Annotated in this window: 118 protein-coding genes, 2 rRNA genes and 1 pseudogene (1 of these 121 only partly in view); 104 read left to right on the forward strand and 17 right to left on the reverse strand. The window is 64.6% G+C overall.

Annotated elements, in window-relative coordinates; genetic code table 11:
• Positions 1-302 precede the first annotated feature (302 nt).
• The 4 genes from WDA27_00005 (at position 303) to WDA27_00020 (ending at position 4,089) form a co-directional block, all read left to right on the forward strand.
• Entirely contained in the window at positions 303-1,028 is a 726-nt protein-coding gene (locus tag WDA27_00005) for an ATP-binding protein (protein ID MFA5889330.1), read from the forward strand.
• 17 nt (positions 1,029-1,045) lie between these two features.
• Positions 1,046-1,510: a response regulator gene (locus tag WDA27_00010; GenBank protein MFA5889331.1), complete on the forward strand. Its 465-nt coding sequence runs from the start codon at positions 1,046-1,048 to the stop codon at positions 1,508-1,510.
• Positions 1,507-3,444: an HD domain-containing phosphohydrolase gene (locus tag WDA27_00015; protein MFA5889332.1), complete on the forward strand. Its 1,938-nt coding sequence runs from the start codon at positions 1,507-1,509 to the stop codon at positions 3,442-3,444. Before WDA27_00010 ends, WDA27_00015 begins: the two co-directional genes overlap by 4 nt.
• Before the next feature lie 318 nt (positions 3,445-3,762).
• The gene (locus WDA27_00020) at positions 3,763-4,089 is read left to right on the forward strand and encodes a hypothetical protein (GenBank protein MFA5889333.1); all 327 of its coding nucleotides are present in this window, start codon (positions 3,763-3,765) and stop codon (positions 4,087-4,089) included.
• A gap of 170 nt (positions 4,090-4,259) precedes the next feature.
• On the opposite strand, the gene WDA27_00025 is transcribed toward WDA27_00020, so the two are convergent.
• Both WDA27_00025 and WDA27_00030 read right to left on the reverse strand, forming a co-directional pair.
• Positions 4,260-5,075: a hypothetical protein gene (locus tag WDA27_00025; protein MFA5889334.1), complete on the reverse strand. Its 816-nt coding sequence runs from the start codon at positions 5,073-5,075 to the stop codon at positions 4,260-4,262.
• Positions 5,059-5,940: a hypothetical protein gene (locus WDA27_00030; GenBank protein MFA5889335.1), complete on the reverse strand. Its 882-nt coding sequence runs from the start codon at positions 5,938-5,940 to the stop codon at positions 5,059-5,061. The genes WDA27_00025 and WDA27_00030 overlap by 17 nt, the downstream gene beginning before the upstream one ends.
• Positions 5,941-6,753: 813 nt before the next feature.
• Here WDA27_00030 and WDA27_00035 point away from each other — a divergent pair.
• The 4 genes from WDA27_00035 (at position 6,754) to WDA27_00050 (ending at position 8,594) form a co-directional block, all read left to right on the forward strand.
• Positions 6,754-7,563, forward strand: a complete 810-nt coding sequence (locus tag WDA27_00035) for a DUF2391 family protein (GenBank protein ID MFA5889336.1) — start codon at positions 6,754-6,756, stop codon at positions 7,561-7,563.
• Complete coding sequence (locus WDA27_00040) at positions 7,560-7,949, forward strand: hypothetical protein (GenBank protein ID MFA5889337.1); 390 nt, start codon at positions 7,560-7,562, stop codon at positions 7,947-7,949. Before WDA27_00035 ends, WDA27_00040 begins: the two co-directional genes overlap by 4 nt.
• A 136-nt stretch (positions 7,950-8,085) precedes the next feature.
• Positions 8,086-8,217: a hydrophobic protein gene (locus WDA27_00045; protein ID MFA5889338.1), complete on the forward strand. Its 132-nt coding sequence runs from the start codon at positions 8,086-8,088 to the stop codon at positions 8,215-8,217.
• A gap of 101 nt (positions 8,218-8,318) precedes the next feature.
• Positions 8,319-8,594 (forward strand): hypothetical protein, encoded by a 276-nt coding sequence (locus tag WDA27_00050; protein MFA5889339.1) that lies wholly within the window; start codon positions 8,319-8,321, stop codon positions 8,592-8,594.
• A gap of 674 nt (positions 8,595-9,268) precedes the next feature.
• On the opposite strand, the gene WDA27_00055 is transcribed toward WDA27_00050, so the two are convergent.
• Positions 9,269-10,231 carry a nucleotidyl transferase AbiEii/AbiGii toxin family protein gene (locus WDA27_00055; GenBank protein MFA5889340.1) on the reverse strand — a complete coding sequence of 321 codons (963 nt, stop codon included), beginning with the start codon at positions 10,229-10,231 and terminating at the stop codon, positions 9,269-9,271.
• A 7-nt stretch (positions 10,232-10,238) separates the two neighbouring features.
• A complete protein-coding gene (locus tag WDA27_00060) occupies positions 10,239-10,916 on the reverse strand; it encodes a DUF6088 family protein (GenBank protein MFA5889341.1) in 678 nt (225 codons plus the stop codon).
• Between the two features lie 808 nt (positions 10,917-11,724).
• Between WDA27_00060 and WDA27_00065 the strand changes: the two genes are divergently transcribed.
• Complete coding sequence (locus WDA27_00065) at positions 11,725-12,147, forward strand: hypothetical protein (GenBank protein ID MFA5889342.1); 423 nt, start codon at positions 11,725-11,727, stop codon at positions 12,145-12,147.
• 157 nt (positions 12,148-12,304) lie between these two features.
• On the opposite strand, the gene WDA27_00070 is transcribed toward WDA27_00065, so the two are convergent.
• Both WDA27_00070 and WDA27_00075 read right to left on the reverse strand, forming a co-directional pair.
• Positions 12,305-12,589, reverse strand: coding sequence for a type II toxin-antitoxin system RelE/ParE family toxin (locus WDA27_00070; GenBank protein ID MFA5889343.1), 285 nt, complete (start codon positions 12,587-12,589; stop codon positions 12,305-12,307).
• Positions 12,586-12,870: a type II toxin-antitoxin system Phd/YefM family antitoxin gene (locus tag WDA27_00075; protein MFA5889344.1), complete on the reverse strand. Its 285-nt coding sequence runs from the start codon at positions 12,868-12,870 to the stop codon at positions 12,586-12,588. The genes WDA27_00070 and WDA27_00075 overlap by 4 nt, the downstream gene beginning before the upstream one ends.
• 252 nt (positions 12,871-13,122) lie before the next feature.
• Between WDA27_00075 and alaS the strand changes: the two genes are divergently transcribed.
• From alaS to nusB, 24 genes are all read left to right on the forward strand, one after another.
• A complete protein-coding gene (alaS, locus tag WDA27_00080) occupies positions 13,123-15,741 on the forward strand; it encodes an alanine--tRNA ligase (GenBank protein ID MFA5889345.1) in 2,619 nt (872 codons plus the stop codon).
• Positions 15,741-16,154 (forward strand): Holliday junction resolvase RuvX, encoded by a 414-nt coding sequence (gene ruvX / locus WDA27_00085; GenBank protein MFA5889346.1) that lies wholly within the window; start codon positions 15,741-15,743, stop codon positions 16,152-16,154. The genes alaS and ruvX overlap by 1 nt, the downstream gene beginning before the upstream one ends.
• The gene (mltG, locus tag WDA27_00090; protein MFA5889347.1) at positions 16,151-17,203 is read left to right on the forward strand and encodes an endolytic transglycosylase MltG; all 1,053 of its coding nucleotides are present in this window, start codon (positions 16,151-16,153) and stop codon (positions 17,201-17,203) included. The genes ruvX and mltG overlap by 4 nt, the downstream gene beginning before the upstream one ends.
• Positions 17,200-17,997, forward strand: a complete 798-nt coding sequence (gene aroE / locus WDA27_00095) for a shikimate dehydrogenase (GenBank protein ID MFA5889348.1) — start codon at positions 17,200-17,202, stop codon at positions 17,995-17,997. The genes mltG and aroE overlap by 4 nt, the downstream gene beginning before the upstream one ends.
• A 146-nt stretch (positions 17,998-18,143) precedes the next feature.
• Positions 18,144-19,901 carry an ATPase, T2SS/T4P/T4SS family gene (locus tag WDA27_00100; protein MFA5889349.1) on the forward strand — a complete coding sequence of 586 codons (1,758 nt, stop codon included), beginning with the start codon at positions 18,144-18,146 and terminating at the stop codon, positions 19,899-19,901.
• Positions 19,902-19,977: 76 nt separating this feature from the next.
• On the forward strand, positions 19,978-21,549 hold the full coding sequence (locus tag WDA27_00105; protein ID MFA5889350.1) for a PilT/PilU family type 4a pilus ATPase: 1,572 nt from the start codon (positions 19,978-19,980) through the stop codon (positions 21,547-21,549).
• Between the two features lie 2 nt (positions 21,550-21,551).
• Positions 21,552-22,769: a type II secretion system F family protein gene (locus WDA27_00110; protein ID MFA5889351.1), complete on the forward strand. Its 1,218-nt coding sequence runs from the start codon at positions 21,552-21,554 to the stop codon at positions 22,767-22,769.
• Between the two features lie 216 nt (positions 22,770-22,985).
• The gene (locus WDA27_00115; protein MFA5889352.1) at positions 22,986-23,447 is read left to right on the forward strand and encodes a prepilin-type N-terminal cleavage/methylation domain-containing protein; all 462 of its coding nucleotides are present in this window, start codon (positions 22,986-22,988) and stop codon (positions 23,445-23,447) included.
• 153 nt (positions 23,448-23,600) lie between these two features.
• Positions 23,601-24,848 carry a hypothetical protein gene (locus WDA27_00120; protein MFA5889353.1) on the forward strand — a complete coding sequence of 416 codons (1,248 nt, stop codon included), beginning with the start codon at positions 23,601-23,603 and terminating at the stop codon, positions 24,846-24,848.
• 13 nt (positions 24,849-24,861) lie between these two features.
• Complete coding sequence (locus tag WDA27_00125; GenBank protein MFA5889354.1) at positions 24,862-25,323, forward strand: hypothetical protein; 462 nt, start codon at positions 24,862-24,864, stop codon at positions 25,321-25,323.
• Positions 25,320-26,741: a hypothetical protein gene (locus WDA27_00130; GenBank protein ID MFA5889355.1), complete on the forward strand. Its 1,422-nt coding sequence runs from the start codon at positions 25,320-25,322 to the stop codon at positions 26,739-26,741. Before WDA27_00125 ends, WDA27_00130 begins: the two co-directional genes overlap by 4 nt.
• Positions 26,742-26,800: 59 nt before the next feature.
• A complete protein-coding gene (locus WDA27_00135; protein MFA5889356.1) occupies positions 26,801-27,580 on the forward strand; it encodes a prepilin peptidase in 780 nt (259 codons plus the stop codon).
• A gap of 202 nt (positions 27,581-27,782) precedes the next feature.
• A complete protein-coding gene (locus WDA27_00140) occupies positions 27,783-27,989 on the forward strand; it encodes a helix-turn-helix domain-containing protein (GenBank protein ID MFA5889357.1) in 207 nt (68 codons plus the stop codon).
• Between the two features lie 3 nt (positions 27,990-27,992).
• Positions 27,993-29,045 (forward strand): type IV pilus assembly protein PilM, encoded by a 1,053-nt coding sequence (gene pilM / locus WDA27_00145; GenBank protein MFA5889358.1) that lies wholly within the window; start codon positions 27,993-27,995, stop codon positions 29,043-29,045.
• Entirely contained in the window at positions 29,045-29,659 is a 615-nt protein-coding gene (locus WDA27_00150) for a PilN domain-containing protein (GenBank protein MFA5889359.1), read from the forward strand. Before pilM ends, WDA27_00150 begins: the two co-directional genes overlap by 1 nt.
• On the forward strand, positions 29,656-30,261 hold the full coding sequence (gene pilO, locus WDA27_00155; protein MFA5889360.1) for a type 4a pilus biogenesis protein PilO: 606 nt from the start codon (positions 29,656-29,658) through the stop codon (positions 30,259-30,261). The genes WDA27_00150 and pilO overlap by 4 nt, the downstream gene beginning before the upstream one ends.
• Entirely contained in the window at positions 30,258-30,773 is a 516-nt protein-coding gene (locus WDA27_00160; GenBank protein ID MFA5889361.1) for a hypothetical protein, read from the forward strand. Before pilO ends, WDA27_00160 begins: the two co-directional genes overlap by 4 nt.
• Positions 30,774-30,927: 154 nt before the next feature.
• A complete protein-coding gene (gene aroC, locus WDA27_00165; GenBank protein ID MFA5889362.1) occupies positions 30,928-32,088 on the forward strand; it encodes a chorismate synthase in 1,161 nt (386 codons plus the stop codon).
• The gene (locus WDA27_00170; GenBank protein ID MFA5889363.1) at positions 32,088-32,588 is read left to right on the forward strand and encodes a shikimate kinase; all 501 of its coding nucleotides are present in this window, start codon (positions 32,088-32,090) and stop codon (positions 32,586-32,588) included. Before aroC ends, WDA27_00170 begins: the two co-directional genes overlap by 1 nt.
• The gene (gene aroB / locus WDA27_00175) at positions 32,585-33,670 is read left to right on the forward strand and encodes a 3-dehydroquinate synthase (protein MFA5889364.1); all 1,086 of its coding nucleotides are present in this window, start codon (positions 32,585-32,587) and stop codon (positions 33,668-33,670) included. Before WDA27_00170 ends, aroB begins: the two co-directional genes overlap by 4 nt.
• Positions 33,667-34,095: a type II 3-dehydroquinate dehydratase gene (aroQ, locus tag WDA27_00180; GenBank protein MFA5889365.1), complete on the forward strand. Its 429-nt coding sequence runs from the start codon at positions 33,667-33,669 to the stop codon at positions 34,093-34,095. The genes aroB and aroQ overlap by 4 nt, the downstream gene beginning before the upstream one ends.
• Entirely contained in the window at positions 34,092-35,180 is a 1,089-nt protein-coding gene (locus WDA27_00185) for a Xaa-Pro peptidase family protein (protein MFA5889366.1), read from the forward strand. Before aroQ ends, WDA27_00185 begins: the two co-directional genes overlap by 4 nt.
• A 2-nt stretch (positions 35,181-35,182) precedes the next feature.
• Positions 35,183-35,746, forward strand: a complete 564-nt coding sequence (efp, locus tag WDA27_00190; GenBank protein ID MFA5889367.1) for an elongation factor P — start codon at positions 35,183-35,185, stop codon at positions 35,744-35,746.
• Entirely contained in the window at positions 35,746-36,141 is a 396-nt protein-coding gene (gene nusB / locus WDA27_00195) for a transcription antitermination factor NusB (protein ID MFA5889368.1), read from the forward strand. The genes efp and nusB overlap by 1 nt, the downstream gene beginning before the upstream one ends.
• A gap of 45 nt (positions 36,142-36,186) precedes the next feature.
• Here the strand turns inward: nusB and WDA27_00200 are convergent, their stop codons facing one another.
• The 5 genes from WDA27_00200 to WDA27_00220 are packed head-to-tail and all read right to left on the reverse strand — an operon-like array spanning position 36,187 to position 39,967.
• A complete protein-coding gene (locus WDA27_00200; GenBank protein ID MFA5889369.1) occupies positions 36,187-37,101 on the reverse strand; it encodes a cytochrome c3 family protein in 915 nt (304 codons plus the stop codon).
• On the reverse strand, positions 37,085-37,840 hold the full coding sequence (locus WDA27_00205) for a c-type cytochrome (protein ID MFA5889370.1): 756 nt from the start codon (positions 37,838-37,840) through the stop codon (positions 37,085-37,087). The genes WDA27_00200 and WDA27_00205 overlap by 17 nt, the downstream gene beginning before the upstream one ends.
• Positions 37,841-37,849: 9 nt before the next feature.
• Positions 37,850-38,500, reverse strand: a complete 651-nt coding sequence (locus WDA27_00210) for a cytochrome b N-terminal domain-containing protein (protein ID MFA5889371.1) — start codon at positions 38,498-38,500, stop codon at positions 37,850-37,852.
• Between the two features lie 13 nt (positions 38,501-38,513).
• Complete coding sequence (locus WDA27_00215) at positions 38,514-39,182, reverse strand: Rieske (2Fe-2S) protein (protein ID MFA5889372.1); 669 nt, start codon at positions 39,180-39,182, stop codon at positions 38,514-38,516.
• 23 nt (positions 39,183-39,205) lie between these two features.
• Complete coding sequence (locus WDA27_00220) at positions 39,206-39,967, reverse strand: NapC/NirT family cytochrome c (GenBank protein MFA5889373.1); 762 nt, start codon at positions 39,965-39,967, stop codon at positions 39,206-39,208.
• 325 nt (positions 39,968-40,292) lie between these two features.
• On the opposite strand from WDA27_00220, the gene pyrR reads away from it, so the two are divergent.
• The 44 genes from pyrR to WDA27_00440 all read left to right on the forward strand — a co-directional run bounded on the left by pyrR (position 40,293) and on the right by WDA27_00440 (position 82,145).
• The gene (gene pyrR, locus WDA27_00225) at positions 40,293-40,823 is read left to right on the forward strand and encodes a bifunctional pyr operon transcriptional regulator/uracil phosphoribosyltransferase PyrR (protein MFA5889374.1); all 531 of its coding nucleotides are present in this window, start codon (positions 40,293-40,295) and stop codon (positions 40,821-40,823) included.
• A complete protein-coding gene (locus WDA27_00230; protein MFA5889375.1) occupies positions 40,823-41,761 on the forward strand; it encodes an aspartate carbamoyltransferase catalytic subunit in 939 nt (312 codons plus the stop codon). Before pyrR ends, WDA27_00230 begins: the two co-directional genes overlap by 1 nt.
• Positions 41,758-43,068 carry a dihydroorotase gene (locus tag WDA27_00235; GenBank protein MFA5889376.1) on the forward strand — a complete coding sequence of 437 codons (1,311 nt, stop codon included), beginning with the start codon at positions 41,758-41,760 and terminating at the stop codon, positions 43,066-43,068. The genes WDA27_00230 and WDA27_00235 overlap by 4 nt, the downstream gene beginning before the upstream one ends.
• Before the next feature lie 136 nt (positions 43,069-43,204).
• Positions 43,205-44,338: a glutamine-hydrolyzing carbamoyl-phosphate synthase small subunit gene (gene carA / locus WDA27_00240; protein MFA5889377.1), complete on the forward strand. Its 1,134-nt coding sequence runs from the start codon at positions 43,205-43,207 to the stop codon at positions 44,336-44,338.
• Entirely contained in the window at positions 44,338-44,721 is a 384-nt protein-coding gene (locus WDA27_00245) for a hypothetical protein (GenBank protein ID MFA5889378.1), read from the forward strand. Before carA ends, WDA27_00245 begins: the two co-directional genes overlap by 1 nt.
• A complete protein-coding gene (gene carB, locus WDA27_00250; protein MFA5889379.1) occupies positions 44,722-47,952 on the forward strand; it encodes a carbamoyl-phosphate synthase large subunit in 3,231 nt (1,076 codons plus the stop codon).
• A complete protein-coding gene (locus WDA27_00255; protein MFA5889380.1) occupies positions 47,949-48,731 on the forward strand; it encodes a dihydroorotate dehydrogenase electron transfer subunit in 783 nt (260 codons plus the stop codon). Before carB ends, WDA27_00255 begins: the two co-directional genes overlap by 4 nt.
• The gene (locus WDA27_00260; protein ID MFA5889381.1) at positions 48,728-49,672 is read left to right on the forward strand and encodes a dihydroorotate dehydrogenase; all 945 of its coding nucleotides are present in this window, start codon (positions 48,728-48,730) and stop codon (positions 49,670-49,672) included. Before WDA27_00255 ends, WDA27_00260 begins: the two co-directional genes overlap by 4 nt.
• Positions 49,669-50,334, forward strand: coding sequence for an orotidine-5'-phosphate decarboxylase (gene pyrF, locus WDA27_00265; protein ID MFA5889382.1), 666 nt, complete (start codon positions 49,669-49,671; stop codon positions 50,332-50,334). Before WDA27_00260 ends, pyrF begins: the two co-directional genes overlap by 4 nt.
• Positions 50,331-50,912: an orotate phosphoribosyltransferase gene (gene pyrE / locus WDA27_00270; GenBank protein ID MFA5889383.1), complete on the forward strand. Its 582-nt coding sequence runs from the start codon at positions 50,331-50,333 to the stop codon at positions 50,910-50,912. The genes pyrF and pyrE overlap by 4 nt, the downstream gene beginning before the upstream one ends.
• Positions 50,913-51,018: 106 nt before the next feature.
• A complete protein-coding gene (gene mihF, locus WDA27_00275) occupies positions 51,019-51,333 on the forward strand; it encodes an integration host factor, actinobacterial type (protein ID MFA5889384.1) in 315 nt (104 codons plus the stop codon).
• Positions 51,278-51,892, forward strand: a complete 615-nt coding sequence (gene gmk / locus WDA27_00280; GenBank protein ID MFA5889385.1) for a guanylate kinase — start codon at positions 51,278-51,280, stop codon at positions 51,890-51,892. Before mihF ends, gmk begins: the two co-directional genes overlap by 56 nt.
• Positions 51,893-51,986: 94 nt before the next feature.
• Positions 51,987-52,235 carry a DNA-directed RNA polymerase subunit omega gene (gene rpoZ / locus WDA27_00285; protein ID MFA5889386.1) on the forward strand — a complete coding sequence of 83 codons (249 nt, stop codon included), beginning with the start codon at positions 51,987-51,989 and terminating at the stop codon, positions 52,233-52,235.
• Positions 52,232-53,470 carry a bifunctional phosphopantothenoylcysteine decarboxylase/phosphopantothenate--cysteine ligase CoaBC gene (gene coaBC, locus WDA27_00290; protein ID MFA5889387.1) on the forward strand — a complete coding sequence of 413 codons (1,239 nt, stop codon included), beginning with the start codon at positions 52,232-52,234 and terminating at the stop codon, positions 53,468-53,470. Before rpoZ ends, coaBC begins: the two co-directional genes overlap by 4 nt.
• A gap of 26 nt (positions 53,471-53,496) precedes the next feature.
• Positions 53,497-54,684, forward strand: a complete 1,188-nt coding sequence (metK, locus tag WDA27_00295) for a methionine adenosyltransferase (protein ID MFA5889388.1) — start codon at positions 53,497-53,499, stop codon at positions 54,682-54,684.
• Between the two features lie 22 nt (positions 54,685-54,706).
• Positions 54,707-56,458, forward strand: a complete 1,752-nt coding sequence (locus tag WDA27_00300) for a hypothetical protein (protein MFA5889389.1) — start codon at positions 54,707-54,709, stop codon at positions 56,456-56,458.
• On the forward strand, positions 56,437-56,961 hold the full coding sequence (gene def, locus WDA27_00305; protein MFA5889390.1) for a peptide deformylase: 525 nt from the start codon (positions 56,437-56,439) through the stop codon (positions 56,959-56,961). Before WDA27_00300 ends, def begins: the two co-directional genes overlap by 22 nt.
• A gap of 5 nt (positions 56,962-56,966) precedes the next feature.
• Positions 56,967-57,896 (forward strand): methionyl-tRNA formyltransferase, encoded by a 930-nt coding sequence (gene fmt / locus WDA27_00310; protein ID MFA5889391.1) that lies wholly within the window; start codon positions 56,967-56,969, stop codon positions 57,894-57,896.
• An 18-nt stretch (positions 57,897-57,914) separates the two neighbouring features.
• Positions 57,915-58,601 (forward strand): ribulose-phosphate 3-epimerase, encoded by a 687-nt coding sequence (rpe, locus tag WDA27_00315; protein MFA5889392.1) that lies wholly within the window; start codon positions 57,915-57,917, stop codon positions 58,599-58,601.
• A 1-nt stretch (position 58,602) separates the two neighbouring features.
• Complete coding sequence (locus WDA27_00320) at positions 58,603-59,556, forward strand: response regulator (protein MFA5889393.1); 954 nt, start codon at positions 58,603-58,605, stop codon at positions 59,554-59,556.
• Positions 59,557-59,627: 71 nt separating this feature from the next.
• A complete protein-coding gene (ribD, locus tag WDA27_00325) occupies positions 59,628-60,725 on the forward strand; it encodes a bifunctional diaminohydroxyphosphoribosylaminopyrimidine deaminase/5-amino-6-(5-phosphoribosylamino)uracil reductase RibD (protein MFA5889394.1) in 1,098 nt (365 codons plus the stop codon).
• On the forward strand, positions 60,725-61,528 hold the full coding sequence (locus WDA27_00330) for a riboflavin synthase (GenBank protein MFA5889395.1): 804 nt from the start codon (positions 60,725-60,727) through the stop codon (positions 61,526-61,528). The genes ribD and WDA27_00330 overlap by 1 nt, the downstream gene beginning before the upstream one ends.
• An 8-nt stretch (positions 61,529-61,536) precedes the next feature.
• Positions 61,537-62,787 (forward strand): bifunctional 3,4-dihydroxy-2-butanone-4-phosphate synthase/GTP cyclohydrolase II, encoded by a 1,251-nt coding sequence (locus tag WDA27_00335; protein MFA5889396.1) that lies wholly within the window; start codon positions 61,537-61,539, stop codon positions 62,785-62,787.
• Positions 62,774-63,259 (forward strand): 6,7-dimethyl-8-ribityllumazine synthase, encoded by a 486-nt coding sequence (ribH, locus tag WDA27_00340; protein MFA5889397.1) that lies wholly within the window; start codon positions 62,774-62,776, stop codon positions 63,257-63,259. The genes WDA27_00335 and ribH overlap by 14 nt, the downstream gene beginning before the upstream one ends.
• A gap of 12 nt (positions 63,260-63,271) precedes the next feature.
• Positions 63,272-64,147 (forward strand): ATP phosphoribosyltransferase, encoded by an 876-nt coding sequence (gene hisG, locus WDA27_00345; protein MFA5889398.1) that lies wholly within the window; start codon positions 63,272-63,274, stop codon positions 64,145-64,147.
• A 144-nt stretch (positions 64,148-64,291) separates the two neighbouring features.
• Positions 64,292-64,492 carry a cold shock domain-containing protein gene (locus WDA27_00350; protein MFA5889399.1) on the forward strand — a complete coding sequence of 67 codons (201 nt, stop codon included), beginning with the start codon at positions 64,292-64,294 and terminating at the stop codon, positions 64,490-64,492.
• Between the two features lie 244 nt (positions 64,493-64,736).
• A complete protein-coding gene (infC, locus tag WDA27_00355) occupies positions 64,737-65,276 on the forward strand; it encodes a translation initiation factor IF-3 (GenBank protein ID MFA5889400.1) in 540 nt (179 codons plus the stop codon).
• A gap of 1 nt (position 65,277) precedes the next feature.
• Positions 65,278-65,472: a 50S ribosomal protein L35 gene (gene rpmI / locus WDA27_00360; protein ID MFA5889401.1), complete on the forward strand. Its 195-nt coding sequence runs from the start codon at positions 65,278-65,280 to the stop codon at positions 65,470-65,472.
• A gap of 3 nt (positions 65,473-65,475) precedes the next feature.
• Positions 65,476-65,853 (forward strand): 50S ribosomal protein L20, encoded by a 378-nt coding sequence (gene rplT, locus WDA27_00365; GenBank protein MFA5889402.1) that lies wholly within the window; start codon positions 65,476-65,478, stop codon positions 65,851-65,853.
• Positions 65,850-66,620, forward strand: coding sequence for a TrmH family RNA methyltransferase (locus WDA27_00370; GenBank protein MFA5889403.1), 771 nt, complete (start codon positions 65,850-65,852; stop codon positions 66,618-66,620). The genes rplT and WDA27_00370 overlap by 4 nt, the downstream gene beginning before the upstream one ends.
• Entirely contained in the window at positions 66,620-67,666 is a 1,047-nt protein-coding gene (locus WDA27_00375; GenBank protein MFA5889404.1) for an ATP-binding protein, read from the forward strand. Before WDA27_00370 ends, WDA27_00375 begins: the two co-directional genes overlap by 1 nt.
• A complete protein-coding gene (gene pheS, locus WDA27_00380) occupies positions 67,663-68,706 on the forward strand; it encodes a phenylalanine--tRNA ligase subunit alpha (protein ID MFA5889405.1) in 1,044 nt (347 codons plus the stop codon). The genes WDA27_00375 and pheS overlap by 4 nt, the downstream gene beginning before the upstream one ends.
• The gene (pheT, locus tag WDA27_00385) at positions 68,706-71,093 is read left to right on the forward strand and encodes a phenylalanine--tRNA ligase subunit beta (GenBank protein MFA5889406.1); all 2,388 of its coding nucleotides are present in this window, start codon (positions 68,706-68,708) and stop codon (positions 71,091-71,093) included. The genes pheS and pheT overlap by 1 nt, the downstream gene beginning before the upstream one ends.
• Before the next feature lie 78 nt (positions 71,094-71,171).
• Positions 71,172-72,194 carry an N-acetyl-gamma-glutamyl-phosphate reductase gene (argC, locus tag WDA27_00390; protein ID MFA5889407.1) on the forward strand — a complete coding sequence of 341 codons (1,023 nt, stop codon included), beginning with the start codon at positions 71,172-71,174 and terminating at the stop codon, positions 72,192-72,194.
• A complete protein-coding gene (argJ, locus tag WDA27_00395; GenBank protein MFA5889408.1) occupies positions 72,191-73,360 on the forward strand; it encodes a bifunctional glutamate N-acetyltransferase/amino-acid acetyltransferase ArgJ in 1,170 nt (389 codons plus the stop codon). The genes argC and argJ overlap by 4 nt, the downstream gene beginning before the upstream one ends.
• Positions 73,357-74,205 carry an acetylglutamate kinase gene (gene argB / locus WDA27_00400; protein ID MFA5889409.1) on the forward strand — a complete coding sequence of 283 codons (849 nt, stop codon included), beginning with the start codon at positions 73,357-73,359 and terminating at the stop codon, positions 74,203-74,205. The genes argJ and argB overlap by 4 nt, the downstream gene beginning before the upstream one ends.
• On the forward strand, positions 74,202-75,446 hold the full coding sequence (locus WDA27_00405; protein MFA5889410.1) for an acetylornithine transaminase: 1,245 nt from the start codon (positions 74,202-74,204) through the stop codon (positions 75,444-75,446). The genes argB and WDA27_00405 overlap by 4 nt, the downstream gene beginning before the upstream one ends.
• Entirely contained in the window at positions 75,443-75,823 is a 381-nt protein-coding gene (locus WDA27_00410) for a response regulator (GenBank protein MFA5889411.1), read from the forward strand. The genes WDA27_00405 and WDA27_00410 overlap by 4 nt, the downstream gene beginning before the upstream one ends.
• Complete coding sequence (gene argF / locus WDA27_00415; GenBank protein MFA5889412.1) at positions 75,820-76,731, forward strand: ornithine carbamoyltransferase; 912 nt, start codon at positions 75,820-75,822, stop codon at positions 76,729-76,731. The genes WDA27_00410 and argF overlap by 4 nt, the downstream gene beginning before the upstream one ends.
• Positions 76,716-77,198 (forward strand): arginine repressor, encoded by a 483-nt coding sequence (argR, locus tag WDA27_00420; GenBank protein MFA5889413.1) that lies wholly within the window; start codon positions 76,716-76,718, stop codon positions 77,196-77,198. Before argF ends, argR begins: the two co-directional genes overlap by 16 nt.
• Before the next feature lies 1 nt (position 77,199).
• Complete coding sequence (locus WDA27_00425; protein MFA5889414.1) at positions 77,200-78,396, forward strand: argininosuccinate synthase; 1,197 nt, start codon at positions 77,200-77,202, stop codon at positions 78,394-78,396.
• On the forward strand, positions 78,393-79,784 hold the full coding sequence (gene argH, locus WDA27_00430; GenBank protein MFA5889415.1) for an argininosuccinate lyase: 1,392 nt from the start codon (positions 78,393-78,395) through the stop codon (positions 79,782-79,784). Before WDA27_00425 ends, argH begins: the two co-directional genes overlap by 4 nt.
• Before the next feature lie 22 nt (positions 79,785-79,806).
• Entirely contained in the window at positions 79,807-81,537 is a 1,731-nt protein-coding gene (polX, locus tag WDA27_00435) for a DNA polymerase/3'-5' exonuclease PolX (protein MFA5889416.1), read from the forward strand.
• Positions 81,534-82,145: a DNA-3-methyladenine glycosylase gene (locus tag WDA27_00440; protein MFA5889417.1), complete on the forward strand. Its 612-nt coding sequence runs from the start codon at positions 81,534-81,536 to the stop codon at positions 82,143-82,145. Before polX ends, WDA27_00440 begins: the two co-directional genes overlap by 4 nt.
• Here the strand turns inward: WDA27_00440 and WDA27_00445 are convergent.
• Complete coding sequence (locus WDA27_00445) at positions 82,135-84,579, reverse strand: PBP1A family penicillin-binding protein (GenBank protein ID MFA5889418.1); 2,445 nt, start codon at positions 84,577-84,579, stop codon at positions 82,135-82,137. The two genes, WDA27_00440 and WDA27_00445, sit on opposite strands and share 11 nt — an antisense overlap.
• A 113-nt stretch (positions 84,580-84,692) precedes the next feature.
• Between WDA27_00445 and tyrS the strand changes: the two genes are divergently transcribed.
• From tyrS to WDA27_00480, 7 genes are all read left to right on the forward strand, one after another.
• Positions 84,693-85,967, forward strand: coding sequence for a tyrosine--tRNA ligase (gene tyrS, locus WDA27_00450; GenBank protein ID MFA5889419.1), 1,275 nt, complete (start codon positions 84,693-84,695; stop codon positions 85,965-85,967).
• Between the two features lie 297 nt (positions 85,968-86,264).
• Positions 86,265-89,363: ribosomal RNA gene (locus WDA27_00455) — 23S ribosomal RNA — on the forward strand.
• 71 nt (positions 89,364-89,434) lie between these two features.
• Positions 89,435-89,551: ribosomal RNA gene (gene rrf / locus WDA27_00460) — 5S ribosomal RNA — on the forward strand.
• Between the two features lie 562 nt (positions 89,552-90,113).
• A complete protein-coding gene (gene ltrA, locus WDA27_00465; GenBank protein ID MFA5889420.1) occupies positions 90,114-91,460 on the forward strand; it encodes a group II intron reverse transcriptase/maturase in 1,347 nt (448 codons plus the stop codon).
• Positions 91,461-91,619: 159 nt separating this feature from the next.
• A complete protein-coding gene (locus WDA27_00470; protein MFA5889421.1) occupies positions 91,620-92,099 on the forward strand; it encodes a hypothetical protein in 480 nt (159 codons plus the stop codon).
• 128 nt (positions 92,100-92,227) lie between these two features.
• Complete coding sequence (locus WDA27_00475) at positions 92,228-92,788, forward strand: hypothetical protein (GenBank protein ID MFA5889422.1); 561 nt, start codon at positions 92,228-92,230, stop codon at positions 92,786-92,788.
• A gap of 7 nt (positions 92,789-92,795) precedes the next feature.
• Positions 92,796-93,509: a Type 1 glutamine amidotransferase-like domain-containing protein gene (locus WDA27_00480; GenBank protein MFA5889423.1), complete on the forward strand. Its 714-nt coding sequence runs from the start codon at positions 92,796-92,798 to the stop codon at positions 93,507-93,509.
• On the opposite strand, the gene WDA27_00485 is transcribed toward WDA27_00480, so the two are convergent.
• Positions 93,506-94,429, reverse strand: a complete 924-nt coding sequence (locus WDA27_00485; protein MFA5889424.1) for an MBL fold metallo-hydrolase — start codon at positions 94,427-94,429, stop codon at positions 93,506-93,508. The two genes, WDA27_00480 and WDA27_00485, sit on opposite strands and share 4 nt — an antisense overlap.
• 17 nt (positions 94,430-94,446) lie before the next feature.
• The gene (locus WDA27_00490; GenBank protein MFA5889425.1) at positions 94,447-95,703 is read right to left on the reverse strand and encodes a DUF1015 domain-containing protein; all 1,257 of its coding nucleotides are present in this window, start codon (positions 95,701-95,703) and stop codon (positions 94,447-94,449) included.
• An 84-nt stretch (positions 95,704-95,787) separates the two neighbouring features.
• Here WDA27_00490 and WDA27_00495 point away from each other — a divergent pair, with 84 nt between their 5' ends.
• Positions 95,788-97,023: an HAD-IIA family hydrolase gene (locus WDA27_00495; protein ID MFA5889426.1), complete on the forward strand. Its 1,236-nt coding sequence runs from the start codon at positions 95,788-95,790 to the stop codon at positions 97,021-97,023.
• A gap of 15 nt (positions 97,024-97,038) precedes the next feature.
• On the opposite strand, the gene WDA27_00500 is transcribed toward WDA27_00495, so the two are convergent.
• Positions 97,039-97,791, reverse strand: coding sequence for a rhomboid family intramembrane serine protease (locus WDA27_00500; GenBank protein ID MFA5889427.1), 753 nt, complete (start codon positions 97,789-97,791; stop codon positions 97,039-97,041).
• Between the two features lie 4 nt (positions 97,792-97,795).
• Positions 97,796-98,131 (reverse strand): alkyl sulfatase, encoded by a 336-nt coding sequence (locus WDA27_00505; GenBank protein MFA5889428.1) that lies wholly within the window; start codon positions 98,129-98,131, stop codon positions 97,796-97,798.
• 68 nt (positions 98,132-98,199) lie between these two features.
• Here WDA27_00505 and WDA27_00510 point away from each other — a divergent pair, with 68 nt between their 5' ends.
• The 7 genes from WDA27_00510 to WDA27_00540 are packed head-to-tail and all read left to right on the forward strand — an operon-like array spanning position 98,200 to position 103,505.
• The gene (locus WDA27_00510) at positions 98,200-98,328 is read left to right on the forward strand and encodes a hypothetical protein (protein ID MFA5889429.1); all 129 of its coding nucleotides are present in this window, start codon (positions 98,200-98,202) and stop codon (positions 98,326-98,328) included.
• A gap of 23 nt (positions 98,329-98,351) precedes the next feature.
• Positions 98,352-98,969, forward strand: coding sequence for an SAM-dependent methyltransferase (locus tag WDA27_00515; protein ID MFA5889430.1), 618 nt, complete (start codon positions 98,352-98,354; stop codon positions 98,967-98,969).
• Positions 98,966-99,823: an NAD(+)/NADH kinase gene (locus tag WDA27_00520; GenBank protein MFA5889431.1), complete on the forward strand. Its 858-nt coding sequence runs from the start codon at positions 98,966-98,968 to the stop codon at positions 99,821-99,823. The genes WDA27_00515 and WDA27_00520 overlap by 4 nt, the downstream gene beginning before the upstream one ends.
• A 14-nt stretch (positions 99,824-99,837) precedes the next feature.
• Positions 99,838-101,031 (forward strand): putative cytokinetic ring protein SteA, encoded by a 1,194-nt coding sequence (gene steA / locus WDA27_00525; protein ID MFA5889432.1) that lies wholly within the window; start codon positions 99,838-99,840, stop codon positions 101,029-101,031.
• A complete protein-coding gene (locus tag WDA27_00530; GenBank protein ID MFA5889433.1) occupies positions 101,028-101,963 on the forward strand; it encodes a copper transporter in 936 nt (311 codons plus the stop codon). The genes steA and WDA27_00530 overlap by 4 nt, the downstream gene beginning before the upstream one ends.
• On the forward strand, positions 101,960-102,646 hold the full coding sequence (locus WDA27_00535; protein MFA5889434.1) for a glycosyltransferase: 687 nt from the start codon (positions 101,960-101,962) through the stop codon (positions 102,644-102,646). The genes WDA27_00530 and WDA27_00535 overlap by 4 nt, the downstream gene beginning before the upstream one ends.
• 13 nt (positions 102,647-102,659) lie before the next feature.
• Positions 102,660-103,505 carry a hypothetical protein gene (locus tag WDA27_00540; GenBank protein ID MFA5889435.1) on the forward strand — a complete coding sequence of 282 codons (846 nt, stop codon included), beginning with the start codon at positions 102,660-102,662 and terminating at the stop codon, positions 103,503-103,505.
• A gap of 56 nt (positions 103,506-103,561) precedes the next feature.
• On the opposite strand, the gene WDA27_00545 is transcribed toward WDA27_00540, so the two are convergent.
• The gene (locus WDA27_00545; protein MFA5889436.1) at positions 103,562-104,221 is read right to left on the reverse strand and encodes a hypothetical protein; all 660 of its coding nucleotides are present in this window, start codon (positions 104,219-104,221) and stop codon (positions 103,562-103,564) included.
• Positions 104,222-104,410: 189 nt separating this feature from the next.
• Between WDA27_00545 and WDA27_00550 the strand changes: the two genes are divergently transcribed.
• The 12 genes and pseudogenes from WDA27_00550 to WDA27_00605 form a co-directional block, all read left to right on the forward strand.
• Positions 104,411-106,054, forward strand: a complete 1,644-nt coding sequence (locus tag WDA27_00550; GenBank protein ID MFA5889437.1) for a CTP synthase — start codon at positions 104,411-104,413, stop codon at positions 106,052-106,054.
• Positions 106,055-106,124: 70 nt separating this feature from the next.
• Positions 106,125-107,243 carry an alanine dehydrogenase gene (ald, locus tag WDA27_00555; GenBank protein ID MFA5889438.1) on the forward strand — a complete coding sequence of 373 codons (1,119 nt, stop codon included), beginning with the start codon at positions 106,125-106,127 and terminating at the stop codon, positions 107,241-107,243.
• A gap of 26 nt (positions 107,244-107,269) precedes the next feature.
• Positions 107,270-108,244: a site-specific tyrosine recombinase XerD gene (xerD, locus tag WDA27_00560; GenBank protein ID MFA5889439.1), complete on the forward strand. Its 975-nt coding sequence runs from the start codon at positions 107,270-107,272 to the stop codon at positions 108,242-108,244.
• 13 nt (positions 108,245-108,257) lie between these two features.
• Positions 108,258-108,608 (forward strand): TraR/DksA C4-type zinc finger protein, encoded by a 351-nt coding sequence (locus WDA27_00565; GenBank protein MFA5889440.1) that lies wholly within the window; start codon positions 108,258-108,260, stop codon positions 108,606-108,608.
• Between the two features lie 107 nt (positions 108,609-108,715).
• A pseudogene (locus WDA27_00570) lies at positions 108,716-109,459 on the forward strand (AAA family ATPase).
• Between the two features lie 259 nt (positions 109,460-109,718).
• The gene (locus tag WDA27_00575) at positions 109,719-109,877 is read left to right on the forward strand and encodes a hypothetical protein (protein ID MFA5889441.1); all 159 of its coding nucleotides are present in this window, start codon (positions 109,719-109,721) and stop codon (positions 109,875-109,877) included.
• A gap of 41 nt (positions 109,878-109,918) precedes the next feature.
• Positions 109,919-110,542 (forward strand): site-2 protease family protein, encoded by a 624-nt coding sequence (locus WDA27_00580; GenBank protein ID MFA5889442.1) that lies wholly within the window; start codon positions 109,919-109,921, stop codon positions 110,540-110,542.
• 50 nt (positions 110,543-110,592) lie between these two features.
• Positions 110,593-111,378: a segregation/condensation protein A gene (locus tag WDA27_00585; protein MFA5889443.1), complete on the forward strand. Its 786-nt coding sequence runs from the start codon at positions 110,593-110,595 to the stop codon at positions 111,376-111,378.
• The gene (gene scpB / locus WDA27_00590) at positions 111,375-111,917 is read left to right on the forward strand and encodes an SMC-Scp complex subunit ScpB (GenBank protein ID MFA5889444.1); all 543 of its coding nucleotides are present in this window, start codon (positions 111,375-111,377) and stop codon (positions 111,915-111,917) included. The genes WDA27_00585 and scpB overlap by 4 nt, the downstream gene beginning before the upstream one ends.
• Positions 111,918-112,788: 871 nt before the next feature.
• On the forward strand, positions 112,789-113,502 hold the full coding sequence (locus WDA27_00595; protein MFA5889445.1) for a pseudouridine synthase: 714 nt from the start codon (positions 112,789-112,791) through the stop codon (positions 113,500-113,502).
• Between the two features lie 60 nt (positions 113,503-113,562).
• On the forward strand, positions 113,563-113,922 hold the full coding sequence (aroH, locus tag WDA27_00600) for a chorismate mutase (GenBank protein ID MFA5889446.1): 360 nt from the start codon (positions 113,563-113,565) through the stop codon (positions 113,920-113,922).
• On the forward strand, positions 113,919-114,564 hold the 5' portion of the coding sequence (locus tag WDA27_00605) for a prephenate dehydrogenase/arogenate dehydrogenase family protein (protein ID MFA5889447.1). Its footprint extends 449 nt past the window's final position; only the first 646 of its 1,095 coding nucleotides appear in the window; its start codon is at positions 113,919-113,921; its stop codon lies beyond the right edge, outside the window. Before aroH ends, WDA27_00605 begins: the two co-directional genes overlap by 4 nt.

The raw sequence follows: 114,564 nt of genomic DNA on the forward strand, positions 1-114,564 counted from the left end.
CCTCACTTGGTTGCGCTCGTGCGCGCCGGTGCGAAGTTCGTGAATGGAAAACTGATCGAACGCAACACGGGGAAGGACGCCGCGTGATTCACGCCACGCGTTCCACAACATTTGACGATATCTCGATGCACATGTCGATGTTGGACATCAAAGAAGGCAGGACAGACCATGAAGACCTCGCCTCGGACCCGAGGCTTCGCCAGCCCGAAGAGGAATGACGGGGGCGCAGTTCGTTCTGCGCTTCGGCGCGGTGCTTCGCGAGATGTCGGGGCGCCGAGGATGCCATCCGCAAGGCCAATGACATGGTGACTATGGTTAACGAGGAGCTGAAACGAGCGTACGACGACTTGGAGGCCTTCTCGTACAGCGTCGCCCATGACCTCCGCGCTCCGTTACGAGCGATCGATGGATTCTCTCAGATCCTGGCGGAGGATTACGCGGCGCAATTGGATGATGAGGCGAAGCGTGTGGTCGGGGTTGTGACCGAAAACGTCCGGCGCATGGAAGCCCTTATCGACGACCTCCTCAGCTTTTCCCGTGTCGGTCGGGCCGCGATCACGACTCGTCTGGTTGATATGGCACCGATCGTTCGCGAAGCAGCCGACTGGATGCGCGCGCTCGAACCAGAGCGGAGGATCGATGTGGGGATCGGACCGATGGGTCATGTCCCGTGTGATCCAGCGATGATCAAACAGGTGTGGACGAATCTACTCGCCAACGCTTTCAAGTTCACGCGTTGCCGCGCCGTCGCGCACATCGACATACGCCGTGAGGACCGTCCGGGTGAGGTTGTCTATTCGGTGCGGGACGACGGGGCGGGCTTCGACATGCGATACGCGGCCAAGCTTTTTGGGGTCTTCCAGAGATTGCACCGGGCGGACGAATTCGAGGGCACCGGTATCGGTCTTGCACTCGTTAGGCGCATCGTGCTGAGGCACGGCGGGTGGGTGGCGGCCGAAGGGGAAATCGACAGAGGGGCAAGCCTCTCCTTCGCGCTTCCGACGCAAGAGTGGGCGGTGCACCAATAGCGATAGGGGCACGGGCTGTGGAACTCGATGCAGGACAGGTCGCTGGGCCGCGCTACATGTTGTTGATCGAGGACAACGTGAGCGACGAAAGGCTGACGAGGCGCGCGCTTCAAAGGGCCAACATCCTGAACAGGCTCGAAGTTGTGCGCGACGGAGTTGAGGCGATCGACTTCATCTACCGGCCGTCGGCGGACGGTGGAATGCGGGAGCTACCGGCGGTCACCTTGCTGGATCTCAAGCTTCCGAGAATCGATGGCCTGGAAGTCCTTCGACGGATCCGGGAGGATGAGCGAACTCGGTTGATGCCCGTCGTCGTGATGACCTCTTCGAAGGAAGAGGAAGACATCCTCGCCGCGTATCAGCTCGGATCGAACGCTTATCTGCGAAAGCCCGTGGATGTCGCCGACTTCGTGGTGGCGGCGCGCGTGCTTGGATTGTCCTGGCTGCTCATGAATGAACCACCGCCCGGGGTGCCATCGTGAGCGCTGCAAGCAGGATCCTTATCCTTGAGGACGTGCTCGCGGACGCCAAGCTTATGGAGAACAAGCTGCGCCGCGCAGGCATCAAGTACGAAGCACGTGTGGCGGACGGAAGGGCCGCGTACGTCCGGGCGCTTGAGGAGGCGTGGCCGGATCTGATCCTTTGCGATTACACCCTGCCCGATATCGGAGGCTGCGAGGCTCTCGCACTTGCGAAGCAATGCTGCCCACAGGTCCCTGTCATTATCGTCACCGGTTCGCTCGGCGAGGAAGCTGCGGCGGAGGTTGTCGGACTTGGCGCCGTTGACCACGTTCTGAAGTCCGCCTTGCTTCGGCTCGGCCCTGCCGTCCGCCGCGCGCTGCAAGAGCGAGACAGAATCTGCCGCAGCGAGGAGGATCGCGAGGCCGCAGTCGAGGTTCTCGTACGTCGCGACCGGGTGCTGGAGGCCGTCGTCTTCGCAGCGGGGCGATTGCTGTCCGGTAGCTGGGATGATGAAGCCGATGCCATCCTGGCGTGTCTCGGCACGGCGGTTCAGGTCACCCGTGTACGCATCCTCCGGTTGCGCGAGGTACCGGAGGGCACGCCGCTCGTGAGCCTATTGAAGGAATGGGTGGCGCCGGATGTCGTGAGTGTGGATGGCGCGGCACTCGTGGATCTTCCGTTCTTCGATCTCGGATGTGCCGATTGGTACAATCGCTTGCTCGCGCGCGAAGTCGTCCATGGCTCCGTGAGGGAGTTCGCGGAGAGCGGGCGGCCTTTGCTCGAATCGCAAGGCGTCGTCTCACTCGCTTTGGCCCCGATCTTTGTCGGCGGGAGGCCGTGGGGTCTTCTCGACTTTGAGGATTGCGCGCGCGAACGTCCGTGGTTGTCGACTGAGATCGATGCGTTGCGCGCTGCTGCGGACACGATTGGATCTGCGATGGCGCGCGAGCGTGCCGAATCGGACCTTCGACTGTCCGAGAGGAGATCGGCCGAGGCTCTTTCTCTCCTGCGGTCGATCCAATCCACCGCGCCCGTGGGGCTCGCCTTTGTCGATGGAGACCTCAGGTATGTCAGCATCAACGAAAGACTTGCGGCCATCCAGGGGATCTCAGTACGGGAGTCCATCGGACGCACCGTCGCGGAGACCGGGCCGCACCTGGGGCCTTCGCTTGCGGACTGCTGCCGATACGTCCTTGAAACCGGCGAGGAGTTGGTCAACGTCGAGTCGCGCGGGGAATGCGCGCAGGAGCCCGGGCGCATCCGTTTCTGGCTCGGCAACTACTACCCGGTGTGCTCGCCCCGGGTTAACCTCGGCGTCGGCGTCGTCGTCGTCGACGTTACCGAGCAGAAGGAGGCCGAGCAAGAACGCAATGAGTGGGCGCGTGCTTCGGCGGCCTCGATCGCAGCGGCAACTGAGGCGCGCGATCCATATGTCGCCGGCCATCAGCGGCGAGTTGCTCGCATGGTGGATGTCATCGCTAACGAACTCGGTCTTGACCGAGACACCGTCGAAGGGATCACGTTGGCGGCCGAGATCCACGACATCGGCAAGATCGGTGTTCCCGCGGAGATCCTGTCGAAGCCCGGCCGTCTCCTCCCCGCGGAGTTCGAACTTGTCAAGATGCATCCCGGCAATGGCCGCGACATCGTGGCGGGCATCAAGTTCCCTTGGCCGGTCGCCGACATGATCCACCAGCATCACGAGGCCTTCGATGGGAGCGGCTATCCGCTTGGTCTCAAGGGCGAGGAACTCCTTCTGGGCTCACGGATCCTCCACGTCGCCGACGTACTCGAAGCGATGTCCTCACACCGTCCCTACCGCCCTGCGAGGAAAATCGATGAGACCCTCGACGAGATCGAAAAGGGGAAGGGGACTCAGTTCGATCCCGTTGTCGCCGAGGCGTGCCTGCGTCTGTGCCGCGAAGGCCGCCTCGATCTTGAGGGATGGAAGTAGCGTCGATGATTGCGCGCGCGCGCGAGGCCTTTCGATAGGCGCGACGTCCACGGGACTCGCTGAGAGGAGTGGTCGATGGAAGAAGGTGCGCAAGGTTTGTCGTTGCCCTCGGGCACGAGTGAAGAGAACGGGAACCGTCACATCGACGCGTGGATCAGGGGCAGGACGCACCGGCTGTCCCCACAGGAGTGGCGGGTGATAACCCTGGCCTTCGAGAACGTCGGTCCTTCCGGAGCCCTATCTACCCTTGGTATCGCGGGCCGGACCTTGGAGAGACATCGATCGTCGATAAGGCGAAAGCTTGCGATTCCACCCGGAGTGAGGTTCGACGAGTACGTCCGTCGGGTGTTCGCTGTCGAGGTCCAATCGGAGCGCTCTGCGCCGCTTGCGGAAGCAAGAGCGAATGATGAACGCCGAGTGAAGTGGCTGCTGCGTCTATCACTCGACGAGTTGCGCGAACTCGGCGCGTCAGCAAGGATCCGCGCGCGCACCATCCAGAGTCCCTTGGCTGCCGAGGTCGATGAAGAACTCGTGCGCGAAGCTGACGATCTCCGGGAAGTCGGGTTCGCTATGACCGAGCTCTATGAAGCGACGGTGCGCGCCATTCGCGCGAGGTCCGCTTCGATTGACGCAGGTGTCGGCTGATCAGTCCAGCCGACCGGGAGGGCGTCGTTCTCACGCCGACGATTCCGTTCTCACGCGGCACCGCGTGGTCTCCTCGCCGGCACCTGGCGACGATCGCTCCCGGCGGGGTCCAGTCGAAGCCTACGACGTCCACCTTGGTGCCAACGACGCGAGCGCTGACCGATTTCGCGTCAACTCTCCCCGCGGGGATGGAGAAGGTCTAAGGCCAAAGCGGAGCATGCAGCCGCGATTTCTACCGGATCCTCAAGAGGAACCAGTGCGCGGCCCGCCATCTGGCAACCCTGGGCCTCGGGTGTACCGAATAGCTCGCGGAGGTAGTCGATCGCCGCTCGGGCGACGTCTCTGGATCGATCATCAACCAAGAGGTGATTGACGCCGGCGGCTAAGGTCTCGGTCGGGATCGCGCGCAGAATTCTGAAAGTGTCGAGAGCGTCCTTGTCTGCGAGTCGATCCGGAGAATCCCTTCGCTCATAGATCTTGTGCAGCTTGGAAACCAGGAGAGCGGCCGGGCCCGCGACCATGATCACCAAGGAACGCGAGTCTGCGTGATCGAGGGATGCAACAGAGACCGGCGCGCGTTCGACGAGCACGGCTTCGAGACCTTTGGCCTTGCGCGCAACCTGATCGCCATGAACTCCGAGTCGCGCACCGCGGCGACCAGCCCCGCCGACAGCTTCTGGAACGAGCAGATCGACTTGGACATCACCTCTGCCGCGCCAGATGCCGGGTTGCCTGAGATCACGGACGAAGCCGGCATCCGTCATGGCTTGTTCGATCCGGGGCTGGTCGTGGAGTTCCGCCGGGTCGAGCACCAGATCGGCGTCGGTCGTGTACTCGGCGATCGCGAACTCAGCTGCACCGGTGTGGACGTAGATAGCCTGGGCGCCAACCAGCACGATCGCGTCGAGTTGCTCACGCAGGGCTTCCAGAGCGTCGAGCAGGACTCGCCGCGCTGCCACGTACTCGGGATCAAGAACGCCAGACATCTTCGTTCTGCTCCATCCATGTGATCAATGCGTCCCCCTCGGCCGGCCCGCGTCCGGGGCTTGTAAGCAGATCGGCAGCGACTTGGGACGCAGCCGCGTACGTGAGCCCGTCGCGCATCGCCGTCCGCTCGAAGACGACATCATCGAACGGCTCCGCCAGGATGACGTTCGCACCCGTATCCGCCGGACGGAGGTCGAGCTTCTTTGCCGCGTCAGAAATGGACGTCACGTAGAGGGCTGCGAGACGTGCCGGAGCGACGGCTGCGAGCTGAACGGCGGCAAAGGAGCCCGTTACCGAATACGCCATTCCGAACTCCCGGAGTCTTTCGAGAAGCGCCTGTGAACCCCGGGGTGCGAGAAACGTCTGAGTGCGGCTGGATCTTGTGAAAGCGTAATCCTGCACCCATCGGCGAATGAGACCCGGCCAGTCGACGGATTCGATCGGGCCTCGGCCTTCGCGTATCACGATCGCCTCGCGGTCGAGAAGTTCGACGACGCGCGAGACCGACGCCACCGGCGTTCGCGATAGTTCCGCAAGCTCTCTGACACCGTAGGGGGGCCGGAAGTCGCACAGTGCCCGCACAGCTCGTCCCGCGGTAGGGCCCTTCAATGAGCGAAGCGGTCTCTCGTCGGGCCACGGGCTGGAATCAGCGCCGGTACGTTCCACGAAGAGTGCGGGACGCTCAAGCGCCAAGCGCAAGTTCCCGGTCGCATCCGCGTAAGCAGCGCCGGCCTTGGCCAGTCGCTCGCGTGTCCTTGGCCCCAGGAAAGGTGCGACGATGAGCGGAGCCTCGGGACCATATCGACGGACCTGCTCGAGTACCGCCGGTACGTCCTTGGGGTCGATCCTTCTCTTAAACCCCACGATGAAAGTCGCCCCTTTCCCTTCCGGGCTGCGGATCTCTAGGAGGGCGTCGGGGCGCGATCTCGATTTGGCTCCGCCCCGCGTAGGGTCGCGCTCAAGGAGTATTACCTCCCACGACTCGGGAAGCCGCTCCTTCAGCGTGTCGACAAAGGATCGCAATAAGTCTGTCGCAGTAATCGCCTTATTCCACATGAGGTGGAACAGCTTAGTTCATGGAACACACTCGGGCAACCAGGGACCGCCTCCGTGCGGGGACCCATCGGAGACAGAATTCTGAGCCCGCGTTTCCGCAGGTAGCGGAGGCGGAAGGAATCGAACCCACCCGGCCCGGTGAAGGGCCGCACCGGTTTTGAAGCGTTGCCTGGGTACCTTGGCGGCCTGCGGGAGTGAGCGCTTTCGCAGGTCGTGCGGGTCCAGTGATAGCCGGGTCAACGGGGGGCGGCAACTCAGCGCCCGGGCGCGTCCTGTCGTTTGTGTAAGTGTGTGACCTCCCGGAGTCGTGCAGACCCCAGGAGGTCACGATGAACACAAGACCTGTGGATGACTCGGCGTCGACGGCGTCCAGGCCGGAGCGTCCAACGATTGATCCCGAGCCCTTCCGCACGGCAGGCACAGGTAACGGAACACGATCCACGCCGACCAGTTCGAGTAGCCAAGGCTCAACCCACCCGCAGACCTGCGGGAAAGTCGAGCTCTTCCACCAGACCCTCAATGAGGATGCTGCGCTCGACGCGTGCGACACGTTCGCCTGACCGGCCAGTCGCAAAGGTAGACGTCTTTGCGGCTTCGGAGCGACGGGGTAATGATAGAGCGATGCCGTCGAAGGCACCACACACACGCGCTCCTGACCTGATGCGGGGCGTTGCCGGCGGGGCGCTCTTGGGTGTTCCGTTGCTGTTCACGCAGGAGGTCTGGGACCTCGGCGAGACGCTTGACCCTCTCGTGATCCTCGCGCTCATCACCGTGGCCTTCGGCGCCGACGTGGTGCTCTCATACTTCGTCGGATTCCGTGCGGGACGAACCCACCGGCCGATCGAAGATGCGGTGGTCGGCTTCGGCCTGTCGGTCATCCTCGCCGCGGTCCTGCTCCTGGTCCTCGGTCGGATCCAGATCGGCATGCCGACTGGCAACCTGACCGGCCTCGTTGCGCTCACCTCCATCCCGATAGGGATCGGATTCGCGATCGGCAACGCGCTCGCGCCGCGCAAGGGAGGCGAGGGTGCGCGCGAGATGACCGGGGCGTCCGGAGACCTTCTTGCCGCGGCCGCAGGTGCCATCGTGCTCGCGCTGAACATCGCCCCCACCGAGGAGCCGATCCGGCTCGCTCAAGAACTCGGCTGGATCCGGCTCACTCTGCTGGTCGGTGTCTCACTGCTGCTTCCATATCTCATCGTGTTCGAGGCTGAATTCGGCGGTCGCGAGACCAGGCGCGCGCACAACGGGGCGACGCAGCATCCTTCCACGGAGACGGCGTTGGCGTACCTGATCGCTTTCCTTCTCTCAGGGGTCCTTCTGTGGGCCTTCGGACGCCTCGATGCGATGGATGGTCCTGCCCTGTCGGCAGTCGTCGTCCTTTCATTCCCGGCGTCTTTGGGCGCGGCACTCGGACGGATGCTGGTGTGAGCGTGCGAGGCATCAGGCGCGAACGCACCCCGTTAGAGGTCGCCGTTCTTCTCGTGTCGGCCGTCGCGGTTGCTGCGATCGTGATCGGGTTGCTCCTCGCACGCATCGCAGGCGGTAACGGTCCGCCGGACTTGCGTGTGTCCGTCGCGCAAACCCCGATCCATCGCAGCGGTGGCGCCGTGTATGCGGTCATCGTCCGGAACGTTGGAGGTGAGACCGCCGCTAATGTCGTCATCGAGGTTGTCGTGGGTGAGGAGACGCGAGAGATCAGCCTGGTCTCCGTCGCGAAGGGTGATGACGAAGAGGCGGCCGCCGTCTTTCCGTCCGGTACGAGCGGCGAGCCGCGCGCGACGGTGACCTCGTACCATCGAGCGACGCGGGACTGAGTGTCCCGGCTGCGCGCGCTGTTTGTCGCGACGAACCGCCAGAGTGAGGCCGGCTTTCCGTGACGGCCACGTGACGCTGCGGATCTTCACTGTGAGTGAAGATCTCCCTACGTTCATTGATCGGAGGCCGGCCGTGATGTTCCTCTTGCTCCTCGCCGTGGTGCTTTTCCTGCTCGGGTTCTTCACAGTGAAGATCCTCTGGTGGGCTGCGGTTGTGCTTGCCGTCGTATGGCTCGTCGGAACGCTTCGCGGTCGTGGCCATGCATGACGGGAAGTCGGCAGACTCGATCTGCATCCCGCGGTGATCCCAGACGACGAAACGCTCGGGCAGCGCCGGGGCCCGATACGGACCTCGGATGGACCGCCGGCGTGGTTGGATCCACCCGCCATCTGGCAACCCTGGGCCTCAGGTGTACCGAGGAGCTCGCGGAGGTAGTCGATCGCTGCTCGGGCGACGTCTCCGGATCGATCATCAACCAAGAGGTGATCGACGTCGGCGGCCAAGGTCTCGGTCTGGACTGCGCGCAGGATTCTGAGGATATCGAGAGCGTCCTCTGCGAGACGATCCGGGGAATCCCTTCGCTCATAGATCTTGTGCAGCTTGGCGACCAAGAGAGCGGCCGGGCCCGCGACCATGACCACTGAAGAACGCGAGTCTGCGTCGTCGAGGGACGCAGGAGACAGCGACGCGCGTTCCACGAGCACGGCTTCGAGACCCTTGGCCTTGCGCGCGACCTGATCGCCGTGAACTCCGAGTCCAGCACTGCGGCGACCACTCCCGCCGACAGCTTCTGGAACGAGCAGATCGACTTGGATATCTCCGTCTTCGCGCCAGATGTCGGGTTGCCTGAGATCACGGACGAAGCCGGCATCCGTCATGCCTGTTCGATCCGGGGCTGGTCGTGGAGTTCCGCCGGGTCGAGCGCTAGATCGGCGTCTGTCGCGTACTCCGCGATAGCGATTCAGCCTCGCTCGGACCATCAACCAAGCCGGGATCCCGCTTCCCGGTGTGGATCTGTTCGGCGAAGTCTCCAACAGGTGACTCGCGCCTACGCGAATACGCGATCACGTCTTCGCTCGTAGCGGAGGCGGAAGGAATCGAACCCACCAGCCGCCGTTAGGCGGCTCACCGGTTTTGAAGGGCCTCCAAGTCGATACGAGTAGGTCTGGTTGAGATGGATCAAGACGTGTTGTCGCAGGTCAGACCTGATCCGCGGTACGAGTGCGTCCGATGGAGTGGAACGAGTTGGCGTGAGTTTGTCTCCATTCTTGGCTCCAATTTGCAGCGTCCTCAGCAACATGAACCTCGCAAGGGAGCGTCAGAGAAATGCTGCGCAGTCGGCGACGCGCTGGCAGATCTCCTCCCAAGTCGGGAGCGGATCACTACCGAAGTAGAGCTCCGGCATCGTCGCTTCGTAGGCCGCCCGGCAGCGGACCGAGGCAGACGTGGCTGGGTCAAATGCTGCGCTGGAGGCGAACCCGCCCTCCGGCCTGGCCGATGCGCCTTCGGTCCCGCCGAAGAATCTCCGCGTGATCTCGTCGATGCTATCGATGACGGCGAGGGTCTGATGCCGGTCCTCCAAGAGTCCGAGAACGCGTTCGTCGCCGAGCAGTTCGTGGACGTCGTAGAAGTGACGCCCGCTTCGAGGTTTCGGCTGCAGGCCGTCGTCGGCGATGAGTCGGAGCGAAAGCTCGTGAACGTGAACGAGCTTCTCGAGAAGGGTCCGCGCGGGATGGAGGACCGGCAGTTCGAATGGCGCGAGGTCCTCGTACTCATCGAGGTCGTCACCCGCTGCCGCGAGCGCGTCCCCGAGCAGCGAGCCGATGGCCACACGCTCATGGGGATGTGCGCCGCCTCGGACGCCCATCTCCAACAGCACGCTGGTTGCGATCAGCGCGGTTCGCTCGCGAGTGGCTGGATAGCTCACCGCGAAGGAACGGTGACGGCCCGACTCGGCACCACCGACGCCCGTGGTCTCGCCACCGACGCCGGCGGCCGCAGCCTCTCCCATCGCCTTCATCAGCTTGTCGACAGCACCTCTCCCGCGATCTCCGGGCAGCACGAGCACGTCGATGTCTTCGGAGAATCGCTCGATGATCCCGTAGCCCTTGGACAGACTCGTGCCGCCCTTGAAGATGAAGTCGTCGGGGAAGTTCGCGACGAGGACTCGGAGCACCTCGCTGACCCAGTAGTCCTTCTCGACCGCGGTCGCGCTGATGTCGAGGCGCTCGGCGACCACGTCCAGGGTTGGCCCGAACTCGTCCGAGTCGCGGAATTGCATCAGCTGCTCAGACCGCGAGCGCCAGATCGTGGCGAACCGAATCGCTGCGGGCGGGCCGGACAGCAGCCGCGTCAGCCGATCGGTCCATCGCCCCGAGAAGATGACGAAGCCGCTCACGAGCACGAGGCGGCTCGGTTGCCGACGCCCGCACGACGCGATCGAGGCGGAGGGTTCCGCCCCTCACCAGATCCGCGATGCGCTCGACGGCGGCGTCGGTCGAAACCTCGACGAGGGTGTCCCAGTCGCGAAGCACCTCGAGGAGAGCGACCTCGGGTGGTCGTAGCCGCTCGTCTCGGCGCTTGGTGCTCGCAGCGCGGCTGACGAACCGAACGGTGCCCGGGTTGCGCGGCACCCGACCAGGTACTGCGATCGTCTCGCGGCGCGGCACTTGTGTGGAGAGTCCCAGCGTGAGCGCTGCGCTCCAGCCGGCGGGGCCGGTGCCGGACGCATCGATCACCTCGTGGACGAAGCGATCGGGTGATGGGGGAGCCATGCCGAGTCGTGTCGGCGCCCCGCGCCAGTAGAGCCCGCGTCGAACTCGACGAAGCTCCTCGGCTCGAGCTAGCCGCGACAGCGCCTTCGCGACCGCTTCGGGCGAGCCGTCGAAGTCCTCGGGGCGCCAGAAGCGATCACGCGAGGCGAGGACCCGCTTACGGATCTCGGGCGCAACTCTTCCATCGCTCATGACGGGCATGGTAGCACCGTTGTCGGTAACTCGCTACGCGCAGTTGACAGAAGCGGGTGTGGAAGGGCCGTTTGCCCGATATTGGGGTGACCTGGGTGTGGCACCCAGGGCTCGCTGTCCTTGTTCGGTCTCAGCGCGAAGCGTTTGGTCGCCGCGATCGAGGAGCAAGTCGGCCCGCATCGCCCGGTTCTGCAACTCCGGTGGGCGACAGCGACCTCGCCTGAGGTTGTGGAGGTCGTCTACTCCGATCCCGCGAGCGACGAACTGCGCGGAATGCGAATCAGCCTTGCTCTAGTGCGGTCCGCGCCTGAGCGGATCAGGCAAAGCTCGATTGAGGAACTGGCCTTCGACATCGTGACAACAGGCGTCTTCGAACCGAGGCCGCCAGAGGACTTTCTGTTGCCAGACCATGCAGGCATTAGATGGTTATCGATGGATCGGTGGATCGAGGAAGTCAGTTGACGCAGCGTCTTTCCCAGGATGGACTGGCGAGGCGTTCCTGTGGGCGGACGTGGAGGGATTCAGTCTGTTTCTCCAAGCGTCCGATCGATGCCGGTGCTGGCTCCTTGAGTAGTGACCAGTGGCAACACCAGGCGACAGCATCAGATGGACTTCGCGAACAATGCGACGGGACGGTGGATCGGCAGATGGGCAAGACGCCAACGCGGTATGTCGAAGTCGAGTAGAGAGGACGCAGCAATGGATCTGTGCTACTGCTTTGCTGCGACCGGATATCTGGACACGATCAAATGAGGGCATGGCGGTGAATCGGCCATATGTTCGGATCGTCTTGGCGATGATGTTATTCGTGGAATGGTTGTGGGCAATCGGCTACGGGGCGATCGTGATCCTCGGGGAAATCGCGTTTTCGGCTCTTACCCCGGCGTCCGTCGCAAGGGGCGTCCTCATTTCCTTGTTCTTTTTCGTCATGCTTGTCACGCTGCCCTTTGCTGTAGTCGGTTTCCTCTGGCCTGGGAGGCCCTTTGCGCGCAAGCACGCCGCGATTGTGCGTGCGGCAATTTTCACGGTGGCGTTTGGAAACGCTCTCGGGGCTTTGGACGCGGCCCGCGGGCTGCCGGCAGGCGCCGGAACAGATCCACTCGATGCAGTGGGGGGTGCTCTCATTCTCTTGGTGGCGGCCGTCACCGTCCCAGCCTGCGTGCTGTATCAGCGACGGTTCTCCATAGCCGCTGAGGGCGATGAAGCGTCTAACGGATCAGGAGTGACCTGAGCGCTCGTCCCTTTCCCCGGCGTAGATTCACTGCCGAGTTCAAGCAAGAGGTAGTCGATCGGCATGTGGGTGCGCGGGGGGCTGCTCTGGGCGATCCGGCCTGTAGCCACACGACGTACAGGCGCGCGCCCCTGCGGGGACAGCCCCCAATCTTGAGTCAGCGGCGTCGGTAGACGTCTGCTCGGTGCTCGATCGTCAGGATGAAGACGACATGCTCTTCGCCGTCGATTCTGTAGATGATCCGGAAGTCGCCTCTCGAAGTCGCGTGAAGTCCCTCCAGTTCGAAGCGAAGGGGGTGGCCGACCCGCTGCGGGTTGTCGGCGAGCGATCCGTAGATGAACTCGATGGCCGCGGTGGCCGCTTTCTCAGGGATCCGACCGAGCGCTCTTCTCGCGGGGCCGGCCCATTCGATGTCGTAGGGCCTTCGGATGTGCGGAGTCACCGGTGCTTTGCGAGCCGGGCGGCCTCATCTTTGGTCAGGCGCCTGGCCTTGCCGGCGGTGATCTCGGTCTGAGCCTGGCGGATCTCCTTGACCATTCGCGGGTTGCTGAGGACAGCCAAGGTTTCTTCAAGGGACTCAAGATCTTCGAGATTCATGATTACCGCGGACGGCTGGCCGTGCTTCGTGATGATGACCCGACCGTGCGCGCGCTCTATGCGATCCACGACCTCGGACAGCCGGTTCTTCACTTCGCCCAGGGGAACATGTTCGCTAATTGCCATGGCTATAAGTATGGCCAATACGTCATGTTCGCGCAAGCGGCCCTGCCGCCTTGCGTATGGATGAGGGCGTCATGCGACCGAAATCATACGGACCACTCGGAAGTAGCTCGGAAGTCCGGCCCTTCCGAGTCAAGCCGGCCAAGGTGTCCGGACACGTGCAGGGCTTTGCCATTCGGCTCGGAGACTCCTGAGGGCGCTCGCGAGGCGGGCCGGCTGCATGAAGCGCGGCCCACACCGGTAGAATGCCCCGCCGTGAGGTCTAACGAGATCCGTCGCAGCTTCCTCGAGTTTTTCCGTGAGCGAGGCCACAAGATCGTCCCGTCGTCGTCCTTGATCCCGGACGACCCCACCCTGCTGCTCACCACCGCCGGGATGGTGCAGTTCAAGCCCTATTTCTTGGGTCAGAAGCCGATCGAGTTCCCGCGCGCGGCCAGTTGTCAGAAATCGGCCCGAACCACCGACATCGAGCGGGTCGGGCTCACGGCGCGCCACATGACTTTCTTCGAGATGCTCGGGAACTTCTCGTTTGGGGACTACTTCAAGCGCGATGCGATTCGTTGGGCCTGGGAACTGTCCACGGGGCCCTTCGGCTTGGACCCCGACCGGATCTGGGTCACGGTCTTCGAGTCCGACGACGAGGCGGTCGAGATCTGGCGCGACGACATCGGTCTGCCGGCCGAGCGGATCGTGCGCCGCGGGGCGGAGGACAACTTCTGGACGATGGGGGTCGCCGGTCCCGGCGGCCCCTGCTCGGAGTTGTTCTACGACCGCGGGCCGGCTTACGGCGAGGTCGTCGGGTTCCAGGACGGCGACCGGATCATGGAGTACTACAACCTGGTCTTCACCGAGAAGCAGGTGGACGAGAACCTTCAAGTCGTCGGGGACCTTCCGCGCAAGAACGTAGACACCGGACTCGGGCTCGAGCGCCTCGCGCAGATCTTGCAGAACGTTCCCACGGCGTACGACACCGACACGCTGCGGCCGATCCTGGCGCGCGCCGAGCAGCTCACAGGCTGCGCCTACGGAACCTCCGAGAAGACCGACATTTCATTGCGGATCATCACCGAGCACGCGCGCGCGGCCTCGTTCCTGATCGGCGATGGTGTGCTGCCCTCGAACGAAGACCGTGGATACGTGTTGCGGCGTTTGATGCGGCGCGCGGTTCGCCACGCGAAGTTGCTCGGTGTGGATGACGTCGTGCTGCCGCAGATGGTCGAGGCGGTGATCGACACGATGGGCGAGGCGTATCCCGAACTCGAGTCCTCGCGCGCGTTCATCACGCAGGTCGTCACCGGCGAAGAGGAAGGGTTCCGCAACACGCTGCGCACCGGTCTGGTGATGCTCGAGACCGAGGTCGATGCGGCGAAGGCTTCGTCGCAGACTTCGCTGGGCGGCGGCGTTGCGTTCAAGTTGCACGACACCTACGGGTTCCCCTTCGAGTTGACCATGGAGATCGCGTCCGAGGCCGGCCTGCAGGTCGACCACGACGAGTTCGCGGCACTGATGACCGAGCAGCGCGAGCGCGCGCGCTCTGCCCGCAAGGTCGTCCTGCGCGACGAAGACGCGTTGCTTGAGGTGTTGGCCGAGTTCGGCTCGACCGAGTTCGTCGGGTACCAGGATGCTGCCGGCGAAGCGCGGGTGCGCGCGATCGTGCGCGGGTCGGACCGGGTCCCGTCGGCCTCGGAGTCCGAAGATATCGAAGTGATCTTGGATCGTTCGCCGTTCTACCCCGAGGGCGGCGGCCAGGTCGGCGATCGAGGGATTATCGAGGCGGATGGCGCGCGCCTGGAGGTTTCAGACACGCAGCGTCGCTTGGGCGACTTGATCGTGCTCACGGCGCGCGTGGTGCAAGGCGAGATCACCTCGGGTGCCGAGGTTCACGCGAAGGTAGACGCGGACAAGCGCGCGGCGACCGAGCGCAGCCACACCGCGACTCACATCCTTCATGCGACGCTGCGGGCCGCACTTGGGGACCAAGCTCGCCAGGCGGGGTCGTTGGTGGAACCCGGGCGGCTTCGCTTCGACTTCTCGCATTCCAGTCGCGTCCCAACCGAGGTGCTGGCCGAGATCGAGGCGACCGTGAACGCGCGTCTGCTCGGCGACGATCCCGTGCTCCCGTACGAAACCACGATGGACGAGGCGCGCGACCGTGGCGCGATGATGTTGTTCGAAGAGAAGTACGGCGACATCGTTCGCGTGATCGAGATCGGCGACTACTCCGTGGAGTTGTGCGGCGGAACGCACGTGACCCGCACGAGCCAGATCGGTCTGGTGAAGGTGCTGGGGGAGGCCTCGATCGGATCCAATCTGCGTCGCATCGAGGCGCTGACCGGCGCCGAGGCCGTTTCGGAGTTTCGTCGGTCGCAAGCGGTCTTGGATCACATTGCCGCGTTGCTGAAGTCCTCGCCTGAAGAGGCGCCGGCGCGCGTCGAGAAGTTGCTCGCGGACCTAAAGGCCGCCGAGCAAGCGGTTCGAAAGCAACAAGCGGCATCCGAGCGCGAGCGCGCGTGGGACTTGGCGCGCCTCGCGGAGCGCATTGGAGAGACCTCGGTCGTGGTGGCCGAGGTGCCCGGGTTGCGAGTGGACGAACTTCAGCGCCTTGGGGTTGCCGTGCGCGAGACGCTGGCCGGACCAGCGGTAGTTGTGCTCGGATCGTCGGTGGACGAGCGCGCGGGAATCGTCGCAGTGATCGACAAGACCACCGGCGCGCGCGGGATCAAGGCGCGCGCGATCATCGCCGACGCCGCGCGCGCGATCGGCGGCGGCGCGGGAGGAAAGGACGAGGTTGCGACCGGAGGCGGCAACCGGCCCGAAGGGGTGGCTGAGGCGCTGCGTTTGGCGCGCGCCACCGTTGCCGAGGTGCTGGCGTAATGGCGCGCTGGCTCGGCATCGACCTGGGAACACGTCGGATCGGTGTGGCCATCTCGGACGGCAAGGGGTTGGTTGCGACGCCGTACGCGGTCCTGGATCGCACCAGCGACGAGCGCGACGCGACCGCGATCCGCGAGATCGCCGCGGCCGAGGGCGCGCGCCAGGTGGTTCTTGGGCACCCGCTGAGTTTGGACGGGACCGCAGGCCATTCGGCGATGGTGGCCGAGGGCTTTGCTGAGAAGCTCAAGGAAATGGGCGTGAAGGTCAAACTCTGGGACGAGCGCTTTACAACGGTGGAGGCCGAGAAACGCTTGAAGTCCGGCGGCGCGGGAGGCAAGCGACGGCGTGCGGTCGTAGACAAGGTGGCGGCTGCCGTGCTGCTTCAGGCATTCCTCGACGCGCGAGGCGGATGAGTTCCGGAGAACGCCTGTCGCCGGCTGCGCCGAAGCGGAGCAAACTCGGCCGACGGATCTTCCTGACGGTTCTCGGCGTCGCCGTGCTCGTGACGCTTGGGACGGCAGGGTACGTCCGTTGGGCGTTCGGGGGGACGGAGCGCGGCACTCAGGTAAGCATCGTTGTTCCCAATGGCGCGACCACCACCGCTATCGCTGATCTGCTGGCGTCGGGCGGCGTTGTTCGTTCGGCTTTTGTCTTCCGGTTGGCTGCTCGATTCCAAGGCGTCGAAACCGAGTTCAAGTCCGGCGAGTACAAGATGCGAACCGGTCTTGGGATCTCAGAGGCGATCCGGCTCCTTCGCAAGGGCGTCGTTCCGGAAACAGTGCGCTTCACGGTTCCCGAGGGCAAGACCGTCGGGGAGGTCGCCAAGATCGTCGAGGCCGAGACGCACATCTCTGCCAAGGACTTCATCGCCGCGGCTACGAGCGGAAGAATCACCCCCGGCGGGTTCGGCGCCCCGGCGGGGAACCTCGAAGGGTTCTTGTTCCCGAAGACCTACGAAGTAAGGGTCAAGGCCACAGCCGAGGATGTCGTGGCGATGATGGTGCGCCAGTTCGAGCGGGAGGTCGCAGGGTTGGGGGTTGCCCAGGCGGCGCGCGCGCTCGGAATTACGCCATACCAGGTTGTGGTGGTGGCCGGCATGATCGAGCGCGAGGCGAAGGTGGAGCGCGACCGTCCGCTGGTGGCTTCGGTCATCTACAACAGATTGCGCATCGGGATGCGCTTGCAGATCGATGCAACCGTTCAGTACGCGTTCTTGTTGCGTGACGGCAGTTACAAGACGCGTCTGTTGTATTCGGACCTGGAGATCAACTCGCCCTTCAACACCTACAAGATCCCGGCATTGCCTCCGGCGCCGATTGCCTCGCCCGGGCTCGCCGCGCTCCGCGCGGCATTCGCGCCCGCGTCGAGTGACTTCCTTTACTACGTGCTGAGCAAGGACGGCCGCTCGCACTGCTTCGCGCGCGACAACGCGGGGTTCCAGCGGTGCCGGAGTGCGGCGTGAACGGCGCCGGGCATCTTGCCTGCATCATCGGTTGGCCTGTGAACCGGAGCCTGTCGCCGCGCATTCACCAGGCGGCGTTCGAAGCCTTGGGTCTTGACTGGACGTACATCGCGATCGGCGTGCGACCGGGCGCGGCTGCCGAGGGCATCGGCCTGCTGCGAACGCTCGGGGTGGACGGTGCCAACGTAACCATGCCGCACAAGGAAGCGGTTTGCGGGCTTCTCGATCGCCTTGAGGAAGAGGCGGCCGCAATTGGGGCCGTAAACACGATCGCGCGAGACGGCGACGCCCTGGTTGGCCACAACACCGACGGCCTTGGGTTTCTGCGTTTCCTCGCCCACGATGCCGGCTTTGATGCCCGCGATCGGGACGTGACGGTGCTTGGCGCGGGAGGCGCGGCGCGCGCGGTTGTGCGGGCGCTGGCCGGCGCGGGCGCGCGCGTGACGGTTTGCGCCCGGCGGCCGGAGCGCGCGGCGTTGGTTGCCGGCGTCGCCGAGGGTGTGGCCACGGCGGAATGGGGCGTACAGGTTGCCGCCGATCTGGTTGTGAACGCGACGCCGGTTCGGGAAGCCCTTCCCGTGCGGTTCGCGCCGGAGATGCTTGCGGTGGACATGATCTACCAGGCGCCGGAAACCTCGTTTGTGTCGCAGGCGCGCTCGGCCGGCGCGCGCGCGTTCGATGGTCTAGGAATGCTCGTGCACCAAGCGGCGCTCTCGTTCGCGCTCTGGACGGGCGTGGATGCTCCCATAGAGATCATGCGCGCGGCCGCCGAGTCGGCGCTGCTTGAGTCCTAGCGTCCGACCCGCCCGGTAAAGCGCGCTTCGGGCGCTGCCGACACTCCCGGTAGACAAGCGCGTTCCAGGAGAGGTTGTCCCGGGCTGGCCCGGCATCCGTTTCATGCCGATACACGGCATTGCTCCTCGGACGCGCGGAGGGATGGATGGGGAGCAACTCAGAAGCGTTCGACGTCGAGGACCCGGCCGAGGGCATCGGATCCGAGGCAAAGACCGACGCGCCCCCGGTGCGGCGAACGCAAACGCTCGGCGAGATCCTCGTCGAAGAGGGCGCGATCAGCCGCGACCAACTCGAGGCTTCCCGGCGCGAGCAGGCCAGGACGGGACGGAGCCTGGGGCGAGTCTTGGTCGAGTCGGGGTTGGTCACCGAGTCCGTGCTCGTTTCCGCGCTGGCGCAGCAGATCGGGATCCCATTTGTCGATCTTGCGGAAACGCAGATCGACCCCATGGCCGCGTCGCTGATCCCGGAGGCGATGGCACGCCGCTACGGTGCGCTTCCCATCGCGTTCGACGAAGACAAGCTGGTCGTCGCGATGAGCGATCCCGGCAACGTGTTCGCGATCGACGATATCCGCACGCTCACCGGACGCGAGATCCGCACGGCCATCGCGACTCGAGCCGACATCACCAACGCGATTACGCGCTCGACGCGGGACGACGCACAGGTTGGAGACATAGCCGCCGCCGCGGCGGCCGAAGAGCACGAAGTCGACGATCTGTCCAAGCTTCGTGAGGCGGTTGACGATGCTCCGATCGTCAAGCTCGTCAACCTGCTGATCACGCGGGCGGTGAACGAGCGCGCATCCGACATCCACATTGAGCCGCAAGAACGGGACGTGCGAATCCGCTACCGGATCGACGGCGTGCTTCACGAGGTCATGCGCTCGCCGAAATCGATTCAAAACGGCGTGCTCTCGCGCCTGAAGATCATGGCCGACATCGACATCGCCGAGCGGCGAATCCCTCAGGACGGCCGTGTGGGGCTGGTCGTGGGCGGCAAGGCGATCGACCTTCGAGTCGCGACGATGCCCACCGTGCACGGCGAAAAGGCCGTCATCCGAATCCTGGACAAGTCGCAAGGCCTCCTAAATCTCAACGATCTTGGGTTCTCCGAGCACAACATGGAGATGTTTGAGGCGAGCTTTCGAAAGCCGTACGGGATGATCCTTGTGACGGGCCCCACGGGATCGGGGAAGTCGACCACTCTGTACGCCACGCTGAACATCCTCAACACGGCCGATGTGAACGTCATTACGGTCGAAGATCCCGTTGAGTACCGAATGAACGGCGTCAATCAGGTGCAGATCAACACGAAGGCCGGACTGACTTTCGCGGGCGCGTTGCGCTCCATCTTGCGTTCCGACCCGGACATCGTTCTGATTGGAGAGATCCGCGATCAAGAGACCGCTCAGATCGCGGTCCAGGCAGCACTCACCGGTCACTTGGTGCTTTCGACGTTGCACACCAACGACGCTCCTTCAGCCATCACGCGCCTGGTCGAGATGGGGATTGAGCCGTTCCTAGTGTCTTCGGCGGTGGACGCGGTTCTTGCGCAGCGCTTGGTTCGCAAACTGTGCGGCCGGTGCAAGGAGCCCTATCAGCCTACGGTGGAGTCCTTGCGAGAGGCGCGGGTTCCGCTGCGTGCGGACGGATCGGCGCCGCTGCTGCAGCGCGCGGTCGGCTGCAATCACTGCGGAGGAACCGGATACCGGGGCCGGATGGCGGTCCACGAGGTCATGACTATGTCCGAGGAGATCGAACGTCTGACCGTCGAGCACCGCTCAAGTGAGGAGATCGGCCGGACCTCATGCGAGCAGGGGATGCTCACGTTGCGACAAGACGGGATCTTGAAGGTCCTCGCGGGCGAAACCAGCATTGAGGAGATCTTCCGGGTCATCGTCTAGTCGCGGCCGATCCGGGTCAAGCCGGGCGCGCGCCGCGCCGATGCACTCGGTGAGTGGGAGAGGCGCAGGGGAGGACATGGCCGCACCAAAGCCGTTGGGAGAGGTGCTCGTCGAGGAACGTTTGATCTCGCGCGAGCAATTGCAGCGCGCTCTGGAGCGCCAGCGCGAGACGGGGCGTCCGCTCGGCAAAGTCCTGCTGGAGATCGGGGCAGTCACGGAAGAGGCCCTGGTCGAAGCCGTGGCCACACAGCTTGGACTCGCGTACGTGGATCCCGTGAGTTCGCCGCCGCCGCGCGCCATTGCTTCCCTGGTTCCGCGGGACGTCGCGCTACGGCATGCTGCGATCCCGTTCGACCTGGAGGGCGACCGGCTGGTGGTGGCGATGGCCGAACCGACGAACAGGGCCGCCCTGCGGGAGATCGCCGCGCTGACCGGGTACGAATGCCGGCCGGCGCTGGCGATTCGCCGCAACATCGATGAAGCGATCGAGGCGGCGCACCAGCATCCGTCGCTTGATCCGCTGGAAGACGTGCTGGAACCGGTGGTCGGATCGGCGCCGGCGCGCGCCGAGATCGACGACAAAGACGTCTCGATGCACGACCTCCTCGATCGTTTGCTGGAAGAGGGGGGATCCGATCTTCACTTGACGGTGGGAACGCCACCGGTCGTCCGGCTGCACGGAGGTCTCGCGAGGCTGGAGGACTACCCGGTGTTTCAGCCGGCGGACCTGCGAAAGCTCATCTACTCAATCCTCACCCAGCGGCAACGTGAGCAGTTGGAGGCGACGCTGGAGTTGGACCTCGCGTACTCGTTGCCGGGGCGCGCGCGCTTCCGCATCAACGTCTACTTCCAGCGCGATGCTATCGGTGCCGCAATCCGTCTGATTCCGTTCGAGATTCGACCGTTGGCAGACCTCGGGGTTCCGGCGAAGGTTGCGGAGTTCGCCTCGCTGCCGCGCGGACTCGTGCTGGTCACCGGACCGACGGGATCCGGGAAGTCCACGACGCTCGCGGCCGTGGTCGACGTCGCCAATTCACAGCGCGACGACCACATTCTGACCGTCGAGGACCCGATTGAGTACTTGCACGAGCACAAGCGCTGCATCGTCAATCAGCGCGAGGTCGGCGCGGATACCAAGGGCTTCGCGGCCGCGCTGCGTTCTGCGTTGCGTCAGGATCCGGACATCATTCTTGTAGGAGAGATGCGCGACCTCGAGACGATCGCAACGGCGCTGACCGCCGCGGAGACCGGACACCTCGTGTTTGGAACACTGCACACCCAGTCTGCTCCGGAGGCCGTCGACCGTGTGATTGACGTGTTTCCCCCACACCAGCAGCAGCAAGTTCGAGTGCAGTTGGCGGCAACGATTCAGGGGATCGTGACTCAGCAGTTGCTCAAGCGCGCCGACGGCACGGGGCGCGTCATTGCGTGCGAGATCTTGGTGGCGACGCCGGCGGTGCGCAACCTGATTCGTGAGGGCAAGACGCACATGATCTACTCCGCGATGCAGGCGGGCGGGCAGTTCGGGATGCTGACGATGGACCAGTCGCTGGCGAACCTGGTGCGCGCGCGCACAATTACCTACGAACTCGGGCTCGATCGCTGTCATAACCCCGAGGACTATGCCCGCTTGTGCGGGAAGGCCTGATCATGGCGACGACATTCGCATACAAGGTTCGAGATCATTCCGGGAAGCTGGTCGCAGGAACCCTTGAGGCGGATTCCCAGTCGGCGGTGGTCGGCAAGCTACGCGACATGGGCTACGCGCCACTGCTCGTCGAGGAGCAACGTGCGAGCCTGGGCACGAAAGAGATTCAGCTCCCGTGGAAGAAGGGCGTCAAAGCCAAAGACGTGGCGGTGATGTCGCGTCAGTTCGCGACGATGATCACCTCGGGATTGTCGCTCCTGCGGGCACTCAACATTTTGTGCGAGCAAACGGAGAACCCGGTGCTTGCGCGCGTGATGGGAACCGTGCGCCAGGACATCGAAAAGGGGCAATCCCTTTCGCAGGCGCTGCAGCGACACCCGAAGGTATTCACGCCGCTGTACGTGTCGATGGTGCGCGCCGGCGAAACCGGGGGAGTGCTGGACACGGCCCTGCTGCGCCTGGCCGAAACCCTCGAGAAGGAAGTGGCGCTTCGCGGCAAGATCAAGAGCGCGATGACGTATCCGGTTGTCGTGTTCGTCCTGGTGATCGTGATCGTGTCGGCCATGCTGATGTTCGTGGTTCCGACCTTCAAGAATTTGTACGCGGACCTCGGTGGGACGCTCCCGCTGCCCACGCGCATGCTGATCGCGGTGTCGGACAGCGTGCGCAAGTTTGCGCTCATCTACACGGCCCTGCTTGGTGGTGGAACGGTGGCGCTTCGGCGCTGGATCAAGACCGAGGGTGGCCGCGCGAAGTGGGATGCGTTCAAGCTTCGCGTGCCGGTCTTCGGATCTTTGTTCCACAAGACCGCGCTGTCGCGCTTCGCGCGGACCCTTTCTTCGCTGGCGCGGTCCGGTGTTCCGATTCTGCAGGCCCTGGACATCGTCAAGGAGACGGTCGGCAACGCCGTCGTCGCCAAGGCGGTCGGGGCGGTGCAGTCGGCCGTAAAAGAAGGATCGAGCATGGCGAAGCCGCTCGAGCAGTATCCGGTGTTCCCGGCGATGGTTGTGCAGATGATGGCGGTCGGTGAGGAAACCGGAGCACTAGACACGATGCTGGAGAAGATCGCCGACTTCTACGACCAAGAGATCGATGCCACGGTGGACGCTTTGACATCGCTGATCGAGCCTATCCTGATCGTCGTCATGGGCGTGGCGGTTGGCGGAATGGTCGTCGCCTTGTACTTGCCGATGTTCAACATCATCAATCTCGTCAAGTAGGAACCCTTGTTGTCTCCCGGCGCAATCGCGCTTCGTTGTGGCCTGAATCTATGGCCAATTCGGCCGATAGGTACCAGCTCTATCGTGGGGTTTCGCACCCTCCGGCCGGATCTGCGAAGAACCTGGGGGCTAGTCACTCAAGTCTGACCCAAGTGTGTGCCGATACCTGATTTCGAAAGGGCTCGCACGGTGCGGCCCGAGGGAGGTGGGCAAGAAATGTTGCAAGCCATCCGCAGTCGTCTCGGACGGGACGACAAAGGGTTCACCCTGATCGAGCTCATGGTGGTCGTTCTGATCATCGCAATCCTGATTGCGATCGCCATTCCGACGTTCATGGGCGCCCGTACCAAGGCGCAGGACCGCGCGACACAGGTAACTCTGCGTCAAGGCCTGTTGACCGCGAAGTCCTACTACACAGACAGCGAGACCTACGCAGCGACCGGAGCGGCCCTGCACGGACTCGAGCCGAGCGTCGCGTTTAGCGAGACCGTGGCGAGCGCTTCGCAGACTGTGATCGGCTTCACCGGAACCACCACGGACGTGGTGATGGTGCGTCAGAGCAAGTCGGGCAAGTGGTTCTGCATCGCGGACAGCACGACTGCAGGGACCACGTATGGAAACGGCGCGGCCCTGGCGAACGTAGACACGCTCCTCGAGTGCGCAGCGGCAGCCTGGTAACACCCGGCTTCGGAGGTCTGGAAGCGGCGGCGATCCCGCCGCTTCCACCTATTCCGGCTAGTGCGTTGTGATCAAGTCTGATCTGGTGCGCGCCGATATCTGCCGTAGGGGGCGGAGTCACCGGTGCGTCGGGATCGGTCGTCAGGGGGAAGTGTGGCAAGGCGAGGATGGGCGGCTCTGCTCCGGCTGCGATCGGAGGCGGCGGGCTTCACTTTGGTGGAGCTGATGGCCGGGCTGTCCATTCTCGTCGTCGGGTTCGCGGCGCTTGCATCGGCGAGCGGGGCCGGAAGTCGGCTTTTGGTCCAAGGGCGGCAGCGCCACCTTGCGGCCGGGGAAGCGAATGCTCGCATCGAACAAGTCCGCAACATCCCCTACGCAAACGTTGCCTTGAACGCTACGCCTGCGCACTCCACCGATGAGGGTGACCCGGACTACTTCGTCGATACGTTGGGCAACTTCGACGACGGAGGGGACGGCACTTACGAGCCACTGGTTGTGGGCGCCGACGGTGCGGTAGCCCACATCGACGGACCGTTTACCTCCGGAGTGACTCGCCTGACGGTGTACCAGTACGTCACTTGGGTGGACGACCCTGCCGTCTCGGGGGCACAGGACTACAAGAGGGTCGTCATCGTCGTTTCCTTCGATGCCGCGGCGAACCCCGGCCGCGCGCACACCGTGCACGCGTCGGCATTGCTCACCAGCGGCTCGGTAACCGTCGGCGGCAGTCAGGCCGGCGCGACCCAGGGCACGCCCTCGCCGAGCGCTACCCCAACGCCGACGCCTACGGGCGGATGTGCCGGCGACACGCAAGGGCCGACCGGGAGCTTCACCATCTTGTCGGGCACCGGTGCAAGCGAGGGGTTCACGGCCAGTCGTTCGGTGACGATCTCTGTCGCGCCCTCGGATCCCTGCGCGCCGATTTCAGTTGCCCTGTCGAACGACAACTCGACGTACGGGACGCAGTTCACCTACAACTCCGCGCTTCCAACCGTCTCGTGGACCCTGACGACCGGAGACGGCGGCAAGCACGTTTGGGCGCGATACTCGGACGCCCTCGGCAACGTCTCGACCGTCGGCCCCGTGGGCATAACGCTGGACGCGACACCTCCCGGAGTGCCCGGGACCTTGACCAAGACCGCGAGCTGTCAGGGGAGTTCGCGCACGGTGAACCTTGCGTGGGGATCGGCGTCGGATGCCCACTTGCTGGGATATCGGGTTTACAAGCGAGTCGACGCAGGAGCATTCCTCGCGCTGCTCACGACATCGGCGAACAGCTCCTCCGATACCGACTCCAAGACGCTGTCATCGCTTGAGTACCGGATCGTCGCATACGACAGGGCCGGAAACGAAGGGAGTCCCACGAATGTGGTCTCGCTGGCGAAGAACGCTTGCTCCTGAGCGCGGGCTGAGCGTGATCGAGCTGGTGGTCGTTTCCGCCTTGCTCGTGGTGGCTGTGACCGCGATGGTCACGGCGTTCGACGCTGCCCAACGCTCGACGATTCGACAGCAAAAACGCAGCGAGGTCGCCGACGATCTCTCCGTCGCGATGGCCCGGATGACCAAGGAGGTACGGCAAGCCGATGCCGTCCGGATCGCGACGGCATCGATCCTGCAGGTCGATACGTTCGTCAAGGGAACTGCCGTCACGGTGACGTACACCGCTTCGGGGACCACGCTGACGCGCGCGGTCGCCGGCGCGTCGGTGCCTCTGGTCCAACGGCTCACCAACACCAACGTTTTCGTCTACTCGCCGGCGCTGGGAAGTCCCGCAACGATCTCGATCCGACTGCGCGCGCGCCCCGAGCGCTTCAGCACGGATGAAGCGGTCGTTGAGCTGGCGGACGAAGTCAAGATGAGGAACGTGTCTCCATGAAGATCTCTCGCATGTTCCGCGAGTCGGAGAAGGAAGACGGAGTAGCAATGATAATTGCCGTCGTCTTGTCCGCGGTGATCGCCACGCTTGCCGTCACATCTTTGACGGTTGCGGTCCACGTGGACAACTCCGCGGCCCGGGGCCGGCATTGGGTACAGGCGCTGCACGTAGCTGAATCGGGGGTCGAGCAGACGATCGCGAAGATCCAAGCGGCTTCCGGCGCGTTTTCGGGGACCTTCTCGGGGGAAACCGAGGAAGGCAACTACTCCGTTACGGTGACGCGGAGTCCCCGGAACGTTTACACGATTGATTCGGTGGGACACGTTCGAGAGGGCCGCGACCTGTCCGCGACCCGCGCCCTTCGGGTGACGCTGGCGCCCCCGGCAGCCTTTAAGAACGCGCTGTTCTCGCAGACGATCGCGGCGACAAAGAACGGCGACACGATCAACGGTGACATCTGGGCCAATCAAAGCGTCATCGTGGAGGCCAACGCCATCGTCCACGGGAGCGTCACCGGGGCGACGGGATGGGTTGCGTTGCGAAACGGGTCGCTTGTCGACGGTGATGCGAGCGCCGGAGGCTACGATCCCGCTTCGAGCTACGCGGTGACGCTGGGGACGAACGCACGGATCGGTGGCGACGTCGTGGCCGCGGTCGTCAACCCGCCGGACCCGATCACTTGCGGTGGTGCGAATCCGTCGAACTACCGGGTGCAGATGGACAGCGGTGCACGGATCGACGGAGGCGTTACCACCTGGGGGAGCGTGACGGGTTCCGGGACCGTCGGGGGCACGATCTCGGCGAACATCTGCACCGCGGCTCAAGCGACGGTTCCGATGCCGACGTTCACCTATGCCGCTGCGAATTACGATGCGGCGACGTTGCACCAGTTCGGCTTGCCCGGCACGCCCTCGGAAACGGCCGTCGCCGACTTCCAGACACATCTAGCCGGTCAGGGCAACCAGTTGAGCGGAACCTTCTACGTCAACCAGGCGGGCTCGGTGAACCAAGGAACGCGGATCGACCTAACCGGTGCAACGATCGTGGGTGATGCCACCATCGTGACCAATACGCCGGTGTTCACGAACTCCACGACAGACAACGTGAGCGACGGCGTCGTGTTGCTGGCGTCGACATACCGTCCGCCCACCGGTTCAAGCTGTGACGTAAACCAGGACGCGAGTGAGTGCGCGATTCATCTGAAGAACAACTTCCAGACCTCGGGCAATACTGCCGTGCTGGTGTACGCCCCTTACGGTGCGGTGGCGGTAAAGAACAACGCGATCCAGTTCGGAGCGATCTACGCCGATGCGATCGAAATCAAGAACAACCAGAGCTTGACCTACGACGCTCGCATCGAGCGCACAGTGGGGTTTGGGCCGGTGACGCTCGAGATCGTCAAGTGGCTGGAGATCTGAGGCTCGCACACCCACGGGCGCGCGCGCGGTAGCCTGACGCCGACCTACAGGGGGACTGTTTGGACGTCGTCAGTATTGCGTTGATCGGCATCCTCGGGCTGGCGCTCGGGAGCTTCGCCAACGTCGTTGTGTACCGCGTCCCGCGCAGGGAATCGGTCGTGGCGCCTCGGTCTCGGTGTCCGTCGTGCGCTACGACGCTGGCGTGGTGGGAGAACGTCCCCGTCGTCTCGTGGGTGCTGCTGCGCGCGCGCTGTCGGACCTGCCGCGCGCCGATCTCGTGGCGCTATCCAGCGGTGGAGCTGTTGACCGGCGGCCTGTTCGTTCTTACCGCCGCGCGCCTCGACCGGGCATCGGACCTCGTTGCCTACCTGCCGCTGGTTTGGGTGCTGATCGTGTTGTCGTTCATCGATCTGGAGCACAAGCTGCTCCCGAACCGCATCGTGTACCCATCGATTGGGATCGGGGTAGCGCTGTTTGGGATCGCGGCCGCAGTCGGGCCGGGACTCGGCGCTTGGGTTCGCGCTCTGGGGGCCGGCGGAGCGGCTTTCGGTTTGCTTCTTGGGCTCGCGCTCGCCTACCCGGCAGGGATGGGCATGGGAGACGTCAAGCTCGTCGCCCTTCTCGGGATGAGCTTGGGGTACCTTCCAGACGGGTGGGGAAGGCTGTTCGTCGGCCTCATGCTGGCCTTCACGGCGGGCGCCGTCGGCGGAATCGCCCTGATCGTCTTGCGCCGAGGAGGGATGAAGAGCCAGGTGCCCTTTGGTCCCTATCTGGCGGCTGGGACGCTGGCCGGGATCCTCTGGGGTGGCGCTTTGCTGGACATCTGGCTCCGCCGCTGACGCTCTGAGCTGCCGCCGCGCTCAAGCCGGACAAAACCTAGCCAAAACTGCTCAACTTCGTTCCTCTTGGGGCCGATTCCAGTTATTGACACCCATAGTGGTGTAGATATAGATTCGCACACTAGCGTTACTGTTGTGACTGATGTTAAGGATTGTTTCGGGGACAGTGAGTCGGTCCGCGCGGCGGGGGGAGAATAGTCGGATGGTCAAACGGAGCTCGTACGCGGGGGATCGGCTCCTGACGGTCGATGAGGTCGCCCTGCTGATGCGCGTGTCGAACATGACGGTCTATCGCCTGATCAAGAGTGGCTCCTTGTCGGCGTTGCGCGTCGGCAAGAACTACCGAATTCGAAACGTGGACGTCGAGCGCTATCTCGCCGAGCGGACCGTCATCGTTCAAGAGGGCTGATCGGTGGCGCGATCGACGATCGGCCTGGACATCGGCACCAGTGCGGTGCGAGCCGCGCAAGTCAAGGGCAAGGATCCTGCGACCTTGGTGGGGTATGCCCAGTTGCCTCTTCCCCCCGGGTCGATGCGCGGCGGCGAGATCGTGGATTCGGATGCAGTGGCCGGCGTGATTCGGGATCTGTGGCGGCGTGGCGAATTCCGTGGGAAAAAGGTTGCGGTCGCAGTTGCGAACCCGAGCGTCGTCGTTCGGGAAGTCGACGTCCCGCGCATGGATGAGTCTGATCTGCACGGGGCATTGCGCTATCAAGTACAGGACTACATTCCGATAGCGATTGAGGAAGCGCTGCTCGACTTCCTTCCGCTGGATGAGTTCGTGAATGCGGACGGCGTGGAGATGATGCGTGTCCTCGCGGTCGCGGCGCATCGCAACATGGTGAGTGATTTCGTCGGCGTGCTTGCTCGCGCAGGGCTTGAGCCCACTGCGATTGATCTCGGGCCTCTTGCGGCAGCGCGCGCCCTTACCGATGCCGTGCCCGCGGTGCTCTCCGACCACGAGTGCGAGGCGATCGTGGATATTGGTGCCGGAGTTACCGGCCTGGTTGTTCACGAGCGAGGGACTCCGCAGTTCGTTCGCATCCTCGCCGAGGGCGGCGCCGACCTGACCGACGAGTTGGCTGCGGCGCTGGGTGTATCGGTAGAGGACGCCGAGATGCGCAAGATGGCTTCGGAAGCAGCCCCCCAAGGGGCTCCGGTCGAACCGGGAACACCGGCGGCCATCGAGCGGCGCGTCCGAGCGTTCATCGATGATGTGCGGCTGTCGTTGGAGTACTACGCGTCCGAGCGGGATCGTGCGCCGGTGCGGCGGGTGTTGCTGACCGGCGGCGGGGCGCTTCTGGCCGGCCTGCAAGGCCGTCTTTCCGGTGCTTTGGGTGTCCCGGTCGAGAGAGGCGACGCTCTCGGCCGCGTGAAGGTCGCCGACCTGGGGCTTGGACCCGAGCAACTCGAACAGGTGTCCGCGGTGGGCGCGGTCGCGATCGGGCTGGCGCTGGAGCCCTGATGGCTGCGCGCCGAATCAACCTACTTCCGCCGGAGCTTGCGGAGCGCAGGCGCAGCCGGCAGCGCGTTGCCGGCACGGCCGTCGCCGCTCTTGCGTTGGTCGCCGCCCTCGGCGTCGTCTACGGAGCGCAGGAGATCCGTCTTCACGGAGAGCGCAGCAAGCTAAATGCACAGCGCGCGCGCAACGCGGCGCTGCGCGGCGACCTGGCCGACCTGGCGGAGTTCGATCGGCTGCAGAGCGAACTTCAACGCAAGACCGGGTTGCTGGACGACCTGACCCAGCGAGAGATTCGTTGGAGCGTGTTGCTGGCCGATGTCAGCCTGGTGATTCCTTCGGACGTCTGGTTGACCAGTCTCACGGGATCCGTCTCCGGATCGGCGGTGGCCGGAGATCCACTGGGCACCATTCAGATGAACGGCACGACGTTCTCGCACATCGACGTTGCGAAGTGGCTGGTGCGGCTGGCCGACGTAGAGGAGTTCACCTTCCCGTATCTGACCTTGTCGAGCAAGGGAACCCAGGAGGACACTCCCGTGGTCAACTTCAACTCGAGCGTTCAGATCTCGGACGGCGCGCTTCGCGGCAACCAGCCCGGCGCTAGGAGGCAACTGTGACGTCGCGACGTCAGCTTGCGGTTGTCGCCGGCGTTGCCGTGCTGGTGACGCTGGCGTTCTTCGTCCTCTTGCTCAACCCGAAGCTCGGCCAGATCTCCGCCGCGCGCGACGACACCGTGACGGCAGAGCAAGAGGAAGCGCAACTCCGTCTCGATCTGAAGCGACTCCAAGGCGTCCGTGAACGGGCTCCGACGGTGATCGCGCAGTTGGCCAAGGTTTCGCAGTTCCTTCCGTCGACCCCGGACCTGCCCGGCTTCATCCGGCTTCTGCAGCAGGCCGCGACCGAATCCGGAGTGGATTTGCAGTCGATCGCGCCGAGTCCACCGCAGACGCTCGAGAACGCGACAGGAATTCAGCGCATTTCGGTGATGGTGGTGGTTGAAGGCGCCTTCCGCCGGATCGAGGACTACATGGCAAGGGTTGAGAATCTTTCCCGCGTCGTAACGGTCGATGCGCTGTCGCTGAACCCGGCGCAGAGTGAACTGAGCCGGACGATCGTTCTGCAGGGGTCCTTGACGATGCAGATGTACGTCGTTTCCCCGACGGCGCGCCTCGGCGCGGCTGCGCCGGTGGCGGCGCCGAGCCAGGGGACCCAGAAATGAGTGCGAATCGTAAAGCGGCAATCGGCGCAGGCGTGGCGGTCCTGGTCGCAGTCGCGGCGCTGGCGGCAACAAGGCTGGGTGGCGACGCCGGGCCGCAGGCCTTAGAGCCGATCCGGGCTCCGCGCGCGGTCTTGGCCGTGCCGTCGGCCTCGGCCTCTCCGCAGGTTTCCGCATCGCCGGTGCCGCGCACCGCAGAAGCATTTGAGGGCAAGGATCCGTTCCAGCCTCTGGTGGAGCCGACGGCTGCTGCGGGGACGTCCTCTCCGACGCCCGGGCCGACTGCGGTGTCGACCTCGCAGACGCAATCGCGTCGGGTGACTCTGCTGGACATCTTCTCGGATCACGACGAACTGGTGGCGACGGTTCGAGTGGCGGATGCCGAGTACTCGGTGGCCGCCGGGGAGACTTTTGCGGACAACTTCAAACTTCTGTCGCTAACGTCGCGCTGCGGGACCTTCGTGTTTGGTGACGAGCGATTCACGCTGTGCATAGGTCAAGAAGCGCGTAAGTAAAGTTGAACGGATTCGCCGCAGCCCACAGGGGGAGATGCGGCGGCCAGGGGCCCTGAGCAAGCCCCGGGAGAGGCGGTTCCGCGGAGGAGCCGCCTTCTTCTTTTGTGGTGCGAGCCCGCGGTAGCCGCGGCGCCGGCGCCGGTATGATGCCCGCATGTTGCGTCTTTACACAGCCGGTGAGTCCCACGGTCCTGCCTTGACCGCCTTTCTGGACGGAATGGTGGCAGGAGTCGACGTGTCGGAGGATGAGATCAGAGTCGAGCTTGCGCGCCGGCGTCACGGCGCCGGGCGTGGCACCCGCATGAACCTCGAGGAGGATCGTCTGGAGGTCCTCGGCGGCGTGCGCCACGGCCGGACGATGGGGTCTCCGGTTGTGATCGTTGTTCGAAACACCGAGTGGCCGAAGTGGCAGCACGTGATGGCAACCGGACCCGAGGGCGCGGAGACGGAGGATCCGGCGCTGACGGGCCCTCGTCCCGGCCACGCGGATCTCCCCGGGATGCTGAAGTACGGCTTTGACGAGGTGCGACCCATTCTGGAACGAGCGAGCGCGCGCGAGACCGCGGCGCGCACTGCTGCCGGAGTCGTGTGCAAGTCGTTTCTTCGAGCCTTCGGCATCCGGGTTGTGTCCCACGTCGTCGCGATCGGCGACGTCGTCGCGCACGCGGAGCGTGCGCCGACCCTGGCCGACATCGAGTCCGTCGACGCGTCTCCGATGAGGTGTCTGGATGCGCGGGCTGAAGGCAAGATGGTTGCCGCTGTGGACGAGTGCCGTGCGCGCGGTGACACGCTCGGCGGGGTGTTCGAGGTTCTTGCCTACGGGGTTCCGCCGGGTCTGGGGTCACACGTGCAGTGGGATCGTCGTATCGACGCGGCGCTTGCGGAGGCGCTGATGAGCATTCAGGCGGTCAAGGGAGTCGAGATAGGTCCGGGATTCCAGATCGCGGGTGGACCGGGGTCGCGTGCGCACGACGAGATCGAGTGGTCGGGCGGGGAGTTCCGACGCGTCACCGACCGAAGCGGCGGCACGGAAGGCGGAATCACGACAGGCCAGGTCCTTCGCGCGCGCGCGGCGATGAAGCCGCTGTCCTCGCTTGCGCGATCCTTGCCGACGGTTGACGTGCGCTCGAAGGAGGTTGCGCCGGCGATCACCCAGCGTTCCGACGTGTGCGCGGTTCCCGCGGCGGGGGTGGTTGGTGAGGCGATGGTCGCGTTCGTGCTGGCGCGCGCCATGCTCGAGAAGTTCGGCGGGGACTCGGTAGACGAAACAAGCCGCAACCATGCCGCGTACCTTCGGGACGTGCGCGCACGGTGATGGGCGGGAGCATCGTCTTGGTCGGTTTCATGGGTGCGGGTAAGTCCACGGTCGGGCGCGCGCTTGCGGAGCGGTTGTGCTTCCGCTTCTACGACACCGACGAAATGGTAGTGAAGAAGGCCGAGATGTCGATTGCCCAGATCTTCCGTAAAGAAGGGGAGGAGAAGTTCCGCGATCGCGAGCACCGCGCCGTGCGGCATGCGTGTTCTCGACCCTCGCGCGTCATCGCGTGTGGTGGAGGCGCGGTTCTGCAGTTACGCAACTATGAGTTGCTGCGCGCGGCGGGGCCGATCGTGTATCTGCGCGCGCCGGCCGAGGTGCTGCGCGCGCGAGTGGGCAAGGGAACGGGTCGCCCTCTTCTGAAGACGCCCGGCGCGTTCGAGCGGTTGCTCCGCGAACGCGCTCCGGGCTATGAGCGCGCTTGCGATATTACCGTGGACGTGTCGGCCGACTTGACTCCCGAAGCAGTGGCCGAGCTGATAGTGGAGCGACTGACGTGAGCGATCCGCGGCGTCTGGAAGTGCATATCCCGGGTAGCCCTTACGATCTGTGGATTGGACCGGGGCTGCTTGAGCGTTCCGCCGAGTTCCTCGGGGAGTCCGTGCGCGGTGCCGAAATCTGCGCGCTGGTCAGCGATGCGCATGTGGCGGGGCTGCACGGGGAGCGCGCGCGCAGGGGTTTGCGCGACACCGGCTTGCGGCTGGAGGAGTTCACGGTCGAGCCGGGAGAGGTCAGCAAGTCGCTCGGGACGGCCGAGGTTCTGTGGCGCTGGTTGGCGCATACCGGGGCGCACCGCAGCGACGTCGTGGTCGCCCTCGGCGGCGGCGTGGTGGGCGACCTCGGTGGGTTCGTCGCGGCGACCTACCACCGCGGCATGCCCGTAGTGCATATGCCGACGACGCTGCTGGGACAGGTCGACTCGTCCATCGGGGGAAAGACCGCGATCGATCTGCCGGAGGGAAAGAACCTCGTTGGAGCGTTCCATCAGCCACGCGTCGTGATTTGCGACACCGATTCCCTCGCGACGCTGCCGGAGGGGGCTTTTGCCACGGGACTGGCCGAAGTCGTCAAGCACGGGTTCATCGGAGCGCCGGACTTACTTCAGTGGCTACGAAGCGAACGCGACGCAATCCTGGCACGGGAGCCCGAGACGCTGGAACTCCTCGTCGCCGACGCAGCAGCGGTCAAGATCGGAGTGGTTGAAGAAGACGAAACCGAGCAGGGAACGCGCGCGCACCTGAACTACGGACACACGTTAGGCCACGCGCTGGAGGTGCTCGGCGGATACACGCGTTGGACGCACGGACAGGCTGTCGCCGTCGGAATGATGTTTGCCGCGCACCTGGCTGCCGAACTCGGGCTGGGGGATCGGGTGGCCGCCCATCGTGATGCTCTTGAGTCGTTCGGTCTTCCCGTCGGCGCCGCAGGCGAGGAATTCGACCGCGTTGCCGAGGCGTGGCGGCGAGACAAGAAGTTCGACTCCGGGACGCGGTTCGTAGTGCTTGAGGATGTCGGGAGTCCGGTGGTGGTTCGTGACGTCCCCGAGCGCGCGTTGCGCGCGTCATATGAGGCGGTTAGATGAAGATCCTTGTGTTGAACGGACCCAATCTCGGCCGGCTGGGGACTCGTCAGCCGGAGATCTATGGATCGACCACGCTGGCCGAACTCGAGGACATGCTGCGCGCGCGCGGCGCCGAACTCGGCGTGGATGTGGAGTGTGTCCAAAGCGACGATGCGGGTGTCCTCATCGACGCTCTGGGGTCCACCGACGCGCGCGCGGTGATTCTGAATCCGGCGGCGCTGACGCACTACTCAGCGGAGCTGCGCGACGCGGTTGCCGCCGCGGCCGTTCCCGTCATCGAGGTGCATATTTCGAACATCTACGCGCGCGAACCGTACCGCCGTCACTCGATGATTTCGCCGGTCGCGCGCGCGTCGATTATCGGTCTGGGAATCCGCGGCTACCTGCTTGCGTTGGAGAGCGTGGCGGAGGAGGCGAAGAAGTGAAGTTGCGAAGAGATGGCGCGCGCGCGCGCCTGGCCGATCTCGGCGTCGACGCGTTGCTCGTGACGAAGCCGGTGAACGTGCGCTATCTCACGGGGTTCAGCGGCTCGAATGCTCAACTCGTGGTGGGCGCAGATCAAGATGTCTTCTTTACCGATCCGCGGTACGAGGAGCAGTCGGCTCACGAATGCGGCGACATTCGTCGCGAGATCTACTCGACGACGGGCGGTTCGGTCGGGGAGTCGGGGGGCATGTGGGGCACGATGGCCTCAATCGCCGCCGAACTGAGTGTCGAACGTTTCGGCGTCGAAGCACAGCACATGACTCTGGACGCCGCCAAGACGATGCGTGAGCGCCTTGCCGGCGTAGTTCTCGTCGAGACCGCGGGAGAGGTCGAGGGACTGCGCCGCGTGAAAGATCCTTCTGAGATCGAACTGATTCGGACGGCGTGCGCGATTGGGGACCGCGGGCTTGCGGCACTGCTCGGGCAACTGTCGGAAGGGATCACCGAGATCGAGGTTGCGGTGCTCCTTGAGCACGAGATGCGTCGAGCGGGGTCCCAGGGGATCTCCTTCGACACGATCGCGGCGTTCGGCGAGCAGGCGGCCGAGCCGCATCATCATCCCACCGCGCGCGTCTTGCGATCGGGTGATTTGGTGAAGTTGGACTTCGGGGCGACGTGGCAGGGCTATCACTCGGACATGACTCGCACGATCGCCTTTGGGGAACCGTCGGTCCGGATGTGTGAGGTTTACGAGTTGGTGCGCGGTGCTCAGCAGGCCGGTCTTGACGCGGTGCGCGCGGGGGCGATCACCGGAGACGTGGACGACGCGTCACGCTCTTACCTGAGCGCGCGCGGTCACGGCTTCGGACACGGCACCGGTCACGGTGTCGGGATGGAGGTGCACGAGGCGCCCGCGGTTCGGGCCGGTGGAACCGATGTGCTCGAGGTCGGAATGATCATCACGGTGGAGCCCGGGATCTATCTGCCCGGAATCGGCGGGGTGCGCATCGAGGACACCGTCGCCGTGACCTCGAACGGGTGCGATATCCTGACGTCGTCCCCCAAAGAACTCGTGAAGGTGTAGTCATGATCTCGACGAACGATCTGAAGAACGGCATGGTCTTGAACTTGGAAGGCAAGCTCTGGACTGTGCTGTGGTTCCAGCACCACAAGCCCGGCAAGGGCAACACGGTCGTGCGGGTGAAACTGCGCGACATCGCGTCGGGGTCGATCATCGACCGGACGCTGCCTGCAGGGCAGAAGGTCGAGCAGGCGGTCGTCGACAAGCGCGACATGAGCTACCTCTACCACGACGGCACGCACTACGTGTTCATGGATTCTGAGACTTACGATCAGCTCTCCGTCGAAGAGGTGGAGATCGGCGACGCGAAGAACTGGCTGACCGAAGGTCAGGTGGCGACGCTGTCGATGTACTCGGGGCGTCCGATTGCCGTTGAGCTTCCGGCATCGGTGGAGTTGCAGATCGAGCACACGGATCCTGGGGTCAAGGGAGACCGCGTATCGGGAGCGATGAAGCCAGCGACGCTGTCGACCGGGGTCACGATCCAGGTGCCGCTGTTCGTCGACACTGGGGAGATCGTTCGCGTGGACACCCGTACGGGCGAATACATCACTCGCGTTTCGTCCTGATGTCTGCGCGCGGCCGTCTCAGGCGCGCGCCGAGTTCGGTGCGCCGCCGCGCGCTCGAGTTGCTGCACGCTGCCGACGTTGCCGGATCTGATCCCTGCGGGGCATCTGTCGGCGAGGAAGATGCCGTGCGCGCGCTCGTCGAGGGAGTGACCGGCGCGCGCACCGAACTCGACGCCGAGATCCGTGCGTTTGCCGCGAACTGGAAACTCGAAAGGATGCCGGTCGTGGACCGGAACCTGTTGCGGATCGGGATCTTCGAACTGCTCCACACGGACGCACCGACGGGACGCGTGCTGGACGATGCCGTGTCGCTGGCGAAGCTGCTGTCGACGGAGGACTCGGGCCGCTTCGTCAACGGGGTGCTTCGAGCGGTCGCGCGCGCGCGGCGAACCTAGTTCTCCGCGCCGTCCCAACGCGGATCAGTCGACGGGGGCCGCCGTTCAATCCTGCGGGGTCGTTGACGGCGAAGGTGTTTGATCTGCTTGCCGCAGCTCCGCCGCCCTGTCGAGCGCCGCCTTTCGGTCCGATTCGAAGGTCGCATCTCCTCTTGTGTGGCACGCTGCGCATGTTGCCGGCTGGTGACACTGGAAGCACTTCTCGGAATTGCCGGCTTTCACGACGGCCGGATGAGATCGCAGCCACGACTTCTGCTTCGGTCCCCATGCGTGGTGGCAGGAGTCACAGAAGTCCCGCTTTGCGCTGGTGAGGTCTCGCGGATGGCACTTCTGGCAGACGGCCAGCCCCTTGGCGAACGCGGTTTCGATGTGCGCCGCGCTCTTCCACCCCTCGGCGTGGGGCATCTTCACCCCATGGCACGCCGTGCAGGATCGCTCTTCGTGACACGTGGAGCACACTATCGAGTCTGCCCTTGATTCCTTGCCGTGCGCACCCTTCCAAGTTGCCGCCAGGTGGCTTGCGGGTTTGTCGGGGAAGTTCGCCGGATGGCACGTAATGCATTTCCCCGGGGCAATGGCGGTCTTGGTCAAGCCGTGACAGATGAAGCACCTCGTCATCGTCGGCTTGTTGATCTTGTCTGCCTCGTGCGCGTTCGCGGGGTGACACATGGAGCAGTCCGATACCCCCTTGGCGAAGTGCTTGGCGTGGCGATAACGAAGCCCGCCGGCACGACCCTGCTTGAATACTTTGTCGAGGTCGCCGTGGCAGTTGGTGCATCCGAGGAAGGAATCGTCCGCCGACCCGGCCGGGGGTTGGACGCTTTCCGTCGGCTCGGCTGCGCGAATCGTAGAATTAGACTTCCACGCAACATTGACGAGCAGTGCGGCTACGCCGACGATGAAGACGGTGACGATCATTCCGGCGATCCGCGGAATCCTTGAACTAGTGCGCCGAGTCATGGTCACCCTTCAAACTGATGAGGTAGTCGACGAGCGATCGCGTCTCCTCGGGAGTGAGCAAGTAGGAAGGCATTGAACTGTTGGGAGAAAGGCCGATGCCTGCGAAGTGCAGCAGGACCCGATTCTGCGCGTCCGCCTTGGCGCCGAAAGCCGTCAAGTCGGGTCCTCGAGTCCCGCCGTCCTTCCCGACGGTGTGACACGTCATGCAGCCCATCTTGTTGAACAGCGACTGCCCGGCGGCTTGCGATGGAGTGACTTGCAACCCGTGATCCGGAGGTGGGGCCGTGGATTTGAGCGCGATCATCGTGAGCGCACCCAGACCGGTGAGAACGAACGCGGCTCCGACCCGAGGAAGAATGCGGACCGGCCGGGTTCCCGGAAGGATGGACACGGTACGCGGTCGCATCCGGTCTAGGAAGGGAATCGACACGATGAGGGCGACCCCCAGGACGGGCATGAGGAAGGTTCCGACGATCTCGAGCGGTCCCTTGAAGAACTGCAGGAGGTAGAAGAGCCACAAGAAGTACCACTCCGGCAGCGGGTGGATGCCGGTGGCCGAAGGGTCCGCGACTTCTTCGAGGCTCGCCTTTGTCAGCGAGGCGACCAAGAGAAGCGCTGCAAGAAACACGAACGCGGTGATCGCTTCGCGGATGGCGAAATCGGGGAAGAACGGCATCCCCGATTCGGGGTGTTCAGTGTCTTGTTCGTGCTCGGTTGGTGCATCGAGTCGTATTGTCATGAGCCTCACCTACAGAGGTTTAGCGATGCCCTGCTTGCGCACCATTGAGAAGTGAAGGAGCAAACAAGCACCAAGGACCAGCGGGAGGGCGAAGACGTGGAGCGCGTAGAAGCGCACTAGGGTTAGGGCCCCGAGTTCCGGTCCGCCGCGGAGAAACGCCGCGATGAAGGGGCCTGCAACGGGCGCCGATCCGGCGATGTTGATTCCGACGTTGGTCGCCCAGTAGGCCTTTTGGTCCCAGGGGAGAAGGTATCCGGTGAATGCGAATCCGAGCGTCGTCATCAGCAAGACTACGCCGGCGACCCAGTTCATCTCGCGCGGCTTTCGATATGCACCGTGAACGAAGACGCGGAGCATATGAAGGAAGACGAACACGACCATCATGTAGGCGCCCCAACGGTGGAGGTTGCGAATCGTGGCGCCGAACGGAACGGCTTGCTGGAACCATGCGACGCTATCGCGCGCATGGTCCGGCGAGGGAACGTAGAAGAACGCCATGAGCGCGCCGGTGACGACTTGAAGGATGAATGTGAAGAAGGTGAGGCCGCCGAAGCAGTGCAGCCATGTGACGTGGGTTGGAACGGGGTGATCCATGAGTCGCGCAGCGACCGGACGCAACCCCAGACGCTCTTCGAACCATTCCTTGCTTCGCGCAAACATTGCCGACTCCCTGTCAGGTCACGCGCCGGAGGTCGGCGTCGACTCGATACAACTTCCCGGCGTACAACACGCCGTCTTCAACCTTGTATTCGTAGCGATCTAGAGGTCGGGACGGTGGACCGGACTTGACTCGTCCCTCGAAGTCGAAGATGCCGGTGTGGCATGGGCATACGATCTTCTTCGTCTTAAGGTCGGGGGCGACCGGGCACCCCAGATGCGTGCAGCGGACGTCGAGGATCGTGAATTTCTCCTGACCGTGATTCATGACCATGATCGGGATGTTCTGGGGCTCGACGGACATGTATGCGTCCTGCACCAGGGCTGTGAAGTGCGTGATGATGGGTGTCCCGACTGCGCTGAGGTCTGGTTCTCCCGGGCCGGGCTTCCCGAGTCGCGCAATGGGGTTCCAGGCCCCCTTGGGTTTCTGCAGTGCAGGCCAAACGAGCGCGGTCGCGACCGGTGCGCCGACGATGCTCGCGATTCCGGCGCTGACCCAGGCGAGTGTTCCCGACAAGAATGTCCTGCGGCTAAGGGGGGTGGTGACCGAGCGGATTGCCAAGGGAGAACCTTTTTGTCCGTTCGAATCGGCCTTTCGCGCGAGCCCGCGTGAACGAGGAACGTCGATGCCCGGCAGTTCGGGCTGATACACCCTCCTGCCCAGGAGTCTGCGGATGATTCCCATGGCGAATGTCTCCTCGACCTTCTCTACCCGGCCGCTGCGCTGTCTTCGTGGTCGCGGATCGTGCCCGCCCTGTCCTTTCCTGTGTGGCACAGGCGGCACCGTAGCGGGGCAATCTTGTCGTTGTGGCAGTTCATGCAAGATGCCATCGTGGGGTGGGTTTGGGAGCCCACCGGCACTTCGGACCCGTGCGCGACGGTCGAGTGGCAGCCGATGCACTTGGCTCCACCCTGCACAATGTTGGCGTGGCTCACGAGTACGTCAACGCGTCCGGTGGTGTGGATCGACTTCTCGAGGATCGATTCGTGGCACTGAAGACAGGACCCATTTGACACGGCGGCGTTGAACGACCAGTCGCGATAGTCGCCCCGTACGTAGTTGGAGACGACCTGGAGGCCGGCGACTTTCCCTCCGACGAATCCGAACATCCCCGGCGTCGTGTGGCACTTCTCGCAGTTGACGTCTTTGTGAGCGGAGCCTTCCCACGCCTGGATGAAGGGCTTCATGGGGTGACACCTGCCACAAAACGAAGGTTGGGAGGTCCACCAGAAAGCGAATCCGCTGAAGGCGACAACAGCGAAGGTCCCCGCCGCGAGCGAGGATCCGAGGACGATCATGATTCGCTTGTTGCGCAAGGGGGCGAGTGCTCGTCGAAGCAGGCGGAGCGTTTCCCTCGCTCCGGGCGCTTGTTCCGCTCCTGGTTTCGTCACCGATTGTCGCCCCCGCGCTCGCAAGCTCGTTCGCCGATTCAACTCGTGGTGCCGTGCGTCGCGGGATGAACGCGACATACCGTCAGTTCCAGACCCTAGGGTGTACACCCTAGGCCATTTCGGGCAGAGTACATCGAGTCATTTGAAGTGGGGCCTTTGGCTCACAGAAACCCGATCGAGAAGGGGCGGAATTGGGCCGGGGTGCGTGATGTTCCGCCGCTGATATACTGCGTCCGAAGCCCTTTAAGGATGGGTCCTGCGAGGCCCGGAAGGGAGTAGAGATGTCTTGCGGATCGGCTCGCGCGCGCCAGGCGCCGCGGGCTTTCCTTTTGCCGGATTCCGACTCCTTCCCCGCGAGTAGACGGGGGAGGGAGCGACACTGACCTTCACGCCAAGCGCCACGATTCTGGAAGCCTCCGACTTGGACCGCGCGCTCGCGCGGATGGCCCACGAGATCGTCGAGCGAAACAAGGGAGCCAGCGAACTCGTCCTAATCGGTGTGGTAACCCGCGGGGTGCATCTCGCGGAGCGTCTTGCGGATCGGATTGCAGCCATCGAAGGTACGCGCCCGCCGACAGGTTCGGTGGACATCGGCTTGTACCGAGACGACATCGGACTTCGGGATCCCGTAGCCCTTGTCCCCACGCTGATTCCTCCGATCGATGACGCCGTCGTCGTGCTCGTGGACGACGTCTTGTACACGGGACGATCCTCGCGCGCCGCCATCGAGGCGCTGATTGACCTTGGTCGCCCGCGCGCCGTTCAGCTTGCGGTCCTGATCGACCGGGGACACCGCGAATTGCCGATCCGAGCCGACTACGTGGGCAAGAATGTGCCCACGCGGCGGCAAGAGGAGGTCGCCGTTCGGGTTCGCGAACTCGACGGGTGCGACGAGGTGCTGCTTGGGACGGTTTCCGAGGAGGAGAAGGACTGATGATTCGACATCTCCTTTCAATCCGAGACGTCACGCCCGAGCAGGTCGAGCGCGTACTGGCAACCGCTGCAACGTTCCAGGCGGAGGGTCCGCGCATCATGCGCAAGTACCCGACGCTTCGCGGCAAGACGGTTGTCAACCTCTTCTTTGAATCCTCGACGCGAACTCGGACGTCGTTCGAACTCGCCGCGAAGCGACTTTCGGCGGACGTGATCAACTTCACTGCGTCGGGCTCCTCGGTGGACAAGGGGGAGTCGCTCAAGGACACCGCGCAGACGATCGAGGCGATGGGGGTCGATGCCATCGTCATCCGCCACCGGTCCTCCGGCGCTCCGCACCAATTGGCTCAGTGGGTCCGCGCCAACGTGATCAACGCCGGCGACGGGACTCACGAACACCCGACGCAGGCATTGCTCGATCTCTACACGATTCGGCAGCACTTCCCGTCATTCGCCGGTTTGCGTGTAGCCATCGTCGGAGATGTCGCGCACTCACGGGTGGCTCGGTCGGACGTGTGGGGGTTGCAGATGATGGGGGCGGACGTCACGTTGGTTGGGCCCCCGACTCTGATGCCGCCGCACGTGGAATCGTGGGGAGCCGATGTCGCTACGGATCTCGACTCCGTGTTGCCCAAGGTCGACGTTGTTTATCTGCTACGAATGCAGTTGGAGCGAATGAAGGTCGGGTACGTCCCGACGCTTCGCGAGTACTCGCGACTGTGGGGCCTCGACGCCGCACGAGCCAATGCACTCAAGGAGGATGCTCTCATCATGCATCCGGGCCCGATGAATCGAGGTGTTGAGATCACTGCGGAAGCCGCGGAACTCCCGCGCGCGGTGATCACCGATCAGGTCGCCAACGGGGTCGCCGTGCGCATGGCGCTGCTGTACCTGATGCTCGGTGGGCGCGACGCGCGCGAGGAGGTGCCGGTCGAATGAGCGAACACTCGTACCTTCTTCGCGGCGGTCGCTTGATCGATCCTGCTTCCGGGCGCGACGAGCGTTGCGACGTGCTCGTCTCCGGGGGCGTCGTTGCTTCTGTTGGCGCTGAGATCGCCCCCGACGGTGCGGAGATCATCGAGTGTGGCGGACTTGTCGTCGCTCCCGGGTTCGTCGATTTGCACACTCACTTGCGTGAGCCGGGTCGAGAGGACGCCGAGACGGTGGCGACGGGTACGCGTGCGGCGGCGCGCGGCGGATATACGGCGGTTTGCCCGATGGCCAACACCGATCCCGTTGCGGATTCGGCGGCGATCGTCGAGCAGGTTCAGGCGCTCGGCCGCGCGGCGGGACTCGCGGATGTGTTCCCTGTCGGAGCGATCACGGTGGGTCTGGCGGGCGAGAGGCTCGCAGAGATGGGGGAGATGGCTGCCTCGCGCGCGCGGGTGAACTTCTTCTCCGACGACGGCAAGTGCGTCCAGGACGCGGGGCTCATGCGGCGCGCCCTGGAGTACGCGCGGACGTTCGACGCCGTGGTCGCAAACCACGCGGAGGAAGGCAATCTCGCAGCCGGCGGGCATATGAATGAAGGCGGGATTGCATCGGCGCTCGGGATACGGGGGATTCCGGCCGAGGCGGAAGAAGTGATCGTGGCGCGAGACATCATGCTGGCTCGCCTGACAGGCGCGCGCCTTCACGTGCCGCATGTCTCGACGGCGGGGTCGGTGGCACTCGTGCGCTCCGCGAAGGAGCGGGGCATCCGAGTCACCGCCGAGGTGACGCCACACCATCTTTCGCTGACGGATGAGTTGCTGGTTGGGTACGACCCGGTCTTCAAGGTTGCCCCGCCGCTACGCGGGCGCGAGGACGTCGAGGCGCTGCGTGCTGCGCTGATCGACGGGACGCTCGACTGCGTTGCGACGGATCATGCTCCACACCCCCAGGACGACAAGGAACGCGAGTTCGATCAGGCTCCATGCGGGATGCTGAATCTCGAAACGGCGCTGTCGGTGATGCTGACCGACTTGCCCGGCCTGTCGCTGACACGCCTGATCGAGGTCATGAGCACGCGGCCGGCGCGGATTCGCTCCCTGACCGGGCACGGAGGCCCGGTGGTGCCCGGGGCGCCGGCGCACCTGGTCGTGTTTGATCCGGCCGCCGAGTGGACGGTGGTTCCGAGAGAACTTGCATCGAAATCTCGCAACACCCCTTTCGCAGGGCGTACGTTGCGCGGCAAGGTAGTTCACACGCTGTTTGGGGGACGGTTCACCGTCCGGGAAGGGAGAGACGCAGATGGGCAAGGGTGATCGCAAGCCGGTTCGCTGGGCCAAGGATCGGGAGCGCAAGAAGCAGGAGCGTTTGAAGCGGCGCGCCGAGGCGAAGGGCAAGGAGCGCAAGGGCAAGTGAGTCGGCGTCCAATCAACGTTGCGACGGGGTGCTCGAGTGCGGGATGAAGCGATCTTGGTGCTGGAGGACGGCGCGGTCTTCCGTGGCCGAGTCTTTGGCGCGCGCGGGGAGTCCTTCGGTGAGGTCGTGTTCAACACGGGAATGGCGGGATACCAAGAGATCCTGACGGATCCCAGCTATCACCGTCAGATCGTGACCATGACCTACCCGCATATCGGGAACTACGGCGTGAATCGTGAGGATGTCGAGTCGTCACGGGTTCGCGTGGCTGGGTTCGTCGTTCGGGAGGCGGTCAAGGCTTACTCGAACTACCGGGCGATGGGTTCGCTGCAGGAGTACCTTGCGGACTCCGGGGTGGTCGGCATCGACGGCATCGACACCCGGCGGCTCACGCGTCACATCCGGTCGGTCGGCGCAATGCGAGGAGCGGTGTCGACCGTGGATCTCGACGTGGAGTCGCTGCGGCAGCGAGTTCTTGCCTCGCCGGGGATGGCGGGAGCCAATCTTGTGGATGCGGTGACGACTTCCGAACCGTACCGAGCCGCCGAGCGCGTCGGTGCCGATGTCTCGGGAGATCGAATCTACAGGGTGGCCGCGTACGACTTTGGGATCAAATACAACATCTTGCGCTCGCTCGCGGCTCACGGGTGCGACGTCACGGTCTTCCCGGCCTCGACGCCGGCGGCCGATCTGATCGGCGGTGGTTATGACGGAGTATTCCTGAGCAACGGACCGGGCGACCCGGCGGCCGTGCCCACCGCAGTCCGGAACATTCGAGAGATCGTGGGACGCGTGCCGGTCTTCGGTATCTGTCTGGGACATCAACTGCTGTCGCTCGCGTTGGGGGCGACGACCTACAAGCTGAAGTTCGGTCACCGCGGCGTCAACCAGCCGGTCCGTCGAGAGCGGGACGGCCGCGTGGAGATCACGAGTCACAACCACGGGTTCACGGTCGATCCGAGTTCATGGGACACCGATGCGGCCGGACATGCACAGACTCTGTCCGGCGCGGCGGAGGTGTCACACGTCAATCTCAATGATCAGACCTGCGAAGGAATCCGCTGTCTGGATGTGCCGGCGTTCGGAGTCCAGTACCACCCGGAGGCCGCGCCCGGACCTCATGATGCGGCGTATCTGTTCCGGGACTTCGTGCGGTTGATGGAGGCGTGATGCCGGCGAAGAAGTCGAGTGGCGACTCCAGTGGCCGGACTTCCGGCGTGCGAACCCTGGGGCGTGAGGGGCGCGCGGTGAAGCCGACTCCAGCCGCCGGAGCAAGGGCTTCCAAGGCTCTTGCCGCACAGGCGCGCGCGACTCTGCGGGGGGAGTTCGAGCACGTCCTGGAGATGAAAGACACGTTGCAGATTGAGATGGCTTTGGGGCGCGAAGCGAAAGGACGCAAGCCCCGGCGACCCGAGGAGAAGTTGCGCAGTTTGATTGCATCTCTTGAAGGAATGAACAAGTTCGCTCTGCAGATGGGGTTGATCACGCCGGCCGAATCGCGCGAGATGTATGCGGACGCAATGAAGCGGGGACTTTACGAGGGGTGGCGCTGAGTGCCGAGGCGTAATGACATCGAGACCATCCTGATTGTCGGCTCCGGGCCGATCGTGATCGGCCAGGCCTGCGAATTCGACTACTCGGGGACGCAGGCATGCAGAGTGCTTCGGGCCGACGGCTACCGAGTCGTCCTCGTGAACTCGAATCCGGCGACGATCATGACGGACCCCGATTTCGCCGACCGGACCTATGTCGAGCCGATCACGGCCGAGTCGGTCGCGCGCGTGATCGAGCGCGAGCGCCCGCAAGCCTTGCTGCCGACACTCGGGGGACAAACGGCGCTGAACGTCGCGGTGGAGCTGGCCGAGAAGGGCGTGCTGGAGAAGTACAACGTTGAGTTGATCGGCGCGCGCCTCGAGGCAATCCAGCGAGGAGAGGACCGCAGGCTGTTCAAAGAGGCCATGGTTGAGGCCGGTGTCGACCTGCCGCGCTCCGGGTGGGCGTACTCCTTGCAGGAAGCGCGCGCGCTCGCGGCCGAGATCGGCTACCCGGTGATCGTCCGACCAAGCTTCATGATGGGCGGCGCCGGAAGCGGCTTCGCGTACGACGAAGCCGGGCTCGATCGGATTGCCGGAGAGGGACTTGAGCGAAGCCCGATAAGTGAAGTGCTGATCGAAGAGAGCGTCCAAGGGTGGAAGGAATTCGAGCTTGAGGTGATGCGAGACCTCGCCGACAACGTCGTGATCATCTGCTCCATCGAGAACCTGGACCCGATGGGTGTACACACAGGGGATTCGATCACCGTAGCCCCGCAACAGACGTTGACCGACGTCGAGTATCAGCGGATGCGCGATGCGTCGATCCGATGCATTCGAGCGATCGGAGTGGACACCGGCGGATCGAACATCCAGTTCGCGGTCGATCCGAAGACCGGACGGCAAGTGATCATCGAGATGAACCCGCGCGTGTCGCGCTCGTCCGCGCTGGCGTCGAAGGCCACCGGGTTCCCCATCGCGAAGATTGCTGCGAAGCTCGCCGTCGGTTACCGCCTCGACGAGATAGCAAACGACATCACGCGCGAGACGCTCGCGGCGTTCGAGCCGACGATCGACTACGTCGTAACCAAGATCCCTCGGTTCACGTTCGAGAAGTTCGCCGGTGCGGATACAACGCTCGGCAGCGCGATGAAGTCGGTCGGTGAGGCAATGGGGGTCGGGCGGACCTTCAAAGAATCGTTGCAGAAGGCTTTGCGATCCCTTGAGCAGGACCGTTTCGGCCTCAACGGTGACGGGAAGGACCCCGCGGGAACGGCCGCTGATCTCCTTGAGCGCGTGCCGCGTCCAAGCCCCGATCGGATCTTCCTGGTGGAGGCCGCCATTCGTGCGGGGGCGACGGTGGAAGCCGTCTCGGAGGCGACCGGCATCGATCCGTGGTTCTGCGCGCAGATTGCCGAGATTTCGCAGATGCGCAGGGCAATTGAGGATGCCGGTGCATCCTTGTCGTCCGGGCTTTTGCGCGAGGCGAAGCGGATGGGGTTCTCCGACGTTCAGATTGCATCTCTGACGGGTTCTGATGAGGCCCAGGTGCGGCGCGCGCGCCTGGAGCGGGGGATCCTGCCGGTCTTCAAATCGGTAGACACGTGTGCGGCCGAGTTCGAGGCTGTGACTCCGTACTTCTACTCGACCTACGAGGATGAGTCGGAGGTTCCGAAGGCGACGCGACCGACGATCGTGATCCTGGGCGCCGGACCCAATCGGATCGGCCAGGGCATCGAGTTCGACTACTGCTGTGTCCACGCGTGTTTCGCACTGCGCGAGGTCGGATACGACGTGGTCATGGTGAACTGCAACCCCGAGACCGTGTCTACGGACTACGACACTTCGGATCGTTTGTACGTCGAGCCGCTGACCTTCGAAGACGTGATGGCCGTGGTCGACGCTGAGCAACCGGTCGGCGTGATGGTTCAGCTCGGGGGGCAAACTCCTTTGAAGCTGGCGCGCGCCCTGGAGGCCGCAGGCGTCACGATTCTCGGTACGCAACCCGACGCGATCGACGCCGCAGAAGATCGCGGTCGCTTCGGCGAGCTGCTTGCGAGACTGGGTTTGCCGCATGCTCCTTGGGGGGTGGCACATTCCTTCGCAGAGGCGAAGGCCATCGCGGAGCGGATCGGATACCCCGTCCTGGTGCGACCGAGCTACGTGCTCGGCGGTCGTGCGATGGAGATTGTCTACGACGATGCGATGCTGGCTCGATACATCGATACCGCCGCGCAGGTGTCGCCGGAGCACCCGATCCTGATCGACAGGTTCCTGGAGGACGCGATCGAGGTGGACGTCGACGCTTTGTGCGATGGAGCCGAGATCTTCGTCGGCGGCGTGATGGAGCACATCGAGGAGGCCGGTATTCACTCCGGTGACTCTGCCTGCGTGATCCCGCCTCACACGCTCAGCCGTTCCCAGATTGCCGAGGTGGTGGCGGCAACGCGCATGATGGCGTTCGATCTGGGCGTACGCGGCCTTATCAACATTCAGTTCGCGATCCGCGGGGGTCAGGTGCACGTGCTGGAGGCCAACCCGCGCGCGTCCCGTACGGTGCCGTTCGTCGGGAAGGCCACCGGAGTTCCACTGGCAAAGGCGGCCGCGCGCGTGATGGCCGGCGAGTCGATCGCCGAGCTGCGCGCGGCCGGCGTTCTTCCCCCCGGCGACATCGCGCCTTCCCGTGGTCACGTCGCTGTAAAGGAGGCGGTTCTGCCCTTCAGCCGGTTCCCGGGGGCGGACACGTTGCTGGGTCCGGAGATGAAGTCCACCGGCGAAGTGATGGGCATCGACCGATCATTCGGGATGGCTTTCGCGAAGGCGGAGGAGGCGGCGGACGCGCGCCTGCCGCGCGACGGCCGAGTGTTCATCAGCGTTCGGGATTCCGACAAGCGCGCGATCGTGCTGCCCGCGCGTCGTCTGGCCGATCTTGGGTTTGAGATCTTGGCGACGCAGGGGACGGCCGAACTTCTTGAGAGAAACGGAATCGCGGTAACCGTGGTGGCCAAGGTCGGGCAGGGAAGTCCACACGTCGGAGATCTGATCGCCGCCGGAGAGGTTGCCTTGGTGATCAACACGCCGTCGGGCGGAGGCCCACGCAAAGACGGGGACTACATCCGCACGGCTGCGGTGCGGTACGGCGTTCCCAGCATCACGACCATGTCGGCAATGCAGGCGGCATTGCAGGCCATTGAGGTGATCGCCGGCGGTGAACCGACGGTCCTGAGTTTGCAGGAGTATCACGCGGGATGACGCCGGTGCTGGTCCAGGCGCAGGTCGTGCGTGCGCACCCCGTGGGGTCCTACCACCTGCTCGCACTGCGCGCACCGGAGGTCGCCGCGGCCGCGGTGCCCGGGCAGTTCGTGAGCATCGCCCCTCCGCCGAGTGCCGCGAGCATCCTGCGGCGGCCGTTCTCGGTGTACGCGACGTCCGGCCCCGAAGTATCGATCGTGTTCGACGCGGTCGGGCCCACAACCGGTTGGCTCGCCCGGCGCGCGCCGGGCGACGTTGTGGACCTAGAAGGCCCGCTTGGTCACGGATTCGATTTGCCGGAGGGGCACGGCGACGACGTCCTGGTCGGCGGTGGGTACGGAACGGCTGCTCTGTCGATGCTGGGAACCGTGCTGCGCCAGCGCGGACGTCGTGTGCGTGCGGTCATCGGGGCCCGCACGTCTGCGCGCCTCCTGGACGACCCGGTATTGCGCGCCGTCACCGAATCGGTAGAGGTCACGACTGAGGACGGTTCCGCGGGACGCAGGGGTCGCGTGACTGATGTCTTGGGGGACCTCATCTCCGGGGGCAATTCCGGCACGGTGTTTGCCTGCGGACCGATGGGTATGTTGCGCGCCGTCGCGACGGAGGCGCGGGATTCCGGCGTTCCGTGTCAGATCGCGGTCGAAGAATTCATGGCGTGCGGGATTGGGGTGTGTTGGACGTGTGTCGTTCCCGTCCGCGCAGACGAGGGGGTCCGTCACGCGCGCGGCTGCTCCGAGGGTCCGGTCTTCGACGCGGAGAGGGTGGTGTGGCAGTGAGCCTGGAGACTCGGGCATCAACTCCGGACCTTTCGGTGCGCATTGGGAGCTTGCGTTTGCTCAGTCCGGTCCTGACTGCCTCAGGGTGTTTTGGGTCCGGTAAGGAGATGTCCGGCTTCACTGATTTGCACGCACTCGGAGCAGTCGTGTGCAAGACCGTGACGCCGGAGCCGCGCGCCGGGATTTCGCCGCCGCGCGCCGCCGAGACGCCGAGCGGAATGCTGAATGCGATCGGCCTGCAGAACCCGGGAGTTCGATCACTGCGCGACAACGACCTCGCCTGGCTTCACGAGCGAGACGTTCCTGCGATTGCCAGCATCGGTGGCCATAGCGTTGATGACTACGTTCGCTGCGCGGAGGTCCTGCGAGGGACTCCCGGTTTGGTTGCCATCGAGTTGAACTTGAGTTGCCCGAACCTCGGTGATCGCGGCTTCATGTTCGGGCTTGCAGCCGAGCGCACGTCTGAGGTCGTTCGGGCCGTCCGAGGTGCGGTCGAGGTGCCGCTGCTGTGCAAGCTCTCTCCGGACGTCACTAGTCTGGTAGAGATCGCGTCCGCGGCAGTCGAGGCCGGCGCCGACGGGCTCAGCCTGATCAACACCACGCTTGGAATGGCGATCGACGTTGACTCTTTCACTCCCAAACTTTCCACGGGGACCGGTGGCTTGTCGGGCCCCGCGATCCGGCCGATCGCCGTGCGCTGCGTGTGGCAGGTCCACCGCGCTTTGCCCGAAGTGCCCATCGTGGGCATGGGTGGCATCGCTACCGCGCGCGATGCGATTGAGTTCTTCTTGGCGGGTGCGACTGCGGTAGCGATCGGAACGGCGAACTTCTCCGATCCGCGCGTTACCCAACGTGTTGCCGACGGCATTGCAGAATTCTGCAAGGAGCGTGGAATCGAGCGGTTGGGAGACATCAGGGGGAAGGTGAACGCGCAGCAGTGAATCCGATCATCATTGCGCTGGATGTGCCGACGGTGGAAGAGGCTGCGGCACTTGCTGAAACCATTGGGGACGCGGCCGGCGCGTTCAAGGTGGGGCTGGAGCTGTATTCAGCCGAAGGACCGCATGCGGTCGCAGCGGCGGGCGGTCGCCCGGTGTTCCTCGATCTGAAACTTCACGACATCCCTACGACCGTTGCGCGCGCCGTCCGCGCGCTCGCGCCGCACCGTGTCGACCTTCTCACGGTCCACGCCCTGGGAGGCCGGGCCATGTTGGAAGCGGCAAGCGACGCGAAGTCCGACGAGAAGATCCTGGCCGTGACGATTCTGACGCACTTGGATGACGCGGCGTTGCGGGAGGTCGGTCTCCCGCCGGTTGCTGAGGCCGTTCCCTTGCTTGCGAAGCTTGCTGCAGATGCCGGCTGTGACGGGGTCGTTTGCGCGCCGACGGATCTTGTCGCAGTCCGTGCAGCGTGTCCTTCACCGTTCTTGATCGTGACCCCGGGAGTGCGACCTGCGGGGTCCGACCGCGACGAGCAAGTGCGTGCACTCACGCCGCGGGAGGCGGTCAATGCCGGGGCAGACCGGCTTGTGATCGGCCGACCGGTGACTCGCGCGCGAGATCCGCGTGCGGCGGCAATGACAATCCTGGAGGGTCTGCGATGAATCAAGCAGAGGTGCGCGACATCTTTGAACGGTACGACGTCTTGCAGGCCGGGCACTTTCGGTTGTCGAGCGGACGGCACAGCGATACGTACCTCCAGTGTCAACACGTGCTCGGACACCCGCGCCTGGCCGCGTCTCTGGGGGAGGCGATCGCGCACAGATTCGGGGAGGGATCCTTCAACGTGGTGCTATCGCCGGCGCTTGGAGGGATCCTGATCGGCAACGCGGTGGCATATGCCGCGAACGTGCGCTTCGTATTCGCCGAGCGCGTCGAGGGCGAAATGAAATTGCGACGCGGACAGAGCCTCGGCCGGACCGACCGGGCACTGGTTGTCGAAGACGTGATCACGACCGGCGGTTCGGCGGCCGAAGTCATCGCCCTTGCGGAAGCAGCTCAGGCCGCCGTCGCGGGTGTCGGGTCGCTGGTCGATCGGAGTTCCACCACGCCGGCATTCCACCTCGCGGCCTTGCTTCGCGTGGAGGCCGCGAACTACGCGGAGTCGGAGTGTCCGATGTGCGCGCGTGGGGAGGCGCTGAGCAGCCCTGGGAGCCGTCACCGGACATCTGAGGGTTCATGACTCGGGTCCCTCTTTGGGGCGCCCTCTGACCTGCGGAAATGCTTGCTTCGTCGGATGTGCGTGGTACACTCCGCGCGTTTATCAGTCGGTGTGAAGGAGGAGACAGATGCCGCTTCCTACCTTGACGGAGGAGCAGCGCAGGGCGGCGCTCGAGAAGGCGGCGGAAGCGCGCCGTGCGCGCGCCGAACTCAAGCAGCAGCTCAAGGCCGGAACGCTAACGTTGTCTCAGATCCTGTCGCAGCCGACCGACAACACTGTCGGGAAGATGAAGGTTTCGGCCGTGCTTGAGGCGTTGCCGGGCGTGGGCAAGGTTCGCGCGAAGAAGATCATGGAGAAGCTGGACGTTTCGACCTCGCGTCGAGTCCGTGGCCTCGGAGAAAAGCAGAAGCTGGCCCTTCTCCAGGAGTTCGGCGAGAAGTAGACGGTCGGCCATCGCTGGACTTGTCGTAGTCTCGGGTCCCTCGGGTGCCGGAAAGACGTCGGTGGTTGCGGCGGCGTTGCGGCGGCGGCCGGAATTCGCCCTTTCTGTTTCAGCTACGACGCGACCGGCCCGCGACGGAGAGGTCGAAGGCGTTCATTACAGGTTCTTGACTCTCGAGGAGTTCGTGCGCGCCGAAGACGCCGGCGAGTTTCTCGAGACGGCGTGGGTTCACGGGGCCCGCTACGGAACGCCGCGGGATCCCGTGGAGTCCTCGCTCGGTGCCGGAAAGACCGTCGTGCTGGAGATTGACGTCCAGGGAGCGATGGCCGTGCGCGCGGCGATGCCTGCCGCGGTGCTTGTCTTTATCGAGCCGCCCACTCCGGAGGTCCTGCGGGTCCGCCTTCAGGGGCGGGCGACCGAGGAGGCCGAGGTCGTAGAGCGGCGGCTCCGCAATGCTGCCTCGGAGATGTCCGCCGCCTCGGAGTTCGACTTCCGGATCGTGAACGACGATCTTGAGGATGCCATCGAGCGGCTGATCCGTATACTGGAGGCAACATAACGCCTTCGCGGAGCGGGTCCGGCCCGCCGGGGAGGCGGGATAGTTTTGCGACCGGGGATGGCCGGCGCCCCCGAAGTCAGTGGTAGGAGACGACATGAGCTTGATCCAACCGAAGATCGACGACCTGCTCGAACAGGTGGACTCGAAGTACACCTTGGTCGTGATGGCCGCGAAGCGCGCGCGTCAGATCAACTCCTACTACACGCAACTCGGCGAGGGCATCGGCGATTTCGTTCCGCCGCTCGTGCCGTCCGACCCGGGCCGTAAGCCGCTCTCGATCGCTCTGGAGGAGATCGGGCAGAGCAAGATCGCCTATGAGCGCATCATCGAAGGGTGGAAGTGACCGGATCGATTCCGCAAGCACCCGAGGGCGCCCTTCGCGGCGCCCGTGTGCTGTTGGGCGTCACCGGGGGAATCGCCTGCTACAAGGCGGTTGAGGTTGCTCGACTGCTGGTCCGGGCTGGCGCGCGCGTGCAAGTAGTGATGACGCCGGCCGCGACGCGGTTTGTCGGAACGGTGACCTTCGCGTCCTTGACCGGAGCCCCGGTCTACACGGACTTGTTCGAGGACGAACACACGGTGCCGCACATCCGGCTTGCTCGGGAGTCCGACTTGGTTCTTGTGGCGCCTGCGACGGCGAACACGCTCGCCAAGATGGCGAGCGGGATCGCCGACGATTTACTTGCGAACGTGCTGCTCGCCACCGCATCGCCGGTGTTGGTCGCGCCGGCTATGCACACCGAAATGTGGGAGCACCCTGCCACCAAGGCCAACGTGGCGATGTTGCGCGCGCGCGGAGTCGCGTTCGTCGGGCCCGAGGCCGGCGAACTTGCCGGCGGCGACCATGGGATCGGGCGGATGGCTGAACCCGGCAATGTGTTGGTGGCGGCAGAGGTCCTTCTGGCGAGGGGAAGAGACCTCGCCGGCTATCGCTTCATCGTCACGGCCGGCGGAACCCAGGAGCCGATTGACCCCATTCGCTTCATCGGGAACCGATCCAGCGGCAAGATGGGGTTCGCCGTTGCGGCCGAGGCGGCAGCGCGCGGAGCTTCGGTGACGCTTGTGACCGGCCCGACTTGGCTCGATGAGCCCGCCGGGGTGGAAGTCGTGCGGGTGCGAACGGCTGCGGAGATGCGCGAAGAGGTCGTCTGCCGGTTTGCGACTGCCGACGTGGTCGTAAAGGCCGCGGCGGTGGGTGACTTTCGTCCAAGCGCGCCGCAGTCCGAGAAGATCAAGAAGGACACGGCGCCGCCGTCGATCATGCTGGAGCGCACCGACGACATCCTCGCGGAATTGGGCACGCGCAAAGCAGGCCAGGTGTTGATCGGCTTTTCAGCCGAGACGCAAGATCACTTGGCCGGTGCGCGCAAGAAGCTCGCGACCAAGAACCTCGACTACGTCGTCGTCAATCACGTTGGAGGGCCGGATGCCGGCTTCGAAGTCGATACCAACCGCGTCGCCATTCTTACGGCGGATGGTGCGGAAGAGGAATTGCCCCTGCAGCTGAAGTCCCAAATCGCCCGAGTGATCTGCGACCGGGTCGCTGATAGCCTTCGGGCCCGGCGCCAACCGGACTGATCGTTTCCCTAGACCAAGGAGTCCGCATGTCTCGCCGCTGGTTGTACACCTCGGAGTCGGTGACCGAGGGTCACCCCGACAAGATGGCCGACCAGGTGTCGGACGCCATTCTCGACGCGATCCTGGTCGACGATCCGTTTGGGCGCGTGGCGTGCGAGACGCTGATCACGACGGGACTTGTCGTAGTCGCCGGCGAGATCACGACTGCGACATACGTCGACATCCCGAAAATCGTTCGCAAGACGATCCGCGACATCGGGTACACGCGCGCGAAGTACGGCTTTGACGGAGACACCTGCGGCGTCTCGGTCGCCATCCAGGAGCAGTCTCCCGACATCGCGCAGGGCGTGGACGCGGCGTTCGAGCAGCGCATGGGCGACATTGACGAATTGGACGGTCAGGGTGCCGGCGACCAGGGGATGATGGTCGGTTATGCGGTGAACGAGACCTCGACGCTGATGCCGATGCCCGTGTACCTGGCGCACCGCCTCGCGCACCGTCTGGCGGAAGTGCGCAAGGCTGGGATCATCCCGTACCTGCGGCCCGACGGGAAGACGCAGGTGACGATCGAGTACGAAGACGGTCGTCCTGTTCGCGTGGACACGATTGTCGTGTCCACCCAGCATCAGGCGGAGATCGACATTGAGACGCTCTTGACGCCGGACATCAAGGAGCACGTCGTTGAGCCGCTGCTGAAGGAAACGGCACTCGACTTTTCGGGGTACAAGCTATTCGTCAACCCCACCGGCAAGTTCGAGGTGGGTGGACCTCAGGCCGACACGGGGTTGACCGGGCGCAAGATCATCGTCGACACATACGGCGGGATGGCGCGTCACGGTGGCGGCGCATTCAGCGGCAAGGACCCGACGAAGGTCGACCGCTCTGCTGCGTATGCGACTCGCTGGGTCGCCAAGAACGTTGTGGCGGCCGGCCTTGCCGAGCGGTGTGAGATCCAGGTCGCGTACGCGATCGGTGTCGCGCACCCGGTGTCCATCCAAGTGGAGACGTTTGGAACGGAGAGCGTCGCCCCCGAGAAGATCGAAAAGGCGGTGGCTGAGGTTTTCGACTTGCGACCTGCGGCAATCCTTCGTGATCTGGACCTGCGCCGGCCGATCTACCACAAGACCGCGGCCTACGGGCATTTCGGTCGGGAAGATGCGGACTTCACGTGGGAGCATGCCACTCGCGTCGAAGAGCTGAAGTCCGCGCTCTAGGCCGGAGCACTTCGGGCTCGTCGTGAGCGGGTTCGCGTCGATCGTTCTCGTCGAGCCGAGCCTGTCGCACCTCGCCCGCGCGTTCACCTATGGGATTCCCGATGGGCTTGCGCTGGACGTCGGAGCCGTTGTTCGTGTTCCCTTTCGCCGGCGCCGGCGCACGGGCGTGGTGATTGCGTTGATGGCGGAGCCCGATGTGGACCGGCCGCTGGCGGTGTTCGGCGCGCTGGGCCCCGGGATTGAACCGCAAGGGGTCGCTTTGGCGGAGTGGGTTGCGGGCCGGTATCTGTCCACCTTTGGTGAGGCGTTGGCCGCGGTCATCCCGACGCGCGTTGCTTCTGAGGAGAAGGCGGTTTCGGCCGCTGAATCCGCGGAGGCTGTGGGTGCGCCGTTTGCCGACTTGAGGCAGGGCTTCGCGGCATACTCCGAAGGGGGTCGTCTTGTGCGTGCCCTGGAGACCGGCGGCGGCGAATTCGTATGGAGACCGCGGGCTTCTTCTGCGCGCGGCGAGGCCGTTTGCGCGATGGTGGCGACGGTCGTGGCTCGCGGTGCGGGTGCGCTCGTGCTCGTCCCCGAAGTTCGAGTGGGGGGCGAGGTCGCCGCAGCGCTGCGGCGTGCGTTCGGGGATGATGCCCTCGCTCTGCTCGGTGCGGACCGGTCCGGCAGGGCGAGGTACAGGGACTGGCTCGCGTTGCGGTCGGGCGAAAAGCGGATCGCCGTCGGCAGTAGGAGCGCGGTCTTCGCTCCGGTGCGGGACTTGGGCCTTGTCGTTGTCGACGATGAGGCGAGCGCGGCCTATAAGGAGGCGCGCGCGCCTCGATTCCACGCACGCACGGTCGCAGTAGAGCGCGCGGCGCGCGCGGGGGCAACGCTCGTTCTTGTCGGAGTGCCTCCGTCGGTGGAGGCTCGCTCTGCGACTGCGCGCGGACCTTTCGTGCTTGTGGCGCCCGAGCGCGCGCGCGAAATGCGTGACCGTCCTCCGGTGACGGTGGTCGACATGCGCGCGGAGGGGTCGGGACTGGTTCCTAGTGCACCGACGCTGCGCAGTGCGGCCGTCGAATTGCAGGCCGGACGCAGGATTGTGCTGCTTGCGCACCGGTCGGCGGAGGATCTCGCGTCAGTCGCCGATCGCGCGGGAAGGATTTTGGCGCCTGCCGCCGTTGTGCGACTGGATGCGTCGGCGACTCGTGCGCAGGTGCGCGCGGCGGTCCGGTCGGCGCAGTGCATCGTTTCTACACCGTTTATCGCCAAGGACCTCGCGATCGAGGGTGTCGGGATGCTTGCGATTCTCGACGCCGACGCCGCGTTGTCGAGCCCAGAGTTTCGCGCTGCCGAGGAGTGCTTCGGGACGTGGTGGCGAGCCTCGCGCTTCGCAGTTGGAGGCCGGGTCGTGCTGGAAAGCCTCAATCCACGCCAAGCGGCGATTGTCGCATTGACGCGGTGGGATCCGGACGTCCTGTACCGGGCGGAGGCCGCGCGCCGAAAGGAACTCGGATATCCTCCATTTGCTGCCCTCGCGCGGATCGATGTGCCGGCGGAGCGAGCTGAAGAGGCGGCTCGGGCGGTGACGCAGGCGTCGGAGGCTCTGGAGGTGTTGGGGCCGGCTGAGTCAGGCGGCCGGTGGGTGATCGTGGTTCGAGCGCGGCGGCGGCAGGAGTTGCTGGACGCGCTTGGTCCGCTGGCAGCCCGGTGGCGCAGCGAAGGCGAACCCATGCGAGTGGACGTGGACCCGTGGGAGGTGTTGGTTCCGAAGTGGCGATCCTGCCCATCTTGACGGTTGGAGACCCGGTGCTTCGTTCGAAGGCGAAGTCCGTCGAGTCCTTCGACGCCGCGCTGGCGACCCTAGCCGCAGACATGCACGAAACGATGGCGGCGGCCCCGGGAGTCGGACTCGCTGCACCACAGGTAGGCAGACCGATCCGCATGTTTACCTTTGACTCCGGGGAGCGCAACGGCACGCTGGTGAACCCCGAAATCGTATGCTTCTCCGACGAGACAGAGGAAGGCGAGGAAGGCTGCCTTTCGGTCCCGGGTATGTACTTCCCCGTCGTGCGGGCGCTGTGTGTTCGGGTCCGCGCTCAAGACCTGATCGGCGTTGAGGTCGAGCACGATGCCGAGGGTCTACTGGCGCGCATATTTCAGCACGAGATCGATCATCTCGACGGGATCTTGTTCATCGATCGGCTCGCCCCCGAGTTGCGCCGTGAGGCGATGCGGCATCTGAGAGATCAAGACTTTGGGATGACCGCGCCGCCGCGCTCTGCGCGCGCGCTGTAGTCGCCATGCGTATCGTCTTTTTCGGAACGCCCGACGTGGCGGCGCAGAGTCTCTACGCACTGCTGGCGTCATCGCACGAGGTTGTAGGTGTCGTCACTCAGCCGGATCGTCCGCGAGGGCGCGGACGATCCGTGCAGCCTTCACCTGTGAAGGAGCTTGCGACGCAGTCGGGCCTTCCGGTCCTGCAGCCGGGCCGTCCGGCGGAGCCGGGGTTCGCCGACATACTCGCGGCTTTGGCGCCGGACGCGCTGGCCGTCGTGGCTTACGGACACATCTTGCCTCCCGGAATCCTGCGGATTGCGCCTGCTGTGAATGTTCACTTCTCTTTGCTGCCCCATTACCGAGGGGCCGCTCCGGTACAGCGGGCATTGATGGACGGTGCGACCGAGACGGGCGTTTCGGTATTCCTGCTTGAGCCGACGGTGGATACCGGCCCCGTGTTGCTTCGCGAGGAGATCTCCATCGAGCCGGAGGCGACGGCAGGGGATGTGCTTGCGCTGCTTGCGCCGATCGGCGCTGCGCTGCTCGTGCGCGCGCTCGATGCCTTGGAATCCGGGACCGCCGCTCCTGTGGAGCAGAGCGACATGCAGGCGACTCCGGCGCGCAAGATCTCAACGAAAGACGCGAAGATCGAGTGGGCTGCGTCGGCCGAGGGCATCGTCAACCTCGTCCGCGGGCTCAATCCGCGGCCGGGCGCGTTTACAACATTCCGCGGGCGAAGGCTCGGTATCTGGCGCGCGCGCGCCTGTGCGACCCCGATCGGTCTCGCCGCAGGCGTAATCGCCGCCGGGTCCGATCTGATCGTTGGAACCGGCGACGCACCGATCACATTGCTGGAGGTCCAGCCGGAGGGAAAGCGGACGATGTCGGGAGTTGAGTTCGTCCGCGGCTATCGTCCTCACGAGAACGAACTCCTGGGCGACGGCCTCGCGTGAACGACTAGAATCCGCTGCATGACGACGCCGCGGTACCGACTCGCTCCATCGATCCTTTCCGCCGACTTCGCACGCCTGGGCGAGGAAGTGGCTCGCGTTGAGCCGTACTCCGACTTGTTGCACGTGGACGTAATGGACGGGCACTTCGTTCCCCCGATTACGCTTGGTCCGGTCGTGGTGGCTTCGCTCAAAGCCGTGACGAAACTGCCGCTGGAATGCCACCTGATGGTGAGCGATCCATTAGGGCAACTCGCGCAGTTCGCCGAGGCAGGCGCGGACTCGGTCCTCGCGCACATCGAAGTTGTCCCCGACCCTACTGCCCTGATCGAGAGAGCGCGTTCGCTGGGGCTGGGGGTCGGCTTGGCGGTGAACCCGGAGACACCGCTGGATGCGGTCATGCCCTACCTCGACGGAATCGACGTACTGAACTGCATGACGGTGCATCCGGGTTGGGCCGGACAGAAGTTCATCGCGGATGTCTTGCCGAAGATCGCGGCGGCGCGCCGTGAGATCGACCGGCGAGGGTTACAGGTTGCGGTCTCTGTTGACGGGGGGCTCGGGCTTGAGACCGGGCGTCGGGTGCTGGAAGCGGGCGCGACGGTGCTGGGGGCCGCGTCGGCTATCTTCGGCGCTCCAGACGCGGCGCAGGCCGCGCGCGAGTTGAAGGAGATGTTGGTTTCCTGGGAGTCGTCGGCGGGGCATTGACATGGCGGATCTGATCCTGGTCGCGGACGACGATCCGGACATCCTCCGTTTCGTTGAGATGAACTTGCGGCTGGAGGGGTTCGACGTTGCCACGGTCGCCGACGGAAAGCAGGCGCTGGACAAGGTTCGCACGCTCAAGCCGGCTCTGTTGATCCTCGACGTCATGATGCCCGAGGTGGACGGATTCGAGGTTTGCCAGCGGTTGCGTCGCGACAGCCGCACGAGCCACGTGAGCGTGATCATGTTGACCGCTCGCGCCATGTCCGCCGACAAGATCCTCGGGCTGACGGCGGGCGCCGACGATTACATCTCCAAACCCTTTGACCCTCTGGAACTTGTTGCGCGGGTCAAGACGACGTTGAGGAGAACTCGCGAAATGCGGGCTGTTTCGCCGCTGACGGGACTGCCCGGGAATGTCCAGATCGACGCAGAGATGCGTCAGCGGCTGGCTGCGGGGGAGACCTTCGGAGTGCTTTGGCTCGACCTTGACAACTTCAAGAGCTTCAACGACTGCTACGGGTTCACGCGCGGGGATCGGGCGATTAACTACCTCGCTGCGACGCTGCGGGAGGTGGCGGAGGATCACCCGTCGGCGTTTGTCGGCCACATAGGGGGCGACGATTTCGTTGTGATCTGCGATGCGCTTGCCGCTGCGGGAATCTCCGAGTCCCTCGTGGAGCGCTTCGATGGGGGGGTGGCCTCGCTCTACGACGCCGAGGATGCCGAACGCGGGCACATCGTTCTTTCCGACCGCCTTGGTCGCCAAGTGGAGTTCCCTTTGCTGACCGTCTCGATCGGGGGGGCTACCAACGAGCACGGTTTGGTGGATGACTATCGCGAACTGGTTGAAGTTGCTACGGAGATGAAGGCTTACGTCAAGAAGCAGACTGGGAGCGTTTGGATCATCGATCGGCGAGGGCGCGGCGATTCGCAATCCTCCGGCCCCCGGCTCTAGGCCCGAATCGGCCCGGGACCTGCGTAAATGGGTCGGGAAACTGCCTTGTTACTCCCTGGTACAGTGTTGGCGTGAACGCGCCGCGTCACACCGCTCCCATGCGCAGGGCCTTGCGGCTCGCCGAGAGGGGTCGGGGGATAACCAGCCCCAACCCGCCGGTGGGCGCTGTTGTCGTGCGCGGCGGTCGGGTGATTGCGGAGGGGTGGCACCGAGGTCCGGGTTCGGCGCACGCGGAGATTGAGGCGCTGGATGCAGCAGGAGAGAGCGCGAGCGGTGCGACTCTGTATGTCACCCTGGCGCCGTGTACTCGAGAGGGGCGAACTCCGGCGTGCTTGCCGAGAGTTCTCGAGTCAGGGGTCTCCCATGTCGTTGTCGGGACGGTCGATCCGAACCCCGACGAGGGCGATGGCAGTGTCTCCGCGCTACGTGCGGCCGGCGTGGACGTGACGGTTGGGGTTCTCGAGGATGACGCCCGCGCGCTGGTCGGCGGGTTCTCGAAGTGGATCACCACCGGGCATCCGCTGGTGACGCTGAAGATCGCGATGAGTCTGGATGGGCGTGTTGCAGCAGCCGATGGGTCCTCTCGGTGGGTGACCGGTCCCGGCGCGCGCCGGGACGCGCACCGTATGCGGAGTTGGTCGGGAGCGGTGGTGGTCGGGGTGGGGACCGTCGTTGCAGATAATCCCCAGTTGACCTGTCGCCTGCGGGGGCATGCGGGCTCGCAGCCACTGCGCGTCGTGCTCGATTCAACCGCTCGGACGCCCCTGGATGCGGCGGTGCTGGACGGAACCGCTCCCACACTGATCGCCGTCAGTCCGAAGGCGACCGACGAGGCGGTGGCTGCACTGCGCGCGCGTGGAGCGGATGTGCTGTCGTTCCCGCTGTGCGACGGCAGGGTGGATCCGGCCGCCGTTCTTGGGGAGTTGGGCCGCCGTCAGGTCACCGACGTCCTCGTCGAAGGCGGACCCTCGGTTTCGGGGGATTTTGCAGGGCGAGGGTTGCTGGATCGCTATGTCTTCTACCTTGCTCCGAAGATGCTTGGGCATCTGGGGCTGAACGCCGTCGCGGGCCTTGTTGTGACGAACATCTCTGAGGCGCGTGAACTCACCATCACCGGCGTGCATCGCGTCGGTGCCGATATCAAAGTGGAAGCGAGGCCGAGAGTCTGATGTTCACCGGGCTTGTCGAGGTCATGGGATCCGTTGTGCGTGTGACTCGCCGTGGCGGGGGCGCTCGGCTGGAGGTGCGCGCGCAGGTGGCGCGCGAGTTGGGGATCGGGGACTCGATCTCGGTCAACGGCGCGTGTGTCACCGTGACCGAACGCAATGATGAATTGTTCGCATGCGACTTGGTTCCCGAGACCGTCGCTCGTACGAACCTCGGCATCTTGCAGGTGGGGGAGGAGGTCAACCTCGAACGTCCCGTGCGCGCGGTGGATCGCCTGGGCGGTCACATCGTGCAAGGCCATGTGGACGCAGTGGGGATCATCCGGTCTCGCCGGCGCGTGGGTGCGCAGGAGATGCTCGAGATCACGATCCCTTTCGAGTTGACCCGCTACATCGCCCCGCAGGGCTCGGTTTGTCTGGACGGAGTGAGCCTGACCATCGTGTCGGTGGATCGGGATCGTTTCCGGGTTGCCATCATCCCGCACACGGTTTCGGTCACGACGCTGGGGCTGAAAGGACAAGGCGCGTCGGTCAACGTCGAGGTTGACATCCTCGCGAAGTACGTCGAGCGGCAGATGGCCGCGCGGGCCGCGCGGCCGGTGTTTGCCATGGTCGAGGACGTCCCGCGGCGCGAGGAACCTCAGCTGAAGCGCGCGGAGAATAAGGGAGCGGCGAGGAAGAAGGCACCCACGGCGAAGAAGCCTGTTGCCGCGAAGGTTGCACCGTCGAAGGCTCGAACGACGATGACTGCAGGCGCGCCGACGAAGAAGCGCGCGGCGACTGCTCCGGCTAAGCGCGGGCGCTAGGAGAAACCATGTTCAATACCATCGAAGAAGCAATCGAAGACCTGCGTGCAGGGAAGATCATCATCGTTGTGGACGACGCCGACCGCGAGAACGAAGGTGACTTCATCATGGCGGCCGAGTGCGTCACGCCTGAGGCCGTTAACTTCATGGCCACGCACGGCCGCGGGTTGATCTGCATGCCGATCATTGGGGAGCGTCTCGATCAACTCGGGATTCCTCCGATGGTCCCCGAACTCGCCGCGACGCACGAGACGGCATTCAGCGTCTCGGTGGATGTGGCCGACGGCGGTACTGGGATCTCGGCGCATGACCGAGCGGCGACCGTGCGACTAATTCTGGACGCGAACGCGCGACCGGAGAGCTTCCGCAAGCCCGGACATGTCTTCCCTCTTCGCGCGCAAGCCGGCGGAACTCTTCGGCGAGCCGGGCACACGGAAGCCTCGATCGATCTCGCCCAGTTGGCCGGCCTGTATCCCGCCGGGGTCATCTGCGAGATCATGAACGCCGACGGGACGATGGCGCGCCTGCCGGAGCTTGAGACCGTCGCCGAGAGCCACGGGCTGAAGCTTATTTCGATCGCCGACTTGATCGCCTACAGGCGCAAGCACGAAACGCTGGTCCGTCGCGAGGTCGACGCGGTCGCGTCGCTGCCGACGCGGTGGGGTGAATTCGAGGCGATCGGCTTTGAGTCCTTCGACGGACGCCACCACCTGGCTTTGGTTTGTGGTGACATCGGTGATGGTGAGGGGGTCTTGACGCGCATGCACTCGGAGTGCCTGACGGGTGACGTCTTCCACTCCTTGCGCTGCGATTGCGGAACGCAGGTGGAGGATGCGCTGGCGCAGATCGCCGAGGAGGGACGTGGGGCGCTGGTGTATATCCGCGGCCACGAGGGGCGCGGGATCGGCCTGCTGCACAAGCTCAAGGCGTACCGCCTGCAGGAGGCAGGACACGATACGGTGGATGCGAACCTTCAGTTGGGCTTTCCGCCGGACCCCCGTGACTACGGGGTGGGAGCGCAGATCCTGGTCGATCTCGGGATCCGCTCGATGCGTCTGCTGACGAACAACCCGACGAAGCGCGCCGGATTGGAGGGCTACGGGCTCCACATCACTGAGCGAGTTTCACTGCAGACCCGGGCGACCGAGCACAACCTGCTGTACCTGCGCGCAAAACGTGACCGGCTGGGTCACGACTTGGATCTGGATGAATTCGCTGCGATGGGAGAGCCCGTTGTCGGGACCGATGACTCAGTCTGAGCAGAGGCTCGACGCTTCCGGACTGCGTGTGGCGATCGTGGCCGCTCGTTTCCATACGGAGATCACCCAGCGGTTGGTGCTCGGGGCGCGCGAGTGTCTTGCGGAGCTTGGGGCGACGGACGTCACGCTCGATTGGGTTCCCGGGGCCTTCGAACTCCCACTTGCAAGCCGGTTGCGGATCGAGGCCGGCGCCGACGCGATCGTCGCGCTGGGTTGCGTTGTGCGCGGCGAGACACCTCACTTTGAGTTCGTTGCCAGAGAGGCCGCGCGGGGCATCATGATTGCGTCGCTGGAGACCGGAGTGCCGGTGGCGTTTGGCGTGTTGACCACCGAAGACATGCCGCAGGCGGAGGCTCGCGCCGGCGGTGATCAGGGGAACAAGGGCCGAGATGCGGCGGCGACCGCAGTCGAGATGGCCTTGCTGGCCCGGAACGTCGTGGCGGCCGGCGACGGTCACGGTCTGGTCTGCTAGCATCGCGCGGCTATGCTGAAGCTTGTCGTTCCCAAAGGTTCGCTCGAAGCGCAAACTCTCGCGCTGCTTGATCAAGCCGATCTTGCGGTTCGCCGAGGGTCGGATCGCGACTATCACGGCTGGATTGAGGACCCTCGCATCGAGCGCGTGTCGATTCTGCGCCCACAGGAGATCCCGAGGTACGTCCAGGAGGGGTTCTTCGATCTGGGCATCACCGGGCAGGACTGGGTGAGTGAGACGGAGGCGGACGTCGATGTGCTCACCAAACTCAGCTACTCGGGGCGCGCCGGAGGTGTCGCCAAGATCGTGCTCGCGGTGCCGAACGACTCGGGAGTCGACAGTGCCGACGAGATGCCGCCGAACTCGCGGATCTCGACCGAGTACCCGACCATTACCCTGCGTGCGTTCGAAAAGCGCGGGATTCCGGTTCGGATCTTCCAGTCGTACGGCGCGACCGAGGCCAAGGTTCCGCAGATCGTAGATGCGGTGGTTGAGGTGACCGAGACCGGATCAACTCTTCGACGCAACGGATTGAAGATCATTGAGACGCTCCTGGAGTCGCAAACGGTGCTGATCGCCAATCGCGAGGCAGTTGCGGACGCCGGCAAGCGACAGGCGATGAGGGACATCGAGATGCTTCTGCAGGGTGCGATGTCGGCCCGCGGACGTGTGTTGGTGAAGCTCAACGTGGGCGAGGCGGCTTTGCAGGACGTTTTAGACATCCTGCCGGCCATGAAGGCTCCTACGATCTCGAAGCTGGCGACTACGGATTCGTATGCAGTCGAGACGGTCGTGGACAAGTCGCGGATCAACATCTTGATCCCGCAGCTGAAGGAGCGCGGGGCCTCGGACATACTCGAGATCCCGCTCTCCAAGATCGTCCACTAGATCTCGACATCGCAGGTATCCGAGCCATAGCTTTTGAACTCCACCCTTTCTGCTTTGAAAGGGTTTGTGGTACGCTCGCGCGCGCGCTCGTGTGTGGCGTGAGGTGTCCGCGTCAGACGACGCGGGTGTTCGGGAGGGGACGACGTGGCAGAAGGTACGGTCAAGTGGTTCAGCAACGAGAAGGGCTTCGGCTTTATCTCGCGCCCAGACGGGGATGACGTTTTCGTGCATCACAGCGCCATCAGCATGGAGGGCTACCGCTCCCTGGCGGAAGGGCAGCGCGTCGAGTTTGACGTCGTCGATGGACCGAAGGGGCAGCAGGCCGCCAACGTCCGCGCGATCTGACCGCAACTCCAACGAACGGCCCGCTTACGCCACCCGGGTGTCGACACCTGGGTGGGGGGGCCTTATACTGCACCGGCGTGCCTGTGGCACGCCGAAGAAGGAGCAGGGACTCCTCACCCTCCGGGGGAAGCGGAAACGCTCAGCCGGGTGGGTTGCGACGAGGTTAGTTCCGGACGCCTTCGGGCGTCCGTTCTTTTTGTGGCGACGATGATTGAGGTGATGCTGGATCGCAAGTGAACCGCGGGTGAACGATCGCATCCGGGCCTCTGAGGTGCGGTTGGTGGGTCCGGATGGGAGCCAGGTCGGGATTCTCGCCCTGCCGGATGCGCTGAGGATCGCGCGTGAGTTGGACCTCGATTTGGTTGAGGTGGCTCCGCAGGCACGGCCTCCGGTATGCCGCCTTTTGGACTACGGCAAGTTCCGCTACGAGATGGCGGTGAAGGCCAAGGACGCAAAGCGCAAGCAGTCGTCCACGGTCCTCAAAGAGATGAAGATGCGGCCGAAGATCGACATCCACGACTACAACACGAAGAAGGGCCACATAGAGCGCTTCCTAGCGGGTGGGCACAAGGTAAAGGTCACCATCATGTTCCGGGGTAGAGAGATGGCCCACACCGAACTCGGAGGGAAGATCTTGACGCGGCTCGCGGAAGACTTGGCAGAGCTTGCGCACGTCGAGACGCCGTCGAAGCTTGACGGGCGGAACATGACGACGGTGCTGTCGCCGAACAAGCGTGTGGCCAAACCGGCCGACAAGGGCGAGAAGAAAGACGGAGAACACTGAGATGCCGAAGATGAAGACGCACCGCGCGGCGGCCAAGCGGCTCCGCGTTACCGGCAGTGGCAAGATCGTCCGCAAGAGGTCGAACTTCCGCCACATCCTCGAGAAGAAGTCGTCGAAGAGGAAGCGCCGTCTCGGGCGTATCGCGCTGGTCAACAAAGCCGATGTCCGACGTGCGCGTACGCTGCTGGGAGGCTGAGTCATGCCACGCGTGAAGAGGAGTGTCACAGGTCGCAAGAAGCGCCGGGCGGTTCTGGAGCGGGCTGCCGGCGCGCGCGGGTCGCGCGGGAGGCTGTATCGCCCTGCTCGCGAACAAGTTCTGCACTCGATGCGTTACGCCTACAACGACCGGCGCAAGCGCAAGGGCGACTTCCGGACGCTGTGGATCACCCGGATCAATGCCGCGGTTCGGGAGCACGGTATGTCCTACAGCAGGTTCATCAACGGGCTCAAGTTCGCCGAGGTTGATGTCGATCGCCGGGTGCTTTCGGACCTGGCTGTGCGCGATCCGGCCGCGTTTGGCGCCTTCGTCGAAGTGGCGCGCGCGGGCCTGGAGCGGGAGCGCCCGCAAGAAGCGTGATCTCAAGCGCGGGCAACCCGGTCATCGTGAGGGTTCGCCGTCTGCGCAAGCGTGAATGGCGGGAGCGCGCCTCGAGGGTGCTCGTCGAGGGCGCGCGTGCCCTCGAGGGCGCGATCCGGGCAGGCGTGACGATCGATGAGGTTTTCTATACCTCGGTCGCCTCTGCGGGGCAGACTGAGTTGCTGGGTCGAGCCCGCGGTACCGGTGCCCGACTGCACGAGGTGACGCCCGGTGTGATGTCGCACCTGACGTCGGTCGCGACGGCCCCAGGACTCCTTGCCGTCGCGGAAATGCGATCGGTGCCTCTCGCGGCCCTGGGTCCGGAGCGATCTCCCGGCGTGCTGTTGGGCGACGTTCGTGACCCGGCGACCGTCGGTTCGATCCTGGCCAGCGCGGCGGCAACGGGGGCCCGGTGTGCACTGATTGCTGCGGGGACGGCCGACGTGTTTCAGCCGAGCGCTGTGCGCGCCGGCCAGGGCGCCCACTTCCACCTTGCGATTGTCCGAGGCGTAGCTCCGGGGGCGGGATCCGACCACATGCGCGCAAACAACATCCGCGTGATCGAGCTGGTCGAGGACGGACCCGCTCCGTGGGATGTTGACCTGCGTGGACCCATCCTTCTTGCGGTCGGGGGAAGGGCGGGCGAAGGAGTTTCGGATATGAATCCGGACGCGCGCGTTGCGGTTCCAGCGCGCGCGGTGACCCCTTCGTTGTCGGCGCGCGCGGCGGTTGTGCTGTACGAATGGGTTCGACAGCGAGAGGCGTGATGGGCGAAGAGATCATCGAGCGGTTGCCCGACGGAGTTATTGTCGTGGACCGCGAACGGAAGATCGCGTTGATGAACGGCGCCGCGGAGCGGCTGACCGGCTGGGTTCGCGCCGAGGCGGTAGGGCGTTTCTACGGTGAAGTGCTCCGACTGCGTGACACCTCAGGCCGACTGGCTCACGAGCACGCAGATCCCTTCGAATGTGCGGGTCCCGTTTCGATGGGTTCGCCGGAGCGGGAGTTTCAGCTTCACCGGCGAGACGGCTCGAGCCGCTGGGTCGCTGTTCGCGCGCGCTACGCTCGGGACGACTTCGGGCGCGTGGTCGAAGTCGTCGTATCCGTGCGTGACGCGAACCGTCGGCACCGGCTCGAGCATTCTGCGTACGACCTTATTGCGACCCTTGCGCATGACTTGCGTTCGCCGTTGACCTCGGTGAAGGGGTTCACGTCGACGCTGGTTCGGAACTGGGATCGGTTCACCGAGGAGCAGAAACAGCACATGTTGCGCACGATCGACTGGGACGCCGACCGGATGAACCGTTTGCTCAGTGACCTCCTCGATCTTTCCCGTCTGGAGGCCGGGCGGCTGGAGTTAAAACGACAGTCGCTGGACGTCCCGGACCTGGCCAAGCGGGTGGTCGATCGAGCGTCGATGGATGTGAAGGCACACTCGATCACGACGGCATTCCCCGACGAGTTTCCCACCGTGACCGCCGATCCCGGGAAGATCGAGCAGGTGCTGGTGAACTTGGTCGAGAACGCGATCAAGCACGGGGATCCCGGGCCGATCGAGGTAAGCGGCGAGGTGGTGTCCGGGCGAATCATCGTGCGAGTGTCGGACTCCGGCCCCGGAATCGACGCGAAGCATGTGCCGTATGTGTTCACGAAGTTCTACCGTCGCGGGACGGGGGAGCGGCACTCCGGAACCGGTCTCGGGCTCTACATCTGCAAAGGGGTCATCGAGGCGCACGGGGGGGAGATCCGTATCGAACGGACGAACTCCGACGGCACTGTGTTCGCCTTTAGCCTGCCGAGGGAGGAGCAGTGAGCGAGGACTACGGGCGGACCATCGCAGCGGAGCTTGAGCGCGCACTGGGTGCTGCGTCTGCTGCACGCACGCTCGAGGAAGTTCGCGAGGTGCGAGTCCGGGCGCTCGGTCGGAAGGCTCCGATGTCGGCGATCAAGTCGGCGATGGGCGGTCTCTCGCCCGATGAGCGCCGCTCGATTGGCCGCTCCCTGAACGATGCGCGCGATTGCATCGAGGCGGCATTGGCGGGACGTGAAGCGGAGTTGGAGGCGGAGCGCGATGCGGCGCGCCTCCAGCGCGATCGCGTAGATGTGACATTGCCGGGCCGGTGCGCGCGCCCCGGGAGTTCGCATCCGCTGACGCAGATGACGGAGCGGATCGTCGACGTGTTTGTGGGCATGGGCTACTGGGTGGCTGAGGGGCCGGAGGTGGAAACGGACTGGTTCAACTTCCAGGCACTCAACATTCCGGAGGACCACCCGGCAAGGTCGATGCACGACACCCTGTACGTCGAAGGGACGGATCTGTTGCTGCGTACGCACACGTCGCCGGTGCAGATTCGCGCCATGCAGGCCCAAGCCGGACCACCGATCTACGTGATCGCCCCGGGGCGCGTGTTCCGGAGAGATGCCTTTGACTCGTCGCATTCACCGTGCTTCCATCAGGTCGAGGGGTTGGCGGTCGATCGTGGGATTTCGCTGGCGGACTTGAAGGGAACTTTGGCCGCGTTCGCGCGCGCCGTTTTCGGACCCGAACAGCGCGTACGACTGCGGCCCTCGTACTTTCCGTTTACTGAGCCGTCCCTCGAGGTGGACGTCGTGTGCGTCAACTGCAACGGCGATGGGTGTTCGTCGTGCGGGCGCAGCGGGTGGATGGAAGTGCTTGGGGCAGGGATGGTCCATCCAAATGTGTTGCGGGCCGTTGGTTGGGATCCCGAGGAGGTCTCGGGATTCGCATTCGGCATGGGCGTTGAACGCATCGCAATGACAGCCTGGGAGGTCTCGGACATCCGCAGCTTCTTCGACAATGATCAGCGTTTCCTTGGGGGGTTTGCGGGCTGATGCGTCTTTCGCTCTCGTGGCTGAGGGAATTCGTGCCGGTTGAGTCTGAGGCCGACGAAATCGCCGAACGCTTGTCGGCCACCGGCCTGGCCGTCGAGGAGATCTTGCGGCCGGGTGCCGGCATCAGCGGCGTCGTTGTTGCAGAGGTGCGCGCGGTGCGCGCGCATCCGAACGCCGACAACCTGATGTTGGTGCGCGCGTTTGACGGAGCACAAGAGTGGGACATTGTCTGCGGCGCGCGCAACTACGTCGTGGGCGATCGGGTTCCGCTTGCCCTTCCTGGAGGACGTCTTCCCGGCGGTGTCGAGATCGGACGCCGAAGGGTTCGGGGGGAGCCGAGCGAGGGGATGCTGTGCTCGGCACGTGAGATGCGCGTGGCAGAGGACCACTCCGGCATCCTCATCCTCGATGCCGATGCGCCGCTCGGATGCGACGTTGTCGAGGCGCTGGATTTGGACGACGTGGTGTTCGATATCGATGTGACCCCGAATCGTCCGGACTGTCTATCGGTCGTGGGCGTTGCTCGGGAGGTGGCAGCGATCTACGGGCTCCCGTTGGTAATCCCCACGCCCGTGGTAAGCGAGGGAGACGAAGAGGCGGGTCGTCTCGCGTCGGTATCAATCGAGGATTCCGACGGATGTCCGAGGTACGTGGCTCGGGTTGTTGAGGGTGTGTCGGCGGGTGTTTCTCCGTGGTGGATGAGGCGGCGGATCCTGGCGGCGGGAATGCGACCGATTTCGGCCGTCGTAGACGTCACCAATTACGTACTCCTTGAGCGGGGGCAACCCCTGCACGCGTTCGACCTGGACAGGCTGTCGGACGCCGGCGTCGTCGTGCGCCGGCCGCGTCCCGGGGAGAACATTGAAACGCTTGACGGCCAGAAACGAGACTTGGCCACCGACGATCTACTGATCTGCGATGGGCGGGGACCGGTCGCGGTGGCCGGGATCATGGGCGGCGCGCTCACGGAGGTGTCCGGAACTACGACTCGTGTCTTGCTTGAGTCGGCATGGTTTACGTCGCTGCGGATCGCCACGACGGCGCGTCGACTCGGGCTTCGCACGGAGGCAAGCGTCCGATTTGAGCGCGGGATTGATCCTGAAGGAGTGCATGCAGCGGCTGATCGTGCTGCGGAGTTGCTGACGGAGGTGTGCGGGGCGCGGGTCGCGCGTGGATCCATCGATGTCGGCACCCGACGGTGGGAGCCCCGTGAGGTTCGGCTGCGCGCGCCGAGGGCGCGCGCGCTGATTGGGGCGGACATTTCCGATGCCGAGATGGTGGGATCTCTGCGCCGCCTCGGGTGCCGGGTCGAGACGGCGGAAGGCGCGTTCCGCGTCCACCCGCCGAGTCACCGGGTAGATCTTGCGATCGAAGAGGATTTGGTGGAGGAGGTTGCCCGGCTCTACGGGCCCGACCGAGTCCCCGAGACGCTGCCGGCCGGTGCGCGCACTGGGCGGCTGACCGAGTCCCAGCGCCGACGCCGGATTGCGCGCGCAGCTTTGCTCGGCACGGGACTATCGGAGGCGCAAACGCTGTCGCTGTTGCCACGCGGACTTGCCGACCGGCTATCGCTACTCGCCGAGGACCAGCTTCGGCGGGCGAGGACTCTTTCCAACCCACTGTCGGAAGATGAGGCTGTTCTGCGGCCGTCCCTTGTGTACGGACTTTTGCTGGCGGCGTCGCGGAACGCCGCCAGGAGGGTCTTGCCGGTTCGCCTGTTTGAGATAGGCAAGACGTTCACTCCGACGCTTGACGGTGTGTGTGAGCGGGTATCGGCCGGTTGGATCTTGACCGGTCCGGCATCGCGGTCCTGGCAGGAAACAGAGCGGCCGCTGGACTTCTTCGACGCCAAAGGGGTCGTCGAAGCCTTGATGTCCGCGCTAGGGGTGGACGACTGGGACACTGAGGCCGGAAACGGGACGTTTCCGTTTCATCCCGGGCGGTACGGGGTGGTTCGCATCGGGGGCGAGTCGGTCGGGTTCGTGGCAGAGATTCTCCCGAGCGTTGCGGAGGTCCTGGAGTTGCCAGAGCAGGTCGCGGTTGCGGAGATCGACCTGGGGTCGATCCTCGACCGGTCGCCCGTAGTGCGGGCGCCGGCGTTGCCGAGGTTCCCTGCTGTGGCACGCGATATCGCGCTCGTCGTGCCCGACGCGACACCGGCGGCCGATGTCCGGGCGGCTATCGCGGCTTCAGCCGGCGGGATTCTGGAATCGGTCGAGGTATTCGACGTCTATCGCGGGCACCCGGTTGCCGACGGATGCGTCAGCCTGGCCTTCTCGCTGACCTTGCGGGACCCTGAGCGGACGTTGACCGACGCCGACGCCGACGCGGCAATGGGCCGTATCGTCGCTGAGGCGACTTCCGCCGGATGGTCGGTGCGGGAGTAGCAATTCGTCACCGCCCGGCGCTTGCATAACTATTCGCAACACTGCATAATCATGACTTCCGACCCTGAGGGGAGACGTGTGGCCTACCGCGTGGGCATCGTGGGAGCGTCCGGGTATACGGGCGCCGAACTGGTTCGTCTGGTGTCCGGGCATCCAGAACTGGACCTAGTTCTGGCGACTTCGAGGGAGTTTCTCGGCCGGCGAGTTGCCGACGTGTACCCGAATCTCGACACGACACTCGCATTCGAGGAGTTTGACGCGGATGCGGCAGCGGGTCTCGATTTGGTGTTCCTCGCTTTGCCGCATGGGGCGTCGATGGAGCCCGGCGCGCGCATGGCCGCCGCCGGGACCGCAGTCGTGGACATGTCGGCGGACTTCAGACTGCAGGATCCCCTCGCGTACCAGGAGTGGTACGGCACGGTGCATCCGGTGCCCGAAACGCTGCCGCAGTGGGTGTACGGGCTTCCCGAGATCTACCGATCTCGTATCGCAGGCGCGCGCGCCGTGGCGAACCCCGGGTGCTATCCCACCGCATCATTGCTTGCGCTTGCGCCGCTCGTGTCGCGTGGAATCATCGATCCTGCGTCGATTGTCGTGTCGGCGGCGTCCGGTGTTTCCGGAGCCGGCCGCGGCTTGTCTCCGGGCGTTCATTTCTCGCACGTTGAGGGGAATTTCAAGGCCTACGGTTTTCCCGGCCACAAACACACGCCGGAGATCGAGCAAGAGCTGACCGCACTGGCCGGCGAACCGGTGCGGATCACGTTCGTTCCCCATCTTGTGCCGATGGCGCGCGGTCTGCTGGCGACGTGCGTAGCCGGGCTCATCGACGATCGCGATCCCTGCGAGATTGCTTCGGAGTTCTACGCCGGGGAGCGTTTCGTGAGGGTTCTGCCCGACGCGCTTCCTGAGACTAAGTTCGTGCACGGTTCGAACCGCTGTTTGCTGGGGTATCGCGTCGACAGGCGTGCAAATCGTGTTGTTGCGTGCGCCGCCATCGACAACCTTGGAAAAGGGGCGGCCGGGCAAGCCGTGCAGAACGCCAACCTGATGCTCGGCGTCGCCGAGGGCGCCGGCCTGACCGGAGAGGGCGTGTACCCGTGATTTTGCCCGCCGGCTTCAGGGCATCCGGTGTCGCCTGCGGGCTGAAGCAGAGTGGGCGGCTCGACCTCGGGCTGCTTGTGTCCGACGGTCCTGCGAAGGTTGCCGGGGTATTCACGACTAACCGAGTGCAAGCGGCGCCGTTGGTGCTCACTCGGAGGCGCGTTCGTTCGGGAGTGACTCGCGGACTGGTGGTTAACGCGGGCAACGCCAACGCGTGCACGGGTTCGCGCGGCGCTGAGGACGCGCGGGCGATGGCGCGAATCGCCGCCCGCGCGGTCGGGGTGCGCGCGCCGGAAATGCTCGTGGCCTCGACCGGTGTGATCGGCGAATTCCTGGATATGCGAGCGGTCGAGAACGGCATCGGCGCGGCCGCGCGGAAACTCTCGCCGTCCGGCGTTGCGGATCTTCGAGCCGCAATCATGACCACGGATACGCGACCGAAGTCCGCTGCAGTCAACGTCGGCGGGGCTCTCGTGGCCGGGATCGCCAAGGGCGCCGGGATGATGGCGCCCGAGATGGCGACGATGCTGTGCTTTGTGACTACGGATCTGGCGGTGGAGCAACGGTTCTTGCGCGAGGCGTTGCGGCTGGCGGTGCACGGCAGTTTCAACGCGATCGATCTAGACGGATGTCGGTCGACGAATGATTGCGTGTTGGCTCTTGCGAACGGGTCGGCCGGTGGGCCGGAGATCGCCGGAGCCGATCGCCGGAGTGCTCAGTTCGCCGACGCACTGTCGGAAGTCTGCGGATCGCTCGCGCGCCAGATAGCGGAGGACGGTGAGGGCCTTACGAAACTGGTCACGCTGCGCGTCCAGGGCGCGCGCACCGAGAAGGAAGCGCGCGCCGCGGCCGGAAGCATTGCCTCGTCGATCCTGTTCCGATGTGCGCTTAACGGGTCCGACCCGAACTGGGGGAGGGTCTTGGCTGCGCTGGGGACGTCCGGCATTGCGTTTGATCCGTCGCGGGTCGACGTCTGGCTTGGGGGAGAAAAGATGTGCGAGGCCGGAGCGCCCGGGTTGGGGAATCGCGCGCGCGCGCGCGCCGCACTCCTAGCCCGGGAAGTGGAAGTGCGAGTGGACCTGCACCGAGGGGAAGCCTCATCCACGGTGCTGACCAATGACCTGTCCGCCGAGTACGTGCGGATCAACTCGGAGTACACGACATGACGGCCAACGCAATCGAGAAGGCGCGCATCCTGATGGAGGCGCTTCCGTACATCAAGCGTTACCACGGAAAGACGATCGTGGTGAAGTACGGGGGTGCTGCCATGGAGGATCCTTCGCTGCGCGAGGGGTTCGCCGACGACATCGCCTTGATGCGATTCGTGGGGCTTAACCCCGTCGTCGTGCACGGTGGCGGTCCGCAGGTGACGGCACACATCCGGCGATTGGGTGGCGAGGCGACGTTCGTCGGCGGGTACCGAGTGACGACAGCGGAGGACCTCGAAGTCGTACGAATGGTCCTCGCGGGAGTGATCAACAAGGACATCGTGTCGATGATCAACCGGCACGGGACGCTCGCCGCCGGCCTTTCCGGTGAAGACGGGGCATTGGTGCGCGTGCGCAAGCGTCAGGCGGAGGTTGACCTTGGGTTTGTTGGGGAGGTGGACTGGGTCAATCCCGGCATCGTCAGGGACATCTCGAGGGACTTCATTCCGGTCATCGCATCGCTGGGCACCGACGGGAACGGCCAGACGTACAACGTAAACGCCGACGAGGTCGCTGCGGCCATTGCGGAGGCGCTTGGCGCCGAGAAGCTTGTCTTCTTGACCAACGTCGAAGGGATCATGGATGCCCGCGGTGAGTTGATGCCGCAGGTGACGTCCGACGGTGTGGAGCGCTTGCGAGGCGAGGGTGTGCTGTCGGCGGGGATGTTGCCGAAGGTGGATGCGGCTCTGCGTGCAATCCGGGGAGGCGTTCCGCGGGTGACGATTCTTGACGGGCGAGCCGAGCACGCGTTGCTGCTGGAGATGTTCACGGATCAAGGGGTCGGGACGATGGTGACGGCATGAACTTCAAAGCCATCGTCGAGGCGGAGCGGGCTTATCACATGCAGGTGTACGGGCGACTTCCGGTCGCATTCGTTCGCGGAGCGGGCGCGCGCCTGTGGGATACCGACGGACGGGAGTACCTGGACTTCCTGAGCGGGATCGCCGTCATGAGCGTCGGCCATTCACATCCGAGGGTTGTTGAGGCGGTGCGCGCGCAGGTTGGGGAACTCGTTCACGTGTCCAACCTCTTCTACACCGAGCCGCAAGTGCGACTGGCCGAGCGCCTGCACGAACTCCTTGGGTGGGGCAAGGTGTTCTTTGGGAACTCCGGCGCCGAGGCGAACGAGTGCGCATTGAAGCTCGCGCGCAAGTGGGCTACGCAAACCTCCGGTCGGTCCCGCTTCGGTGTTGTGGTCGCTGAGGGGTCCTTTCACGGTCGGACGTTTGCAACGCTAGCGGCAACCGGGCAGCCTCATAAGCACGAACCGTTCCGCCCGTTGCCGGAGTGGTTCAGCCACGTCCCGCCCGACGATGTTGCGGCGCTGGATGCGGCGGTCGGCGACGAGACGTCGGCGATTCTCCTCGAGGTCGTGCAAGGAGAAGGGGGCGTGCGGGCACTCACTCCTGAGTACCTCGGCGCCGCGCGCGAGATCAGTCGGGAGCGCGGCGTCGCGCTGGTTTTCGACGAAGTGCAAACCGGGCTCGGCAGAACCGGCCGCTGGTTCGCCTTCCAGCGTCACGACATCGTCCCGGACATCGTGACGCTTGCCAAGGCGCTCGGCGCAGGATTGCCCATCGGCGCGTGCGTGGCGCGTGAGGAAGTTGCGGCTGCGTTCGGACCCGGTGACCACGCGACGACGTTCGGTGGGGGGCCTGTGCCCTGTGCTGCCGCCCTGGCGGTGCTGGACGTCATCGAGGCCGAGGGGTTGGTCGAAGCGGCCGAAAGGATGGGCGCGCGCCTGATGGATGGACTGCGCGCGCTCGCCGGACAGCATGATGGGATCGAGTCTGTTCGGGGAGTCGGTCTTCTTGTCGCAGTGGAGCTTCGTGGTGACTGGGCTGCCGACATCGTTCGACTGGCGTTGGAGCGCGGCCTCGTCGTAAACAACGTCCAACCGAATGCGATTCGACTGGCACCTCCGCTCGTGGTGACCTCCGACGAGATCGATCGGGCGGTGCAGGCGCTCGGGGATGCGATCGGTGCGTGCGAGGCGGTGCGTGGCCGGAGCGAGCAGGGGATTCCGCCTAGGGAGGGCCAATGAGCGATCGCAGGCCGTTGATCTTGGTGGTCGAGGATGATCCGTCAGTGCAGACGATGTTGACGCTTGTCCTGGAGGGCGAGGGGTATGAGGTCGTCGCGGCACGTGATGGTCTGGAAGGGTTGGTGAAGATGGATCTGCAGCACCCATCTTTGATGATCCTAGACCTGATGATGCCGAACGTGTCCGGTGAGCGTGTCTTGGAAGAGGTTCGTTCCGATTCGCGACTGAACTCGATTCCGATCCTGATAGTGAGCGGGCGTCACGATGTGCGGGAGACGTTCGATCCCGTGCTTGGTCCGGAGAATGTGTTTCCGAAGCCGCTCGATCCTGGGAAGTTGATCGAACGGATCGAGGAGATCTTGGAGGGCGGACAGTGAAGCGCGATTTCCTCACGATGGACTCGTTGACGCCACGCGAACTCTCGGGGCTGCTGGACCGCGCGGCACAGATGAAGGCGGCCCGACTGTCTAGTTCGGCGCTGGCCGGATGTGCGGTCGGGATGATCTTCGAGAAGCCGTCGACGCGCACGCGCGTGTCCTTCGAGGTAGGTGTGTCCGAACTTGGTGGGTGGCCTCTCGTGCTGTCGGCGTCGGAGATGCAACTCGGCCGCGGCGAGACCATCGAGGACACCGCCCGAGTGCTGTCGAGGTACCTCGGAATGCTCGTCGTCCGCACATTCGGGCAGGATCGGCTCGATCGACTGGCGCGCGCAGCCTCCATCCCGGTCGTCAATGCGCTTTCCGACCTGGAGCACCCCTGTCAAGTTCTTGCGGATCTGCTGACGATTCGCGAGCATCTGGGAGATCCCGGCGGCCGGACGCTCGCATACGTTGGAGATGGGAACAACGTTGCCCACTCGTTGATGATTGGGGGAGCGCTGTCGGGAATGCACGTGAGGATCGGCGTTCCGCCGGGCTACGAACCCATTCCGCAGGTGGTGCGCCGTGCTGAGGAAATCGCCGAGGGCGGCGGCGGGTCGATCGTCGTCACCACCGACGCTGCCCGTGCCGTCGCGGGCGCTCACGTGGTGTACACGGATGTGTGGGCAAGCATGGGCCAGGAGGCCGAAGCCGAGGAGCGTCGGCTGATCTTCGCGCCGTACCAGGTGAACGAACATCTCGTCTCGAGCGCGAGCCCGGATGCGATCGTAATGCACTGCCTTCCGGCTCATCGCGGTGAGGAGATTTCCGACGAGGTGATCGAAGGAGAGCGCTCGGTGGTGTGGGATCAAGCGGAGAACCGGCTGCACTCGCAGAAAGCGTTGATGGAATGGCTGCGAACGTGAAGGCACGGCGGCGCCGTCGGATCGTGCAGATACTTCAGCGCCACGCGGTCGAGAGCCAGGCCGATCTGGTCGCGCTGTTGCGTGACCAAGGCGAGCAAGTGACGCAGGCAACCCTGTCGCGCGACCTTGATGATCTCGGAGCGTTCAAGGCCCGAGGTCCCGACGGCCGCCTGACCTATCGGTTGCCGGACGAGCCTCCGGCAACGGGCGAGACGCTTCGCAAAATGCTTACGGAGTTCGTGACCGATGTTGAATCATCGGGGTCCATGGTTGTGCTGCGGACCCCACCCGGATGCGCGCATCCGGTAGCGCGCGCGATGGACGCGGCAGGCGTGAAGGACGTAATCGCGACGGTGGCGGGGGACGACACCGTGCTCGTTGTTTGTCGCGAAGGTGTCCCGGGACGCGTGATCGCTCGGCGCGTTGAGTCGATTCTTACCGAAACCAGAACATCGAAGGGAGCATGACGTGACTGAACGCTGTGTACTCGCCTACTCGGGTGGCCTTGACACCTCGGTGGCAATCGGATGGCTGAAGGAGAAGTACAACACGGAAGTGGTGGCGATGGCCGTCGATGTTGGGCAGGGCGTCGATGCCGATCTGTTGCGCGCGCGTGGTGAAGCCTGCGGCGCCGCTGAGGTCATCGTGGTTGATGCCCGCGACGAGTTCGCCCGGGATTTCGCGCTCCCCGCATTGCGCGCGAACGCTTTGTACATGGGCAAGTACCCCTTGGTGTCGGCGTTGTCGCGTCCGCTGATCGTGAAGCACCTTGTGCGGGTAGCGCGGGAAACCGGCGCGGCGTCGATCGCGCATGGTTGCACCGGGAAGGGGAACGACCAAGCACGGTTTGAGGTGGCGACGTCGGCACTCGCGCCGGATCTCATTTCGATCGCACCGGTGCGCGATGCGGAGTTGTCGCGAGATGCCGCCGTGGCGTACGCGGAGGAGCGGGGACTGCCGGTTCCCGTGACGAAGAGCAGCTTGTACTCGGTGGACGAGAACCTGTGGGGCCGCACCATCGAGTGCGGGATCCTGGAAGACCCGTGGGAAACGCCGCCGGCAGACGCGTACGAGTGGACGGCGGATCCGCAGACGTCGGGAGCGCCCGACGTGCTGACGATCACGTTCGAAAAGGGAGAGCCGGTAGCGGTGGATGGTGAGCGTGGGTCGCTGGCCGACACGATCGGCGCAATCGCCAAGCGAGCCGGGGCCAAGGGTGTGGGTCGACTCGACATGATGGAAGACCGGCTCATCGGCATCAAGAGCCGCGAGGTGTACGAGGTCCCCGGCGCAATGACGCTGGTAACGGCGCATCGCGACTTGGAAGACTTGACGCTGGAGGCCTCCCTTGGCGTGTTCAAGCGAAGCATGGAGCAGACGTATGCGAGCTTGGTCTACAACGGGCTCTGGTTCTCTCCGCTGCGCGCCGCTCTGGACGCTTTTGTGTCCGAGACGCAGCGACCGGTTACCGGTGACGTGCGAGTGCGCATGCACGCAGGGAGCGCGGTCGTGGAGGGGCGGCGGTCTCCGTACGCGCTGTACTCCCACGGCCTAGCCACGTACGAGGCCGGGGATCAGTTTGACCACCAAGCCGCAGCAGGCTTCGTCAAGCTCTGGGGCTTGCCGTTGAAGGTATGGTCCGAGCAGCAGGGAGAGATCCGGTGACGAGGCTGTGGGGCGGACGCTTCACCGAGGATCCCGCGACGGAGATGTTCGCCTTCACCGAGAGCCTGTCATTCGACCGTGTTCTTGCGACTGAGGATTGCGCGGTCCTCGCCGCGCACGCGGGCAGCCTGGTGGCGGTCGGCGTGCTCACGCAGGAGGAGGCAGGACGGGTCCGGGCCACACTCGAGGAGATCGCCGGCGAGATGGCGGATCCGGAGTACGTGTGGGACACCCGAGACGAGGATGTGCACACGGCGGTCGAACGCGCACTGCTGGAGCGCCTGAGTGACATCGGGCCGCGGGTTCGCGCCGGCCTGTCGCGGAACGACCGCGTAGCGACGGCTCTGCGGCTGTGGCTTGGCAAGCACGGGCGCGTTGTGGTGTCGGCGCTCGCCGACCTCATCGAGGTTCTTGCCGGGCGCGCGTCGGAGTCGCGGGACATTGTGCTCCCCGGATATACGCATCTGCAGCGGGCCCAGCCGGTGAGTCTTGCCCACCATCTTCTCGCGCACGCGTTTGCCCTCGAACGTGACGCACAGCGTTTCCTGGGAGCGCTGGCGCGCGCCGATGAGTCGCCGCTCGGCGCTGGAGCGCTCGCCGGCTCGACTCTTGGGCTCGATTCCGCGGCCACGGCGCGCGCCCTCGGGTTCTCTTCGGCCATGCGAAACTCGATTGACGCGGTTGCAGCGCGCGACTTCGTTGTGGAGTTTCTGGCGGCCGGGGCCATCTGCGGGATGCACTGCGCTCGCCTGGGCGAAGAACTGGTGCTGTGGACGAGTGCCGAGTTCGGTTTCGCTGAGTTCTCCGATGCCTATGCGACCGGGTCCTCGCTGATGCCGCAGAAGAAGAACCCGGATGTGGCGGAACTGGCGCGCGGCAAAGCGGGTCGTCTGATCGGAGATCTCACCGGCCTGCTGGTTACGCTAAAGGGCCTTCCGCTCGCGTACAACCGGGACCTGCAAGAGGACAAGGAACCTCTATTCGACGCAGTGCAGACGCTCATCCGGATGCTGCCCGCACTCGGCGGAGCGATGAACGGCATCCGCTTTGACGTCGACCGCATGGGACGTGCTGCGTCGACCGGGACCCTGCTTGCCACAGATTTGGCCGAATACCTCGTGGGAAAGGGAGTTGCGTTCCGCGCGGCACACGAGGTCGTCGGCCGAGTCGTGCAGCGCGCGCTTTCCCAGGAGCGGGACCTCGCAGATCTGGATCTCGAAGAACTGCGGGCGTTGTCCGATTCGTTCGGGTCGGACGTTCGGGAGGTCCTGTCTCCGCGGGCGTCGGTTGAGCGGCGCGCGGCTCCCGGTCCGTCCGCAAGGTCCGTCGACGCGCAGCTGGTCGCGATTGGGGATGCGATCGCACGCATTCGGGCGGCCATCACCTGACCCCGCGGGTAGGATCGCGGTGATGCCGCGGGTGAACGAGGAGATCGAAGATCTGCTCACCGAGTGGGCGGACTTGTTGCAGATCGGCGGAGCCGACGCATTCCGGGTGCGAGCGTACGAGAAGGCCGCGCGCGCCCTAGGCGGACACCCTCGGGATCTGCGAGATCTGTCCGATCGAGAGATCCTGGCAATCCCGTCGGTCGGCAAGCACATGGCCGCGCGCGTCCGCGAATACCTTGACGCCGGGACCATGCACGAACTCGAGGATATGCGAGAGGCCGTTCCGGCCGGCGTGCGGGATCTGATGCGCGTTCCCGGTCTCGGCCCAAAACGTGCGCTGCTGCTGCATCAGGAACTGGGGATCGCCGGCATCGGCGAACTTGCGGATGCGATTGCGTCCGAGCGCGTGCGCGCCGTGAAGGGCCTGGGGGAGAAGACCGAGCTGAACCTTTTCCGCGCGCTCCAGAACCTCAGCCGGACACAGGACCGCGTGCGCATCGATGAGGCGATCGAGATCTCGCTGCGGGTTGTGGAACAACTGGAGAATCTTCCGGGCGTGAAGTCGATTGTCCCTGCGGGCTCCGTCCGGCGGATGCGGGATACGATCGGCGACCTCGACGTGCTCGTGGCGTCCGAAAACTCGGAGCATGTGATGGGCGCGTTCCTCGAAATGCCCGATGTGGTGTCGGTGGTTGCGCGGGGCGATACGAAGTCCAGCGTTGTAACCCGCCGCGGCATGCAGATTGATCTTCGGGTGGTGCCCGCGAACGCGTGGGGGGCGGCGCTGATCTACTTCACGGGCTCGAAGGAGCACAACGTCAAGATCCGGGAACTGGCGATGAAGGCCGGCATGAAGCTTTCGGAATGGGGGTTGTTCCGTGCGTGCGACGGAAGGCTCATTGCCGGGGCGACCGAAGAAGAGGTTTATGCCGCCCTCGGGCTGGCGTGGATTCCACCGGCGATGCGCGAGGACACGGGGGAGGTCGAGGCGGCGCTCGCCGGGGATCTTCCGGCTCTGATCGAACAGACGGATCTGCGCGGGGATCTGCACTCGCACACTGATCTCACCGACGGAATCGCGTCGCTGGATGTGATGGTGGAAGCGGCAGCGGCGCGTGGTTTCGAGTACTTCGCCATCACCGACCACGCGCAGAACCTGGCGATGACGGGGATGAGCCGGGAAGCTGTTCTTGCGCAACGGGAGAAGATCGCCACGATCCAACTGCGATTCCCGCACATGCGCTTGTTGCACGGGTGCGAGCTGAACATCGGGCGCGACGGTTCGGTCGACTACGACGCCGAGTTTCTCGCAGGGTTCGACATCACCGTGGCGAGCGTGCACTCACTGTTCCGACTGTCTCGCGAAGAGACAACTGCACGCTTGATTGCTGCGGCGAGGAACCCGTTCGTGAATGTCATCGGCCATCCCACCGGACGGTTGATTGGACGAAGGGAACCCATCGACGTTGATTTCGAAGTGCTCTTCGGCGTTGCCGCCGAAACCGGAACCGCCTTGGAGGTCAATTGCTTCCCCGACCGGCTTGATCTGCGCGACGAACACGTCCGCTGGGCGACGCGGCGGGGAGTGACGATTTCAATCGCGACTGATGCCCACGCGCCCAAGCATCTGGACAACGTTCGGTTTGGTATCGGAACCGCTCAGCGCGGGTGGGCGAAGCGGTCCGACGTCTTGAATGCTCGGACTGCGAGCGAGGTCGGGAAGTTCGTCGCCGACAAGCGCGCGCCGCGATGAATCGAGGGCCGGCCGCGCTCCCGCTTCCTCGCGAGTTCTTCGAGCGTTCCGCTCTGGAGGTTGCGCGCGACGTGATCGGATGCCTCTTGGTGCACGACACCGACGAAGGCCGAGTGGTAGGTGTTGTGATCGAGGCGGAGGCGTACTCGCAAGAGGATCCGGCGAGTCATGCATTCAGGGGTCGCACGCCGCGGAACGCGCCGATGTTCGAGGCCCCGGGCCGGGCGTACGTGTACTTCACGTACGGGATGCACTACTGCTTCAATGCCGTCACGGACCCTGAGGGGCGCGCCGGCGCGGTACTTCTCCGCGCAGTCGAGCCGATTGAAGGGATCGACCTCATGCGCGCGCGCCGCGCCGGCGTGCGGGACCGTGATCTGGCGCGCGGCCCAGCACGATTGACTCAGGCCTTTGCCATCGGGCGGGAGCAGAACCGGGCGGACCTGATCGCTTCGCCGCTGTTCATGTGTCCCGGGGAGCGGCTGTCCAATCGCGCAGTGGAAGCAACGCCGCGCATCGGTTTGGGTCGGCTGCAGGACGGGCGGCCCTGGCGCTTCGCAGTCCGCGGCAGCCCGTGGGTGTCCGGCCCCGTTCGCCCTAAGGGTTGACCCAGACCGTCACCACGCTGCCGCGTCCGTATGGCGCTTCGGCGCACGGCGATTGAGCCCACGCGCGCCCGCTTCCGGTGACGACGGGGTCCCGGCACCCGTTGGGGCGCTCTGCGTTGGGGGCGGTCACGAACTCGACGGAGAACCCAGCACGTTGCAGAGAGGTTCGGGCGCGCGCGGAGGAATCGCCCAGGACCATCGGGACGGCACCGACGGCTGTGTCGTCCCCCACCCAGATCGTCACGCGATCACCAACACGCGCGCGCGTTCCGGGGGCGGGCTCTTGGGCGCAGACGACACCAGGCGGGCGCTCCGGGCAGTATCGCGCGCGCGTCAGCACGTCGAGTCCGGCGAGCCACAGGATCTGCCTGGCGGCACTGGGCGCGGCACCACGGACGTCCGGAACGGCATCGACGGTGTGCGAGGTAGGTTCGTCGCATGCGGTGGTCGGTTCTTCTCCCCGCAGGAATGACCGCTGCCGCACAAGGAATCTGGGGGTAAAGCGATTCGGCAGGCACCCGCGCAGCCGATCAACGCCGACGGTGACGAGCAGGTCCTTGGGGCGAGGAAATGCCTTGGCGGGCACGCCGCGGTGCGCTTCGAGCATGAACTCGCGCCACATCCGCCCCGGCCAGGAAGAGCCGTAGACGCGGATCCGAGTGCGCGGCGGGCGCATCGAGATCTGCGCGCGTGGAAATCCGACCCAGGACACGCCGACCATCGTCGGAGTGAAGCCCGCGAACCATGCGTCGTGATACTCGTCGGAGGTTCCCGTCTTCCCGGCCACCGGAAACCCCGTAGCCAGGCGGCGGCCGGTCCCCGTGCGCATCACCTCTTGCAGCGCTTCCACAGTGAGCGCGTTGACCGCGGGAGAGATCGCGGACTTCGGCTTCGCCTGGGATCGGTACAAGATCTTGCCCGCCGCATCGGTGATCTTGGTGATGGCGACGGGAGGCATCTGCTTACCTCCGCGCGCCAGGGTCGAATAGGCACCGGCGAGATCTAGCGGGCTCACTTCTTGGGAGCCGAGGGCGATCGAGGGAACGGCAGATAGCGGCGCCGTGATCCCCATGCGGCGTGCGACGTCGACTACGTGGTCTGCGCCGACGTCGCGAACTACCTGGGCGTAGACCACGTTGACGCTGAGTGCGGTGGCCTGCTTGAGCGACATGCTGCCGGCGAAGTTGCCGCCTTCGTAGTTTGCGACGTTCCAGGTTTCCCCGGACGGCAGACGGATGGAGATGCGACTACCGGCGCGGTACCTACTCGTGAGGGAGGCGCCGTCCTCAAGGGCAGCCACCAACGTGAACGGTTTGAATGCAGAGCCGGGTTGTCGGCGGCTGAGCGTCGCTAGATTGAACTTCGCGTACGGATCCCGTGCGTCGAAGAAGTCCCGACCGCCGACCATCGCGACGATGCTTCCGTCACGGGGATTGATTCCGACGAATGCGGTGTGCGGATCGCTCGGTTCGGTGAGTGTCGACAACGCTGCATGTTCGGCCGCCCGCTGCAATCGAGGCACCAGCGTGGTGTGGATCCGCAGCCCTCCTTTGAAGACGGCGTTGACTCTGTCTGCCCGGGTGTCGCCAAGCTCGTCGAGTCCCGCGGCCCCGTCGAAGATCAAGTCCTTGACGTGTTCGACGAAGTACGGGGCGGCGTAGCGGTCGGTCTCGGGCCGGGAGTGAAGCCCGAGGGGCTCTGCGCGCGCGGCATCGAAGGCAGGACGAGCGATCATGCGGAGGTGCAACATGCGGCTTAGGACGGTCGCTCGGCGGGCTTTGGCCGCTGCGGGGTCCGTTAGCGGATCGTAGCGAGAGGGCGCGCGGATCATTCCCGCCAGAAGTGCGCCCTGGGCAAGCGTAAGACGCGAGGAGTTGCACCCGAAGTAGGCATGTGCCGCCGCTTGGATCCCGTAAGCGCCGCGGCCGAAATACACGGTATTGAGGTATTGCTCGAGGATCTCGTTCTTGGTCATGCGGGCTTCCATCTGGCGAGCAAGCATCGCCTCTCGCATCTTTCGGGAGAGAGTTCGCTCGCGATCGTTCAGCGTGTTCTTCACCAACTGTTGCGTGATGGTGGAGCCGCCCTCGACGACGCGACCGGATGCCGCGTCGCGTATCACTGCACGCACCACCGCGGGGAAGTCGACGCCGCGATGCTCATAAAAACGAGAATCTTCAATTGCCAGGACGGCCTTGCGGACGGCCTTGGGCACCTGCGACAGCGGAACGAGTTCGCGATCGATTTCTGCGTGCAAGACCGCCAGGACCGTCCCGTCGCGCGCCAGGATCTTGGTGGTTTGGTCGACACGCGCCGTGCGCGCCAGTTCGTCATCGAGATGCGGCACCGAGACGCAGGATGCGAGCAATACTAAAAGGACCGCCGGCGCGGCGCGCGCGGCGATCCGCGAAATGCCGCTGAACGGTGCTTTCATGGGTGACGGCGGACGGTGCCCTCATGCTACCGGGCGCGAGGCGTGGCGGGCAGAAGGGGGAATCCCAAACGTGCGACCGCGGTCGGCTGGTAGCATCCGACATCCGAGGGAACATGGGCCTTTTCGAGGATCTCAGTTGGCGCGGGATCGCGCACCAGTGGACGGGAGGAGACGACCTCCCGGCCCGTCTTGGCTCGGGTCCGATCACCGTCTACTGCGGCTTTGACCCGAGCGCACCGTCTTTGCACATCGGGAACCTCATGCAACTCACGCTGTTGCGGCGGCTACAGCGGGCGGGGCATCGTCCGATCGCCATCGCCGGCGGGGCAACCGGAATGGTGGGAGACCCGACCGGACGGAGCCAAGAGCGCAACTTATTGAGCGATGAGGCGATCGAGGCCAACGTCACGGGGATCCGCGAGCAGATCGGCCGATTCCTTGACTTCGACGCGCCCGGGAACCCGGCGCTGGTGCTGAACAACGCAGACTGGTTCCGGGACATGTCCTTTGTCGCCTTCCTTCGGGACGTAGGGAAGCATTTCTCGGTCAACGTGATGCTTGCCAGGGAATCGGTGAAGGCGCGCCTTGAGGGCGATGCCGGCATCAGCTACACGGAGTTCAGCTACATGCTGATGCAGGCCTACGACTTCGTTCATCTCCATGAGACGTACGGCTGCGAAATGCAGACGGGCGGGTCCGACCAGTACGGCAATATCACCGCAGGCGTCGATCTTGGACGCCGCATGCGGGGGGCGCACCTGTTCGGGCTCACGACTCCGCTAGTGACTCGCAGCGACGGCGTGAAGATGGGGAAGACCGCCGCGGGCGCAGTCTGGATGGATGAGCGACTGACCAGTCCATACGCCTTCTACCAGTGGTTCGTCCGCGCCCCGGATGCCGACGCCGGCTCATTCTTGCGCCTGTTCACTGAGGTACCTCAAGAGGAGATCCGCGCGCTGGAGGCTTCCGGGCAAGCGAACCCTGCGCGTCGCGACCCCCAGCGTCGTCTGGCGCGGGAACTCACAGAGCTGGTGCACGGGGAAGGCGGGTTGGCCCGGGCCGAGCGGGCGACCGCTGCGTTGTTCGGCGGGGACCTGCAGGGGCTGAACGAGTCAGAGTTACTCGAGATCTTCGCCGACGTCGCCTCGGCGGAGGTTCCGGCGACGAGGCTCGGCTCGATCACCGTCACTGATGCGTTCGTGGAGTCCGCCCTCGTCCGGAGCCGTGGAGAGGCTCGCCGGTTGGTCGACGGAGGGGGCGCCTACGTCGGGAACCGGCGCATGGAGTCGGCGGATGCTGTTCTCGGCGCGACCGAACTGTCGTCTGAGACCATCATGGTCCTTCGGGCCGGAAAACGGTCCTTCGCGCTGCTTCGCTTCCTCCGCTAGATCCGTTTGCCCCGGTTTGCGGCATCCGGTGGCCGCTGCAAACGACATCGGTTGACACTCCCTAGGGGGCGGCGTAGCATACGCATCCGGTTCGAAGGCGAGTGTCCTCGAGCCGAGAGGATCCCGCTTAGTGCGACTTCTCGATTCAACTCCAAGCAAGGACAGCCGCTAGGACCGCGCGCGCCGCGGGAGGCTGTCGGTGACCGGAAGGTCACCGACCTTTTTTTGGAAGCGAACCGGAAGTTGGGCCAACGGGTCCAAACTTTGAGAACTCCATAGCGAGCGTGAGCATCAAAGAGCCAAGGTAATAAGGGCACACGGTGGATGCCTTGGCGCCAGGAGCCGATGAAGGACGCTGCAGGCTGCGATAAGCCTCGGGGAGCCGCCAAGCAGGCTTCGATCCGAGGATCTCCGAATGGGGCAACCCGGCTGGCGTAATGGCCAGTCACGCTCCGCTGAACACATAGGCGGAGTGGAGGGAACCCGGGGAAGTGAAACATCTCAGTACCCGGAGGAAGAGAAAGCAAACGCGATTCCCTGAGTAGCGGTGAGCGAAACGGGAACAGCCCAAACCCGCACGACGTGATAGCCCAGCGGCGTTGTCGTGCGGGGGTTGTGGGACCATTCAGAGAGGACGCTGGACCTCTCAGGGAGTTACAAAGTTCAGACCTAGGAGAACGGCATGGAAAGGCCGGCCACAGCGAGTAAGAGCCTCGTATCCGAAAGGTGATGAACCTCCCGAGTGGCATCCCAAGTAGCGCCGAGCACGTGAAATTCGGCGTGAATCCGGGGGGACCACCCCCTAAGGCTAAAGACTACCTGGCGACCGATAGTGAACTAGTACCGTGAGGGAAAGGTGAAAAGTACCCCGGGAGGGGAGTGAAATAGTACCTGAAACCGTGTGCCTACAAACCGTCGGAGCAATCCGCGCCGGGAAACCGGTGTAGGGGAGTGACGGCGTGCCTTTTGAAGAATGAGCCGGCGAGTTACGTTACGTGGCGAGGTTAAGGGGTGTCCCGGAGCCGTAGGGAAACCGAGTCTGAATAGGGCGATTAGTCGCGTGGCGTAGACCCGAAGCTGAGTGATCTATCCATGGCCAGGTTGAAGCGCGGGTAAGACCGCGTGGAGGACCGAACCGACTCATGTTGAAAAATGGGCGGATGAGCTGTGGATAGGGGTGAAAGGCCAATCAAACTCAGTGATAGCTGGTTCTCCCCGAAATGCATTTAGGTGCAGCGTCGTGTGTTCCGTTGCGGGGGTAGAGCACTGTTTGGGCTAGGGGGCCTACAAGCTTACTGAACTCAGGCAAACTCCGAATACCGCAACGCTAAGCACGGCAGTGAGACTGCGAGCGCTAAGGTCCGTAGTCGAGAGGGAAACAGCCCAGATCGCCAGCTAAGGTCCCAAAGAACGTGCTAAGTGGGAAACGATGTCCAACCGCGTAGACAGCCAGGAGGTTGGCTTAGAAGCAGCCATCCTTGAAAGAGTGCGTAACAGCTCACTGGTCGAGTAGTTGGGCGCGGAAAATGTAACGGGGCTCAAGCACGTCACCGAAGCTGCGGGAATCGATCACAAGCCGGCCTATGCGGGGTGCCGTATAGGTCCAAGCGATCGGTTCGGTAGGGGAGCATCGTCACGCGGGTGAAGCGGCGGGGTAACCCAGCCGTGGATGCGTGACAAGAGCGAATGCCGGTATGAGTAGCGAAAGAGGGGGGAGGAACCCCTCCGCCGAATGCCCAAGGGTTCCTGGGGAAGGTTCATCCGCCCAGGGTTAGTCGGGTCCTAAGGTGAGGCCGAGAGGCGTAGTCGATGGACAACAGGTTGATATTCCTGTACCACCGTTTTCGCGACAAGACCGAACGCATGCTGCTAAGGGAATCCCGTCAGGGGCTACCGACCCGCGTGTTATTAGGTAACCGATGGAGGGACGCAGGAAGGTAGGCGGGCCCGGGCGTTGGTCGACCCGGGGCAAGCGTGTAGGGAGTCTCCGTAGGCAAATCCGCGGGGGCAATCCTGAGGCGTGATGCCGATGTCATTGGACAGAAGCCGCTGATCCTATGCTGCCGAGAAAATCTTCTAGGGAGTGGAAAAGGTGCCCGTACCCCAAACCGACTCAGGTGGGCAAGTAGAGAATACTAAGGCGATCGAGAGAACTCTGGTCAAGGAACTCGGCAATCTAACCCCGTAACTTCGGAAGAAGGGGTGCCGTGGCCAGTGAGAGGACTTGCTCCTCGAGCTGACTGCGGTCGCAGTGACCAGGCCCAAGCGACTGTTTACTAAAAACACAGGAGGGTGCGAAGCCGTAAGGCGCTGTATACCCTCTGACGCCTGCCCGGTGCCGGAACGTTAAGGGGAGGGGTTAGCCGCAAGGCGAAGCTCTGAACCGAAGCGCCGGTAAACGGCGGCCGTAACTATAACGGTCCTAAGGTAGCGAAATTCCTTGTCGGGTAAGTTCCGACCTGCACGAATGGCGTAACGACTTGGGCGCTGTCTCGACCAGAGACTCGGCGAAATTGCATTGGCTGTGAAGATGCGGCCTACCCATGGTAGGACGGAAAGACCCCGGGACCTTTACTGTAGTTTGGTGTTGGTGTTCGGTTCGAGTTGCGTAGGATAGGTGGGAGGCGTTGAAGCAGGGGTTTTGGCCCTTGTGGAGCCAACGGTGAAATACCACTCTTCTCGTGCTGGGCGTCTAACGAGGGTCCGTTATCCGGATCTCGGACAGCGCCAGGCAGGCAGTTTGACTGGGGCGGTTGCCTCCCAAAAGGTAACGGAGGCGTCCAAAGGTTCCCTCAGCACGGTTGGCAATCGTGCGTCGAGTGTAAGAGCACAAGGGAGCTTAACTGCGAGACCGACGGGTCGAGCAGATGCGAAAGCAGGGTCTAGTGATCCAGCGGTGGCGTGTGGAAGCGCCGTTGCTAAACGGCTAAAAGGTACCCCGGGGATAACAGGCTGATCAGGCCCAAGAGTCCACATCGACGGCCTGGTTTGGCACCTCGATGTCGGCTCGTCGCATCCTGGGGGTGGAGCAGCTCCCAAGGGTCCGGCTGTTCGCCGGTTAAAGCGGTACGCGAGCTGGGTTTAGAACGTCGTGAGACAGTTCGGTCCCTATCCACCATGGGCGCAGGAGACTTGAGGAAGGCTGTCCCTAGTACGAGAGGACCGGGACGGACGCACCTCTCGTGTGCCAGTTGTTCTGCCAAGAGCATGGCTGGTTGGCGATGTGCGGAAGGGATAACCGCTGAAAGCATCTAAGCGGGAAGCTCGTTCCAAGATGAGGTCTCCCACAGGGAAACCTGGTAAGGCCCCCGCAAGGCTAGCGGGTTGATAGGCCGGAGGTGGAAGCGTGGCAACACGTGGAGCCGACCGGTACTAATAGGCCGAGGCCTTGGTTCGCTCACGCTCGCTATAGGGTGCTCAATGTGCCCGTAGATTGACAAACGTGGGGCGCAATCCCCAAATAGAGTTTCGGTGGCCATGGCGGAGGGGTCACACCCGGTCCCATCCCGAACCCGGAAGTTAAGTCCTCCAGCGCCGATGGTACTGCGCGGGCAGCTGCGTGGGAGAGTAGGACGCCGCCGAGACACTTCGAGGCCGGTCCAATTGGACCGGCCTCGGCCTATGTACGCCGGGCATGTGCAATCGCTTGGAGGTGAAAGTCCTCTGGACGCGGAGGTGGTCCGTAGTCCGAGCCAAAGGCAACTGCGTCACCGCGAGGTGGGGTGGGGAGGAAGCCGGAGGCGAAACCCTGCACCGAGGAACACGAACCGCATATGAGGCGGGACGACCTGGATGAGCTGGCATGGCACAGCGAAGTCCGTACCCACCGAAGGGTCGTTCCGTAAATGCGGCGGGCGTAGGGGGAAAGTGGTTGTGCTTATCCCGGGAGATCTGCCGGAGTGTCAGAGCACAAGCATGGCTGAGGTCGAGCCATCGCCTGACCGCTGTCGCAGCGATGCGCCGGCGGACCCGGCAGAAGTCAGCAGAGGCCATAGTAGTGACGCTGTTCGTCGCGAAGGGCCGAACGTAAAGCGAAAGGACGATCATGTCCGGCTCGTGCAGACGCGCAAAGTGCAGCCAACCCGTCGTGGACGGGCCTGGGACGGTGCCGACGTGGTGAATCCACGGACCTCCGTTCCAGAGCAGATGCGTTTGCCGGTGCCCGGCATCGAAGATCCTCACCCCACCCGTTCTCTGTGGGACGACGTTTTCGCCGTCTCGAACATCGAACGGGCGATCCGACGTGTTGAGCGGAACAAGGGCGCTCCCGGTATCGATGGGGTGTCCACCCAAGAGCTGCGATCGCACTGGCGCACGCACTGGCCCGCGATCAATGCTGCGCTCGACGCTGGCGCCTACCAACCCGCACCCGTTCGCAGGGTGGAGATTCCAAAGCCCGATGGCGGCGTGCGAGTCCTGGGGGTGCCCACGGTGCAAGACCGTGTGATCCAGCAGGCTATCTTGCAGGTGCTCACTCCGATCTTCGACCCGACGTTTTCCGAGCAGAGTTTCGGGTTCCGTCCGAACCGCAGCGCGCATCAAGCCGTGAATGCGGCCCGGCGTTTCGTTGAGGAGGGCTCGGAGGTGGTCGTGGAGATTGATCTGGATCGTTTCTTTGACCGGATCAACCACGACATGCTCATGGCGAGGGTTGCGAGAAAGGTAAAAGACAAGCAAGTGCGCAAGCTGATCCGCTCTTTGCTGAACGCGGGCGTGATGGACGCTGGCGTGTGTGTGCGGACCGAGGAAGGAACCCCGCAAGGGGGGCCACTTTCGCCGCTGCTCGCCAATGTCATGCTCGACGATTTGGATCAGGAGTTGGAAAAGCGAGGGCATCGCTTCGTCCGTTACGCCGATGACTTAACGATCTACGTCGAAAGCGAGCGGGCGGGGCAGCGCGTCTTCGAGAGTATCTGCGGATTCATCGAGAAGCGATTGAAGCTCCGCGTGAACCGTTCAAAATCCAAAGTGGTTTCCGCTACGCGAGCGCATCTGCTCGGCTTTGGACTCTTGAAACGGAAAGGGACGGTTGGTGTCCGGATCGATTCGTTGGCAAAACGCAAGGCCAAGGATCGCATCCGGCGTCTGACATCCCGCAGCAGGGGTGTGTCGATGGAGCGCCGCATCCGCGAGGTCAACGCCTACATTCGCGGCTGGGTGAACTACTTCGGCCTGTCCGACACGCCGAGCACTTTCGACGAACTCGATCAGTGGCTTCGCCGCAGGCTCCGGCAGGCTCGTTGGAAGCAGTGGAAGCGGATACGCACCAAGGTTCGGATGCTTCGATCTTTGGGGATTCCCAAGCAGAAGGCCTATGAGTGGGCCAACACGCGAAAGGGCTCCTGGCGCACCGCAGGTTCTGCCCCACTTCAGCGAGCGATGCCCAACGCCTATTGGTCAGCCCTCGGCCTTGTTGGCTTCACCGAGGCTTACCGCCGTGTCAGGGAGTCTTTGCGAACCGCCGGATGCGGGCCCGCATGTCCGGTGGTGTGAGAGGGGCGGGGTAAACCCCCGCCCCCTACTCGATTTCCTCCTCTGCGCTCTGGGCGCGTTGGGGCGGGCGCCGGATGAAGGAATCGGGCCATCGCGCGGCGAATCAGTTGGCAAACACGTCGAGGGCGGCTGAACCTGGCTGCTGCATCGGAGGGACGAATGAGGAGCATAAAGACCTGGGGTCTAGTCGCATCGATTGCGCTGGTGGGATCCTTGGTACCCCTGGGCGCACACGCCGGCGAGTGGTGCGCCTCGAACATCGTGGTATTCAGCGGGGTGGATGCAGTCGGATCGGTGAACTCGAATGCCGCAGTGTGCATCGCGGAGGACGTCTGGGGCGAGGATACGGGCTATGACGGCCGGATCATCAACCCGGGGTCCGATTTCGTGTCCGTGCGATACGTCAACCCGTATTCGCTCACGGATGAGACGCTCACCGCCTATCTCGATGGGCTCGGGTTCGAGAACACGGAGATCACGCTCACCCGCGTGGAGTCCGCGACCGGTGAGGCAGTCTACGACTCCGAGCACCTTGACTTGGCCGCCGATGCCGTGGGGTGTATCACAGCGTCGATTCCGGCATTGATGCCGGATGAGGCGCCGAACTCGTTCCACACCGTGGGCGCTAGCTGCCCATAGGTTCTCGTGATTCGACGAAGGGCCGGCTCTGCCGGCCTTTCGTGTTCCCGGCCGTGTCGAGCTGTCGTTCTGGGCCCATGTGTGCGCGCGAGCATTCGGGAGCCCGCGCGCGCCGGTACACTTGCTGTGTGAGACCCCCAATCAAAGACTCAGAGCGGTTGCCGCGCGCGCTGGAGTTGGAACTTCAAAGGGCGGCGAAGCCGGGGCGTGGCGCCGACGCAGTGGCGTGGATGACCAAGGCTCGTCGGGCGGAGGCGGAAGGCAGGCGAGAGGCCGCGTACCGCGCGGCATGTCGGGTGAAAGAGATGGCGCCGCGTTCGTCGTCCGTCCGCCGGGTAATCGGCGTCGCGGCATGGCACACGGATCGTTGGCACGAGGCATCGCAGGAATTGCTGGCCTATCGTCGGTTCACGGGCGATTGCTCCTTCGACCCTGCGATCGCGGAGTGCTACCGGCGCCTTGGACGCCCGGAGCGGGCGAGGGACTTCCTGGCCCCCCTGAAGCCCGAAGATGTGTCGGCTCCGGTCTGGGCCGACGCACAGGTGGTGCGAGCCCGCAGCTTCGCCGACGTAGGGCGGGCGGAGGTTGGGCGAGATCTACTGGAGTCTGCGCTGCGAGCAGCACGCAGTCCCGCCGCGCGGGATCGCCTTCGCGGCGGCCTGGAGTCCCTGGCGGCGGCGCCGCAGTAGGGCGGTCGTGCGGGATCCACGGCGACACTCGCACATTGCCCTCGTGGGCAGTGGCGAGTTCACGCCCGCCATGGCGGACATCGATCGGGAGATCCTGGAGTCCATTGGTCCGGCGCCCAACGTGGTGATCTTGCCGACGGCCGCAGGAGGGGAAGATCCGCAGGATTGGGCGCTGCGTGGAATCGAGCACTTTTGGCGACTCGGAGCGCGCAGCGTGGGGCTGATGGTGATCGACCGGGCGCACGCAGAGGACCCCGACAACGTCCGTATCGTCGAGCGCGCGGACCTGTTGTACATCTCCGGAGGAAAGACTGCCCGGCTGCTTACCGCGTTGGAGGGTTCCCCGCTGTGGGAAGGGTTCCTCGTCGCGCGCGAGGCCGGTGCGTGGCTCGTCGGGTCGTCGGCCGGCGCGATGGCGCTGGGGGACTGGGCGCTTGTGCACCGGCCCGAAGACGGGCACGGGACGCCGACGTTGTGGACCCCGGGGCTCGGGATATTGCAGGGATATGCTGTTGTTCCTCATTTTGATCGCTGGACTGAGGCCGAAGCGCTCGCGGACGAGATCAGCCGGTCGTGCTCAGTCATCGGGATCGACGAGGACACTGCAGTTCTCTTGCACGGGACTCACGCCATCGTCGCGGGGGCGGGTCGAGCACGCGTCATCGGCGGCGAGCACGCGGGTCCGTGGCGTGCGAACGGCGAGCGCTTCGACCTAATCTAGTGGTGAGTCGAGAAATACCGAAGGTATCCGGCGGCACTTGAGCGAAAAGCGTTGAGGGCCTCGAACTTCGCCACGAGTTCCGGACGATCGTGAACGGCGGCGTAGTCGGCGGCGGTGCGCTCTAGCAACCGCTCGGCGAGGAAGTCGATGTCGTGCGACTCGGCCATCGCGTCCCGGACGATGTCGCCGTAACGCACGAGGCGCTCCTCTGCCTCGACCAGCATGTCCCGGTCGGCCGGCGCAGGTCCGAAGTGCGTTAGATACAACCCGGAAGGCCGGCGCTCGCGGAACCTTCGCAGTGTTGACAGAGCGAGGTCTAAGTCGAAATCCGGTGGGGGCGTAGCCGGTCGCAGCACGTCGGCTTCGGGCAGGTACACGCCCATTGCGTCCCCGACGAAGATGACGCCCGATTCCGAGTCCTGGACGGCCATGTGGTGTCGCGCGTGTCCCGTTGCCTGGATGATCTCGAGAGTGCGGCCGGCACCGAGGTCGATGATGTCGCCGGCGTCGACCGCGCGCAGCCGTTCGACCGGAACCGGCTGAAGGGGACCGAACAGGGTGTCCAACCGAGAGCCAAAGACGCGAGCGGCACTCGCCATGAGCTTCGTCGGGTCCGCCAGGTGCGACGCGCCGTCGCGGTGGACGATGATCTGCGCGCGCGGGAACAACGCGGCCAAGTCGCCGGCTCCACCGGCGTGGTCTAGGTGAATGTGCGAAACGACGATGTAGGCAAGATCCCCGGCACCGATGCCGAGTTGCGCGAGGCCGGCGACGAGCGTCGCAGCTACCGTCGCCGGTCCCGTCTCGAAGAGTGCCGGACGGTCGCCGGGGATGAGGAAACCGGCGACCAGTTCGCTCATCCCCGCCATCTCGGTGTCGATTGCGACGATGCCGCCCTCTAACTGAATCGTGTTCGGCATGAGCGGCTTCGCCTCTGTCAGTCCAGCGGGCGCAGAACGACGCCCGTGGCGGGTTTCGGAATGAAATAGGTCGATTTCTGAGGCATGGCGTCACCGGCTTCGGCTACTGCCCGAACCGCGTCGAACGGCATTGGGGCCAGCAGGAAGGCGAGCGTGGCGCGGCCCTGGGAAATCTCTTCGACTGCCTCGACGGGGCTGTGCACGAAATGCGGGGTGATCCCGTCGAGCAGGCGGTCGAAGACAAGTGCGTGCAGCACCGAGACGTCGAGATCCCTCCACGCCTGCGACCGGTTGGCCGGCATGGCCTCCGCCTCGGCTGCGTGGTCGCGCAGAGTAAGCCACCAGGACTGCGAAGCGTCGAGCATGCAGAACGTGCGGCCGCCCGTTTGTCGACCGGCGAGTTCAGCGGCGAGGGTCTTCGGATCACCGGCGGCAGGCTCGATGTCGAATACGGCCGACAGTCTTGCCAGTGCGTCCTCGGAGGTGATTCCTTCGACAACCCGGTGGATGGGAAGCAATGATGGACCGAAGCGCGAAGCGTCCACGAGGAACGTCATCTTGGCATCCCATGGGCCCGGCCCGTCGATCGCGCGGCGTTCGTCGCGGTAGGTCTGGGCGGTGCGCCAGCGATGGTGCCCGTCCGCGATTACCACCGACGCCTTTTCAATTGCGCGCGTGACTGCGCCGACGGCTTGGGGGTCGCTCAAGCACCATACGAGGTGTTCGATGCCGTCGGGTGTGGTGAATTGCGCGGCGGGCTCTGCGGAGGCTGCTGCGTCGATCGCGGCGTGGGCTGCGGCGTCGTCGCTGTCGTAGACGCAGAAGACGCAGTCCAGGTTGGTCTCGGCGGCGCGCAGAAGGCTTAGCCGGTCTTCCACGATCTTGGCGTATGTGCGCTCGTGGGGAAGCACTCCGCCGTCTGCGGGCTCGGCCAAGGTGACTGCAGCGAGGATGCCTCGCTGCGTGCGCCTCACACCGTCGAGCACATATCGCTGCTCGTAGACGTACAGGGATTCCCGGTCGTCACGACGCAAGACGCCGGAGCTGACCCATTCGTCGAGCTGGGCGCGCGCGCGCTCGTAGCGTGTTTGGTCTGGACCGCCGGGGACTGGTTGGGGGAGGACGAGGCGAACGACGTTGTACGGGCTCAAAGCTTCGAACTGCTCACGCTGCGTCGGCGAGATGACGTCGTATGGAGGGGAGACCACGGTGCTGAGATCTCCGGCGACTAAGGGGTCGTAGCGGAGACCGCGAAAGGGCGTGACTTCAGGCATGTCCCGTGTATAGCACTCCGGGCGCGGGGCGGGCGAATGCGCACTGTGCGCCGGACAAATCGCGAGCGGTTACACTGCCGTGCCGTGATTCTCGCCCAGGCCTTTCAGCGATTCGCCTTCGACCTCGATGGTGTGGTGTGGAAGGGGGACGACCCGATTCCCGGGGCTCCCGAGACCATCCGCGCGCTCAGGGACGCCGGCAAGCGCGTGTGCTTCGTAACAAACAACTCAGCCGAGGTGGCCGACACGTACGTGCGGAAACTCGACCGGATGGGCGCGGGGGCGACGGCTTCGGAAATCGTATCGAGCGCCGACGCTACCGCGCACATGCTCGATCGGGATGTCCCCGGCGTGCGCGGCCGGCTGGCTTTTGTCATAGGCGGTGAGGGATTGCGCGCCGCAGTTGCCTCGGTCGGCGCGAGACTCGCCAGCCTCGAAGAGGGCTCGGACGCGTCGGTCGTCGTGGTCGGCATCGATCGGGACTTGACCTATGACAAGCTCCGCGCCGCGACCTTGGCGATTCGAAAAGGGGCCACGTTCATTGCGAGCAACGCGGACGCGACCTATCCCTACCCCGAGGGCTTGGTGCCGGGAGCCGGCGCGATCGTCGCGGCGCTGCGGACTGCCTCCGGAGTCGAACCGGCGGTCGCGGGCAAGCCGGATCCGACCATGCTGGAGATCGCGGCCGAGCGGCTGGGAGGAACGCCCGCGCTCGCGGTTGGGGATCGCTTGGACACCGACATCCTCGCGGCACACACCGCCGGATGGCCGTGTGTGCTGGTGCTTTCCGGCGCCTCGGGCGTTCCCGACTTGGCAGTCGCGCGCGTCTGGCCGGATTTCATCGTCCGTCGGCTAAGCGACCTGCTCGTCGACCGCCCTTTCGCGAAGGTGCGGTCGGCGACCGGGCCGGATCTCCCACATATCGCAGGCATTCTGCACGCCGGAGGGTTGATTTCCGGGGCTGCGCGGGAGCGTCTGGGAAGAACAGTGGTTGCCGAGGTGGATCGGAAAGTGATTGGGACGGGAGCTTGGGAACTCGCGGGCGAATCGGCGATCCTGCGCTCAGTTGGGGTGGACGAGGCATGTCGCGGAGCCGGAGTGGGCACGCTCGTCGTAGGGGCGGTGCTGCGCAGGATTGCTGAGGCCGGCCACAGGGATGTCTACCTGGCGACTGATGGCGCCGAGGAGTTCTTCGTTTTGTGCGGCTTCCGTCCGTTTGCGCGCGAGGACGCTCCACCGGCGGTGATCGAGCATCGACAGATTGCTCGGGAGTGTCCGAGCACGGCCACGCTCATGCGTTTGAGATTGCCGTTTGCTTGAGTGGCAACTGCCATCTCAGAGTGACAGACGCGCCGGCGGACGCCGTGGCCTGAAGAGCCCCAGCAGGAGCATGCCCGCGATGAAGCCTCCCACGTGGGCCATGTATGCGACGCCGGTGCTCCCGGTGACGGACCCAAGCCCCTGGAAGACCTGCAGTAGGAACCAGAGTCCAAGTACGACCACCGCGGGCAGGTCGACGATCGTGATGAAGAAGAAGATCACGAGTGTGCGCACCCGTGCGCGGGGGAACGCAAGCAGATACGCCCCCAGGACGCCGGCGATCGCTCCCGAAGCTCCGACCATCGGAGTACCCGAATCCGGCGAGACAAAGGACTGCGCGAAGGTCGCGATGAGGCCGCACAGAAGATAGAAGAGCAGGAATCGCGCGCGCCCGAGGCGGTCCTCGATGTTGTTGCCGAAGATCCACAAGTACAGCATGTTGCCGGCGATGTGCAGAAAGCCGGCGTGCAGGAACATCGAGCGCAGCACCGATAACCACACGTTCTTGTTTGGGCAGAACGCCTCCTGGACTCTCACGATGGAGCTGGACGGGTCCACGTCTCCTCGGCGCGCGGCCTCCGCGGCAGACCTCCCATGAGTGATTTCGTAGGGGATCGCTGCAGAACAGACTGCGTAGTTTCGTTGCTCCGTCGTGCCGGCTCCGAAGCTGGGCTGGACGAAGATGAACATCACGAGGTTGATCACGATCAGAGCGGGAACAACGATCGCGCCCCGGCGAATCGGGTTGTCGTCGCGAAGCGGGATCATGTCTCTAGAAGAAACGGCGCAGCAGCAGGAGGTCCGCGGGGGACGCGTCCACGCGAACGCGCCGCATCAGCAAGGCCGGTCCGACCGGCAGTCGTCCCTGGATCATGGCGATGAGATCGTCGCTTCGCGCGGTGATGCGAACGTCGGCGTGGGACTTCGGATCTGCCGCCTCGACCTCGAGGATGCGCGCGTCGCGGATCTCGGCGCGGTACGCAGTTCCGAGGTCGGGGACGATGCACAGGATCGTCCTGTCCGGAATCGACCCAGGCGGCGGGTCGGCCTGATCCAAGCCGTCCATGAGGGAGCGCAGGGACTGTTCGATGTCGTCGGTGGTTGCCACGGGCACGAGGATACCAAGCGCGCCCGGGCGCGCGGGCCCCGGCCGCCGGACGGCGTATAGTTGGTTCGATGGATGAACCCCGGATCGATAATGAACTGGAGCGCATTGCGCAGCTTCCGCTCGACCAGCGTGCGGCCGAACTTGAGGTGATCGAGCAGGGTTTGCGCGCCTCGCTCGACGACGCTCCGAAGGCGTGAATCCCGGGGAGGTGGCCCTCCGGATGGGCCGGTTCGTGTCGCGCGGGGGCGAGAAGCTCGACGGAGCGCTGCGCGTGCTCGAGTTGGACGTCGCAGGTATGCGCGCGCTGGACGCCGGTGCGGCGACCGGCGGCTTCACTCACTGTCTGCTTTCGCGCGGGGTCGTCTCGGTTGTTGCTGTGGACGTGGCTTACGGCCAACTGGCGTGGGAACTGCGCACCGACCCAAGGGTGCAGGTCGTGGAGCGCACCAATGTCCGAAATCTCACGGCGGAATCCGTTGGAGGCGTGGTCGATCTGGTCGTCGCCGACTTGTCGTTCATCTCGCTGGCGGTCGTCGCCGATGCTCTGGTGTCGGTTGCCGGGGAGGGAGGGCGGTTGCTCGTCATGGTGAAGCCGCAGTTCGAGCTTCCTCGTGCCCGGGTTCCCCGTGGCGGCGTGGTGCGCGCGCCTGAGGACTGGAGTGCCGCCGCCCGTTCGGTGGCCGATGCGTACCGCGCGCGCGGATGCGTTCTTCTCGGGGCCGCTCCGTCGTCGTTGACAGGTCCTAAGGGGAACCGAGAGTTCTTCCTTCTATTCGGACGCGAGGGTGTCGACGCCTCCGATGAGGTTATCGATGCGGCGATAGAGGCTGCGCCGTGAAGCGAGTCGGGATCGTGCTGCACGGTGCCCGTCCGGAGGCTGCAGCGACTGCGGGCAGGCTCGCGGAACTCTTGCGCGCACAATCGATTGAAGTCGTCGCACTGGAGAGCGATGCCGCGCGCGTGCCGGGGTCCACGGTGACACCCGTCACTGAATTCTCCGACGACTTGGATCTGGTGTTTGTGCTCGGAGGGGATGGGACGCTGCTTCGTGCGGCGGAAATGGTCGGACCCCGCGGAGTGCCGCTGCTAGGGGTGAACTTTGGCGGTCTCGGCTTCTTGTCGGCGATCGAGCGAGGAGATCTGGAGTCCGAACTGGTTCACATCCTCGAGGGCGGCTTCCACGTCGAGGATCGGATGGTGCTGGCGGGGGAGATCGTCGACGGCGAGCGAACGACGCCGGTGTGGGCCATGAACGACGTCATCATCGAGAAGGCGTCGATTGGTCGCGCGATCAAGCTGGCGGTGTCGATCGGGGGCGAACCGTTTGTTTCTATTGCCGCCGACGGCATCATTATTGCGACGCCGACCGGCTCGACGGCGTACTCGTTCTCGGCGGGCGGCCCGGTGGTTTCACCGAAGATCGACTGCTTGATCGTTACGCCGGTCTCGCCGCACGGCCTGTTCCGAGCGCCGGTGATCGTCCCGCCCGATGAAGAGGTGCTGATCAACGTCCTTCCGGCCCTCGACGTAGGAGGACTTTCGGCTGACGGCCAGGAAGCGGTCGCGCTGTCGGCGAACGCTCAGATTCGGCTTCGCGCGCAGGCGCGCGGGGTGCGACTGGCAACGATCGATTCGACCCCGTTCTGGCGGATGGTTCACAGGAAGTTTGAGCTTCCCGGAGGACGGCGCTGACCATGGCGGCCGGAATGCGGCTGCGGAAGGGCCGAGAGCGACCTCGCCGCCGCTTGCGCGGAATTCGTTCCGAGTCGGGTGTCGTTGTCGGCGTGGCGCGGATCGACCACCGGACAAAGAACCTGCTGCATCGGGTGCGTCCGGGCGAGATTGCCGTGATCCTTCACGAGGATTTGGACCAAGCCTCTGCTGAAGGGCTCGTCGAAAGGGGTGTCGCGGCCGTTCTGAACTGCCATCGCTCGATTACAGGTCGCTACCCCAACGCCGGCCCGTTGGTTCTGGCGCGCGCCGGCATTCTGCTGGTCGACAACGTGGGCGAGGGGATTCTCGAGGCCATTCGCGACGGGGACCCGATTGAGATCAGAGGGGATGCGGTCTACCGCGAGGCCGTCGCCGTCGGTCGCGGCACCCGACTGGAGGGCGCGGAACTCGATCGAGCCATGAGCGCGGCGCAGGCGTCGATGGGGGATCAGCTCGAGCGTTTCGTGCGCAACACGATGGAGTACTTGCAGGCAGAGCGGGATCTCGTCTTGCGTGGGGAAGGCTTGCCCAAGCTGCGAACGCGGATCGAAGGCCGGCACGCGGTTGTGGTCGTTCGAGGGAACGAGCACCGCGAGGACCTCAGGACGCTTCGGAGCTATATCGCGGACATGCGGCCGGCACTGATCGCCGTCGATGGGGCTGCCGATGCGTTGATCGAAGAGGGGTTGCACCCGGACGTGATTATCGGAGACATGGATTCGGTTTCCACCGGCGCGCTCACTTGTGGCGCCGAGATCGTCGTTCACGCGTACGCGGACGGGCGCGCGCCGGGCCTGGAGCGAGTGCAGGGACTCGGCGTTGATGCGCACGTATTCCCCAGTGCGGGAACGAGCGAGGACATTGCACTGCTGATGGCCTACGAGAACGGCGCCGAGTTGATCGTGGCGGTGGGCGCACACGACAACCTGGTCGAGTTCTTGGACAAGGGACGAGCAGGGATGGCGAGCACGTTCGTCACGCGGCTGAAAGTCGGTCCCAAACTCGTGGATGTCAAAGGAGTGAATCGCTTGTATCGCACGCAGGTGCGCACGCGTGACATGCTGATCCTCGTTGGATCGGCACTGGTTGCAATGCTCGCCGCGGCATTCGCGTCCCCGGGGCTTCACCTGTGGGCACGTCTCGTCGCCGATTGGTTCCGGAACGTCTTCCACTCCATCGTCGGATGATCAACCTTCGCTATCACATTGTGTCGCTCATCGCGGTGTTCCTTGCGCTTGCGTTGGGAGTGATCGCGGGCACGACCGTCGTTGATCAAGGGCTGGTCCGGAACCTGCGCCGCCTCGGGAACTCGCTCCGAGATCAGCAGAACGCGCTGCGCGAGCAAAACAGTGAGTTCAAGCGTGAAATCGCGTTGTGGGACAGATTCGCGGACGCTCTGGTTCCCGGACTCATGCAGGATCGGCTGAAGGGTAAGCGCGTCGTGCTGCTGGTGGCCGACGGCCTGAAAGGTGAAACGCCGGGCGACGTTTCCGACGCGATTGTGACCGCGGGGGGAATTCCTTCCGGCCGTATCGAGTTCTCCGCGAAGTGGCGACTCGACGACCGAACCTCGCGCGAGCAACTGGCCCTGGCTCTGCGGCTTCCCGCGGACGCCGAAGTCCCGGATCTTCTCGAAGCCGCGGCGTCGCAGATCGCCGCTCGTCTCGTGGCTCCCGGGGACGTTCGTTCCGAAGGTGATGTGATTGGATCGCTCGTGCGGAGCGGCTTTGCGGACGTGACGGGTGACGCCGGTCGGATCTTTCCTTCCAAGGGGTCGCTGATCGTCTACATGGCCTCCGGGGCTCGGGCGGAGAACCCGTCGCCGGACGAGTTCGTCCTGCCATTGCTGCGTGCTGTTGCCGCGCGGGTGCCGACTGCGCTGGCCGAACCGCTGTCCTCCGTGAAATCGCTGGCCGAATTGGTCCGGCAGGACCGGGATTTGGGAGCGCGCGTTGTGACCGTCGACCATGCAGACACACTCCCGGGCCTGCTGGCACTCGTCTCGGGACTCAGGGATCTTGCCGCAGGGAAGCGCGCCGTCGCGTACGGCGTACGACGCGGGGCAAGCGCAATCGCGCCTGTTCCTGCGCCGACTCCGGTCCCGACCGGTAAAGCGTGAGCGCCACAGACAGACCGGCGGTTGTAGCGCTCGTGCCTGCTCGCGAGGAGGCCCAGCGCATCTCGGTGACCGTGCAAACCCTGCTCGGGATCGCAGGCGTAGATGGCGTCGTGGTTATAGACGATGCATCGACCGACGGCACTGCAGCCGCGGCCGCGGCCGCCGGCGCCCGCGTGCTAAGGCTCAAGCGTCGCCTCGGGAAAGGGGGTGCGCTCGCCTACGGTCTTGGCCGGATCCAGGCCGACCTCGTACTGCTCATCGACGCAGACCTGGGTGAGAGCGCTGGTGTTGCGGCGGCTCTCCTGGATCCGCTCCTGCGAGGTGAGGCCGACATGTCTGTGGCTTGTCCGCCGGTGACGGGTCCGAGTGGATTCGGCCTGGTGGAGGGTTTTGCGCGATGGGGAATCGAGCGCCTGACTGGGCGTCGCATGGAGCGACCTCTGTCGGGCCAGCGTGCGGTACGCGGGGAGATGTTGCGCGCGGTGGCACTCGCCCCGAGATTCGGTATCGAAGTCGGGCTGACTGTGGATGTGCTGCGTCGGGGGGGAAGAGTGGTCGAGGTCCCGTTCGAGATCTCCCACGCCCGCACCGGGCGGGACGTGCGGGGGTTCCGTCATCGGGGTCGCCAAGGGTGGGACATCTTCTGCGTGCTGACGCGCCGGGCCATTAGGCGCGGGGCGTGATAGACAGATGACTATGGGTTCTGTGATCCTGGCGGTTGCGTGCGGATTCGTCGGAGCGGCGGTGTCGCGCCGCGCCGCAATGTACATCGCCGCGGGCGCGGGGCCGACACGCGCGAACTACCGTGGTATCGCGCTGCCGTCGGCTGCGGGATTCGCCGTCGTTCTCGGGTTTCTGGCCGGGGCGGCGCTCCCCGCCGTTATTCGCGCGTTCACCCAGGCGTCCGCCTCGATCACGACCACCGCCGGAATTTCGGTGAGTTGTGTCGCCGGGGTGCTTGGCTTCGCGCTTCTGGGATTGTGGGACGATCTCGCGGGCAGTGCAGGCGAACGCGGGTGGCGCGCGCACGCTCGCGCCCTCGGCCGAGGGCGGCCCTCATCGGGAGCGATCAAGCTCGGTGGAGGAATCGCGCTCGCGCTGCTGGTCGCGGCACCGATGGGCCGCGGCACGCTGTGGACACTGGTCGACGCCGCGGTCGTGGCCATGGCTGCGAACCTGTGGAATCTGTTCGATCTGCGTCCGGGGCGGGCGTGCAAGATCTTCGTCGTCGCGGCGATCCCACTCATGGTCGTAGCGGGAACCGCGACGCCGCTCCTCGCCGCAGGGCTGGGCGCGGTGGTCGCATTCTTGCCGTTTGACCTGCGAGAACGAACGATGCTCGGAGATGTCGGTGCGAATGCGTTGGGTGCCCTCGTGGGATGGGTAACGGTCCTTTCCGGATCACCGACGGCCCGCGTGAGCGCTCTGTCCGCACTGGCGTTGATGCACTTGGTCGCGGACCGGCCCGGCCTGTCGAGAATCATCAGCGCCGTTCCGCCGCTTCGCGCATTCGACCTTACCGGCCGGGTTCGCGAACCCTAGCCGCGTCAGCTTGGCTGGTGGTGCTTTCGTTCCTGCGGTGACCGTTCTCCCACGAGCTAGGTTCTCGGCGATCCAAGGACGTACGGAGAGTCCATGTCCGCCAAGTCGGCTGCGTTGCCTGAGATTAGTCCGGCACCTACGTATGTGGCGATCCCCTGGAACAGGTCAACCTCATCTAGGACTGCTCCGTCGACTGCTACGGTCACGTCTCCCGCCTTGAGGTCCTGACGGCGAACGGACGCCGTGATTGTGTTCTCGATGTCATCTACTGAGACGGTCACTTCGGCGCCGGGGATGTCTTCGCACTGCACGAGCGTTTCCCCCGTCGTGGTGCAGTTCCCTTGGAGGTTCCCGCCTCCCCGCCCAACTTCTGGGGTGTACGCGCGCGCCCTCAGCGAGAACGCCTGGGGGTCCTTGTCGTCGTCGGGCACGTCGAGCGTGAATTCCCAGTAGTAGTGGATGATTTCCGGGACGCCGCCGGTGCCGTCCGGAATGTCGACGACTTGCCATGTGAAGGTCAGCGCATCGTCGGTTTCGCCGATGTAGCCGGCGATCAGGTCCTGTGCCTCCGGAGTGGCCTCAGCGAGCAGCACCGAGTCGAGCGTGTCGTCCTCGAAGACCTGGACGGGCGCCAGCGTTCCCGCGGCGTGGGCGGTCGGTACGGCAAGGATGGCGGTGCACAGGGCGGCAACCGCAAGCTTGACTGTCGTGCGCATTTGAAAACCCCCGATGTCTGTGTGTTCAGTGCCTAATTCGTCACGGATAAGAGGAATTCCTCCCGGCGCGACGGACCGTCCGGCGCTGGGCAAGCGTGGGGGAGACCACCTCCGCCGCTGTAGCCCGACCCCCCGTTGTCTGTTAGATTGAGGTCCCGTAGGCAGAAGGCGACCTGCGGGAGTTTTTTTGTGGCGAAACACATCTTTGTAACAGGCGGCGTTTCCTCCAGTTTGGGCAAAGGCCTAACTGCGGCCTCGCTCGGCCGGCTTCTCAAGGCCCGCGGGCTCCGGATCGTGATGCAGAAGCTCGATCCCTACATCAACGTCGACCCCGGAACGATGAACCCGTTCCAGCACGGGGAGGTGTTCGTCACCGACGATGGGGCCGAGACCGATCTGGATCTCGGGCACTACGAGCGATTCATCGACGAGAACCTCTCGCGGGACTCCAGCGTGACGACCGGACTGGTCTACCGCACCGTGATTGAGCGGGAGCGCAGAGGGGAGTTCCTCGGGGCGACGGTCCAGGTGATCCCGCACATCACGGAGGAGATCAAGAGCAGGATCCGACGGCTTGCGACGGAAGAGGTCGACATCGTGATCACCGAGGTTGGTGGAACCGTCGGCGATATCGAGAGCCTGCCGTACCTGGAGGCAATCCGTCAGTTCCGTCACGACATCGGCCGCGAGAACGTCTTCTATCTCCACGTGTCCTTGGTTCCCTACATTGGGCCGACCGGCGAGCTTAAGACCAAGCCGACGCAGCATTCGGTCGCGGAGTTGCGGTCGATTGGTATTCAGCCGGACGCCATCGTGTGTCGCTCCGACCGACCTCTGACCCCCGGCCTCAAGAAGAAGATCGCGCAGTTCTGCGATGTCGAGGTCGAGGGAGTCGTCGCAGCGCAGGATGCGGCGAGTATTTACGAGATACCGCTGGTGTTGCTCGAGGAGAAGCTGGATCAGTTCGTCCTGCGCCGCCTCGGAGTGCAGGCCGAGGAGCCGGATCTCGCGGATTGGAGGGAACTTCTCCGCAAGATCGAGACGGCGTCTCGGCCGGTCCGCATCGCGATCGTGGGGAAGTATGTGACGCTTGCCGATAGCTATCTGTCGGTGGTGGAGGCCGTGAAGCACGCGGCGTTTCACCATGGAGGGAAGCTGGAGATCGTTTGGGTTGCGTCGGACGACGTGGAGACTCCGGACGCTGACTGCTTGGACGGGGTCGACGGGATCGTGGTCCCCGGGGGGTTCGGCGTTCGGGGGATCGAAGGGAAGCTGAACGCGATTCGCTTCGCGCGGGAGAGGCAGGTTCCGTTCCTGGGTCTATGCCTTGGGTTGCAGTGCGCCGTGATTGAGTTCGCGCGCAACGTCGGAGGGCTGGAGGGAGCGAACTCATCCGAGTTCGATGCAACAACGCCTCATCCCGTGATCGACCTGATGCACGAGCAGCACGACCTATCTCACAAAGGCGGCACGATGCGTCTTGGGCTCTGGGTGTGCCGCTTACTGGAGGGGTCCCGCGCGCGCCGGGCGTACGGCGAGGAGATCATTCTCGAACGGCACCGCCACCGGTACGAGGTGAACAACAGGTACCGCAGGCAACTAGAGGCCGCGGGTTTGACCGTTAGCGGCACCACTGTCGACGGGAAGCTCGTCGAAGTTGTGGAAATCCGCGATCATGCGTTCTTCGTTGCGTCACAGTTCCACCCTGAGTTCAAGAGCAGGCCGACCCGTCCCCACCCGCTGTTTCGCGACTTCGTCGGTGCGGCCCTCGCTCGGGCGGAATCTGTCGCCGGGGTCCTGCCGCTGCCGTCGGCTGAATCCGCGTCGCACTAGGGTTCTGACCGGGTCCTGCCGCTGCAGTTTCGCCGGCGGGCGCCGGTAGGATGCTCCACAGGAGGCCCAGATGATCATCGGTGTTCCCCGCGAGGTCATGGAGTCCGAGTACCGCGTGGCGATGACGCCCGTGGGGGTTCGCGAGCTAACTGCTGAGGGGAACCGTGTTCTGATTCAGCGATCCGCGGGGGACGGCTCCTCAATTCCAGACGCCGCGTTTGAGCGTGCCGGCGCAACATTGGTCGAGACGGCTGAAGAGACGTGGTCCGGGGCCGACCTGGTGTGCAAAGTGAAGGAACCCCTGCCGGCCGAGTTCAAGTACTTGCAGCCCGGGGTCACGCTGTTTACGTACCTGCACCTTGCGGCTCACCGTGACGTGACCAAGGCCCTTGCCGAGTCAGGGTGCGTGGCCATTGCGTACGAAACCGTGCAGGCGGAGAACGGTTCCCTTCCGCTTCTAACGCCTATGAGCGAGGTTGCGGGGAGGATGGCTCCGCATGTCGCTGCAACACACTTGGAACGGCCACATGGCGGCTCCGGCGTGCTGATGGGAGGGGTCTCCGGTGTGCGTCCGGCGCGAGTGGTCGTCCTCGGGGCAGGCGTTGCGGGAACGAATGCGGCCTGGATCGCCCAAGGCATGGAGGCCGAAGTCGTCCTGCTGGATCGGAACGTCGAGCGACTTCGGTACGTCGATCATATTCACAAGGGTCGGATTCTCACCCTCGCCAGTGCGGGATTGACGATCGAGGATCAGGTGCTGCAGGCCGACGTCGTGATTGGTGCCGTCCTTGTGCCCGGCGCGCGCGCCCCCAAGCTCGTGAGCGCGGAGATCGTGTCGCAAATGCGCCCCGGATCGGTGATCGTGGACATCTCGATTGATCAGGGTGGGTGCTTCGGGACGAGTCGGGTCACAACCCACGCAGACCCCACTTATGTAACCTCCGGGGTGGTACACTACTGCGTTGGGAACATGCCGGGTGCTGTTCCTCACACGTCGACCTACGCGCTGACGAACGCGACGATGCCGTACGTCGTCGCGCTTGCTCGAAAGGGCATCGTCGGGGCGATTCACGACGATGCGACTCTGGCGCAAGGGGTGAACGTGTACGAAGGCAGCGTGACCAATCAGGCGGTCGCCGAGGCTCACGGCCTTTCGTGCCTGCCTCTCGAATCCCTCCTGGTTCCTTAACGACCTCCTTCCGAGCGAGTATCCCCATGAGTACCTCTGAGCGTTCCCACGTTGAGTCGAGCCGTTCGACGGCCGACTTGGCCCACCGGTTCCTAGATCACCTTCGGGTCGAGCGAGGCGTGGCCCCGAACACCCTGAACGCGTATGGGCGAGATCTGCGTCTGTATCTGGCGGACCTCGCGGACCAGGGGATCGACGACGTTGCCTGCATCCGCGACCAGGACATTTCCGGATTCGTCGAGAGGATGCGAGGGCGGGAATACGCCGAAGGGCGTCGGTATTCGGAAGCCACAGTGGCCCGAGTGATCGCTGCCGTTCGGGGATTCCACAGGTATCTCTTGCGAGAGGGCATCGTGGGGTCGGACGCCTCGGAGCCCGTCGGATCGATGCGGATCTCCCGGGCACTGCCCAAGGCTTTGTCGTCGGACGAGGTCGAGCGTCTATTGCGCGCCGTGGCCGCAGAGGGTCCCGCCGCCCTGCGTGACCGTGCGATGTTGGAAACGCTCTACGCGGCCGGCCTGAGGATCTCCGAGTTGACCTTCCTGGACGTTGACGACGTGGATCTTGAGGACGCCACGGTCCGGTGCGTCGGGAAAGGCTCGAAGGAGCGGGTCGTCCCCATGGGTCGAGTCGCCGTCGATGCGCTCGCGGCGTATCTGACGCAGGCCCGGCCGGCACTCGCGAAGGGTCGCGGAGAACCTGCCCTGTTCCTGAACCAGCGTGGGCGACGCCTGACCAGGCAGGGATGCTGGAAGCTTCTGAAGCGATACGCGGAGATGGCGGGGTTGACTCGCCGCGTCTCGCCTCACACGCTTCGCCATTCCTTCGCCACGCATTTGCTGGATGGTGGAGCCGACATTCGCATCGTCCAGGAGTTGTTGGGACACGCAAGCGTATCGACGACTCAGGTGTATACCCTCGTCAGCCAAGAGAGACTGCGCGAGGTCTACGATTCCTATCACCCGCGTGCCAAGCGTCCGCCTGTGACGCGTCACGCCTAGGGAGGAGAGCCCGATGGAGATCGCCGAACTCGACCGTTTTCGGACCGCGCTCGACGAGCTTCGCGAGGAGTTGCGGAAGCAGCTGACGGAACTCGGCGCCAACCCCGACGAGGAATCCCTCGACGGGGTTGACTACGACTTCGGGTTTGCCGACTCCGCGCAGTCCACCGCCGAGCGAGGGAAGGTGCTCGCCCTTGTTGAGCGCCTCCGCGAGCAACTCGCCGAGGTGGGTCACGCGTTGCACAGGATGGACGAGGGGGGTTACGGGACCTGCATCAGGTGCGGCCAGACCATTGGAGCCGAACGCCTAGAAGCCCTTCCTTACAGCACGCTGTGCGTGTCCTGTAAGCAGAAATCCACGTAGGTCCCACTTGTTCACCCGCTTCCAGCTGGGATAGCATCCTCCGGGCCACAAGGCGACTCATGTCTACGTAGCCTTGTCGACTTTTCGGAGGGGGAGCGGTGGCAAGAATCATCTCGCTTGCCAATCAGAAGGGCGGGGTCGGGAAGACGACCACCACCATCAACCTGGGGGCAGCGCTCGCGGAGCGCGGCCAGCGGGTTCTACTTGCGGACTTCGATCCGCAAGGGGCGTTGTCGGTGGGCGTCGGGGTGAACTCGATCGAACTTGACCAAACGATCTACAACCTTTTGCTGGACCGGCAGTGCCGGTTTGAGGACGTGGTCGTAAAGACCAACATGGTCGGCGTCGAATTGCTGCCCGGCAACATCGACTTGTCGGCGGCAGAAGTCGTGCTGGTCAGCGAAGTTGCGCGCGAGCAAGCCCTTAAGCGAGTGCTTGGGCCGATTCGAGACGACTACGACTTCGTCCTAATCGACTGTCCGCCGTCGCTCGGCCTGCTGACCGTAAACGCGCTGACCGCATCGGACGGCGTGATCATCCCGCTGGAGTGCGAGTTCTTCGCTCTTAGGGGAATGGCGTTGCTCGTGGACACTATCGAGAAGGTTAGGGATCGACTTAACCCTGAACTAGACATTGAGGGTGTCGTTGCAACGATGTACGACGGACGCACTCTGCACGGGAAAGAGGTTCTGTCTCGCGTGCGAGAGGCTTTCGCGGCCCGCTTGTTCGAGACGACCATACCGCGAACCGTGCGTTTCGCTGAGGCGCCGGTGGCGGGGGAGTCGATTCTTGCGTACGCACCGAACACAAAGGGAGCCCAGGCGTACCAAAGCTTGGCCAAGGAGGTGCTGGGAGTTGTCGACGACGAAGAGAGCGAGCCTACCTGGGGCGGAGGAGCTGTTCCGGGCGACGGGCATAGCCCGACCGGAACCAGTGCGAGAGATGTCGCGAGCGGTGGATTCGGGACCGACGCTCCAACAACCAGCGCGTTCGACGTTCCAGTCGACACAGCGCCATGTAGACAAATCTACGAAGATACAGGCCCCGAGGCAGGGGAGTACGCGCCAACGCCATGAGGAGAAGGTCACCTTCTACTGCACTCGAGAGGAATTGCTGGCGCTCGAGCGCGCTCGCCTCGCGCTGAAGGAGATCGGTGCGTCCGCGGATCGCGGCCGCCTGGTTCGGGAGGCGTTGTCGTACACGCTTGCCGATCTCGAAGCCAACGGGCCCGCGTCGATTCTCGCCGACCGCCTTCTCCGCCGCCGGTAGGCGTTACCCTCAGACTCCACTAGAGATTTAAGGAACGCGCTATGGATCCCGTCGCCGGACTCGGGGTGCTGATTGGCTTCGTGGCGGGGCTTTCCCTCCATGACTATGCCCACTCGCTGGCCGCGACAGCTCTCGGGGATCGAACCCCCCGTCTCATGCGCCGAAGAACCCTCGATCTGCGAGCCCACGCGGATCCTCTGGGGACGATCATTCTGCCGGGCATTTTCGCGATTGCGGCGGCGTTCGGGTCGCCGCTGTCGCCCATGTTCGGGTGGGGGAAGCGGCACGCGCTCAACCCCCGCGCTCTACGTCACCCCAGTCGGGACGTTGTCATCGTGGCGCTCGCCGGCCCAGGTGCGACGCTGCTGCTGGCTTTCCTGGCGATATCGCTGGTCAGGATCGTCGGGTGTGGTCCCGGTGGCAGGGTCCTGGCATGGGGCGCGCTGGCGTTGGTGTTTCTCACTGTGATTGAGGTCCTGCCGATTCCAGGACGGGACGGGGGTCGCATTCTTGCGCGGTTCCTTCCTTCGCATGCGGCGATCCGGATGGAGGAGTTGATCCAATACGAGGTGCTGTTTCTTCTTGGCCTCTACATGTTCCTTCGCGGCGTCGTGAACGGGATTGCCGACCAGGTCATCCGGTCCCTCGGCGGGTTATCTTGCTGATCGCGCACCTCGCGAGCGCGGGCGAGTCGCGCGGGTACACTGCATGAGACATGGCGTACCAGGTGAAGCTTGAGGTGTTCGAAGGTCCCTTCGACCTGCTGTTGCACCTTATTTCGAAACGGGAACTCGACGTCTACGAGGTTTCCCTGGCGCAGATAACCGAGGAGTACCTCGATCACCTGCGGGGCATGCAGGATTTCGACCTCGAGATCGCTACGGAGTTCTTGGTGGTTGCCGCCACCCTGATTGAGATCAAGGCCTCCCGCCTGCTGCCGGGCCCACCCTCGGACGACGAAGACGCGCTGGCGCTGAGTTCGCGGGACATGCTGATCGCGAAGTTGCTGGAGTACCGGGCGTTCAAGGATGCGGGAGTCCTGTTCCTGCAGGCCATTGCCGACAACGTCGGATACATCGGCAGATCTGCCGGCCCCGGCCGGGAGTTCGACAGGCTCTGTCCGGACCTGCTGGCTCGGGTCTCGCCCGTGGATCTCGCGACGCTAGCCGCGCGCGCGCTGTTGCCGAAGCCTGTTCCGACGCTGGACCTGAGCCATATCTCGCCAATTCGAGCAACGGTGGCCGAGGCTGTTTCCCACGTTCTACGTGAACTTGCTAAGCGTCGGTCGATTTCGTTCGACGAGATCGTGGCGGGGTGCAAGTCGCGAATCGACGTTGTTGTTCGATTCCTCGCAGTCCTCGAACTCGTGAAGAGCAACGAGGTCGAGGTCCGCCAGAAGGAGTCATTCGGCGAGATTTCGTTGAGCCGTCGTGGGGATGTCGGTGTAGTCGTAGATCTTGCTATCGACGAGTACGAGAGCGTCGGAGGAGACGCGCGTTGAGCGATCTTCTCCGGCAGTTGGAGGCCATCTTGTTTGTGGCGGATGAGCCCGTGCCGTTGGTGCAGCTCGCGCAGGTGACGGAGACGGCGCGAGACGCCGTTCACGCCGCACTCGAAAGCATGCGTTCGGAGTGCGAGAGCGCCGGACGCGGTGTTGTGGTCCGTGAGGTTGCCGGCGGATGGCGGATGTACACGCATCCAGAGGTCGCCTCGTATGTTGAGCGCTTCGTGTTGGCCGTGCAGCAGCCGCGGCTGACGCAGGCCGCACTCGAGACGCTCGCGATCATCGCTTACAAACAGCCGGTCAGTCGTCAGCAGATCTCGGCAATTCGAGGTGTGAATTCCGACGGTGTCGTCACTACCCTGGAGTCCCGCGGGCTTGTGCGGGAATCTGGGCGGGACCCGGGACCGGGGCAAGCAGTGCTGTACGGAACCACGCCGCTTTTCTTGGAACGAATGGGGCTCAGGTCGATTGACGAACTGCCTGCGATTGCCTCTATGTTGCCGTCTGGAGCAGTCGCCAATGAACTCGAACCGTAGATCTTCCGGAAGCACTTCGGGTCGCACATCGAAACCCCCAACCGGCGGGGCTCGAAAACAAGTGCGCAAGCCGTCATCGACCGCCGGCCGAACCGGTGGCTCCACGGGGGCACCTCGAACCCCGGCGCGCGGCGGTGCCAGAGGTGCTGCCCCGTCCAAAGATCGAGCCGGCGGCGGCCGGCCGGCTCCGGCGCGCGATCGGAGCAGCCGACCAGACGCGAGACCTGCGCGCGCAGAGCGGACCGAGTTCGGCGCAGCGCCGCGCAGACCGACAGGTTCCAGACCGGCAGGTTCCAGACCGACATCAGCTTCGGGCAGGACCCCCGGGGGTGCGACCGGGCGTCCGACCGGGCGCACCACGCGGCAGCGACCGGCGCCCTGGGAGTCCGAGGGTGGATCCCGACCGAGTGGCCGAACCGGTGGCTCCACGGGGGCACCTCGAACCCCGGCGCGCGGTGGTGCCAGAGGTGCGGCCCCGTCCAAAGATCGAGCGGGCGGCGGCCGGCCGGCTCCGGCGCGCGATCGGAGCAGCCGACCAGACGCGAGACCTGCGCGCGCAGAGCGGACCGAGTTCGGCGCAGCGCCGCGCAGACCGGCAGGTTCCAGACCGACATCAACTTCCGGTCGGACTACCGGGGGTGCGACCGGGCGTCCGACCGGGCGCACCACGCGGCAGCGACCGGCGCCCTGGGAGTCCGAGGGTGGATCCCGACCGAGTGGCCGAACCGGTGGCTCCACGGGGGCACCTCGAACCCCGGCGCGCGGCGGTGCCAGAGGTGCGGCCCCGTCCAAAGATCGAGCCGGCGGCGGCCGGCCGACTCCGGCGCGCGATCGCCGGCCGCCGTCGCCTCGGAACGAATCGGCGACCGGCGTGCGGTTGCAGAAGGTCTTGGCGGCCGGTGGAGTCGGATCGCGGCGGACCGCCGAGGAGTTGATCGACGCCGGTAGGGTCAGGGTCGACGGCGATGTTGTGCGCGTCCAAGGGATGCGCGTGGATCCGTCGACGGCGCGAATCGAGGTTGACGGCGAGCGAGTGAACGTGTCGGCCGATCACGAGTACCTGATCATGAACAAGCCGTCGGGGGTTCTGACCACGGCGGACGATCCTCAGGGTCGTCCGACCGTGCTTGATTTGGTGAAGAGTCGCCGCCGGTTGTTCCCCGTGGGCCGGCTCGATGCCGACACGATGGGGCTGCTCCTGCTGACCGACAACGGCGAGTTGGCCCATCGCCTGGCGCATCCTCGTTACGAGGTGCCCAGGACCTATGTAGCAGAGGTCAAGGGGAACCCTTCGCCGGACGTGCTTGCGAGGTTGACCGAGGGGGTCCTGCTGGAGGACGGTCCGGCGGCCGCGAAGTCAGTTCGCCTGATGCGAACCACCGGCGGCCGTTGTCAGGTAGAGATCGTCATGACCGAAGGGCGCAAGCGCGAAGTTCGCCGGATGTTTGATGTCGTGGAGTGCCCGGTTGTCTACCTCGCACGAGTTGCCTTCGGCACGCTTCGACTGGATGATCTTCCTTCAGGGAAGACCCGCTCCTTGACCCCTGCGGAAGTTGGCCGCCTTCTTGAGTCGGTGGGACTCTAAGCAAGCGTTCCTGCGGGGCTCACCGCCGGGCACCGCTATCATCTTGGCCTTATGACCAAGATGATAAGAGGACTCCGTGGGGCCATCACCCTAGATTCGGACAGCCGCGAGCAGGTGATGGATCGCACATCGACCCTGATCAGGGCGATGGTCGAGCGCAACGAGATCGAGAGTGAAGACATCGTGAGCGTGTTGTTCACTGCTACGGACGACATCAAGTCCGAGTTTCCGGCCGCAGCCGCACGTGCGATCGGCATCTCGCAGGTGCCACTGCTGTGCGCCAAGGAGCTAAGCGTGACCGACGCTCTTCCACTGTGCATTCGGGTGTTAATGCACCTGTATACCGAGCGTTCCCCAGATCAGCTTCGACACGTGTACCTCGAGGGCGCCCGGCCGCTGCGAACGGACCTTCCGCAATGAAGGCGGCGATCCTTGGGTGCGGTCTGATAGGAGGGTCTATCGGGCTCGCTCTGAAGGGGCATCCCGGCGGACCGTCCGAGATCGTCGTGTTCGATCGTGAACTTGGAGCGGCGCGCGCGGCCGTCGATCGAGGTGCCGCTGATCGCTTTGAGCTGAGCGCCGCGGCTGCGGTCGCCGCGGCTGACGTGGTTTTCGTCGCCACGCCGGTGCGTTCAATCGCCACGGCGGTAGCGGACGCAGTCCCGGGGCTAAAACCTGGCGCAATCCTGACAGATGTTGGCAGCACCAAGACTCGAGTAGTAGTTGAGGTCGAGAGTCTTCTGCCGGCGGGCGTGTTCTTTGTGGGCGGGCATCCCATGGCCGGAAGCGAGCAAGAGGGGATCGCCGGAGCGCGGGGAGACCTGTTCGAGGGGGCTTGGTGGATTCTGACGCCCACAGAGGGCTCTCAGCCGGCCACGTATCAGTTCCTGCACGGAGTCCTGACCGCTCTGGGCGCTCGGATCATGGCTTTGAAGCCTGAACAGCATGACGATCTAATGGCAACCGTGAGTCACCTACCGCAACTGGTCGCGACGACCGTGATGAACATGGCAGCCGACCGAGGCAAGGACCACGCGGGGCTTCTTGCGCTCGCCGCCGGAG

The organism is Actinomycetota bacterium, assembly GCA_041658565.1.
Taxonomy (GTDB): Bacteria; Actinomycetota; AC-67; order AC-67; family AC-67; genus JBAZZY01.

Coding starts and splice junctions, on each gene's coding strand:
- WDA27_00005 (MFA5889330.1), top strand. CDS start 303: ATGGTGACTATGGTTAACGAGGAGCTGAAACGAGCGTACGACGACTTG.
- WDA27_00025 (MFA5889334.1), bottom strand. CDS start 5,075: ATGTCTGGCGTTCTTGATCCCGAGTACGTGGCAGCGCGGCGAGTCCTG.
- WDA27_00035 (MFA5889336.1), top strand. CDS start 6,754: ATGCCGTCGAAGGCACCACACACACGCGCTCCTGACCTGATGCGGGGC.
- WDA27_00045 (MFA5889338.1), top strand. CDS start 8,086: ATGTTCCTCTTGCTCCTCGCCGTGGTGCTTTTCCTGCTCGGGTTCTTC.
- WDA27_00055 (MFA5889340.1), bottom strand. CDS start 10,231: ATGCAATTCCGCGACTCGGACGAGTTCGGGCCAACCCTGGACGTGGTC.
- WDA27_00060 (MFA5889341.1), bottom strand. CDS start 10,916: ATGAGCGATGGAAGAGTTGCGCCCGAGATCCGTAAGCGGGTCCTCGCC.
- WDA27_00075 (MFA5889344.1), bottom strand. CDS start 12,870: ATGGCAATTAGCGAACATGTTCCCCTGGGCGAAGTGAAGAACCGGCTG.
- ruvX (MFA5889346.1), top strand. CDS start 15,741: ATGGCGCGCTGGCTCGGCATCGACCTGGGAACACGTCGGATCGGTGTG.
- mltG (MFA5889347.1), top strand. CDS start 16,151: ATGAGTTCCGGAGAACGCCTGTCGCCGGCTGCGCCGAAGCGGAGCAAA.
- WDA27_00100 (MFA5889349.1), top strand. CDS start 18,144: ATGGGGAGCAACTCAGAAGCGTTCGACGTCGAGGACCCGGCCGAGGGC.
- WDA27_00105 (MFA5889350.1), top strand. CDS start 19,978: ATGGCCGCACCAAAGCCGTTGGGAGAGGTGCTCGTCGAGGAACGTTTG.
- WDA27_00110 (MFA5889351.1), top strand. CDS start 21,552: ATGGCGACGACATTCGCATACAAGGTTCGAGATCATTCCGGGAAGCTG.
- WDA27_00115 (MFA5889352.1), top strand. CDS start 22,986: ATGTTGCAAGCCATCCGCAGTCGTCTCGGACGGGACGACAAAGGGTTC.
- WDA27_00130 (MFA5889355.1), top strand. CDS start 25,320: ATGAAGATCTCTCGCATGTTCCGCGAGTCGGAGAAGGAAGACGGAGTA.
- WDA27_00140 (MFA5889357.1), top strand. CDS start 27,783: ATGGTCAAACGGAGCTCGTACGCGGGGGATCGGCTCCTGACGGTCGAT.
- WDA27_00150 (MFA5889359.1), top strand. CDS start 29,045: ATGGCTGCGCGCCGAATCAACCTACTTCCGCCGGAGCTTGCGGAGCGC.
- WDA27_00160 (MFA5889361.1), top strand. CDS start 30,258: ATGAGTGCGAATCGTAAAGCGGCAATCGGCGCAGGCGTGGCGGTCCTG.
- aroC (MFA5889362.1), top strand. CDS start 30,928: ATGTTGCGTCTTTACACAGCCGGTGAGTCCCACGGTCCTGCCTTGACC.
- WDA27_00170 (MFA5889363.1), top strand. CDS start 32,088: ATGGGCGGGAGCATCGTCTTGGTCGGTTTCATGGGTGCGGGTAAGTCC.
- aroQ (MFA5889365.1), top strand. CDS start 33,667: ATGAAGATCCTTGTGTTGAACGGACCCAATCTCGGCCGGCTGGGGACT.
- efp (MFA5889367.1), top strand. CDS start 35,183: ATGATCTCGACGAACGATCTGAAGAACGGCATGGTCTTGAACTTGGAA.
- nusB (MFA5889368.1), top strand. CDS start 35,746: ATGTCTGCGCGCGGCCGTCTCAGGCGCGCGCCGAGTTCGGTGCGCCGC.
- WDA27_00200 (MFA5889369.1), bottom strand. CDS start 37,101: ATGACTCGGCGCACTAGTTCAAGGATTCCGCGGATCGCCGGAATGATC.
- WDA27_00205 (MFA5889370.1), bottom strand. CDS start 37,840: ATGACAATACGACTCGATGCACCAACCGAGCACGAACAAGACACTGAA.
- WDA27_00210 (MFA5889371.1), bottom strand. CDS start 38,500: ATGTTTGCGCGAAGCAAGGAATGGTTCGAAGAGCGTCTGGGGTTGCGT.
- WDA27_00215 (MFA5889372.1), bottom strand. CDS start 39,182: ATGGGAATCATCCGCAGACTCCTGGGCAGGAGGGTGTATCAGCCCGAA.
- WDA27_00220 (MFA5889373.1), bottom strand. CDS start 39,967: ATGTCGCGTTCATCCCGCGACGCACGGCACCACGAGTTGAATCGGCGA.
- WDA27_00230 (MFA5889375.1), top strand. CDS start 40,823: ATGATTCGACATCTCCTTTCAATCCGAGACGTCACGCCCGAGCAGGTC.
- WDA27_00235 (MFA5889376.1), top strand. CDS start 41,758: ATGAGCGAACACTCGTACCTTCTTCGCGGCGGTCGCTTGATCGATCCT.
- WDA27_00245 (MFA5889378.1), top strand. CDS start 44,338: ATGCCGGCGAAGAAGTCGAGTGGCGACTCCAGTGGCCGGACTTCCGGC.
- WDA27_00255 (MFA5889380.1), top strand. CDS start 47,949: ATGACGCCGGTGCTGGTCCAGGCGCAGGTCGTGCGTGCGCACCCCGTG.
- pyrE (MFA5889383.1), top strand. CDS start 50,331: ATGAATCAAGCAGAGGTGCGCGACATCTTTGAACGGTACGACGTCTTG.
- mihF (MFA5889384.1), top strand. CDS start 51,019: ATGCCGCTTCCTACCTTGACGGAGGAGCAGCGCAGGGCGGCGCTCGAG.
- rpoZ (MFA5889386.1), top strand. CDS start 51,987: ATGAGCTTGATCCAACCGAAGATCGACGACCTGCTCGAACAGGTGGAC.
- metK (MFA5889388.1), top strand. CDS start 53,497: ATGTCTCGCCGCTGGTTGTACACCTCGGAGTCGGTGACCGAGGGTCAC.
- fmt (MFA5889391.1), top strand. CDS start 56,967: ATGCGTATCGTCTTTTTCGGAACGCCCGACGTGGCGGCGCAGAGTCTC.
- rpe (MFA5889392.1), top strand. CDS start 57,915: ATGACGACGCCGCGGTACCGACTCGCTCCATCGATCCTTTCCGCCGAC.
- WDA27_00320 (MFA5889393.1), top strand. CDS start 58,603: ATGGCGGATCTGATCCTGGTCGCGGACGACGATCCGGACATCCTCCGT.
- WDA27_00330 (MFA5889395.1), top strand. CDS start 60,725: ATGTTCACCGGGCTTGTCGAGGTCATGGGATCCGTTGTGCGTGTGACT.
- WDA27_00335 (MFA5889396.1), top strand. CDS start 61,537: ATGTTCAATACCATCGAAGAAGCAATCGAAGACCTGCGTGCAGGGAAG.
- ribH (MFA5889397.1), top strand. CDS start 62,774: ATGACTCAGTCTGAGCAGAGGCTCGACGCTTCCGGACTGCGTGTGGCG.
- hisG (MFA5889398.1), top strand. CDS start 63,272: ATGCTGAAGCTTGTCGTTCCCAAAGGTTCGCTCGAAGCGCAAACTCTC.
- rpmI (MFA5889401.1), top strand. CDS start 65,278: ATGCCGAAGATGAAGACGCACCGCGCGGCGGCCAAGCGGCTCCGCGTT.
- rplT (MFA5889402.1), top strand. CDS start 65,476: ATGCCACGCGTGAAGAGGAGTGTCACAGGTCGCAAGAAGCGCCGGGCG.
- WDA27_00375 (MFA5889404.1), top strand. CDS start 66,620: ATGGGCGAAGAGATCATCGAGCGGTTGCCCGACGGAGTTATTGTCGTG.
- pheT (MFA5889406.1), top strand. CDS start 68,706: ATGCGTCTTTCGCTCTCGTGGCTGAGGGAATTCGTGCCGGTTGAGTCT.
- argB (MFA5889409.1), top strand. CDS start 73,357: ATGACGGCCAACGCAATCGAGAAGGCGCGCATCCTGATGGAGGCGCTT.
- WDA27_00405 (MFA5889410.1), top strand. CDS start 74,202: ATGAACTTCAAAGCCATCGTCGAGGCGGAGCGGGCTTATCACATGCAG.
- WDA27_00410 (MFA5889411.1), top strand. CDS start 75,443: ATGAGCGATCGCAGGCCGTTGATCTTGGTGGTCGAGGATGATCCGTCA.
- argR (MFA5889413.1), top strand. CDS start 76,716: ATGGCTGCGAACGTGAAGGCACGGCGGCGCCGTCGGATCGTGCAGATA.
- polX (MFA5889416.1), top strand. CDS start 79,807: ATGCCGCGGGTGAACGAGGAGATCGAAGATCTGCTCACCGAGTGGGCG.
- WDA27_00440 (MFA5889417.1), top strand. CDS start 81,534: ATGAATCGAGGGCCGGCCGCGCTCCCGCTTCCTCGCGAGTTCTTCGAG.
- WDA27_00445 (MFA5889418.1), bottom strand. CDS start 84,579: ATGAAAGCACCGTTCAGCGGCATTTCGCGGATCGCCGCGCGCGCCGCG.
- tyrS (MFA5889419.1), top strand. CDS start 84,693: ATGGGCCTTTTCGAGGATCTCAGTTGGCGCGGGATCGCGCACCAGTGG.
- ltrA (MFA5889420.1), top strand. CDS start 90,114: ATGCGTTTGCCGGTGCCCGGCATCGAAGATCCTCACCCCACCCGTTCT.
- WDA27_00470 (MFA5889421.1), top strand. CDS start 91,620: ATGAGGAGCATAAAGACCTGGGGTCTAGTCGCATCGATTGCGCTGGTG.
- WDA27_00485 (MFA5889424.1), bottom strand. CDS start 94,429: ATGCCGAACACGATTCAGTTAGAGGGCGGCATCGTCGCAATCGACACC.
- WDA27_00490 (MFA5889425.1), bottom strand. CDS start 95,703: ATGCCTGAAGTCACGCCCTTTCGCGGTCTCCGCTACGACCCCTTAGTC.
- WDA27_00500 (MFA5889427.1), bottom strand. CDS start 97,791: ATGATCCCGCTTCGCGACGACAACCCGATTCGCCGGGGCGCGATCGTT.
- WDA27_00510 (MFA5889429.1), top strand. CDS start 98,200: ATGGATGAACCCCGGATCGATAATGAACTGGAGCGCATTGCGCAGCTT.
- WDA27_00515 (MFA5889430.1), top strand. CDS start 98,352: ATGGGCCGGTTCGTGTCGCGCGGGGGCGAGAAGCTCGACGGAGCGCTG.
- steA (MFA5889432.1), top strand. CDS start 99,838: ATGCGGCTGCGGAAGGGCCGAGAGCGACCTCGCCGCCGCTTGCGCGGA.
- WDA27_00530 (MFA5889433.1), top strand. CDS start 101,028: ATGATCAACCTTCGCTATCACATTGTGTCGCTCATCGCGGTGTTCCTT.
- WDA27_00540 (MFA5889435.1), top strand. CDS start 102,660: ATGGGTTCTGTGATCCTGGCGGTTGCGTGCGGATTCGTCGGAGCGGCG.
- WDA27_00545 (MFA5889436.1), bottom strand. CDS start 104,221: ATGCGCACGACAGTCAAGCTTGCGGTTGCCGCCCTGTGCACCGCCATC.
- ald (MFA5889438.1), top strand. CDS start 106,125: ATGATCATCGGTGTTCCCCGCGAGGTCATGGAGTCCGAGTACCGCGTG.
- xerD (MFA5889439.1), top strand. CDS start 107,270: ATGAGTACCTCTGAGCGTTCCCACGTTGAGTCGAGCCGTTCGACGGCC.
- WDA27_00565 (MFA5889440.1), top strand. CDS start 108,258: ATGGAGATCGCCGAACTCGACCGTTTTCGGACCGCGCTCGACGAGCTT.
- WDA27_00580 (MFA5889442.1), top strand. CDS start 109,919: ATGGATCCCGTCGCCGGACTCGGGGTGCTGATTGGCTTCGTGGCGGGG.
- WDA27_00585 (MFA5889443.1), top strand. CDS start 110,593: ATGGCGTACCAGGTGAAGCTTGAGGTGTTCGAAGGTCCCTTCGACCTG.
- aroH (MFA5889446.1), top strand. CDS start 113,563: ATGATAAGAGGACTCCGTGGGGCCATCACCCTAGATTCGGACAGCCGC.